110 protein-coding genes are annotated in these 104290 nt (G+C 68.6%); 50 read left to right on the top strand and 60 right to left on the bottom strand.

Annotation, left to right across the window (positions count from 1 at the left end; all coding sequences use genetic code 11):
- Positions 1–120 precede the first annotated feature (120 nt).
- Positions 121–480 carry a hypothetical protein gene (locus tag ACX80W_RS12430; RefSeq protein ID WP_459283723.1) on the bottom strand — a complete coding sequence of 120 codons (360 nt, stop codon included), beginning with the start codon at positions 478–480 and terminating at the stop codon, positions 121–123.
- A gap of 90 nt (positions 481–570) precedes the next feature.
- Here ACX80W_RS12430 and ACX80W_RS12425 point away from each other — a divergent pair, with 90 nt between their 5' ends.
- On the top strand, positions 571–1248 hold the full coding sequence (locus tag ACX80W_RS12425; protein ID WP_459283721.1) for a winged helix-turn-helix transcriptional regulator: 678 nt from the start codon (positions 571–573) through the stop codon (positions 1246–1248).
- Between the two features lie 322 nt (positions 1249–1570).
- On the opposite strand, the gene ACX80W_RS12420 is transcribed toward ACX80W_RS12425, so the two are convergent.
- Positions 1571–2062 carry a MarR family winged helix-turn-helix transcriptional regulator gene (locus ACX80W_RS12420; protein WP_459283719.1) on the bottom strand — a complete coding sequence of 164 codons (492 nt, stop codon included), beginning with the start codon at positions 2060–2062 and terminating at the stop codon, positions 1571–1573.
- Between the two features lie 300 nt (positions 2063–2362).
- On the opposite strand from ACX80W_RS12420, the gene ACX80W_RS12415 reads away from it, so the two are divergent.
- The 6 genes from ACX80W_RS12415 to ACX80W_RS12390 all read left to right on the top strand — a co-directional run bounded on the left by ACX80W_RS12415 (position 2363) and on the right by ACX80W_RS12390 (position 8066).
- The gene (locus ACX80W_RS12415) at positions 2363–2953 is read left to right on the top strand and encodes a signal peptidase I (RefSeq protein WP_459283717.1); all 591 of its coding nucleotides are present in this window, start codon (positions 2363–2365) and stop codon (positions 2951–2953) included.
- Between the two features lie 34 nt (positions 2954–2987).
- Positions 2988–3656, top strand: a complete 669-nt coding sequence (locus tag ACX80W_RS12410; protein ID WP_459283715.1) for a TasA family protein — start codon at positions 2988–2990, stop codon at positions 3654–3656.
- 6 nt (positions 3657–3662) lie between these two features.
- Entirely contained in the window at positions 3663–4262 is a 600-nt protein-coding gene (locus ACX80W_RS12405; protein WP_459283713.1) for a hypothetical protein, read from the top strand.
- An 810-nt stretch (positions 4263–5072) separates the two neighbouring features.
- Complete coding sequence (locus ACX80W_RS12400; RefSeq protein WP_459283712.1) at positions 5073–6356, top strand: magnesium transporter MgtE N-terminal domain-containing protein; 1284 nt, start codon at positions 5073–5075, stop codon at positions 6354–6356.
- Positions 6349–6948, top strand: coding sequence for a DUF1003 domain-containing protein (locus ACX80W_RS12395; RefSeq protein ID WP_459283710.1), 600 nt, complete (start codon positions 6349–6351; stop codon positions 6946–6948). The genes ACX80W_RS12400 and ACX80W_RS12395 overlap by 8 nt, the downstream gene beginning before the upstream one ends.
- Positions 6945–8066 (top strand): Mrp/NBP35 family ATP-binding protein, encoded by a 1122-nt coding sequence (locus tag ACX80W_RS12390; protein WP_459283708.1) that lies wholly within the window; start codon positions 6945–6947, stop codon positions 8064–8066. The genes ACX80W_RS12395 and ACX80W_RS12390 overlap by 4 nt, the downstream gene beginning before the upstream one ends.
- A gap of 34 nt (positions 8067–8100) precedes the next feature.
- On the opposite strand, the gene ACX80W_RS12385 is transcribed toward ACX80W_RS12390, so the two are convergent.
- Entirely contained in the window at positions 8101–8487 is a 387-nt protein-coding gene (locus tag ACX80W_RS12385; protein ID WP_459283706.1) for a sec-independent translocase, read from the bottom strand.
- 58 nt (positions 8488–8545) lie between these two features.
- Positions 8546–9181 (bottom strand): RNA polymerase sigma factor SigE, encoded by a 636-nt coding sequence (sigE, locus tag ACX80W_RS12380; RefSeq protein ID WP_459283704.1) that lies wholly within the window; start codon positions 9179–9181, stop codon positions 8546–8548.
- A gap of 250 nt (positions 9182–9431) precedes the next feature.
- Between sigE and ACX80W_RS12375 the strand changes: the two genes are divergently transcribed.
- Positions 9432–10070, top strand: coding sequence for an O-methyltransferase (locus tag ACX80W_RS12375; protein ID WP_459283702.1), 639 nt, complete (start codon positions 9432–9434; stop codon positions 10068–10070).
- Positions 10071–10083: 13 nt separating this feature from the next.
- Here ACX80W_RS12375 and ACX80W_RS12370 read toward each other — a convergent pair whose 3' ends face one another.
- The 5 genes from ACX80W_RS12370 to ACX80W_RS12350 form a co-directional block, all read right to left on the bottom strand.
- A complete protein-coding gene (locus ACX80W_RS12370) occupies positions 10084–10251 on the bottom strand; it encodes a DUF3117 domain-containing protein (RefSeq protein WP_081737717.1) in 168 nt (55 codons plus the stop codon).
- 176 nt (positions 10252–10427) lie between these two features.
- On the bottom strand, positions 10428–11645 hold the full coding sequence (locus ACX80W_RS12365) for a putative hexosyltransferase (protein WP_459283700.1): 1218 nt from the start codon (positions 11643–11645) through the stop codon (positions 10428–10430).
- Complete coding sequence (locus ACX80W_RS12360; RefSeq protein WP_459283698.1) at positions 11642–12259, bottom strand: DNA-3-methyladenine glycosylase I; 618 nt, start codon at positions 12257–12259, stop codon at positions 11642–11644. The genes ACX80W_RS12365 and ACX80W_RS12360 overlap by 4 nt, the downstream gene beginning before the upstream one ends.
- Positions 12256–12609, bottom strand: a complete 354-nt coding sequence (locus ACX80W_RS12355; RefSeq protein WP_459283696.1) for a DivIVA domain-containing protein — start codon at positions 12607–12609, stop codon at positions 12256–12258. The genes ACX80W_RS12360 and ACX80W_RS12355 overlap by 4 nt, the downstream gene beginning before the upstream one ends.
- Before the next feature lie 40 nt (positions 12610–12649).
- On the bottom strand, positions 12650–13459 hold the full coding sequence (locus ACX80W_RS12350; RefSeq protein ID WP_459283694.1) for an LOG family protein: 810 nt from the start codon (positions 13457–13459) through the stop codon (positions 12650–12652).
- A gap of 116 nt (positions 13460–13575) precedes the next feature.
- On the opposite strand from ACX80W_RS12350, the gene ACX80W_RS12345 reads away from it, so the two are divergent.
- From ACX80W_RS12345 to ACX80W_RS12325, 5 genes are all read left to right on the top strand, one after another.
- Entirely contained in the window at positions 13576–14352 is a 777-nt protein-coding gene (locus ACX80W_RS12345; protein WP_459283692.1) for an amino acid ABC transporter ATP-binding protein, read from the top strand.
- Between the two features lie 63 nt (positions 14353–14415).
- Positions 14416–15264, top strand: coding sequence for a glutamate ABC transporter substrate-binding protein (locus ACX80W_RS12340; RefSeq protein ID WP_459283690.1), 849 nt, complete (start codon positions 14416–14418; stop codon positions 15262–15264).
- Between the two features lie 77 nt (positions 15265–15341).
- The gene (locus tag ACX80W_RS12335) at positions 15342–16019 is read left to right on the top strand and encodes an amino acid ABC transporter permease (protein ID WP_120165007.1); all 678 of its coding nucleotides are present in this window, start codon (positions 15342–15344) and stop codon (positions 16017–16019) included.
- Positions 16016–16894 (top strand): amino acid ABC transporter permease, encoded by an 879-nt coding sequence (locus ACX80W_RS12330; protein ID WP_459283687.1) that lies wholly within the window; start codon positions 16016–16018, stop codon positions 16892–16894. The genes ACX80W_RS12335 and ACX80W_RS12330 overlap by 4 nt, the downstream gene beginning before the upstream one ends.
- Positions 16895–17064: 170 nt before the next feature.
- Positions 17065–17466, top strand: coding sequence for a VanZ family protein (locus ACX80W_RS12325; protein WP_459283685.1), 402 nt, complete (start codon positions 17065–17067; stop codon positions 17464–17466).
- 117 nt (positions 17467–17583) lie between these two features.
- Here ACX80W_RS12325 and dapE read toward each other — a convergent pair whose 3' ends face one another.
- Entirely contained in the window at positions 17584–18678 is a 1095-nt protein-coding gene (gene dapE, locus ACX80W_RS12320) for a succinyl-diaminopimelate desuccinylase (protein ID WP_459283683.1), read from the bottom strand.
- A 33-nt stretch (positions 18679–18711) separates the two neighbouring features.
- On the opposite strand from dapE, the gene dapD reads away from it, so the two are divergent.
- Positions 18712–19689, top strand: a complete 978-nt coding sequence (dapD, locus tag ACX80W_RS12315) for a 2,3,4,5-tetrahydropyridine-2,6-dicarboxylate N-succinyltransferase (protein WP_459283679.1) — start codon at positions 18712–18714, stop codon at positions 19687–19689.
- Positions 19690–19695: 6 nt separating this feature from the next.
- Entirely contained in the window at positions 19696–20565 is an 870-nt protein-coding gene (locus ACX80W_RS12310) for a hypothetical protein (protein ID WP_459283677.1), read from the top strand.
- 20 nt (positions 20566–20585) lie between these two features.
- On the opposite strand, the gene ACX80W_RS12305 is transcribed toward ACX80W_RS12310, so the two are convergent.
- A complete protein-coding gene (locus ACX80W_RS12305; protein WP_459283675.1) occupies positions 20586–21197 on the bottom strand; it encodes a hypothetical protein in 612 nt (203 codons plus the stop codon).
- Positions 21198–21322: 125 nt separating this feature from the next.
- Between ACX80W_RS12305 and galE the strand changes: the two genes are divergently transcribed.
- Positions 21323–22336, top strand: a complete 1014-nt coding sequence (gene galE / locus ACX80W_RS12300) for a UDP-glucose 4-epimerase GalE (RefSeq protein WP_459283673.1) — start codon at positions 21323–21325, stop codon at positions 22334–22336.
- Between the two features lie 109 nt (positions 22337–22445).
- Here galE and ACX80W_RS12295 read toward each other — a convergent pair whose 3' ends face one another.
- The 3 genes from ACX80W_RS12295 to fdxA form a co-directional block, all read right to left on the bottom strand.
- Positions 22446–23729, bottom strand: coding sequence for a citrate synthase (locus tag ACX80W_RS12295; RefSeq protein WP_459283671.1), 1284 nt, complete (start codon positions 23727–23729; stop codon positions 22446–22448).
- A gap of 157 nt (positions 23730–23886) precedes the next feature.
- A complete protein-coding gene (gene dapC / locus ACX80W_RS12290) occupies positions 23887–25041 on the bottom strand; it encodes a succinyldiaminopimelate transaminase (RefSeq protein WP_459283669.1) in 1155 nt (384 codons plus the stop codon).
- Positions 25038–25364: a ferredoxin gene (gene fdxA, locus ACX80W_RS12285; RefSeq protein WP_120164998.1), complete on the bottom strand. Its 327-nt coding sequence runs from the start codon at positions 25362–25364 to the stop codon at positions 25038–25040. The genes dapC and fdxA overlap by 4 nt, the downstream gene beginning before the upstream one ends.
- Before the next feature lie 177 nt (positions 25365–25541).
- Between fdxA and ACX80W_RS12280 the strand changes: the two genes are divergently transcribed.
- Complete coding sequence (locus ACX80W_RS12280) at positions 25542–25772, top strand: putative acetyltransferase (RefSeq protein WP_459283666.1); 231 nt, start codon at positions 25542–25544, stop codon at positions 25770–25772.
- A gap of 464 nt (positions 25773–26236) precedes the next feature.
- Here ACX80W_RS12280 and ACX80W_RS12275 read toward each other — a convergent pair whose 3' ends face one another.
- Complete coding sequence (locus tag ACX80W_RS12275; protein ID WP_459283664.1) at positions 26237–27043, bottom strand: type IV toxin-antitoxin system AbiEi family antitoxin domain-containing protein; 807 nt, start codon at positions 27041–27043, stop codon at positions 26237–26239.
- 158 nt (positions 27044–27201) lie between these two features.
- On the opposite strand from ACX80W_RS12275, the gene ACX80W_RS12270 reads away from it, so the two are divergent.
- Positions 27202–27696: a helix-turn-helix domain-containing protein gene (locus ACX80W_RS12270; RefSeq protein ID WP_459283662.1), complete on the top strand. Its 495-nt coding sequence runs from the start codon at positions 27202–27204 to the stop codon at positions 27694–27696.
- Between the two features lie 42 nt (positions 27697–27738).
- On the opposite strand, the gene ACX80W_RS12265 is transcribed toward ACX80W_RS12270, so the two are convergent.
- From ACX80W_RS12265 to ACX80W_RS12235, 7 genes are all read right to left on the bottom strand, one after another.
- Entirely contained in the window at positions 27739–28242 is a 504-nt protein-coding gene (locus ACX80W_RS12265) for a hypothetical protein (RefSeq protein ID WP_459283660.1), read from the bottom strand.
- A gap of 19 nt (positions 28243–28261) precedes the next feature.
- Positions 28262–30178 (bottom strand): translational GTPase TypA, encoded by a 1917-nt coding sequence (typA, locus tag ACX80W_RS12260; protein ID WP_459283658.1) that lies wholly within the window; start codon positions 30176–30178, stop codon positions 28262–28264.
- A gap of 197 nt (positions 30179–30375) precedes the next feature.
- Positions 30376–32097, bottom strand: a complete 1722-nt coding sequence (locus ACX80W_RS12255) for an ABC transporter ATP-binding protein (protein WP_459283656.1) — start codon at positions 32095–32097, stop codon at positions 30376–30378.
- On the bottom strand, positions 32094–33086 hold the full coding sequence (locus ACX80W_RS12250) for an ABC transporter permease (RefSeq protein ID WP_459283654.1): 993 nt from the start codon (positions 33084–33086) through the stop codon (positions 32094–32096). Before ACX80W_RS12250 ends, ACX80W_RS12255 begins: the two co-directional genes overlap by 4 nt.
- A complete protein-coding gene (locus ACX80W_RS12245) occupies positions 33079–34005 on the bottom strand; it encodes an ABC transporter permease (protein WP_459283652.1) in 927 nt (308 codons plus the stop codon). The genes ACX80W_RS12250 and ACX80W_RS12245 overlap by 8 nt, the downstream gene beginning before the upstream one ends.
- 131 nt (positions 34006–34136) lie before the next feature.
- Positions 34137–35783, bottom strand: a complete 1647-nt coding sequence (locus tag ACX80W_RS12240) for a peptide ABC transporter substrate-binding protein (RefSeq protein ID WP_459283650.1) — start codon at positions 35781–35783, stop codon at positions 34137–34139.
- 337 nt (positions 35784–36120) lie between these two features.
- Positions 36121–37932, bottom strand: a complete 1812-nt coding sequence (locus ACX80W_RS12235; RefSeq protein WP_459283648.1) for an ABC transporter ATP-binding protein — start codon at positions 37930–37932, stop codon at positions 36121–36123.
- 95 nt (positions 37933–38027) lie between these two features.
- Between ACX80W_RS12235 and ACX80W_RS12230 the strand changes: the two genes are divergently transcribed.
- Entirely contained in the window at positions 38028–38657 is a 630-nt protein-coding gene (locus ACX80W_RS12230) for a PH domain-containing protein (protein WP_459283647.1), read from the top strand.
- Between the two features lie 17 nt (positions 38658–38674).
- Here the strand turns inward: ACX80W_RS12230 and ACX80W_RS12225 are convergent, their stop codons facing one another.
- The 4 genes from ACX80W_RS12225 to ACX80W_RS12210 form a co-directional block, all read right to left on the bottom strand.
- Positions 38675–39709 (bottom strand): ABC transporter permease, encoded by a 1035-nt coding sequence (locus tag ACX80W_RS12225; RefSeq protein WP_459283645.1) that lies wholly within the window; start codon positions 39707–39709, stop codon positions 38675–38677.
- Positions 39706–41247, bottom strand: a complete 1542-nt coding sequence (locus tag ACX80W_RS12220; RefSeq protein ID WP_459283643.1) for an ABC transporter permease — start codon at positions 41245–41247, stop codon at positions 39706–39708. Before ACX80W_RS12220 ends, ACX80W_RS12225 begins: the two co-directional genes overlap by 4 nt.
- Positions 41248–41455: 208 nt before the next feature.
- Entirely contained in the window at positions 41456–43249 is a 1794-nt protein-coding gene (locus ACX80W_RS12215; RefSeq protein ID WP_459283641.1) for an ABC transporter family substrate-binding protein, read from the bottom strand.
- 300 nt (positions 43250–43549) lie between these two features.
- A complete protein-coding gene (locus ACX80W_RS12210) occupies positions 43550–44356 on the bottom strand; it encodes a glycosyltransferase 87 family protein (protein WP_459283727.1) in 807 nt (268 codons plus the stop codon).
- Between the two features lie 400 nt (positions 44357–44756).
- Between ACX80W_RS12210 and ACX80W_RS12205 the strand changes: the two genes are divergently transcribed.
- The gene (locus ACX80W_RS12205; RefSeq protein ID WP_459283639.1) at positions 44757–44891 is read left to right on the top strand and encodes a hypothetical protein; all 135 of its coding nucleotides are present in this window, start codon (positions 44757–44759) and stop codon (positions 44889–44891) included.
- A 488-nt stretch (positions 44892–45379) separates the two neighbouring features.
- Here the strand turns inward: ACX80W_RS12205 and ACX80W_RS12200 are convergent, their stop codons facing one another.
- Both ACX80W_RS12200 and ACX80W_RS12195 read right to left on the bottom strand, forming a co-directional pair.
- Positions 45380–46219: a hypothetical protein gene (locus ACX80W_RS12200; protein ID WP_459283637.1), complete on the bottom strand. Its 840-nt coding sequence runs from the start codon at positions 46217–46219 to the stop codon at positions 45380–45382.
- A 194-nt stretch (positions 46220–46413) separates the two neighbouring features.
- A complete protein-coding gene (locus ACX80W_RS12195) occupies positions 46414–46644 on the bottom strand; it encodes a hypothetical protein (protein ID WP_459283635.1) in 231 nt (76 codons plus the stop codon).
- 466 nt (positions 46645–47110) lie between these two features.
- Between ACX80W_RS12195 and ACX80W_RS12190 the strand changes: the two genes are divergently transcribed.
- On the top strand, positions 47111–47695 hold the full coding sequence (locus tag ACX80W_RS12190) for a DapH/DapD/GlmU-related protein (RefSeq protein ID WP_459283633.1): 585 nt from the start codon (positions 47111–47113) through the stop codon (positions 47693–47695).
- Between the two features lie 65 nt (positions 47696–47760).
- Here ACX80W_RS12190 and ACX80W_RS12185 read toward each other — a convergent pair whose 3' ends face one another.
- Positions 47761–48342: a dihydrofolate reductase family protein gene (locus tag ACX80W_RS12185; RefSeq protein ID WP_459283631.1), complete on the bottom strand. Its 582-nt coding sequence runs from the start codon at positions 48340–48342 to the stop codon at positions 47761–47763.
- Between the two features lie 597 nt (positions 48343–48939).
- Between ACX80W_RS12185 and ACX80W_RS12180 the strand changes: the two genes are divergently transcribed.
- The 4 genes from ACX80W_RS12180 to ACX80W_RS12165 all read left to right on the top strand — a co-directional run bounded on the left by ACX80W_RS12180 (position 48940) and on the right by ACX80W_RS12165 (position 52774).
- The gene (locus tag ACX80W_RS12180) at positions 48940–49911 is read left to right on the top strand and encodes an ABC transporter ATP-binding protein (protein WP_459283629.1); all 972 of its coding nucleotides are present in this window, start codon (positions 48940–48942) and stop codon (positions 49909–49911) included.
- Positions 49912–49913: 2 nt separating this feature from the next.
- Positions 49914–50789, top strand: coding sequence for an ABC-2 transporter permease (locus ACX80W_RS12175; RefSeq protein WP_459283627.1), 876 nt, complete (start codon positions 49914–49916; stop codon positions 50787–50789).
- A gap of 370 nt (positions 50790–51159) precedes the next feature.
- Positions 51160–51714, top strand: coding sequence for a small multidrug efflux protein (locus tag ACX80W_RS12170; RefSeq protein WP_459283625.1), 555 nt, complete (start codon positions 51160–51162; stop codon positions 51712–51714).
- Positions 51715–51988: 274 nt separating this feature from the next.
- Positions 51989–52774, top strand: coding sequence for a MerR family transcriptional regulator (locus tag ACX80W_RS12165; RefSeq protein ID WP_459283623.1), 786 nt, complete (start codon positions 51989–51991; stop codon positions 52772–52774).
- A 294-nt stretch (positions 52775–53068) separates the two neighbouring features.
- Here ACX80W_RS12165 and ACX80W_RS12160 read toward each other — a convergent pair whose 3' ends face one another.
- A complete protein-coding gene (locus ACX80W_RS12160; RefSeq protein WP_459283621.1) occupies positions 53069–53638 on the bottom strand; it encodes a TetR-like C-terminal domain-containing protein in 570 nt (189 codons plus the stop codon).
- A 53-nt stretch (positions 53639–53691) separates the two neighbouring features.
- Between ACX80W_RS12160 and ACX80W_RS12155 the strand changes: the two genes are divergently transcribed.
- Positions 53692–54195: a DUF4188 domain-containing protein gene (locus ACX80W_RS12155; protein WP_459283619.1), complete on the top strand. Its 504-nt coding sequence runs from the start codon at positions 53692–53694 to the stop codon at positions 54193–54195.
- A gap of 271 nt (positions 54196–54466) precedes the next feature.
- On the opposite strand, the gene ACX80W_RS12150 is transcribed toward ACX80W_RS12155, so the two are convergent.
- Positions 54467–55297, bottom strand: coding sequence for a hypothetical protein (locus tag ACX80W_RS12150; RefSeq protein WP_459283617.1), 831 nt, complete (start codon positions 55295–55297; stop codon positions 54467–54469).
- 643 nt (positions 55298–55940) lie between these two features.
- Complete coding sequence (gene ychF / locus ACX80W_RS12145) at positions 55941–57026, bottom strand: redox-regulated ATPase YchF (protein ID WP_459283615.1); 1086 nt, start codon at positions 57024–57026, stop codon at positions 55941–55943.
- A gap of 84 nt (positions 57027–57110) precedes the next feature.
- Here ychF and ACX80W_RS12140 point away from each other — a divergent pair, with 84 nt between their 5' ends.
- Both ACX80W_RS12140 and ACX80W_RS12135 read left to right on the top strand, forming a co-directional pair.
- Entirely contained in the window at positions 57111–58514 is a 1404-nt protein-coding gene (locus ACX80W_RS12140) for a DNA recombination protein RmuC (RefSeq protein ID WP_459283613.1), read from the top strand.
- 126 nt (positions 58515–58640) lie between these two features.
- Complete coding sequence (locus ACX80W_RS12135; protein ID WP_459283611.1) at positions 58641–58850, top strand: hypothetical protein; 210 nt, start codon at positions 58641–58643, stop codon at positions 58848–58850.
- Positions 58851–58899: 49 nt separating this feature from the next.
- Here ACX80W_RS12135 and ACX80W_RS12130 read toward each other — a convergent pair whose 3' ends face one another.
- Complete coding sequence (locus ACX80W_RS12130) at positions 58900–59997, bottom strand: 4-hydroxy-3-methylbut-2-enyl diphosphate reductase (protein ID WP_459283609.1); 1098 nt, start codon at positions 59995–59997, stop codon at positions 58900–58902.
- 51 nt (positions 59998–60048) lie between these two features.
- On the bottom strand, positions 60049–60894 hold the full coding sequence (locus ACX80W_RS12125; protein WP_459283607.1) for a hypothetical protein: 846 nt from the start codon (positions 60892–60894) through the stop codon (positions 60049–60051).
- A gap of 256 nt (positions 60895–61150) precedes the next feature.
- Between ACX80W_RS12125 and xseA the strand changes: the two genes are divergently transcribed.
- Positions 61151–62533 (top strand): exodeoxyribonuclease VII large subunit, encoded by a 1383-nt coding sequence (gene xseA / locus ACX80W_RS12120; RefSeq protein ID WP_459283605.1) that lies wholly within the window; start codon positions 61151–61153, stop codon positions 62531–62533.
- Positions 62530–62775, top strand: a complete 246-nt coding sequence (locus ACX80W_RS12115; protein WP_459283603.1) for an exodeoxyribonuclease VII small subunit — start codon at positions 62530–62532, stop codon at positions 62773–62775. Before xseA ends, ACX80W_RS12115 begins: the two co-directional genes overlap by 4 nt.
- A gap of 9 nt (positions 62776–62784) precedes the next feature.
- Here ACX80W_RS12115 and ACX80W_RS12110 read toward each other — a convergent pair whose 3' ends face one another.
- From ACX80W_RS12110 to ACX80W_RS12065, 10 genes are all read right to left on the bottom strand, one after another.
- Positions 62785–64002 (bottom strand): pyridoxal phosphate-dependent aminotransferase, encoded by a 1218-nt coding sequence (locus ACX80W_RS12110; RefSeq protein WP_459283601.1) that lies wholly within the window; start codon positions 64000–64002, stop codon positions 62785–62787.
- 76 nt (positions 64003–64078) lie between these two features.
- Positions 64079–65044 carry an ABC transporter substrate-binding protein gene (locus tag ACX80W_RS12105; RefSeq protein WP_459283599.1) on the bottom strand — a complete coding sequence of 322 codons (966 nt, stop codon included), beginning with the start codon at positions 65042–65044 and terminating at the stop codon, positions 64079–64081.
- A 37-nt stretch (positions 65045–65081) separates the two neighbouring features.
- Positions 65082–66032, bottom strand: a complete 951-nt coding sequence (locus ACX80W_RS12100; protein WP_459283597.1) for an ABC transporter substrate-binding protein — start codon at positions 66030–66032, stop codon at positions 65082–65084.
- Positions 66029–66778, bottom strand: coding sequence for an ABC transporter permease (locus tag ACX80W_RS12095; protein ID WP_459283595.1), 750 nt, complete (start codon positions 66776–66778; stop codon positions 66029–66031). Before ACX80W_RS12095 ends, ACX80W_RS12100 begins: the two co-directional genes overlap by 4 nt.
- Positions 66778–67470, bottom strand: a complete 693-nt coding sequence (locus ACX80W_RS12090) for an ABC transporter permease (RefSeq protein ID WP_459283593.1) — start codon at positions 67468–67470, stop codon at positions 66778–66780. Before ACX80W_RS12090 ends, ACX80W_RS12095 begins: the two co-directional genes overlap by 1 nt.
- 3 nt (positions 67471–67473) lie before the next feature.
- Positions 67474–68592, bottom strand: coding sequence for an ABC transporter ATP-binding protein (locus ACX80W_RS12085; protein WP_459283725.1), 1119 nt, complete (start codon positions 68590–68592; stop codon positions 67474–67476).
- Between the two features lie 262 nt (positions 68593–68854).
- On the bottom strand, positions 68855–69910 hold the full coding sequence (rsgA, locus tag ACX80W_RS12080) for a ribosome small subunit-dependent GTPase A (RefSeq protein WP_459283591.1): 1056 nt from the start codon (positions 69908–69910) through the stop codon (positions 68855–68857).
- Positions 69911–69967: 57 nt separating this feature from the next.
- The gene (locus ACX80W_RS12075) at positions 69968–70435 is read right to left on the bottom strand and encodes an NUDIX hydrolase (protein WP_459283589.1); all 468 of its coding nucleotides are present in this window, start codon (positions 70433–70435) and stop codon (positions 69968–69970) included.
- A gap of 9 nt (positions 70436–70444) precedes the next feature.
- Complete coding sequence (locus tag ACX80W_RS12070; RefSeq protein WP_459283587.1) at positions 70445–71386, bottom strand: N-acetylglucosamine kinase; 942 nt, start codon at positions 71384–71386, stop codon at positions 70445–70447.
- Between the two features lie 70 nt (positions 71387–71456).
- A complete protein-coding gene (locus ACX80W_RS12065) occupies positions 71457–72713 on the bottom strand; it encodes an MFS transporter (protein WP_459283585.1) in 1257 nt (418 codons plus the stop codon).
- 152 nt (positions 72714–72865) lie between these two features.
- Here ACX80W_RS12065 and ACX80W_RS12060 point away from each other — a divergent pair, with 152 nt between their 5' ends.
- The gene (locus tag ACX80W_RS12060; protein WP_459283583.1) at positions 72866–73348 is read left to right on the top strand and encodes an Lrp/AsnC family transcriptional regulator; all 483 of its coding nucleotides are present in this window, start codon (positions 72866–72868) and stop codon (positions 73346–73348) included.
- A 107-nt stretch (positions 73349–73455) separates the two neighbouring features.
- The gene (locus tag ACX80W_RS12055; protein WP_459283581.1) at positions 73456–74325 is read left to right on the top strand and encodes an alanyl-tRNA editing protein; all 870 of its coding nucleotides are present in this window, start codon (positions 73456–73458) and stop codon (positions 74323–74325) included.
- Positions 74326–74391: 66 nt separating this feature from the next.
- On the opposite strand, the gene ACX80W_RS12050 is transcribed toward ACX80W_RS12055, so the two are convergent.
- The 3 genes from ACX80W_RS12050 to galU all read right to left on the bottom strand — a co-directional run bounded on the left by ACX80W_RS12050 (position 74392) and on the right by galU (position 76987).
- Positions 74392–75183: a hypothetical protein gene (locus ACX80W_RS12050; protein WP_459283580.1), complete on the bottom strand. Its 792-nt coding sequence runs from the start codon at positions 75181–75183 to the stop codon at positions 74392–74394.
- A gap of 267 nt (positions 75184–75450) precedes the next feature.
- Positions 75451–76077: a GNAT family N-acetyltransferase gene (locus tag ACX80W_RS12045; protein WP_459283578.1), complete on the bottom strand. Its 627-nt coding sequence runs from the start codon at positions 76075–76077 to the stop codon at positions 75451–75453.
- A gap of 7 nt (positions 76078–76084) precedes the next feature.
- A complete protein-coding gene (gene galU, locus ACX80W_RS12040) occupies positions 76085–76987 on the bottom strand; it encodes a UTP--glucose-1-phosphate uridylyltransferase GalU (protein ID WP_459283576.1) in 903 nt (300 codons plus the stop codon).
- Between the two features lie 57 nt (positions 76988–77044).
- Here galU and ACX80W_RS12035 point away from each other — a divergent pair, with 57 nt between their 5' ends.
- The 3 genes from ACX80W_RS12035 (at position 77045) to ACX80W_RS12025 (ending at position 78846) form a co-directional block, all read left to right on the top strand.
- Positions 77045–77689 (top strand): 5-formyltetrahydrofolate cyclo-ligase, encoded by a 645-nt coding sequence (locus tag ACX80W_RS12035; protein ID WP_459283574.1) that lies wholly within the window; start codon positions 77045–77047, stop codon positions 77687–77689.
- A 75-nt stretch (positions 77690–77764) separates the two neighbouring features.
- Complete coding sequence (locus tag ACX80W_RS12030) at positions 77765–78091, top strand: FmdB family zinc ribbon protein (RefSeq protein ID WP_459283572.1); 327 nt, start codon at positions 77765–77767, stop codon at positions 78089–78091.
- Positions 78092–78165: 74 nt separating this feature from the next.
- A complete protein-coding gene (locus ACX80W_RS12025; RefSeq protein ID WP_459283570.1) occupies positions 78166–78846 on the top strand; it encodes an RcpC/CpaB family pilus assembly protein in 681 nt (226 codons plus the stop codon).
- Positions 78847–78902: 56 nt separating this feature from the next.
- Here ACX80W_RS12025 and ACX80W_RS12020 read toward each other — a convergent pair whose 3' ends face one another.
- The 9 genes from ACX80W_RS12020 to ACX80W_RS11980 all read right to left on the bottom strand — a co-directional run bounded on the left by ACX80W_RS12020 (position 78903) and on the right by ACX80W_RS11980 (position 89072).
- Positions 78903–82856, bottom strand: a complete 3954-nt coding sequence (locus ACX80W_RS12020; protein WP_459283568.1) for a DUF4011 domain-containing protein — start codon at positions 82854–82856, stop codon at positions 78903–78905.
- Positions 82857–82951: 95 nt separating this feature from the next.
- Positions 82952–84532 carry a glutamine-hydrolyzing GMP synthase gene (gene guaA, locus ACX80W_RS12015; RefSeq protein WP_459283566.1) on the bottom strand — a complete coding sequence of 527 codons (1581 nt, stop codon included), beginning with the start codon at positions 84530–84532 and terminating at the stop codon, positions 82952–82954.
- A 100-nt stretch (positions 84533–84632) separates the two neighbouring features.
- On the bottom strand, positions 84633–85094 hold the full coding sequence (locus tag ACX80W_RS12010) for a DUF3817 domain-containing protein (protein WP_459283564.1): 462 nt from the start codon (positions 85092–85094) through the stop codon (positions 84633–84635).
- Positions 85087–86055, bottom strand: coding sequence for an SURF1 family protein (locus ACX80W_RS12005; protein WP_459283562.1), 969 nt, complete (start codon positions 86053–86055; stop codon positions 85087–85089). Before ACX80W_RS12005 ends, ACX80W_RS12010 begins: the two co-directional genes overlap by 8 nt.
- A 33-nt stretch (positions 86056–86088) precedes the next feature.
- Positions 86089–86514, bottom strand: coding sequence for a winged helix-turn-helix domain-containing protein (locus ACX80W_RS12000; protein WP_459283560.1), 426 nt, complete (start codon positions 86512–86514; stop codon positions 86089–86091).
- Complete coding sequence (locus ACX80W_RS11995; RefSeq protein WP_459283558.1) at positions 86492–87544, bottom strand: TerC family protein; 1053 nt, start codon at positions 87542–87544, stop codon at positions 86492–86494. The genes ACX80W_RS12000 and ACX80W_RS11995 overlap by 23 nt, the downstream gene beginning before the upstream one ends.
- A 243-nt stretch (positions 87545–87787) precedes the next feature.
- Positions 87788–88162: a fluoride efflux transporter CrcB gene (gene crcB / locus ACX80W_RS11990; RefSeq protein ID WP_459283556.1), complete on the bottom strand. Its 375-nt coding sequence runs from the start codon at positions 88160–88162 to the stop codon at positions 87788–87790.
- Positions 88159–88572 (bottom strand): fluoride efflux transporter FluC, encoded by a 414-nt coding sequence (locus ACX80W_RS11985; RefSeq protein ID WP_459283554.1) that lies wholly within the window; start codon positions 88570–88572, stop codon positions 88159–88161. Before ACX80W_RS11985 ends, crcB begins: the two co-directional genes overlap by 4 nt.
- Positions 88573–88619: 47 nt before the next feature.
- Complete coding sequence (locus tag ACX80W_RS11980) at positions 88620–89072, bottom strand: VOC family protein (RefSeq protein ID WP_459283552.1); 453 nt, start codon at positions 89070–89072, stop codon at positions 88620–88622.
- A gap of 114 nt (positions 89073–89186) precedes the next feature.
- Between ACX80W_RS11980 and ACX80W_RS11975 the strand changes: the two genes are divergently transcribed.
- Positions 89187–89684 carry a hypothetical protein gene (locus tag ACX80W_RS11975; RefSeq protein WP_459283550.1) on the top strand — a complete coding sequence of 166 codons (498 nt, stop codon included), beginning with the start codon at positions 89187–89189 and terminating at the stop codon, positions 89682–89684.
- 36 nt (positions 89685–89720) lie between these two features.
- On the opposite strand, the gene fliW is transcribed toward ACX80W_RS11975, so the two are convergent.
- From fliW to flgN, 4 genes are read right to left on the bottom strand one after another with little or no spacing between them, the layout of a single operon-like run.
- Positions 89721–90095, bottom strand: coding sequence for a flagellar assembly protein FliW (gene fliW, locus ACX80W_RS11970; RefSeq protein ID WP_459283548.1), 375 nt, complete (start codon positions 90093–90095; stop codon positions 89721–89723).
- Entirely contained in the window at positions 90092–90976 is an 885-nt protein-coding gene (gene flgL, locus ACX80W_RS11965; protein ID WP_459283546.1) for a flagellar hook-associated protein FlgL, read from the bottom strand. Before flgL ends, fliW begins: the two co-directional genes overlap by 4 nt.
- A 3-nt stretch (positions 90977–90979) precedes the next feature.
- A complete protein-coding gene (gene flgK / locus ACX80W_RS11960; RefSeq protein WP_459283544.1) occupies positions 90980–92407 on the bottom strand; it encodes a flagellar hook-associated protein FlgK in 1428 nt (475 codons plus the stop codon).
- 10 nt (positions 92408–92417) lie between these two features.
- A complete protein-coding gene (flgN, locus tag ACX80W_RS11955) occupies positions 92418–92900 on the bottom strand; it encodes a flagellar protein FlgN (protein ID WP_459283542.1) in 483 nt (160 codons plus the stop codon).
- A 240-nt stretch (positions 92901–93140) separates the two neighbouring features.
- On the opposite strand from flgN, the gene ACX80W_RS11950 reads away from it, so the two are divergent.
- From ACX80W_RS11950 to ACX80W_RS11885, 14 genes are all read left to right on the top strand, one after another.
- Positions 93141–94004: a flagellin N-terminal helical domain-containing protein gene (locus ACX80W_RS11950; protein WP_459283540.1), complete on the top strand. Its 864-nt coding sequence runs from the start codon at positions 93141–93143 to the stop codon at positions 94002–94004.
- 124 nt (positions 94005–94128) lie between these two features.
- Complete coding sequence (gene fliD, locus ACX80W_RS11945) at positions 94129–95457, top strand: flagellar filament capping protein FliD (protein ID WP_459283538.1); 1329 nt, start codon at positions 94129–94131, stop codon at positions 95455–95457.
- A 2-nt stretch (positions 95458–95459) separates the two neighbouring features.
- Complete coding sequence (gene fliS / locus ACX80W_RS11940; RefSeq protein ID WP_459283536.1) at positions 95460–95888, top strand: flagellar export chaperone FliS; 429 nt, start codon at positions 95460–95462, stop codon at positions 95886–95888.
- A complete protein-coding gene (locus ACX80W_RS11935; protein WP_459283534.1) occupies positions 95878–96216 on the top strand; it encodes a hypothetical protein in 339 nt (112 codons plus the stop codon). Before fliS ends, ACX80W_RS11935 begins: the two co-directional genes overlap by 11 nt.
- Positions 96217–96607: 391 nt before the next feature.
- A complete protein-coding gene (gene flgB / locus ACX80W_RS11930; RefSeq protein WP_459283532.1) occupies positions 96608–96949 on the top strand; it encodes a flagellar basal body rod protein FlgB in 342 nt (113 codons plus the stop codon).
- Positions 96949–97341, top strand: coding sequence for a flagellar basal body rod protein FlgC (locus tag ACX80W_RS11925; protein ID WP_459283530.1), 393 nt, complete (start codon positions 96949–96951; stop codon positions 97339–97341). Before flgB ends, ACX80W_RS11925 begins: the two co-directional genes overlap by 1 nt.
- On the top strand, positions 97341–97646 hold the full coding sequence (fliE, locus tag ACX80W_RS11920; protein WP_459283528.1) for a flagellar hook-basal body complex protein FliE: 306 nt from the start codon (positions 97341–97343) through the stop codon (positions 97644–97646). The genes ACX80W_RS11925 and fliE overlap by 1 nt, the downstream gene beginning before the upstream one ends.
- Complete coding sequence (gene fliF / locus ACX80W_RS11915) at positions 97646–99253, top strand: flagellar basal-body MS-ring/collar protein FliF (protein WP_459283526.1); 1608 nt, start codon at positions 97646–97648, stop codon at positions 99251–99253. The genes fliE and fliF overlap by 1 nt, the downstream gene beginning before the upstream one ends.
- Positions 99250–100269 (top strand): flagellar motor switch protein FliG, encoded by a 1020-nt coding sequence (gene fliG, locus ACX80W_RS11910; protein ID WP_459283524.1) that lies wholly within the window; start codon positions 99250–99252, stop codon positions 100267–100269. The genes fliF and fliG overlap by 4 nt, the downstream gene beginning before the upstream one ends.
- A complete protein-coding gene (locus ACX80W_RS11905) occupies positions 100259–100867 on the top strand; it encodes a FliH/SctL family protein (protein ID WP_459283522.1) in 609 nt (202 codons plus the stop codon). The genes fliG and ACX80W_RS11905 overlap by 11 nt, the downstream gene beginning before the upstream one ends.
- Positions 100864–102198 (top strand): FliI/YscN family ATPase, encoded by a 1335-nt coding sequence (locus ACX80W_RS11900; protein WP_459283520.1) that lies wholly within the window; start codon positions 100864–100866, stop codon positions 102196–102198. Before ACX80W_RS11905 ends, ACX80W_RS11900 begins: the two co-directional genes overlap by 4 nt.
- On the top strand, positions 102195–102626 hold the full coding sequence (locus tag ACX80W_RS11895) for a flagellar export protein FliJ (protein ID WP_459283518.1): 432 nt from the start codon (positions 102195–102197) through the stop codon (positions 102624–102626). The genes ACX80W_RS11900 and ACX80W_RS11895 overlap by 4 nt, the downstream gene beginning before the upstream one ends.
- On the top strand, positions 102623–103312 hold the full coding sequence (locus tag ACX80W_RS11890; protein ID WP_459283516.1) for a C40 family peptidase: 690 nt from the start codon (positions 102623–102625) through the stop codon (positions 103310–103312). The genes ACX80W_RS11895 and ACX80W_RS11890 overlap by 4 nt, the downstream gene beginning before the upstream one ends.
- The gene (locus ACX80W_RS11885) at positions 103309–104262 is read left to right on the top strand and encodes a hypothetical protein (RefSeq protein ID WP_459283514.1); all 954 of its coding nucleotides are present in this window, start codon (positions 103309–103311) and stop codon (positions 104260–104262) included. The genes ACX80W_RS11890 and ACX80W_RS11885 overlap by 4 nt, the downstream gene beginning before the upstream one ends.
- The last annotated feature ends 28 nt before the right edge of the window (positions 104263–104290 follow it).

The raw sequence follows: 104290 nt of genomic DNA, 5'->3' as shown, positions 1-104290 counted from the left end.
TGGGGGGGGGGTTGTTGTTTGTTTTTTTTCTTTTTTTTTTTTCCTCGGGGGAAGGAACCCACCCCCCCCCCCACGGCGGCCGGGAGGGTCAGGAAGCGCGCGTGGCCGGGAGGATTCCGCTTATGCGGCGGGAGTGAAGACCGACTCGGACCGGCCGGCGTTTTCGCCTGCGATGAGCGGAGTGAGCAGGAGGGAGCACTGGGCCTCGGTGAGCAGGTGCGAGCAGGCGAGCGCGAGGTGGGAGGTGGCAAGCCCGGCCACCATCCAGTAGGTCCCCTCGACCCGGCCCATGGTCCCGGTGACGAGGGCGCGCAGGGCGTCCATGTCGAGGCGGCCCATCTGCGAAGCGAGTCGCACCACCGTGCCGTTGAAGGAGGTGTGGGACTGGATCGTCTCATAGCTCTCAGCGACGGCGTGAAGCTGTTCCGGGGTCCACTCGACACGAAAAATCCGATCCAACGGTTCGATTGCCTTGTCCATGCGTGGTCTCCCTTAGAAGCGTCGGTTTGCTTATAGGACTAAAAAATCCTATCCCTGTACCAACCAGTACCGCGGGGATATAATTCCGGCATGGCGCAACGATCCTATGACGACTCGTGCGGGGCCGCCCTGGCGATGGACGCGGTGGGTGAGCGGTGGTCGATGCTGGTCGTCCGCGAGCTCCTGCTCGGGCCTAAACGCTTCAGCGACCTGCGCGCCGGCCTCCCGAATGCGAGCCCGAACGTCCTGAGCCAGCGGCTCAAGGATCTCGAGGCCCAGGGGCTGCTGCGGCGCGTGAAGCTGGGGCCACCGGCAAGTGTGTCGGCCTATGAGCTCACCGACAGTGGACGCCAGCTGGAGCCGGTCCTCATTGAGCTCTCGCGGTGGGGCTCGAGGATCGCCCACCGCCCGCTGAACGGCATGAGCACCGACTCCTTCATGCTGATGCTGAAGGCCCTCTACTATCCGCCCAAGGGATCGGCGTTCGCGGCGAGGATCCGCCTCCGGCCCGACTGGGACCGGTTCACCGTCGTGGTGACCCCGCAGGCCATCGAGGTCAGCCGTTCGGCCGAGGGCTCCGTCGACGTGGACGTGGACGGCGATGTCCTCGCCCTGTGGGACCTCATCTTCAACGGTGAGACGGTGCCGGACGCCGTCGCTGCGGGACGGATCACCGTCACCGGTGACGCCGGCCTGGCGGCCGGGTTCTTTCCCCTGTTCTCCGTTGCCCCGCCGGCGGTCCCACCCCTCGCGCCGCTGGCTGGCTGAGGACGGAGATTCCCTTTCCACCTTGATGTTCCTAAAGGCGTCAATTCGGGATCTTGGCCTTATCCACGTGATTGGACCTGCGGGACTCGACTGATGGATTGCCGTCTTCCAACATCGAATTGGAAGGCGTGCCCTATGGGACATCCGGCCCATGCGTCCCCCTTGGGCAATGCTTCACCAAAATCTTACGGGCGCTCTGCGTTAGTGACACGGTCGGGCGCGTAACCATTCAGGAGAAGATTCACACCGGTCGTCCCGCGCGCGGAAGTCCAGCGTGTCAGTCGACCGCCTGCCGCGCGGAACGCCGCTGCCGGGAGACCTCTCAGCTCGCTGTCGCTTCGGGTGCTCCGGCGGCGGCGAGAAGCCGTTGTCCGATGCTGTCGAGAAATCCGCCGATATCGGCGATGGTTCCGGCCGAGGATCCGGCGAGGACGGCCGTTGCCGCTTCAGAAAAGTGTTCCGTTGACCATTGCATCGCTTGCATCCCTGCCGGGCTGAGCTGCAGGAGCAGGCTGCGCCGGTCCGTGGGGTTGGGCTTGCGGATCATAAAACCCTTGGATTCCAGGCGGTCCACCATCGCGGTCACGGATCCGGTGGTGACGTTAAGGGCAGCGGCGAGGGCCTTCGGCGTCAGGCCGTCGGTTTCTCCGACAAATGCCATGGCATTGATGTCGATGGTGCCGATTCCCAGCTTGCTTGCCAGACGGATCCTGAGTGCATACGTGCCCACATCAACCAGACGCAGGCCCTGCATCACCCGCGCCAAATCGTCCCGGGCGGTGGTCTCCATTTGCTCCACGACGTGTTCTGCCATGTCTAACTCTCGCTCCCGCTCATATCCATTATTGGTCCGCACCGCGGTGGTCCCTTTGAGAATGCCGCTTCGCACTGTGGCAAGGTGACCGGATCTTATGGACACTCCGCAATCTACTTTACTGCCAACTAAGTGGAGCCTCGTCGATGACCGGTGGAAACCCGTGAAATTGACTAGCGATCAGGCGAGAATTTGGCTTCCCTATCTGATAGTTTGAAAAATAAGTAAAAGGATTATAGTTCTACCTACTTATTCAGACAACAGGACTAGTGCAAGGTCTCAACGAAGGGATCCGTCCACATGGACGCTTCATTCAGCTTGGACACGGATTCGCGCCGCGGGGCGCGGACCCGTGGACCCCTTTCCGCACTGCGTGCGCTGGGCATGATCGCCGCCATCGCCGTCACCATGGTGTGCTTGGTCGTCGGCGTGGTCGCGCCGCTGCTTCACATCGGCTTCTCTCCCGTCCTGACCGGAAGCATGCGGCCGACATACGCCCCCGGGGATCTGCTAATCAGCGCTCCCCAGGACGTGACGGACCTGCGCCCGGGTCAGATCGTGGTCTTCATACCTCCGGGTGAAAGCGTCCCGTTTTCCCATCGCATCACCGCCGTCGCAGGCACTCCGGCGCAGCCGGTCCTCACCACTAAGGGGGACGCGAACCCGGCTCCGGACCACTGGCGGGCCACGCTGGAGCAGGCACAAGTGCCCGTCGTCGTGGCGAGCGTCCCGGCCGCCGGCACCGTTCTACTTTGGATTCAGAACCCGGTCCAGCGGGCCCTCCTCACCGCCGCTCTCGGTCTGATGGTGACCGGGGCTGCTGTGCTCTGGATCCTCCGCGAACCAACAGCGTCCCCCGGCAGGGCAAGGTCCGCCGTCCCCGCTCTCTAAAACCACCCGTCACCGTCTCCCTTAAGGATTTGTCATGTCTGCTGCCAGCACCCGCCCCTCACGCCGCCCCCGCGCCCGATTGATCGCCGCCTGCGCCGTCGCGGCCACCGGCCTAGCCATCACCGGAGGCGGCGTGTACGCGGCCTTGACCGCCACCGCCACCAACATCACCGCCCAGAGCGCAACCTCCGGCATCCTAAGCCTGACCATGGCCAGCACCGGCACCGGCAGCAATGCCGGGTTCAGCCAGGCCATCTCCAACCTTGCCCCCGGCGACACCGTCAACCGCTACGTCACCCTGACCCAGGGAGCCGGCCTGGACGGCAAAGACCTGACCCTGTCCGTGAAGGATTCCACCCCGACGCTCCTCACCACCGACGCCACCAGGGGACTGCACGTCACCGTGACCCAGTGCCCCGGCACCTGGAATCCGGCGACCGGCAATTGCAGCGGAACCCCGATCCCACTGCTCCTGAACAACGTCCCTGTCAGCACATTGACCCCTGCAGCCCCGGGAGTAGTAAAGTACGGGGCCATCCCGAGCAACACCGTCCTGAACTTGCAGGTCTCCGTGACCCTGCCGGACCAGAACGAAACAACGATCAACGGGGCCATCCCCACAGGTTCAATCCAAAACCTGTCCTCGTCGCTGACCTGGACATTCTCTGAAACCCAGCGCACCGCCACCACCACCGGAAGCTAAAGCCGCATGAACGTGCACTCCTACCCCGGCAGGGCGGGCGCCGCCGTCGCGGCCGCCGCCCTGCTGGTGTGCACCTCGACACCGGCCGCGGCCGCCACGACCGCGGAGGCATCATCGGTGCTTGCGGCCGTCGGCAGCGGCACCTGGGCGGCAGCCGCGAGCCTACGTACCGCAGCCCCGTTCGGGCCCGGCCCCCTAACACTGACATTTGACAACTCCGGCAGCCCCGCCCACCCCTCATTTCAACCGCAGTACTTCACCATCGGGAACAGCGGCACTCTTCCCCTCAAGCAGGTCGGGTACACCGGAACGGCGGTTGCCCCGTCGACCGTGCAGTTCATTGTCGAGTCCTGCAGCACCGGGTGGGATGAAAACAACAACGTGTGTCAGGGCGGAACACCGTCCCAGGTCCTGGCAACACAAGGAGAGTCCCCCGCGGTCCCGGTTACTTCCACTGTTGTCCCGGCAGATCCTGGTACATCCATCCGGCTCCGGGCACGAATCAGGACCAGCGGCAAGGTACCAGCTAAGTCCACGACCACGCTGACCATCGACGTCACGGTCAACCGCGCCCAGGCCCGGACTGCAACAGCAACCGGCGCCTGACCCCGGCGGCTGATCCGACTGCGGCGCGGAGCATGGTGTCCCGCTGCACGGCCGCAGGGACCCGTGGCGTCGAAAGCCCCGGGAACGAAACCTGAGCTGATGGCGGCCATCGGGGACTGTCCGATGAACGGTGTGCAGGGTCATTTCGGGTTATCCGCTGCTGGAATTGTGGGAGCCATGGGGTTAGCTCCCTCGGCGGTGGTAGGAGCGGATAACCCATGAGGTTTGTCCTCGGGTGTGGACCGGGGGGATTATGCAGCTACTCAGCCTCGAGAGCCTTATTCTCCGGGCTGTTCACCTGCCTGGGAGCTGCTGTGGGGTGAGCTATTGTCGGTACTTTGGGTGACAAGGTCGTTTCCAGCCATTCCTCTTTCTATGCGGGAGTTGTCCCCGACTGTGATCAGCAGTTGGCTGGCGACTTCAGCGCCGGCGCCTGCAAGTTCGAGCAGCAGTTGCGCATACGAATCAATAATTTCCTGCAGAAGCGCATAAGTGGAAACGATTTCGGTTCGCAGAGATTGATATCGGATGGCCAGCGGAGACGAGCAGGCTTCGGATTTGGTGGACGGAGATCGTGCGCACCATGATCGCCGGAGTCCCGGCGGTCCGAAGGACGCGGAAGCATTCCACTGGTTCGTCCTTGGATTTGGGGGTCGCGAAACCTCGTCGGCGGGCGTCGATTGGGCTGACTAGTGGGAGCCCGTTCCGAACCTTGACTGTCGCTGACGCGGGCGCACTGCACTCCGCCTTGGCACCCCTGAAACCGTCACCGAATACACCCGATCGTGCTCCGCGAAGTAGCCTTGCCTTGTGACTACCAATCCAACCCGCGTCTTCGTGGCCCGCCTGCTCGGCCTCGACGTTTTCGACCCCCTGGGCGACCGCCTGGGGCGGCTGCGCGACGTCGTGGTGCTCGACCGCGGCCCCTCGAAGGAACCGCAGGTCGTGGGCATCGTCATCGAGGTCCCGGGCAAGAAGCGCATCTTCGTGCCCATGACCCGCGTGACGTCGATGGATACCTCCCAAATCATCTGCACGGGCCTGGTCAACCTGCGCCGCTTCGAGCAGCGGGGGGCCGAACTGCTCGTGGTCGGTGAGCTGTTCGACCGGCGGGTCACCCTGCAGGACGGCTCGGGGGACGCCGTCATCGAGGACATCGCCATGGAGAAGGACCGGGCCGGGGACTGGCACGTCTCCCAGCTGTTCATCCGGCGCGGCGGACCGACCTCGGCGCTGCGGAGCCTGCGCAGGAGCGGTGAACGCCTGATCGTCAACTGGCTCGACGCCTACCATGGCGCGGCGAACGAACCCCAGGGCGCCTCCCAGTTCGTCGCCCAGCACGAAGACCTCAAGGCCGCCGACTTCGCCGAGGCCCTGCACGAGATGAGCAACAAGCGCCGCCTCGAGGTGGCCGGCGAACTGCAGGACGACCGGCTCGCCGACATCCTCCAGGAAATGCCCGACGACGACCAGGTGCAGATCCTTTCCTCGCTGAACCGCGAACGCGCGGCCGACATCCTCGAGGAGATGGACCCGGACGACGCCGCGGACCTGCTCAACGAACTGCCCGAGGCCCAGAAGGAGGAGCTCCTCCAGCTGATGGAGCCGGAGGACGCCGAAGACGTGCGGCGCCTGCTCGAATACGAGGAGGACACCGCCGGCTCACTGATGACCACGGTCCCGGTCATCCTCCCGCCCGAGGCCACCGTGGCCGAGGCGCTGGCACACGTCCGGCGGGAGGAGCTCACCCCGGCCCTCGCCTCGTCGATCTTCGTCTGCCGCCCGCCCCTCGAAACCCCGACCGGCCGCTACCTCGGCGTGGTCCACATCCAGCAACTCCTGCGCTTCCCTCCGCCGGAGCAGTTGGGCAACATCCTCGATGCGGACCTCGAACCTGTCAGCGACCAGGCCAACGTCAGCGAGGTCTCCCGGATCCTCGCGACCTACAACCTCAACTCGCTGCCCATCATCAACAAGGAGGGCCGGCTGGTCGGCGCGGTGACGGTGGACGACGTGCTCGACCACCTGCTGCCGGACGACTGGCGGGCCCAGGACGACACACGCGCACTTCGACGGGGAGGTACAAATGGCTGAGAGAATCCGCTCCACTTCGACCGGTCTGGACACCCCACGGGAGAGCCGGACCCGGGTCCTCCCCCGGCTGCGCCCCAACCCGGACCGGTTCGGCAGCGCCACCGAAAACTTCGCGCGCTTCATGGGAACCCCTCAGTTCCTCTTCTACATGACCGTCTTCTGCGTGCTCTGGCTGGTCTGGAACACCTGGGGACCCGAAAATGCCCGCTGGGACAGTGCGGCGCTGGGATTCACCGCCCTGACTCTGATGCTCTCGCTGCAGGCCTCCTACGCGGCGCCGCTGCTGCTGCTGGCCCAGAACCGGCAGGACGACCGCGACCGGGTGTCGCTGCGCGAGGACCGGCAACGGGCCGAACGGAACCTGTCCGACACCGAGTACCTGACCCGGGAGATCGCGGAGCTGCGCATCGCCATCCGCGAAGTCGCCACCCGGGACTACGTGCGTTCGGAACTGCGCTCGGCGCTCGAGGAGCTGCTTGAGGCGGCGGACGGCCAGGAGCTCACGCTCTCAAGGAAGCCGCGGAGGAAGCCCTCCGAGAACACCATGAGCCTTCCCCGGGTCACCCCGCCGGTCGGGAGTGACAACCAGTGATCGCAGAAGCCACGGTGCTCAAGGCCCTGGGTTCGGTGCTCGATCCGGAACTCCGCCGGCCCATCACCGACCTCGGCATGGTCGAGGGTGTCCACTCCTCCGGCGACGGCACGGTGAGCGTGCGGGTCCTGCTGACCATCTCCGGCTGCCCCATGCACGCCACCATCACCGCGGACGTCGAGTCGGCCCTGGCGGACCTGCCCGGTGTGGAGCGGGTGCTGGTGGACCTTGGCGTGATGAACCAGGACCAACGCGATGAGCTGAAGGCGAAGCTCCGCGGCCCGGGGGCCGCCCGGGGCATCCCCTTCAACGAGGAGGGGTCGCTGACCCGCGTCTACGCCGTCGCCAGCGGCAAGGGCGGGGTGGGCAAGTCGACGGTCACCGTGAACCTCGCGGCCGCCATGGCCGCGCAGGGGCTGCGGGTGGGCATCGTCGACGCCGACGTCTACGGATTTTCGGTGCCGGCACTGATGGGTATCACCCAGCAGCCGACGAAGGTCGACGAGATGATCCTCCCGCCCGTTGCCCATGGCGTGAAGGTGATCTCGATCGGAATGTTCGTCAGCGGCAACCAGCCGGTGGCCTGGCGCGGGCCGATGCTTCACCGCGCCCTGGAGCAGTTCCTGACGGACGTCTACTTCGGCGACCTCGACGCGCTCTTCCTCGACCTGCCACCGGGCACCGGCGACATCGCGATCTCGGTCGCCCAGCTGCTGCCCCGCTCCGAACTGCTCGTGGTCACCACTCCGCAGAGCGCGGCCGCGGACGTGGCGGAACGGGCCGGGGCGATGGCGGCGCAGACGGGGCAGAAGGTGGCCGGGGTCATCGAGAACATGTCCTGGCTTGAGCTGCCCGGAGGCGGCCGGCTCGAGCTGTTTGGCGCCGGCGGCGGCACCACCCTCGCCTCGCGGCTGACCGGGACCCTGGGCACCGACGTCCCGCTGCTTGGCTCGGTGCCGGTCGAGGTCGCCCTGCGGGAGGGCGGGGACGCCGGCCTGCCGATCGTGCTGGCGGGGCATGAGTCGCCTGCGGCGTCGGAGCTGAAGCGGGTCGCGCACGGCCTGGCGCACCGTCCCCGGGGGCTCTCGGGAACCAAGCTGGCGTTTTCCCCGCGCTGATCCGGCGCGGGCGTCCGCCCTCGAAGGCGGCGGGTCAGGTCGCCTCGGCGTCGTAGGGGGCCTGCTGTCCGGCCGAGAGCCGGACCACCGCTGGCGGCGCGATCCCGGCGGCGGGACCGGCGGCCGGGGCGGGCGCGCCGGGACTGAGCGGCTTGAGAACGTCGTCGAAATCCTCGAGCAGGGCTTCCCGGATAATCCGGCGGGGGTCGTACTGGCGCGGGTCGAGCTTCCGCCAGTCGAGCTCGTCGAGTTCGGGGCCCACTTCCTCGCGCAGCTGCTCGCGTGCACCGGTGGCCATTCGCCGCAGCCCCTTCACGAGGCGGGCGAGTTGGGAGGCGTACTCGGGGAGCCGCTCCGGGCCGAGGATCACAACGGCAAGCAGCGCCAGCACGACAAACTCGAGACCGTTGATTCCCAACACGAGAAAAAGACTACCTTCCCGGGCCGCGCCCGGACTATTTGGCCCGGGTGCCGGGCTCCTACCCGACGCCGGCGATCCGTGGGATTGCGAGGGTGGGCTTGCGCGGTGCCCGGTGGGCGAGCTTCTCCCGGAGCATGGTGCGGCCGCGGTGGATGCGCGAGCGCACGGTGCCGAGCTTGACGCCGAGCACGGCGGCGACCTCGTCGTAGGCAAGCCCTTCGAGGTCGCACAGCACGACGGCGGCCCGGAAGTCCGGCGGCAGCTCCTCCAGCGCGGACTGGACGTCAATGTCGAGGTTGTTGAACTCGTAGCTGCGCTCCGGGCCGGGGTGGCCGCTGGGCAGCCGGCTCTCGGCCTCTTCGGTGAGGCCGTCGAACCGGATGCGGGTCTTCCGCCGCGCCTGGTCCAGGAAGAGGTTCGTGGTGATGCGGTGCAGCCAGCCGTCGAGGGTTCCCGGCTTGAAGTTCGCGAGGGACCGGAAGACCCGGACGAACACCTCCTGGGTGAGGTCCTCGGCGTCGTACTTGTTGCCGGTGAGCCGGTAGGCAAGCCGGTACACCTTGGGCGAATAGTTGGTGACGACTTCCTCCCAGGACGGCGCGACCCACTCTTCCCCGCCGGCGTCCGCGGCGGTGCCTGTTTCGACCGGCGCCTGCGCCGGCCCGGCGGCCGCTGCCGCCCGTGCTGTAGACATCAGAATCCTCTTCTCGCCGTCGGAAGGTTCCCGGCCCGGGCCGCCGCGGTTGCGGTGCGGCCACAAGGAATTCGACGCCGTACGTATGTTGGATGTCCCGAGGAAAAAATACTTTCGCATGAAGCTGGGAGGAGGCTGTTAAATCTGCGTGCGTTGGGTGGACGCCGTTGCACGTCCTGGAGGGCATTAACAGTAGGGTTGAAGCGGGGTGGGGGCCCAGACCACATGATCACCGACAGAACGGACACCGATGGCCGCGGATAAGCAGAGCAGCTGGTCCTATACCGAGGGGCTCCCCGAGGAGGACGACGTGCTCCTTCGGGCCCGGGACCGATCCCACGAGCTCGGCGTGACCCCCGTGTCGCCCGGCGTGGGAGCCGCGCTGACGGTGCTAGCCGCCGGGTCCAAGGCGCAGACCGCCGTGGAGGTCGGTGCCGGCGCCGGCGTCTCCGGCGTCTGCCTGCTGCGCGGGCTGGGCCGCAGCGCCGTCCTGACCACCATCGACTCGGACGTCGACCACCTCCGTACGGCCCGCGAGGCGTACGCCGAGGCCGGCATCCCCGGCAACCGGACGCGCACCATCTCGGGCCGGGCCGCCGACGTACTCCCCCGGCTGACCGACGCCGCCTACGACCTCGTGTTCCTCGACGCGGACAAGCCGAACCTTCCCCTGTACGTTGACCAGGCCATCCGGCTGCTGAAGCCCGGCGGGATGCTCATCGTCAATGACGCCCTGGATTCGGACCGCGTCGCCGAGCCGGCGGTGCGCGACGCCTCGACCAATACCCTGCGCCAGGTCGGCAGGACCATCCGTGAACACGACCGGCTCATGTCGACGATGCTGCCGACGGGCTCGGGCCTGCTGCTCGCGGTGAAGCGCCAGGCCTGACCCCGTGTGGGGCTCAGCCGGTGACGGTGAGCAGGCAGTCCTTCAGCTTCCCGGCTTCCTCTGCGTTGAGCTCGACGACCAGCCGCCCCCCACCGTCGATGGGGACCCGCATGATCAGGCTGCGCCCCTCCTTGGTGACTTCCATCGGTCCGTCGCCGGTTCGCGGTTTCATGGCAGCCATAAGGAGTGTCCCTTTCAAAAGTGCGCCGCCGGGTGAGGGCGGCGCGTCGGTAAGCGGTGTGCGCGGAACGCACCCCTAAGGGAGAAGCGCGCCGATACACGTCATCACCAAACATTATCCAGCACAATCGCGCGCAGGGACTAATTCCGTGCGGCGCGGATCACAGTGTCGCGCCCTCAGGGCGGCAGAAAAGCGCTCTCTGGCGGGTCCCACATCCACAACTGGCCAACCCACACACCCTGCAGCAGGACGGACACCCCGACGATCACCCAGCGGCCGGCCGGAGACCGGACGGCGAAGACACCGGCCAACGCCAGGGGAAACAGCGGGAGCAGGATCCGGTAGGTGCTGGACTGCGGATTCCAGAACGCCGCCAGATAGAGCAGGTAGGAAGCGCACCAGAGGACCGCGACACCACCGACGCGAGAGACACTGCGCGAGCGTAGGAGGATGACGCACCCGGCGGCCACGGCGAGGACGGCGACAGAGCCACCGACCGGGCCGAGGAGGCGGGATCCCAGCTCGAACCACGGGACGAAGGGCGCAAGGTGCGATCCGCGCCAGGCCGTCTCGGTCTCGAGGTAGGCGTCGACCCGGCCGGTGACCGCCCAGGCGATGGCGGGCCAGCTGAGTGCGGCGGCCCCCGCGGCGAGGGTCAGCACCGCCAGCCGGACGGGGATGGACCCGGGTCCGCCGTCCCCGGACCGGCCGGACCGCCCCCTCCAGGCGCGGAGCGCCTCGCGCACGAACAGGGCGAAGACAAGGACGGCGAAGGGCACCCCGGCGGGCCGGGCCAGGCCCATGGCCAAAACCACCGGGACCGCGCCGAGGTAGCGTCCTGTCGCCACCAGATACAGGGCCAGGGTTAGCAGGAGCAGGTGGAGCGACTCCGCGTACGGGATCTGGAGGATCGGCGACACCGGCAGGAACGAAACGAACGCCACCCCCCACAGCGCATCACGGCCGGCGGCCGCCAGACGGAACAGGCGGTAGATCACCAGGGCGGCACCGAACCCACAGGCGGTGGCGGCGGCGGGGGCGAGGATCTCCCAGTCGGCTCCGGTCAGGGAATGAAGCACCCGGACCAGGCCGGGAAACAGCGGGTAGAAGGCCCACTGGTTCTGGAGCGCTGACCCGTCCTCGGCGCGCGGCAGCACCTCGGGGTATCCCTCGTCGTAGATCCGCCGGTACCAGCCGCTGTCCCAGAACTGGACGAAGGAGAGGTAGTCCGGGGAGGCCGGCCCCCACGGGCTGGCCGGCTGACGGGAGGCCGCGGCGACGAGCAGTACCGTCGAAACGGCGCGCGCCGCGGCAAAGACGAGCAGGACCTGCACCGGCCAGGGCCATGCGTGAAGCGCACGGCGCACCGGCCCCTGCAGCTGCGGCCGGGTCACGGCCCCGGCACCGCCGGCCCACCGGCCGGGTCGGTGGCGGTCTCCGCCCGCACCCAGCAGGAGGCGAGATGGTCGTTCACGTAGCCGGTGGCCTGCATCATTGCGTACGCGGTCGTGGGTCCGACGAATCGGAAGCCATGGCCGCGGAGGGCCTTCGCGAGCGCCGTCGACTCGGCGGTGATGGCGGGCACGTCGGCGAGGTCCGCCGGCGCCGGGCGCGGGGCGGGCCGGTGGGCTTCGAGCAGGCCGGCAAGGCTCACCCCGGGCGGCAGGGTCGTCAGGGCTCGGGCGTTGGCGATGGTGGCGAGGATCTTGGCCCGGTTGCGTACGATCCGCGCGTCGGTGAGCAGCCGCTCGATGTCCTCCGCGGTGAAGTCCGCAACCCGGGACGGCTCGAAGCCGGCGAAGGCCTCACGGAAGGCGGACCGCTTGCGCAGGATGGTGATCCAGCTCAGCCCGGATTGGAAGGCCTCCAGGCTCAGGCGCTCGAACAGCGCCGCCTCGCCATGGACTTCCCGGCCCCACTCCGTGTCGTGATAGCGCTCGTAGTCGGCGCTGGAGACCGCCCAGCCGCACCGCGGCCTCCCGTCGGACCCTGCGGTTGCCCCGGTCACTGCTGCTCCCCGCCGGAGCCGGCGCACCCGGCGGCGCTCCGGCGCAGGTCCTCGATCTGGGCGTCCCGTTCGGCCAAGGCCCCGGCGAGACGGTCGAGGACCTCGTGGACCTGGTCCCGGCGGTAGCCCCGGAGCGCGCGCCCGAACCGGATGCCGGAGACGTCCGCGGCCGCGGGCGTCTCCGGCAGGAGGATCGGGGGCAGGGCGGGGGCCGGCTCCGCGAGGCCCGGAAGCACCCAACCGGTGCGTGCCGGCCGGCGCGGTCCGGGCCGCCCGGGGCTCAGGCGCCAGGCCGCGGCGGCGGTGCCGGCCGCCAGGACCACCGCGAGGACGACGAGGAAGATAGTCACAGGGTCATCGTGCCAGAAACCGCCGCGCGGCCGGCCTCGGCTACGGCGCCGTGTGGGACCTGGTGTCGGCGATGACGAATTGAACCGCCTCCTCGGCAGTGTCGACGAGGTGGACGAGTCCGAGGTCGGCCTCGGCGATCATTCCCTCGGCAAGCAGCGTGTTCCGCACCCAGTCCCACAGCGGAGCCCAGTAGTCGATGCCGATCAGCACGATGGGGAACGAGGTGACCTTGCGGGTCTGCACGAGGGTCATGGCTTCGAAGAGCTCATCGAGGGTGCCGAAACCGCCGGGCAGCACCACGAAGCCCCGCGCGTACTTCACGAACATCGTCTTGCGGGCGAAGAAGTACCGGAAGTTGATGCCGAGGTCGACCCACTCGTTCATTCCCTGTTCGAAGGGAAGCTCGATCCCCAGCCCCACCGACATGCCGCCCGCCTCGCAGGCGCCCTTGTTGGCGGCCTCCATGGCACCCGGGCCGCCCCCGGTGATCACGGCGTAACCGGCACCGACGAGCCGCCGGCCCACCTCCTCGGCCACGGCGTAGAACCTGGAGTCCCTCGGCGTCCGCGCCGATCCGAAGACGCTGATCGCGGGGCCGAGCTCGGAGAGGGTGCCAAAGCCTTCGACGAACTCGCTCTGGATCCGCAGGACCCGCCACGGATCCGTCTTGGTGAACATCGGTTCTTCTTCGGCGTCCAGGAGGAAGCTGTCGGACTGCGGCTCGGCGGCCTGTCTGCGGCGCAGCTCGACCGAGCCGCGTCGCCGCGGTTCTGCCGCGGGAGCCCGTTGAGGCAGCTGCCGGGAGGGGGTGGTGGCGTCGGCGTCGGAGTCGCGGTTCAGGTGAGGCATCCTCCTAGGCTAGCCTCCCGGCCCGCCGTTGGGGCCTTGGTTGCTCTTGAATCACAATTCCCGCTTTTGGGCGCGGTTGTCTTGCCAGAGGGCATTCGTTCGCTAGATTCTTCTCCATGACAAGTGAACCGCAGCCGCCCACGTCCGCGTCTTCTGCGCACCCTCTGGTCTCCCTCAAGAAGGTCAACAAGCACTTCGGGCCCCTCCACGTCCTGAAGGACATCGACCTCGAGGTCGCCCGCGGCGAAGTCGTTGTGGTGATCGGCCCGTCGGGTTCCGGGAAGTCCACGCTGTGCCGGGCGATCAACCGGCTGGAAACCATCGACGACGGCGAGATCCGGATCGACGGGAAGGTGCTGCCCGCCGAGGGCAAGGCCCTTGCACGGCTCCGCGCCGACGTCGGCATGGTCTTCCAGTCGTTCAACCTCTTCGCGCACAAGTCCATCCTCGAGAACGTGACCCTTGGGCCCACGAAGGTCAAGGGCATGAAGGGCGGCGAATGCAAGGAGCTCGCCATGTCGCTGCTCAAGCGCGTGGGCGTTGACAACCAGGCGCAGAAGCTTCCCGCGCAGCTCTCCGGCGGCCAGCAGCAGCGCGTGGCGATCGCCCGGGCGCTGGCGATGAAGCCCAAGGTGATGCTGTTCGACGAACCGACCTCGGCCCTCGACCCCGAGATGATCAACGAGGTCCTCGACGTGATGGTCTCCCTGGCCAAGGAGGGCATGACCATGATCGTCGTCACCCACGAGATGGGGTTCGCCCGCAAGGCCGCCGACCGGGTCGTCTTCATGGCCGACGGGCAGATCGTCGAGCAGGCGACCCCCGAGGAGTTCTTCACCAACCCCAAGAGTGAGCGGGCCAAGGACTTCCTTGGCAAGATCCTCGCCCACTAGAGTTCCACAACCTACCCGTACCGCATCGTCAAGGCCCATGAGGCCGCAACGCAAGGAGAAATCATGCGAAAGACCCGTTATGCAGCCGCTATGGCAGCGGCAGCAGCACTCACCCTCTCGGCCTGTGGAGGGGGTGGCGGCACTGAAGGCGGCGGCGGCGAAGGCGGCGGCGGCGAGGGCGGCGGCGAAACCATCACGATCGGCATCAAGTTCGACCAGCCGGGCCTGGGCTTCGACGAGGGCGGCTCCTACTCGGGCTTCGACGTCGACGTCGCCAAGTACGTCGCGAATGAACTCGGCTTCTCGGAGGACCAGATCGAGTGGAAGGAAGCCCCGTCGGCGAACCGCGAGAACCTGCTCTCGAACAACGACGTCGACATGATCTTCGCGACCTACTCCATCACGGACGAGCGCAAGCAGACTGTGGACTTCGCCGGTCCGTACTTCGTCGCCGGCCAGGACCTCCTGGTGCCCAAGGACAGCGACATCGCCGGCCCCGAGGACCTCGAGGGCAAGAACCTGTGCTCGGTCACGGGCTCCACCTCGGCCCAGAAGATCAAGGACCAGTACCCGGGCGTCAACCTCGTCGAGCAGCCCGGCTACGCCGAGTGCGTCAGCGTGATGGGCGGCGGGCAGATCGATGCAGTGACCACCGACGACATCATCCTCGCCGGCCTCGCCGCGCAGGAGGCCAACGCCGGCCAGTTCAAGGTTGTCGGCAACCCCTTCTCCGAGGAGAACTACGGCGTCGGCCTGCCCAAGGGCAGCGACATGTGCGAGGACATCAACGCCGCGATTACCAAGATGATCGAGGAAGGTGCCTGGGAAGAGGCGATCACCAAGAACACCGAGGGTGCGGACTACAGTTTCAATGAGGAACTGAACCCGCCGGAACCGGCCCCCTGCGCCTGATCACCTCCTGCATTTTGGTGGGGCGGCCGATCCCGGCCGTCCCACCTATGCATGTCCCCCAAAGAATGAGGTGAACCGTGGATAACTTCCTGACGCTCTTCGAGACCTACAACGTCCCGGCGGCCTTCTGGGTGAACATCCAGCTGACTTTCTGGGCCGCTGTGTGGTCCCTGGTGCTCGGCACCCTGCTGGCGCTCATGAGGATTTCCCCGATCCCCAGCCTCCAATGGCTCGGCGCTGCGTACGTCAACATCTTCCGAAACACTCCGCTGACGATCATCATCGCCTTCGGCGTCCTGGGGCTCTTCGGGCAGCTCCAGGTATCCCTGACCGATGACTTCAACCTGAACTTCTTCCGCCTGGCCATCCTCGGGCTGACGATCTACCACGCGGCCTTCGTCTGCGAGGCGATCCGCAGCGGCGTCAATACCGTCCCGCTCGGGCAGGCCGAAGCCGCCCGGGCGATCGGGCTCAGCTTCCTCCCGGCGGCCCGCCTGATCATCCTGCCGCAGGCCTTCCGCGGGGCCATTGCCCCGCTGGGCAACGTGCTGATCGCACTGATCAAGAATTCCACCGTGGCGGCGGCAGGTTCGGTCGCGGCCGAGGCCTCAAGCCTCATGAAGACCATGATCGAATTCCGCGGCGACCTGGTCATTCCGATCTTCTTCACGTTTGCCATCGGCTTCGTGATCCTCGTGATCCCGGTCGGGCTCCTCACAACCTGGGCCTCCAGGAGATTGGCGGTGGCCCGATGAGCGCCCAGAACGTCCTGTTCGACGCCCCCGGCCCCAAGTCGCGGCGCAACATCCTCATCGGGAACATCATCGGGGCCCTGCTGATCGCCGGGCTTATCGCCTACGTGGTGTTCCTGCTGGCCGGCAAGGGCCAGCTGGCGCCCGGCAAGTGGACGCCCTTCCTCGAGGGGCGCACCTGGGAATTCTTCCTGCTGCCCGGCCTGCTGAGCACCCTGCGGGCAGCAGCCATCGCCGTGGTGACCTCGGTCCTGTTCGGGCTGATCTTCGGGCTCGGCCGGCTCTCCCACGTGAAGCCCATCCGCTGGTTCGCCGGTCTTGTCGTCGAGTTCTTCCGGGCCGTGCCGGTCCTGCTCATGATGATCTTCCTGTGGCTGGCGCTCGGACGCTCCAACCTCGTCGAGGACGCGCCCTTCTGGGCCGTCGTCACCGCCCTGACCCTCTACAACGGCTCGGTTATCGCGGAGCTGATCCGCTCCGGCGTGCAGGGCCTGCCCAAGGGCCAGCGTGAGGCCGGACTGGCGATCGGCATGACCCAGATGCAGTCCCTGCGCACGATCGAGGTGCCCCAGGCGCTCATCGCCATGCTGCCGGCGCTGGTGAGCCAGTTCGTCGTGATCCTGAAGGACTCCGCGCTGGGCTACATCATCGGCTTCCCCGAACTGCTGCAGAACGCCCGGCGGCTCGGCGTCGGCGAGGGCAACCTGCTGCAGTCCCTCCTCATCGCCGCCGTGATCTTCATCGTCATCAACTTCGCGCTCTCCTCCCTGGCGACACGGCTCTCCAAGCTGTTGAGCTTCCGGACCAAGGGCGGGACGCGCGACGACAAGCAGGACGGCGTTATCGCCGCGGAGCCCGAGGGCACGCTCTCCCGCTGATTCCAGCCGCTTCCGGCAAAGAGCCCCGGTCAGTTCCTCTGGCCGGGGCTCTTTGCGTTCGGGCAGATAATGGAGACCCAGCTTCCTTCGCCCGATTCCATGCCCCTTTCCGGAGGACCGCCCTGACACCCGCACCGCTGCCCCCGCGCAGGTCCAAGGCCGTCGCCGGCGTGCTGTGTGCCGTGTGGGTGGCCTGTGTTGCCGTCGTCGTTCTCTGGCGGACGCCGGTGGACAGCGGCGCGGCGAACGTCCTTGAACGGTGGCTCCGTTTCCTGCATACGCGCGGCCTGCCGGCGGCGGTGGACTACGGCTTCATTGAGTTTGCGGCGAACATGGCGATGTTTCTCCCGCTTGGCCTGTTCTGGTTCATCCTCGCGCCGCGCGGCTGGCGCTGGTACGGGCCGCTCGTGGGGCTCGGGCTGTCGGCGCTGATCGAGTTGGCGCAACTGGTGCTGCTTCCGGAGCGCTTCGCCACGCCGTACGACGTGCTGGCCAACGGGCTGGGCACGTTCGTTGGCACCGTGCTGGCCTGGGCCGCGCTGTGGCTGCGGGACGGCATGCGGCGGTCGTAACGGTCGATCGACCCTGAGCTCGATCGTTCGTCAATCTGCCCATGCTGCGCGGCCGACGCCGGGACGCAGGCTCCCGCGCGGCGCACCGCGTCCCGCCCTTCGCCGCCGGGCACCCTGCTAACGCGCCAGCCAGCTGGTCAGCACCCGCAAGCACTCGCGCACCTCGCCGGCATGCACGTGCTCGTCGTCGCTGTGGGCCAGCAGCGCGTCGCCCGGCCCGAAATTCACCGCGGGAATGCCCAGCTCGCTGAACCGCGCCACGTCCGTCCACCCGTACTTGGGCTTGGGCTCGGCCCCGACCGCCGCCACGAAACTCGCGGCCGCCGGGTGCTGAAGTCCCGGCCTCGCCCCGGCCGCGGCGTCGGTCCGCTCAATGTCGAAGCCATCGAGCACCCACCGGACATACTGTTCGGCCTCGTCGGGGGTCTTGTCCGGGGCGAAACGGTAGTTCACCTCGATCACCGTGCGGTCGGGGATGACATTGCCCGCGGTGCCCCCGCTGATCAGGACGGCGTTGAGGCTTTCGCGGTAGTCGAGCCCGTCCACCGGCACGGTGGCGGGCTGGTGCTCCCGCAGCCGCACGAGCACCTCGGCGGCCTTGTGGATGGCGTTCTCCCCCCGCCAGGCGCGCGCCGAGTGGGCGGCCTTCCCCGTCGTCGTGACGTTGAAGCGGGCGGTGCCGTTGCACCCGCCCTCCACCGTGCCCGCCGTAGGTTCGAGGAGGACGGCGAAGTCCGCCTCGAGCCACTGGGGGTAGTGCTCGGCCAGCCGGCCCAGGCCGCTAAGGGACGCCTCGACCTCCTCATGGTCGTAGAAGACGTAGGTGACGTCGCGGACGGGGTCCGTCAGCGCGGCGGCCAGTGCCAGCTGGACCGCGACGCCGCCCTTCATGTCGGTCGTTCCCCGGCCGTAGAGCACCTCGCCGTCCCAGGTGCCCGGGACCGTCGCCCGCGAGCCCGCCGCGGTGGGCAGGGGCACCGTGTCCAGGTGCCCGGCCAGGATCACCCGTTCGCGGCGGCCCAGGGAGGTGCGCGCGATGAGCGCATCGCCGTCCCGCACCACCTCGAGGTGGCCAAGGCCCCCCAGGGCCTCCTCCACCGCATCCGCGATGGCGCGCTCGGTTCCGGAGACGCTGGAGATGTCGACGAGATCCGCCGTCAGTTGGGCAACATCGACGCCCAGATCGAGGGGCCGCAGGCTGGGTTGAGTCATTTTTCCACCCTATCCCTCGGTAGACTTTGAATCATGACCTCCAGCGCAGTGCATTCCTCCATGCCCGGATCCGGGCCGCGGACCGCCTCGGGCCGCGGCATCGCCACCCTCGCCGCCGACGGCAGCGTCCTGGAGGCGTGGTTTCCGGCGCCCCGCCTCGGTGGTGCCCCGGAGCAGGACACCGACCGGGCACTGCTGGGCGAGCTCGAGGCGCTCGCCGCGGCCGGCGCCGATCCGGTGCGCCGGACAACTACCGAATTGGTCTCCCCCTCGATCGAACTCGACGCGCCGCCCGCCGACGCCGTCGATGCCTACCTGCGCCTCCACCTCCTTTCGCACCGGCTGGTGACCCCGAACAGCATCAACCTCGACGGCATCTTCGGGCTCCTGGCCAACGTCGTCTGGACGAACCACGGGCCCTGCGCCGCCGCGGACTTCGAGACCGTGCGCCGGGCCCTGCGGGCGCGCGGGCCGGTGACCGTGCTCTCGGTCGACAAGTTCCCGCGCATGGTGGACTACGTGGTGCCGTCGGGGGTGCGCATCGCCGACGCCGACCGGGTGCGGCTGGGCGCTTACCTCGCGGAAGGCACGACGGTGATGCACGAGGGCTTCGTGAACTTCAACGCCGGGACCCTCGGCACCTCGATGGTCGAGGGGCGCATCTCCGCCGGGGTCGTCGTCGGCAACGGCTCCGACATCGGCGGCGGGGCCTCCATCATGGGAACCCTGTCCGGCGGCGGGACCCAGAGGATCACCATCGGCGAGCGCTGCCTGCTCGGCGCCCAGGCCGGGGTGGGCATTTCGCTGGGCGACGACTGCGTGGTGGAGGCCGGGCTCTACCTGACGGCCGGCACCAAGGTGACACTGGAGGACGGCTCGATCGTCAAGGCAGCGACCCTATCCGGTGTATCCGGGGTCCTCTACCTCCGCAACTCAACCACCGGCGCCGTTGAAGCCCGCACCCGCCGCGGCGAGGGCATCGCCCTGAACGCCGCACTGCACGCCAACTAGCCGGGGATGCCAGCCGCCGGCCCCTCGCGGGCAGTCCGCCGCCGCCGCCGGAGCGTCGGCGCCGTCGTGCTGCTTGCCGTTGCCGGCGGCGCCGTGTGGGCGGCCGCCGCGCAGCTGAAGCCGGCCGAGATCCTGCGCACCGAACGGTGCACCGCCACCGTGGGCCCTGACAGCTACAACCTCACGCCGGTGCAGGCGCAGAACGCCGCGCTGATCGCCGGCGTCGCGGTGGCCCGCGGCCTGCCGGCGCGGGCGGCGTCGATTGCCATCGCGACCGCCGTCCAGGAATCCCGGCTCGAGAACATCGACTACGGCGACGACGCCGGGCCCGACTCGCGCGGACTGTTCCAGCAGCGGCCCTCCCAGGGGTGGGGCACCGAGGAGCAGGTCATGGACCCGCTGTACGCGGCGGGTGCGTTCTACGACGCGCTGGTGCGCATCCCGGGCTACGAGACACTGCCCATCACCGAGGCCGCGCAGCGCGTCCAGCGCAGCGCCTACCCCACCGCCTACGCCGACCATGAGCCCGAGGGCCGGGCCTTCGCCTCGGCGCTGACCGGGCACTCCCCGGCGGCTCTGACGTGCGTGCTCCGCCAGGCCTCGGCCCCGGGCGACCCCGCCGCCGTGGCGGCGGAGGCGGAGCGGATCTTCGGTCCCCTGGGGGGCGCGGCCGACGGCGATGTGCTCACGGTGCCGGCCACGGAGCCCGGGGGCTGGATCACCGCCTCCTGGGCGGTGGCCAACGCCCATGCCCTGGCTATTACGGAGGTCTCCTTCGCCGGCCAGGTGTGGACCCGCGAGGCGGGCCGGTGGAGCCCGGGCCCCACCGACGCCGGAATCCTCGCCATCACCGTCGCCGGCGACCCGGCCTCCTGAGCGGCACCCCCGGAACCGCCCTAGGCGAGCATCCGGATCACGGGTTCGACATAGCTGCGCAGGGCCCCTTCGTCCTCGCACAGGTCCTGGCACATCAGCACCCGGGCGGGTTCGACCCACCACGCCCGCTGCGCACCCAGGGGAAGCTCGACGATGTCGAGCGTGAAACGCCGCACGGCGCGGCCCAGCTCGAGTTCGCGTTCCTCCACCAGGGTGTCGAGCAGCGCTTCGAGGCGGTCCCCGCGGGCGCTGGCATGCAGGGCGTACTCCGCCCGGCGTTCCTCCGCCCACTCGATGGCGGACCCGAAATGCGCCTGCGCCACCCGCCGCAGCGCCACCATGCCGTTCAGTTCCTCGAACTCCGGCGGGATCGGGAGCGTTGCGGCGGCAAGGTCCCCGCCGACCAGCCGGTGCCACCAGGCCTCCCACTCGACCCGCAGGGTTTCGGTCCCGCCGGCGTCCTCCACCGGCCGGCCCAGCGTAGAGGTGCGCACCGCCGGGCGCACCGGCGGGAGCGAAGGCTGTCCAATCCCGCGCAGTCCGGAACAGTCGCGCAGGTACAGGGCAACGAGCAGGACCTCCGAGGTGTCCACGCTGAATCGTCCGCCGCGCCGTGACGGCTCGTGCGTCATGGGCCTCCTTCGACCGATGTGCTGCTCCAAGAGTAGACCTCCCTCCCCTGCCACGACAGAGCCCGGCCGGTGCTGTTGTGGCCCCGCCTGCGGGGCTCGGGCGGGGAGCGAACTAGAGTGGGAGTATGAGAATTCTTGTCACCGGCGGAACTGGTTATATCGGCTCGCACGCCGTCCTTTCCCTACAGGAAGCGGGGCACGACGTCGTCGTCATCGACAACCTCGTGAACTCCAGTGCGGAATCCCTCCGCCGCGTCTCCGAACTGAGCGGTCAGCCGGTCGACTTCCACCATGTCGACCTCGTTGACGAGGCCGCCGTCGATGCCGTATTCGCTTCCGGGCGGATCGACTCGGTCATCCACTTCGCGGGGCTCAAGGCCGTCGGAGAGTCGGTCCGGGAGCCGCTGAAGTACTACCACAACAACCTTGTGGGCACGATCAACCTGCTCCGGGTGATGGACCGGCACGACGTGCGGTCGATCGTCTTCAGCTCCTCGGCCACCGTCTACGGCGAGCACAACCCGATCCCCTACGTGGAAAAGATGGAGATCGGCGCCAACAATCCGTACGGCCGGACGAAGGAGCAGATCGAGGACATCCTCTCCGACCTCGGCGCCGCCGATCCGCGCTGGCACATCGCCCTGCTGCGGTACTTCAACCCGGTGGGGGCGCACCCCTCGGGCCGCATCGGGGAGGACCCGCAGGGCATCCCGAACAACCTTGTCCCGTTCATTGCGCAGGTCGCGGTGGGACGGCGGGAGAAGCTGACCATTTTCGGCGGCGACTACGAAACCCCCGACGGCACCTGCCAGCGCGACTACATCCATGTGGTGGACCTTGCAGAGGGCCATGTGGCCGCCTTGAACTACATTGCGGACCAGGCGGGCGTATTCCGCTGGAACCTCGGCTCGGGCCACGGCTCGTCGGTGCTTGAGGTGCTTCACTCCTTTGAGAAGGCCGTCGGGCACTCCCTGCCCTACGAGGTTGCGGGCCGCCGGGCCGGTGACCTCCCCGCATTCTGGGCCGACGCAGCCTCCGCCCTGGCCGACCTTGGCTGGTCCACCTCCAAGACGCTCGACGAAATGTGCGAGGACCACTGGCGCTGGCAGAAGAACAACCCGAACGGGTACAGCGCCTGACTTGACGCCGCACTCCCGGAGGGGATCCGGGAACGCACACGGCGGCCGTCCACCTGCGAAGGTGGACGGCCGCCGTCGTTCGTGGTGCGGGTCCCGCCGGGAGGGAGCGTTACCGGGCAGGGTAGTTGCGCTCCGGGGATCCCGTGTACAGCTGGCGGGGCCGGCCGATCTTCGTCTGCGGGTCCTGCATCATCTCGCGCCACTGGGCGATCCAGCCGGGGAGGCGTCCGATCGCGAAGAGCACGGTGAACATCTTCTCGGGGAAGCCCATCGCCTTGTAGATCAGGCCCGTGTAGAAGTCGACGTTCGGGTACAGCTTGCGCTCGATGAAGTAGTCGTCGGCCAGGGCCTTCTCTTCGAGGCGCAGCGCGATGTCGAGCAGCTCGTCGTTGCCCCCGAGCTTGGAGAGGATGTCGTGGGCCGTGGCCTTGACGATCTTCGCGCGCGGGTCGTAGTTCTTGTAGACCCGGTGCCCGAAGCCCATGAGCTTCACGCCGTCTTCCTTGTTCTTCACCTTCTCCATGAAGTCCTCGGGCTGCATGCCCTTGGCCTTGATGTCGCGGAGCATGTTCAGCACGGCCTCGTTGGCGCCGCCGTGCAGCGGGCCGAACAGGGCGTTGATGCCGGCGGAGACCGAGGCGAACATGTTGGCGTTGGAGCTTCCCACCAGGCGCACCGTGGAGGTCGAGCAGTTCTGCTCGTGGTCGGCGTGCAGGATCAGGAGCAGGTCGAGCGCCTTGGCCACCATCGGGTCGACGTCGTACGGCTCCGCCGGCAGCCCGAAGGACAGCCGCAGGAAGTTCTCCACGAGGTTCATCGAGTTGTCCGGGTACAGCATGGGCTGGCCGATCGACTTCTTGTGCGCGTAGGCCGCGATCACCGGAAGCTTCGCCATCAGGCGGAAGGTCGAGAGTTCAACCTGCTCGTCGTCGAACGGGTCGAGGGAGTCCTGGTAGAACGTCGAGAGCGCCGACACGGCCGAGGAGAGGACCGGCATGGGGTGCGCATCGCGTGGGAAGCCGCCGAAGAAGCCCTTGAGCTCCTCATGCAGCAGCGTGTGGCGGCGGATGCGCCCGTCAAACGCCGACAGCTCCTCGGGGGTGGGCAGGTTGCCGTAGATCAGCAGGTACGAGACCTCGAGGAAGCTGGAGTTCTCGGCCAGCTGCTCGATCGGGTATCCCCGGTAGCGCAGGATGCCGGCGTCGCCGTCGATGTAGGTGATCGCCGAGGTGGTGGCGGCGGTGTTCATGAAGCCCGGGTCGAAGGTGACGTTCCCGGTCTGCTTCAGCAGCTTCGAGATGTCGAAGCCGTTGTTGCCCTCGGCCGCAGTCAGCGTGGGCAGGCTGAGTTCGCCGCCGTTGAAGTGCAGCGAGGCACCGTTCTGCTCGGTCATTGACTCTCCTTCAGGAGCTGGAGTGGAACCATCACAACGAAGGAGGGAAGAATCCACACCGCGTTGGCTTATTCAGTCTGAAACGGTACCGGTATGACAGCCATCTTCACTAATCCTCCGTCCGCCGGCGCCGCCGTGGCAACACACCGGGGCGGAATCAGCTCCGGCCCCGGAGCCTCTCGACAGCGGCGTCGATCCGCTCGTCGGTCCCGGTGAGCGCCACCCGCACGAAGCCGTGTCCGGCCTCCCCGTAGAAGGTCCCGGGCCCGACGACGATGCCGCGCTCGGCGAAGCGCGTGAGCGCGTCCCAGGTGTCCGTCCCATCGCTTGCCCACAGGTACAACCCCGCCTCCGAACCGGTCACCGTGAAGCCGAAGGCCTCGAGCGCGGGCAGCAGCCGGGCACGTCGGGAGCGATAGAGGTCCTTCTGCTGCTGGACGTGCGCGTCGTCGGCCAGCGCGGCCCGCATCGCCTCCTGCACCGGGAACGGCACAATCATGCCCGCGTGCTTGCGGGAGTTGACGAGGTTGGCCACGATGGCGCCGTCGCCGGCCACGAAGGCCGCCCGGTAACCGGCCAGGTTCGATTGCTTGCTCAGGGAGTAGACGGCGAGCAGGAGGTCGTTGCTGCCGCCCGAGACGCGCGGGTCCAGGACGCTGGGGACGGCCTGGCCGCCCCGGGCGCTGTCCCACTGGCCCCACCCGAGTTCGGCGTAGCACTCATCGGAGGCGGTGACCGCCCCCAGGGAGCGGGCGTCGTCGACGATGTCCTTCAATGCCTCCGCGGACAGCACCGAACCGGTGGGGTTCCCGGGGCTGTTCACCCACACGAGCCGGACCCGCCGCCGGATCTCTGCAGGAAGGTCGGCGGGTGAATCCGCCGTGACCGGGGTGGCGCCGGTGAGGAGGGCGCCGACGTCGTAGGTGGGGTACGCGACCGTCGGGCGGACGACGACGTCGCCGGGGCCGAGGCCCAGCAGGGTCGGCAGCCAGGCGACAAGCTCCTTCGACCCGACGGTCGGCAGGATGTCCGCCGGGTCCAGCCCGGGGACCGCGCGCCGCCGGTCGAACCAGGCGCTGATGGCTTCACGCAGCGCCGCGGTGCCGTGGGTGGTGGGGTAGCCCGGGGCGTCCGCCGCACCGGCGAGGGCGGTGCGGATCACTTCGGGCGTCCGATCGACCGGGGTGCCGATGGAGAGGTTCACCACTCCCCCGGGATGCTTCGACGCCGTCTCAATGTAGGGGGCAAGCGCCTCCCACGGGTAGTCCGGAAGGTTCAGCCCGAAGGCGCGCGTCTGTCCCCCAGCTGTCATGCGGGCTGGTTCTGCGGAGGCAGCGCGGCGATGATCGGGTGGTCCTTGCCGGTGTTGCCCACCTTGGCGGCACCCCCCGGCGAGCCCAGGTCGTCGAAGAATTCGACGTTGGCCTTGTAGTACTCGGCCCACTGCTCCGGGGTGTCGTCCTCGTAGTAGATGGCCTCCACCGGGCAGACGGGCTCGCACGCGCCGCAGTCGACGCACTCGTCGGGGTGGATGTAGAGCGAGCGTTCACCTTCGTAAATACAGTCCACCGGGCATTCTTCAATGCAGGCCTTGTCCTTGACATCCACGCATGGCTGCGCGATTACGTAGGTCACTTCCCACGCCTTTCCTTGTGACTGTTTACTGCGTGCACACCCTTGGTGCACTCTCCAGCTTACCCAGTCCCGGCGGGGCCGGAGTGCCCTCTCGCCCGTACGCAGGCGCACCTCCCTCCCGGTCCGCCCGGCCGAGGACGGCGGCCTGGGCTGCCGTCGCCCGGCTAGGCTTGGGGAATGACGTCTCCGGTCCTCCTGATCCAGTCCCTGCCGGAGGGAACCCGGGTGGTCGTGCGGTACCGGACCGGCGGACAGCTGACGGACGCCCTCGGGGATCTGATCGCCTTGGATGAGGATTCGTGCACGGTCCGCACGCGGCGCGGTGACGCCGTCGTGCCGCTTGTCGACGTGACGGCCGCGAAGCCTGTGCCGCCTCCCCCGCCGCGGCGGAAGCCCCGGGCCCGCTAGGGGTGGTTCCCGGGCACCTACCCGCGGCCAGTCAGTGGGCGGAACCGCTGGCTGAGAACCCCGCGAGCACTCCTGCCCACTGATCACCCTCCATCAATGGGCAGAACCGTCGGACACGGAGCTCCGAAACGGTTCTGCCCACCGATCAACCCTCATCAGTGGGCAGAACCGTTGAACACGGACCCCTTGAACACTTCTGCCCACTGATCAGCGTCCATCAGCGGGCATATCCAGACATGCCCACTGATCAACGTCCGTCAGTGGGCAGAACGGTTCGCAGAAAACCTCTTAAACACTTCTGCCCACCGGTCAACCCTCATCAGTGGGCGGAACCGCTGGTTGAGAACCTCGCGAGCACTCCTGCCCACCGATCAACCCCGTTCAGTGGGCATATTCAGACATGCCCACTGATCGACACCCATCAGTGGGCAAATGCGATCAGCCGACCGCGCCAACTGCGTCCCCTAGGACCGAGGAGTGTCGGCAAGGCCCGACCGGACCAGTGCCAGGAACTGCTCGGGATGGTGGACGACCATGGCATAGGTGACCCGCAGCACCCGGGTTCCGCCGATCGTCAGCAGGTTCCAACGGCGCCGGTCCTCCGCGAACTCCTCCGGTCCGCTATGAAACCGACGTCCATCAACCTCGACCCCGAGCCGCCCCTCCACGAACAGGTCAAGCCGGCCGACCCCCGGACGGTGGACCTGGGTCTGCACCGTCAGTCCCGCCTCGAGAAGGTGGAATCGGGCAACGGTCTCGATGATCGATTGGGACAGGGGATCGATTCGGGCAACGATGCGGCGGGCACCTGCATCACGCCGTCCCTGCAGCCTGTCGCGCAGTTCCTGGAGCGTCACCCGGTCCGTGGCAACGGCGCATTCAACAATGCACAGCGCGTCCAGTTCGGGGAGACACCGCAGCGCCTGGACGCACACATCGGCGAGGGTGGGCGTGCCCGACAACCGGTGGACCCGGAATTGGGGCGGAAGATCGCGGCCGTGGTTGACGCTCACGTGGACCCGCGCCGGGCTCCGCAGAACCCAGAGGCCATGCCAGGCCGCGGCACTTATGCAGGCAAGCTCCGCCTTCGCACAACGGGCGGCAAGAAGGGAGGGATCCGCGGCCGGGAGGGCAAACACGCCCCGCGAGACCCGCTCAACCGATGCGCGTCCAACCGCGGAGGACAAGGCGGCGCCGCTGACCCCGAGCGCCGCGAGCTGCCTGCGCCGTGCCACCCCTCCCATATCCTCGAGCGCCCGAACTACGTCCATCATCCAAGCCTGACGTGCCCAATTCGCGGGCGGCGGCACCGGGACCCGGTGTGGACAACCGGCAACAAAGCACGGCCGACGGCGGGCCCTTTGTACGCCCCGGATTCCGGCATTGGCACTCACCAATGGCAGGCCCGCGCTACCGTATGATTTCCTTCATGCACACCGATGAGGATTTTCAGGCGCGGGCCCGCGCCCTGAGCTCGCCCCTGCGCCTGCGGATCCTGCGCCTCTGCCTCCACAAGGCGAGGACCAACAAGGAGATCGCGGGCATCCTCAAGGTGAACCCTGCGACCGCCCTGCATCATGTGCGGACCCTCCTGGCGACCGGGTTCCTGCGCGCCGAAGAACCGCGGACCGGCAACCGGGGCGCCCGCGAGATCCCCTACCGGGCGACGGGCCTGTCCTGGGGGACCAAACTCCCCAACGCGGCACCGGTGCTTGTTGAAACGTTCCTCCAGGAAATCGAGGGCCTCGCCCCGTCGGAAATCGATGTCTGGCGGCTCGGCATCCACCTCAACCCGGCGAACCGGGCCGAGATGATGGGCCGCCTGCGCGACATCTTCGAGGAGTACGCGGCCCGCGGCGCCGATCCGGACGGGACGGCGACCTCGGTCCTGCTCGCCCACCACCTGGACCGCACTGCGGACTAGCCGACCCGACGCTCCTCGTGGAGGCGGCCCCCGCGCCGCGGATTAGCCGACCCGACGCTCCCTGCGGAAACGGCCCCCGCGCAGCACCGTGCTACACACCGCAGTGCCGAGAACGGTGACCCCCACGAGCCCGTACATCCAGATATTCCCCGCGAGGACGGCGTCCGGCGCCGGGCCCGGCCCTTCGACGCCGGTGAGGATAAGGGTCTCGGCGCTGAGCGAGACCAGGGCGACGGCGAGATAGGCCGTTCCGCCGCTGAGCGCGGTGATGAGAATGCTGCGGGCCCAGAGCCCGCACCAGATGATGATGCTTCCGGCCAGGACCAGGGCGGCCACCGCGCCCACAGGCAGGGCAAGCTCGTCTACCCTCAGGACCTGGGCATGCAGCGCCGTTCCCAGCACCGCCGCCAGGACGCCGCCCAGCAGCCCTCCGGCCACCGCCCGCCACCGCGCCACCATGAGGCCGGACCGCTGCCCGGCCGGGTTAAACGCCGGACGCCGGCCCCTCCGTGGAACGGGAGGACCGGCGTCGACGTCGTAAGGCATGATCCGGGAGGACCCTTACCTAGGCGCGGGCACGCGAGCGGGAGGCACGCATGCGCTCGTTGGCGTCCAGGATCACCTTGCGGATGCGGATCGACCCGGGCGTGACCTCGACGCACTCGTCCTCGCGGGCGAACTCGAGGGACTCCTCGAGGGTGAGGTTGCGCGGCGGGGTCAGGTTCTCGAAGGTGTCCGAGGAAGCCGCACGCATGTTGGTGAGCTTCTTCTCCTTCGTGATGTTGACCTCCATGTCGTCGGCGCGGGAGTTCTCGCCGACAATCATGCCCTCATAGACCTCGGAGGTGGGCTGCACGAAGAACGAGCCGCGCTCCTGCAGGTTGATCATGGCGAACGGCGTCACGACGCCGGCGCGGTCGGCGATCATCGAACCGTTGGTGCGGTACTCGATATCGCCGGCCCAGGGCTCGTAGCCCTCGGAGATCGACGCCGCGATGCCGGCACCGCGGGTGTCGGTCAGGAAGCGGGTGCGGAAGCCGATGAGGCCGCGGGCCGGAACGATGAATTCCATCCGGACCCAGCCGGTGCCGTGGTTGGCCATGTTGGTCATGCGGCCCTTGCGGGCGGCCATGAGCTGGGTGACGCCGCCGAGGTATTCCTCGGGCACGTCGATGGTCATGTGCTCCATCGGCTCGTGGATCTTGCCGTCGATGGTCTTGGTGACAACCTGCGGCTTGCCGACGGTGAGCTCGAAGCCTTCGCGGCGCATCTGCTCCACGAGGATGGCCAGGGCGAGCTCGCCGCGGCCCTGGACCTCCCACGCGTCGGGGCGCGCGGTGGGCAGGACACGCAGCGACACGTTGCCGATGAGCTCCTTGTCCAGGCGGTCCTTGACCTGGCGGGCCGTGACCTTCGCGCCCTTGACCTTGCCGGCCAGCGGCGAGGTGTTGATACCGATGGTCACGGAGATCGCGGGGTCGTCAACGGTGATCAGCGGCAGCGGCTGCGGGTTGTCGACGTCGGTGAGGGTCTCACCGATGGTGATGCCCTCGATGCCGGCGACGGCGACGATCTCGCCGGGTCCTGCGGACTCGGTCGGCACGCGGTCCAGCGCCTTGGTGGCCAGGAGCTCAGTGATCTTGACGGTCTTCAGCTCGCCGTTCTGGCGGGCCCAGGCAACCTGCTGGCCCTTGCGAAGGGTTCCGTTGAAGATGCGCAGCAGGGCGAGGCGGCCCAGGAACGGCGAGGCGTCAAGGTTGGTGACGTGCGCCTGGAGGACGCCGTCCGGGTTGTACGACGGGGCGGGGATGTGCTCGATGATGGTCTGGAACAGGGGCTCCAGGTTGTCGTTCGAGGGGACGGTTCCATCGGCGGGCTGCTCAAGCGAGGCGGCGCCGGCACGGGCGGCGGCGTAGACGACGGGAACGTTGAGGATCGAGTCCAGGTCGAGGTCGGGAACCTCGTCGGCGAGATCGGAGGCCAGGCCCAGCAGCAGGTCCATCGACTCGCTGACAACCTCTTCGATGCGGGAGTCGGGGCGGTCGGTCTTGTTGACCAGCAGGATCACCGGCAGCTTTGCGGCGAGGGCCTTGCGCAGCACGAAACGGGTCTGGGGCAGCGGGCCCTCGGACGCGTCAACGAGGAGCACGACGCCGTCGACCATCGACAGGCCGCGCTCCACCTCGCCGCCGAAGTCGGCGTGACCCGGGGTGTCGATGACGTTGATGGTGATGGTCTCGCCCTTGGCGGAGGGTCCGTCGTAGAACACCGTGGTGTTCTTAGCGAGGATGGTGATGCCCTTCTCGCGCTCGAGGTCGCCGGAGTCCATGACGCGGTCGGCGACGTCGCCGTGGGCGGCGAAGGAGTTGGTCTGCTTCAGCATGGCATCGACCAGCGTGGTTTTTCCGTGGTCAACGTGGGCCACGATGGCTACGTTGCGGAGATCGCTGCGAACAGCGGTGTTGCCTGTGGTTTCAGACATGCTTAATGACTCAATTCAGTATCTAAAGCGGGGAAATGTCGGCGGCAGCAATGCACGCCCTGCATCAAGTCTACGGGTTTGACAAAACCAGACCTAATGCGCGGACCCCCGCGAGGGGCCTCGACGACGAACGACGCCGGTACTCCCCCCTGAAAGGGGAGCACCGGCGTCGTTTTCGGCCCTGAGCGAAGCGGCGGTCAGGCGGCTTCCGGGGGGAGGACCAGACCGGCACCCGGGATCGCCGCGAGCAGTGACTGGGTGTAGGCGGTCTTCGGGTTGTCGAAGACCTCGTCGGTCGATCCCTGCTCAACGAGCTTGCCCTTCTCCATCACAGCCACATGGTCCGCGATCTGCCGCACGACCGCGAGGTCGTGGGTGATGAAGAGGTAGCTCAGGCCCAGTTCGGCCTGCAGGTCCGCCAGCAGGTTCAGGATCTGCGCCTGCACCAGCACGTCGAGCGCCGAGACGGCCTCGTCGCAGATGACGACCTCGGGATCCAGGGCCAGGGCCCGGGCGATGGCCACGCGCTGGCGCTGCCCGCCGGAGAGCTCGTTGGGGAACCGCTGCATCATGGTCGACGGCAGCGCCACCTGGTCAAGGAGCTCGCGCACCTTCTTCTCGCGGCTCTTGGCGTTGCCGATCCCGTGCACCCGGAGGGGTTCCTCGATGGTGCGGTAGATGTTGTACATCGGGTCCAGCGAACCGTAGGGGTCCTGGAAGATGGGCTGCACCCGGCGTCGGAAGTTGAACATCTCCTTGCGGTTCAGGGTGGTGATGTCCACGCCGTCGAACCGGATGCTTCCGGCCGTCGCCGTCTCCAGGCCCAGGACCATCCGGGCCACCGTCGACTTGCCGGAACCCGACTCCCCCACCACGGCGGTGGTGGTGCCGCGGGCGATGGAGAAGGAGACCTTGTCCACGGCGGTGAAGTTGGTCGACTTGCCCCAGCTGCCACGGATCTTGAAGTCCTTCGACAGCTCCGAGACCTCGATGACCTTGTCCATGCGCTCGGCCTTCTCGGCGGACGGCGCGAGCACGTCGTCGGTGACCACGCCGAGCTTCTTGGCCGACTCGATGCGCCGCGAGGCGATCGAGGGCGCCGACGCGACGAGCTTCTGCGTGTACGGGTGGCGCGGGTTGGTCAGCAGCTCAAGTGCGGGACCGGCCTCGACGACCTGGCCCTTGTACATGACGATCACCTTGTGGGCGCGTTCGGCGGCGAGGCCGAGGTCGTGCGTGATCAGCAGCACCGCGGTGCCCAGCTCATCGGTCATGCGGTCCAGGTGGTCGAGGATCTGGCGCTGCACCGTCACATCGAGGGCGGACGTGGGTTCGTCGGCGATCAGCAGGCGGGGCCGGCAGGAGAGCCCGATGGCGATGAGCGCGCGCTGGCGCATGCCGCCGGAGAACTCGTGCGGGTACTGGTTGGCGCGCGCCTCCGCGTTGGGAAGGCCGGCCTCGGAAAGCACCTTCGCCACGTCCTGCGGCGAGTGCGGCAGGTTGTTCGCCCGCAGGGTCTCCTTGACCTGGAAACCGATCTTCCAGACCGGGTTCAGGTTCGACATCGGGTCCTGGGGGACCATGCCGATGGAGGATCCGCGCAGTTCGACGATCCGCTTTTCGCTGGCGTTGGTGATGTCCTCGCCGTCGAAAAGAATCGACCCGCCGGAGACCCTGCCGTTGCCGGGCAGCAGCCCGATCGCGGCAAGCGCCGTCGTGGACTTGCCCGAACCGGACTCCCCCACGATGGCCACGGTCTCGCCGGGCATGACGGTCAGGTGCGCGTTGCGCACCGCAGGGACCTCGCCGTTGGCGGTGTCGAAGGTGATTGCCAGGTCCCGCAGTTCGAGCAGGGGCTTCACCTCCGAGGGCGCGGAGCGGACCTCGGTGATGCCGTCGTTTCCAATGCTTGAGCTCATCGCTTGCGTGCCTTCGGATCGAGAGCATCACGCAGGGCGTCGCCCAGCATGATGAAGCTCAGAACGGTCAAGGACAGGGCCAGGCCGGGCCAGAAAATGGCCATCGGGTTGGACCGGAGTGACGACTTCGCGGAGAAGATGTCATTTCCCCAGGACATGACGTCCGGCGGCAGTCCAATGCCCAGGAAGGACAGGGTGGACTCGGCCACGATGAAGGTGCCCAGGGAGATCGTCGCGATGACGATGACCGGTGCGAGGGCGTTGGGGATGACGTGCTTGACCAGCGCCGACATCGGGGACACGCCCAGGGAGCGGGCCGCCATGACGAAGTCGGCGTTGCGGACCTCGATGACGGCGGCGCGGGTGATGCGGGCGATCTGCGGCCAGCCGAAGGAGACCAGGATGACCACGAGCGTCCATACGTTGCGGTTCTGCTGGAAGAAGGGCAGCTGAACGATGACGATGGCGCCGAGGATCAGCGGCAGGGCGAAGAAGATGTCGCCGACGCGGGCCAGGACCGCGTCGACCCATCCACCGAAGAATCCGGCGAGGGCGCCGATCAGGCCGCCGATGAGCAGCACGCCGAGGGTGGCGAACAGCCCGACGGTGAGCGAGGACTGGGTGCCGTGCACGACGCGCGAGAGGATGTCACAGCCCTGCTGGGTGAAGCCCAGCGGGTGCCCGGGTGCGGGGCCGCCGTCGGAGTTGGCCAGCAGGCAGTTCGAGTTCGGCGGCTCGTTGGTGAACAGGCCGGGGAACAGCGCCACGACGAGGATGGCCAGGATGAGGGCGGCGCTGATGAGGAACAGCGGCTGCCGGCGCAGGCTGCGCCAGGCTTCACGCCACAGGCTCGACGGAGCCCCCTCGGCGGTGGCGCTGTCGGTCGCGCGGACCGGTGTCTCATCGATGTCGGCGACGAAGTGCTCGATCGGGTAGGCGGAGGTCTTCACCCTTCCCGCCGTCTTCAGGTTGTTCTCAATCTCAGGCATATCGAATCCTTGGGTCAAGCCACGCGTACAGGAGGTCCACCAGCAGGTTCGCGAGGCAGAAGATGAGGATCAGGAAGGTGACGATCGAAACGACAGTCGGTCCATCCCCGTTCAGGACGGCGCGGTACAGCGTGAGCCCGACACCGTTGACGTTGAAGATTCCCTCGGTGACGATCGCGCCGCCCATGAGGGTTCCCAGGTCGGCGCCCAGGAAGGTGATCACGGGGATCATGGAGTTGCGCAGAATGTGCACGACGACGACCCGCTTGCGGCTGAGGCCCTTGGCGGTGGCCGTGCGGACGTAGTCGGCCTTGACGTTTTCAAGGATGCTCGTGCGCGTCAGGCGCAGCACGTAGGCGAAGGACACCAGGCCCAGCACGACGGCCGGCAGGATGAGTTCGGAGACGGTCGCGTCGCCGCTGACCGTGGGGTTGGTCCACCCGAGCTTGACGCCGATCAGGAACTGCATCAGGAAGCCCAGGACGAAGATCGGCACGGCGATCACGACGAGGGAGAGCACCAGGACGGTGGAGTCGAAGAGCTTGCCCTTGCGGAGCCCGGCGATGAGGCCGAAGACGATGCCGAAGATGGCCTCGAAGATGAGGGCCATGACGGCGAGCTTGGCGGTGGTCGGGAAGACCTCGGCGATGATGACGGCGATGGGGCGGCCGGAGAAGTTGGTGCCCAGATCGAAGGTCAGGACGCCCTTGAGGTAGAGCAGGTACTGGATCCAGAAGGGCTCATCGAGGTTGTACTGCTCGCGCAGTGCGGTGACGACGGCGGGGGTGCAGCCTCGTTCCCCACAGATGGCTGCCGTGGCGTCGCCGGGAAGGCTGAAGACCAGGAAATAGACGAGGAGCGTCGCTCCGAGGAAGACCGGAATCAGCTGCAGGAAGCGCCGGGAAACATACCAGGTCATTAGTGCGCACCTCCCGGCGCGTCAGGCGTTCGGACGGAACGCTCTTGGGGGTTGCTCATGTTAGGGATAAACCTTTTCGTTGGAGCGCGGAAAGGGGGCCTGCCATGGGCAGGCCCCCATCCCGTGTCGGATTACTTGCCGGTGATGGCGTGGTACTGGGGTACGCCGTCCCAGCCGAATTCAACATTATCCACGTTGTTGCTCCAGCCGCCCTGGGCGACCTGGTACCACAGCGGGATGGCCGGGAGGTCCTCCAGGAGGGCCTCCTGCGCCTTGTTCATTGCCTTGCTGCCCTCTTCGACGGAGTCCGCCGCGAGCCCGTCCTTCAGGGCCTTGTCGAACTCGGGGTTGGAGTACACCGCGTCGTTCGAGCCTGCGCCGGTGGCGTAGATCGGGCCGAGGAAGTTGTACAGCGAGGGGTAGTCGGCCTGCCAGCCCGAACGGATCGCGCCCGTCAGGGTCTGCTCGGTCGCCTCGGTGCGGGCTTCCTTGAAGGTGGCGTAGGGCTTGCCGGTGATCTCGATGCCCAGGGTGTTCTTGACGCTGTTGACCAGGGCCTCGACCCAGGTCTTGTGGTCGCCCTTGTCGGCGTTGTAGCCGATGGTCAGGGGCTCGGAAGCGTCGTAAGGCTCTATCTTTTCGGCCTCGGCCCACAGTTCCTTGGCCTTCTCCGGGTTGTACTCAAGGTTCTCGCTGCCGGGCAGGTCCTTCTCGTAGCCGGGGAGGACGGGGGCGGTGAAGTCCTTGGCGGGTTCGCGGCCACCGTTGAAGATCACCTCGGTGATCTCGTCGCGGTTGATGGCCATGGAGAGGGCCTGGCGGCGCAGCTTGCCTGCCTCGCCGTCCCAGTTCTTGAGGTAGTACGGCACGGCGATGGTCTGGTTGCCGGCGTACGGGGACTCGATTGAGCGCTCACCAAGGTCGTTCTTGAAGTTCTTGATGTCGGAGGTCGGGATGGTCTTCAGCACATCGAGATTGTCCGAGATCAGGTCCTGGTAGGCCGTCGTGTCGTTCTGGTAGATCTTGAAGGTGATGCCGCCGTTCTTGGGCTCCTGCGGGCCTTCGTAATCCTCGTTCGGCACGAGCTCGATCTGCTCGTTGTGCTTCCAGGCACCTTCGGAGGCGAACTTGTACGGGCCGTTGCCGACCGGGTTCTCGCCGAACTTCGCGGGGTCCTTGAGGGCGTCGGCGGGCAGCGGGTAGAACGCGCTGTAGCCGAGGCGCTGGGGCCAGTCCGATTCGGGCTGCGACAGCTCGACGGTGAACGTCTTGTCGTCGACGACCTTCAGGCCGCTCATCTCCGTGACGGTTGAGCCTTCGGCGCTAGCCTCGGCGTAGCCCTTGATGCTCTCGAAGAAGTAGCTGCTCAGCTGGGCGTTCTTGGCTGCGGCGCCGTAGTTCCACGCGTCAACGAAGGAGTTGGCGGTGACCGGATCGCCATTGGTAAAGGTCATGCCCTCCTTCAGGGTGATCGTGTAGTTCTGGGCATCCTCGGTCTCGATCGACTCGGCAACCTCGTTCTGCGTCTTGCCGTCGGCGTCGTAGCTGACGAGGCCGGCGAAGATCAGGTCGAGGACGGCTCCACCGCCGACTTCGTTGGTGCTGGTCGGGATCAGCGGGTTCTGGGGCTCAGAGCCGTCGACCACGATGACGGCGTCGGTGTTGCCGCCGGTAGCAGCTTCATCGGTGCTTCCGCCGCCGCCGCCGCCACATGCGCTCAGCGCGAAGACAGCGACCGCTGCCACGCTGAGAATTCTGGAATTGCGCGTAAAACGCATTCCGCCTCCTAGTTGTAGGTTTCACCCGACGCTGTTACGGCCGGGGCTGGTGGACCCAAGTGATACGCATGAGCCAACTCACACCGGGAAATCATAAACCCCGCAGGAGAGCCGCAAGAAACCGGGGCGGGGCCGGAACGGCCAAAAACTTTCAGGAAAGTCTCAGGAACCGGACGCTTCCGCAGGTGGGGAGGACAGCGGTCGAAAAGATCACGATTTGATAACGCAGGCTGTCCCGAGGGCGCGTCGCCCCGATCCGGAGCGGCTCCGGAGGCCTCCCGGACCGGCGCGGTGCCCCCGGCGCCCGGCGGTGGAGTACCTCCGGGCGGTCGGTTTCCTACTCCGCGGCGAGCAATTGGGCGCGCAGTTCGCGCCGCTCGCGCTGCTTGTGCGGGTCCGGCAGCGGCACCGCGGCGAGCAGCCGCTGGGTGTACGGATCCTGTGGGCTGCGCAGGATCTGGTCGCGGGTGCCCTGCTCCACGATGCGGCCGCGCTGCATCACGCAGATGTGGTCGGCGAGGACGTCGACGACCGCGAGGTCGTGGGTGACGAACAGGCAGGCGAACCCCAGTTCCTGCTGCAGGTGCTGGAACAGTTCGAGCACCCGGGCCTGGACGGACACGTCGAGGGCGGAGGTCGGTTCGTCGGCGACCATGAGCTTGGGCCGCAACGAGAGCGCCCGCGCAATGCCCACCCGCTGCTTCTGCCCGCCGGAAAGTTCGTGCGGGTAGCGGTTCCGGTAGCTCCGGGGCAGTTCGACCTGGTCCAGGAGCACTTCGATGCGCTTCTGCAGCTCGGCTCCCTTCGCCTCGCCAGCCAGGTACATGGGCTCGCCGATGCTCTCACCGATCGGCAGCCGGGGATTCAGCGACGACGACGGGTCCTGGAAGACCATGCCGACATGGCGGCGGACGGCGGCCAGCTCCTTGGACGCCGGGCGGAAGCCCGAAATATCGGTCCCCACGACCGACAGCGATCCCTCCGCCACCGGCAGCAGCCCGACCGCCGCGCGGCCGATGGTGGTCTTGCCCGACCCCGACTCCCCCACCAGTCCGATGACCTGCCCGGGATAGACGACAAGGTTCGCCCCCTCGACTGCGCGGAAGGCCGGCACCCGGCCCTGCTTGGGGTACTCGATCGCGACGTCCTTCAGCTCGAGGACCGGATCGGCCTGGGGCACCGACTCCTCCTGCAGGCCGGCCAGCACCTCCCGCTCACGGCGTTCAAGCTCGTCATGGTCGACGCCGACCAGTTCCGAATGGGTGGCGGCGGCGAGTGCCGCCGTGATGTCGACGTCGTCGTCTCCCATCCCCTGGCCGAGGTGCGGCACCGCCCCAAGCAGCGCGCGGGTGTACTCGTGCTGCGGGGCGCCGAAGATCTGCTCGGCGGTGCCCGTCTCGACGATTTCCCCCTTGCGCATGACGGCGATGCGGTCGGCGAGGTCGGCCACGACGCCCATGTCGTGGGTAATCAGGACGATCGCGCTGTCCAGCTTGTTCCGGAGGTTGCGCATCAGGTCGAGGATTTCCGCCTGCACCGTCACGTCCAGCGCCGTCGTCGGTTCGTCCGCGATGAGCAGCTTGGGATCGCAGGACAGGGACTGGGCGATCATCGCACGCTGGCGCTGCCCGCCGGAGAGCTGGTGCGGGTAGGACCGAAACGCCTTCTCGGGGTCGGGAAGCTCCACCATGTCCAGCAGGGCCAGGGCCCGCTGCTTCGCGGCGTCCGGGGACATCTCGCTGTGCAGGCGGAGGGTCTCGACGATCTGGAAGCCGACGGTGTAGACGGGGTTCAATGCCGTCATGGGTTCCTGGAAGATCACGGCGACCTCGCTGCCGCGCACCTGGCGCAGCTGCCCGGGCGACATGGTCAGCACCGACCTTCCGTTGAGGATCACCTCGCCGGTCACCCGGCTGTTCGAGGGAAGCAGCCCCAGGAGGGACATCGAGCTTGCGCTCTTGCCCGAGCCCGACTCGCCGACGATCGCCAGGACCTCTCCTGCGTTGACGTAGTAGTTGAGGTTGATCGCAGCGGGCACCCACTTCTTCTCGACGCCGAAGTCAACGCAGAGGTTGCGCACCTCCAGCACCGGGCCGCGCGGGTCCCGTGAACCGTTAGTGGGGGTAGTGCCAATGACGTCGCTGGTCATGTTGCGCTGTCCTTCCGCCCGGCATCCGGGTGTGCTGTATCCGCCGTTTGGTCTCCGATTGACCCACCGGAGGAAAATGCTGAAATCATGGAGCGATGAGCAGCGCCACGGGCGGCCCCGTCACCACAGTGTTCCGTCCACGCACCAGCAAGGTGTTCACTGCGGTGGCCGTTGCCCTTGCCGCAGTGGGCCTTGCCTCCGTGGTGGTGTCGGAAGGGGTCTCCGGGCTGGTGGCGGCCTGGCCGCTTCTCGCCTTCGCCTTCGCCGCGTGGTGGCTGTTCTGGTACCCCTCCGTTGAGGTGGACGGGGCCGCGGTGACCCTGCGGAACCCCCTGACCACGGTTTCGGTGCCCTGGGCGGCCCTGGTCCATGTCGATACCAAGTTCGCGCTGAAGCTCGTTACGCCCGGAGGCTCGTACACGGCCTGGGCGGCACCGGCCCCCGGCGTGTGGGGCACCCACGCCGGCAAGCCCGAGCACCTGGCGAACCTTCCGGGCAGCAGCTACGGCCCGGGGCGCTCCGTGCGGCCCGGAGACCTCACCCACACGGACTCCGGCTATGCGGCGTTCCTCGTCCGCCGCCGGTGGGAGGAACTGATCGGCACCGGCGCCCTCGACGTCGACCTCACGGAGTCGGCCGTGGTCACCCGGAACACGAACTGGCTGCTGATCGGCGTGGGCGCGGCGCTGCTGGCGGCGTCCTTCGCCTCCTCCGCGCTGGGCTGAGCCGTCGGTGCGGATGATCACGCGCCCACCGGTCGATCCGCTTCCTTCGCCTTGCGCGCATTGAACTTCTTCTGGCGCGGGTCGAAGGCGTCCCGGAGCCCGTCGCCGATGAAGTTGATCGTCAGGCAGATCAGCACGATGAAGATGCCCGGGAACCAGAACAGCCAGGGCCGGGTCTGGAAGGCCTCCTGATTCTGGCTGATAATCAGGCCCAGGGACACATCCGGTGCCTGCACGCCGAAGCCGATGAAGCTCAGGCCGGTCTCAAGGAGGATCGCCGCCGACATCAGCAGGGTGGTGTTCACGATGATGACGCCCACCGCATTGGGCAGGATGTGCTTGAAGATGATGCGGGCGTTGGAGGCCCCGGCAATCTTCGCCGCATCCACGAATTCCCTCTCGCGCAGGGAGAGGAACTCGCCGCGGACCAGCCGGGCCATGCCTGTCCACGCGAGCAGACCGAGGACGATCCCGAGGACAAAGACGTTGGCACCGGGGCCGAGTGAATCCCCGACGGTGCGGCCCAGGACCGCGGCCAGGACGATCAGCGGAATGATGATGACGATGTCGGTGATGCGCATCAGCACCGCCTCGGTCATGCCGCGGAAGTAGCCCGAGCAGGCGCCCACGACAACACCGACGATGCCCGAGATGGCCCCAATCAGGAGCATGATGATGATCGAATTCTGCGCCCCCCGCATGGTCAGGGCGAAATAGTCCCGGCCGATCGAATCCTGGCCGAAGGGGTGGTCGCCCCAGCTGAACGGTCCGGTGAACGTGGGAGCTCCCCCGTCGACCACCGGCAGGAACTGGGTGTGGTTGTACTTCCACCAGCCGGGGATGCCGGCGAACCCCAGCGAGGTGAAGGCCAGCAGGAAGATGAGGGCAAAGACCACCAGGCTGATAACGGCGGCGGTGTTGTCGAAGAAGCGCCGACGGACGATCTGGCCCTGCGACATGCCCTTCGTCTCGGGATCGGCGACCGGTCCCACTTCGCGTGGGGACGGGCCCACCTCGCCCCGGGGAGTCTCGGAGGAATCCTGGATGGTCATGCTTTCACCCTTACGCGTGGGTCAAGGACCGAATAGACAAGGTCGGCAATGAGGTTGAAGACAAGCGCCAGGATCCCGACCACGAGGAAGAAGCCCATGATGGGGTTCGGGTCCGTCCGGTGCAGGGCCTGCACGAACAGCTGGCCCATCCCGGAGAAGGCGAACACCTGCTCGGTGATGACGGCGCCGCCGATCAGTGCGCCGATGTCGAAGGCCACGAGGGTCGCCAGGGGGATCAGCGCATTCCGGAAGGCGTGGCGCATCACCACGGTCCGTTCGGACAGGCCCTTGGCCCGGGCCGTCCGGATGTAGTCCATGTTCATGATCTCGAGCATCGAGGCCCGTGAGTACCGGCTGTAGCTGGCCAGTGAGGCAAGGAGCAGCGCCAGGGTGGGCAGCAGCAGGTGGGTGAAGTTGTCGAGCCCCTGGATCCAGAAGTCCCCCTCGAGCCCCGGCGTCGACGCACCGATCGTCGCGATCGGCCGCCCGCGGATCCGGGAGTTCGAGACGTAGGACGGCCAGGTAACCATGAACCGGTCCAGGACGATCAGCCCGGCCATGAGGATCCCGGTCAGGGCGGCGGTGCGCATGCTCTGGGCGCGGTCGTACCCGCCGAGCAGATACCCGACGGCCATGCCGACGAGGACGGTGACCAGCGCCAGGAGCAGCATGAACCAGATCGTGGTCCCGGCTAGGAAGGGGTTGACGACGTAGTACGCCACAAGGCCCAGTGCCACCATGATCAGCGCCGAGTACAGGGCCTTGCGGTTCTTCAGCCCCGCGGTCAGCAGGGTGATGCCGTATGCGATGGCCACACCGAAGACGAGGATGACGATCGGACCGAGGCCCGGGCGCGTGAACCAGTCGATCAGGTTGAGGACCAAGAGGAGCCCACCCGCGGCGACCACCCCGATGACGAAGGCGAGCGCTTTCCGTCTGAGGGTGCCACCGGCAATGATCGTGAAGATCACCCCGCTGACCAGGGCCACGACGAGGATGCTCGACAGCGGGATGTCGGGATCGGTCAGGAAGTTGTTGAACCCGATGGCGCCGAACTCCTTGAGCAGCACCGCCAGCCAGAAGATCGGCAGGGAGAAGAAGAGGAAGGCCATGAAGGTGACACCGTAGTCGAGCCCGCTGTACTGGCGCAGTGCGGTGATGATGCCAAGGGAAATCCCGATGATGATCGCGAGAACGGTGGCCGCCGTCACGAGCATGATCGTATTGCCCACGGCCCGGGTGAGCGCATCCGTGACGGCCTCGCCCTGGATGCTTTGGCCGAGGTCACAGTTGCCGACGAAGGGCACTACACACTGGACTGCGCCGGACAGCCACCCAAAGTAGCGCAGCGGCGCCGGGGTGTTCAGGTCCAGCAGTTCGGTGCGGGCCTGGATGAGCTGCTCCCTGTTCGGGGCGCTGCTGGCGCGCAGGTCCTCGAGTGGGTCACCGGAGGCCGCAGTCAGCAGGTAAACGATGAACGAGGCGCCGAACAGGATTAGGACCGCTGTTGCTAGTCGCCGAACGATGTAGGTCACCATGCTTGCGGGGCCTCAATGTCTGGTTGCGGGTTTGCTGTGACTCTGGCTGCATTCTAATCCACACAATCAGCGGCGGCCCGTAATTGACGCGTCGCCCGGATCCACTTCTGCGTCCCCTGCCTCGTGGCGGAACGCAGGAAGGTGCCGGAACCTTGATGAGTCTGGTCCCGGCACCTCCCGTGGTGCGGTTAGAACTGCACTGGTGGTGTTACTGGACGACTTCCCATTCCCAGAAGTTCCACCAGATACCGGTCTGGTTCGGCATGTAGTCCATGCCGCTGACCTGGTCGGTGTGGGCATTGAGCCCGGGCAGCTGGAACAGCGGCAGTCCGTACTTGGACTCCCAGATCTTCTGGTCGATCTGGATCTGCAGGTCCTCCTGCTTGGCCGGATCGGTTTCGAGGATCAGCTCGTCCATCAGCTTGTCCGCCTCCGGATCGGAGAAACCGTTGAAGTTGGAACCCTGCTCGGAGCGGAAGATCTGCGGTACGCCGGCTACGCCGACCCCGGAGTTGATCCAGCCGAAGATGGTCGCATCGTAGGTTCCGTTGCCGAGGGCCGCGCCCCAGTCGGAGGCGCCCAGGCCGCCATCGACGATTTTGAACCCTGCCTGCGTGGCAGACTCCGCGATCAGCGTGTAGGCATCGAGGCGGTTCGGGTTGTCCCGGTTGTACATGATGCGTACCTCGGGGGTTGCACCGGCGAGAAGCTCCCGTGCGCCCTCGATGTCGGCCTCCGCGTACTCCTCGGACCCGTTGTTCTCGCGTGCCTCCTCGTAGCGTTCCTGGTCGGCGAGGAACAGCTGGGAATCCAGCGGCGCCGCGTCAGGGTTCAGCTTCTTGATGATCGTGTCGACGATCTGCTTCCGCGGAACCGTCTTCATGAAGGCTTCGCGGACGCTCTCCTCGGCGAACACACCGGAGAAGTTGAGGTCGAGGTGGTCGTAGGAGAGCTCGTTACCGCGGAGCACCTTGACTCCCTCGAGGCCCTCGAGCTGCTCAGCCGTGTCGGCCGAGGCCTGCGGGTTGATGATGTCGACCTCACCGTTTTGGAGGGCCTGCACCTGGGCGGGCGCCTCGCCGATGTACCGGATCGTGATTTCGTCGACCTTGGGCTCAGGGCCCCAGGTGTAATCTTCGTTGCGCACCAGGGTCATGCTCTGGTCCGGGGTCATGTCCGAGACGATGAAGGGGCCGTTCGAGAGGAAGAGCGAGGGATCCGAAGGCAGGGACTTGGTATCGAAGCCCGTGTTCCAGAAGTCGGCCACGGCCTGCAGCTCCGGGCGCTCCGCGGGCTTCTCGGGATCGCCCTCGGGTGCGGTCTGGATGAGCTCGATGAGCGCGTCCTCATCGGCAAGGCCGGCCTTCTCCGCGACCACGTGGGCGGGCATGCCGATACCGCCCTCGGTCATGGTTCCGAAAGCGACTTCGTAGTCGGAGTAGGGCTTCTCGTAGTTGAGCGTGATGGACCGGCCGTCGTCGCCGATCTCCGGTACGTCCGTCAGCCCGAGTCCGGTCGTGTCGCCGGCGTAGTCAAAGTAGGTCGCCCCGGACGTCACCTCTCCGGCGTCGTCGGTCTTGGCATCGTTGAAGTGCCCGGACCCGGCGGCCCAGGCCAGCAGCATGTCGCCTGCGTCGACGGGCTCGCCGTCGGACCACTTCACCTCTTCGTTGATCGTGTACTTCACGCTCAGCGGATCCTCGCTGAGGACCTCGTAGGTGCCGAAGTCCTCGTTGGGCACCACTTCAAGGTCGTTGTTGATGTAGTTGAAGCCGGCATGCGTGACGTAGGCGACGGTGCCGTTGATGTCGACGTTACCCTCAGCGGTCTGGTTGTTGAACGAGCTAAAGGCATTGACCTCGACCACGCGGATCTCGCCGCCGGTTGCTTCGCCTTCAGCGCCCTCATCGGTTTCAGTACCGGTGTTGGCAGCGCAGGCACTCAGTGCGAGTGCAGCTGCCGCCGCGACCCCCACAGCTTTGGAAGTACGTCCGAAACGCATTCCGCCTCCTATTTCTTGGTGTGGAATCAGTCCCATGTGGTGTTGCATGACGACCCGCGAGCCCTGAAGGTGGCGCGCCTCACATGATCTGAAGCCTAGTGGCGGAGAGTAACCAGAGGGTCTCGATTCCTTCAGCAGGGATATGTTGTTATCGAGATGCAATCAAAGAGGCCTATGGGACAGCGTCCGACAGGCTACTGCGGGTTGTCATATCCAATTCCTGGCGCCGCCGAGGCGCATTGTCGATCCGGGAAGTGGGCGCTAGTGTGGTCTCCGGCCGCCATATAGGTCTCGCAACGCTCATGGCGGTGGCGTTAAGGCCCGTCCGGTACGGGTACCGGACGGGCCCGCAACCGCCTCACCCAGCAGCCGTGGCAGCGCAGCCAGGACTGTCAGCGCAATATAGGACGACAGCACCGGTGAGGCCAGCAGGACCGCCGGTGCCAGGAGCCAGGGCCGGTTCCTGCGGGCGGCCACGACCACCAGGGCCGCGGCGAGTGCACACCTCAGCACGAAGCCAAGCCGGCTGTCCGGTGTCCCGTCGCGGTGCTCGAAGAGGAACCGCACCCACGCACGCCACAGGCCTGGTTCGATGAGGTAGGACACCCCCACCAGAAGTACCAAAACTCCGACGCCTCGGGCCAGTCCCCGCCAGTCGCCCCGCGCAGCGAACCAGAGAAGGCCCACCCCAGAAGTGACCTTGGTGAGAATAGGGAAAGCCCAAGCCTCCGGCCGGCGGGCACCCAGGACGATGGCGGCGGCCAGCAGGAGGTAGATGTTCCCGATAACCAGTTCGGGCACGCAGCACAGTGCAACCGGCACGGCCCAGCGATTGCGGAGCGGGCGCACAAGCCACAACAGGACGGCCGCGAGCAGTGCTATCCATAACGCGAGGAAACCCGGATATGGAAGCAGCGCCAAGGGGCGGACGGCCGCGAGGAATACCGGTGAATAGAGGTACGCATCCCGCTCCCCTGGCCGTTTGTCATAGGGCGGACCGCCCTGTGCTGCGGACCAATAGGCGTGGGTGTCCGATCCAAGATCTCCCTGGACGACGGCGCGGACAGCTGCAAACAGAGCAATAAATCCCAAGATCCACGCCGACATGAGCGCCGTGCGCATGAACAGCGGGAATCTGCGTGCGAAATCCGCTGCCCCAATCCCCGGCGCTCTCGGCGCGGACGCGTGCGGTCCCCATTTTTCCGACATGCCCCGATATTGCCACGCGCGTGCCGCCGCACCGCGCAGCGGCACTCCCTGGATATCGGGTGTAAGTGGAGTGACCGGCATGACCGCCCATCGACCCTCGCCGGAGTCCAGGCGCGGCAGGCGGCATGAGAAAGCCCCCAACCAGTCTCGCTTGGCCGGGGGCTTCGCAGCGGGCTAACGCCGCCTCAAACCAGGCGCCGACCGGAATCGTGGGGGATATTCTGTCGGCAACCTAGTCATCAGCAAGCTTTCCTTCTTCTGCGGCGTTAGTCAATTCGAGCTTCAGCGGAGCCGGGGATTGCAATTATGGACCTCCCGGCGGGATGAGGGCGGGCGGATCACGGCCCTGACCCGGGCCGGCGCGCTCACCCGGTACGGCTACGACGGCGCCGGGCAGCTGGTCGCTGCCAGCACCACCGCCCGACCTGCGTGACATCGGCCCCGGCGGCACCGGTCCGGTCCACCCGGGTGTGCTCGGTGAGGTACCCGCCCCGGTAGACCCATCCCTGCATCAGGTCCCCGGCCGTGGCCGAGACAAGGCGCCCCGAGGCGTCGCTCGAGCTGCCCGAAGATCACCAGCATGTCCGTCGGGGCCAGAACTCGCACCCTCACTCACCATGGCGCCACTCCTTCGCATCCGTGTTCTCCCAGCTCGTCCAAGCAACCAGACAGCCTCGAGACCACCAGACCGCCCTGATGCAGCCTTTGAAATTTCAACTACCCTCCATCAACGCACGGTAGTTACGTCTGCACATCGGGTCCACAACCCGCGGTGTCCCGTCGGTCAAGGTCCACTAAACGTCTCTTCGACGCGCCACCTCCCCTCGGCTGAAAGCCCTGCAAAGACTCAGGGTAACCACTCACCGCTTCCGGTCGACTAATGACGGCATCCAGTGCGCGGTCCGGGATAGGTCAGGAAAGCTAGCCGAACTTTAGATCCAGCACCTCTTCACCAGACGTCCATTCGAGCCCCGGATCGGGGCCCCTGTGGTGGAAAAAGCCCAGAAGGGCCTCCTTTGCGGTTTCCAGATCAACCACGACCCCGCTGGGCGCGAATGCAGGACCGGAGGGTATGCGGATTTCGGTTTCGCCCCTTCCGCCAAGCGAACCGAGGATCTGCCACGCGCTCTCCTCCTGGGACTTCGCTGCGCAGTGCACGATGAATCCGGTTGCCGCACTACCCATCGCTTCGAACAACCCCTCATTGCGCTCAACATAGAAGCGCCCTGCGTGCGCGCTGTCCCACGCTGAGAGCACAGCCGTCGACACTGCCTTTGCGCTGTCTGTGCGCGGCTCCTCGACACCATTGACGACCCACACGTCACGCAAGGCTCTGGGCCTGCTCTCGAGATAGCCCAGGCGAACGACGTTACCCACCATCACCCCAATGGCGTTGGCCGGTATCAGCACCGGCCACAGGCTCGACCAGGGCCCAGAAAGCTGGGAGAAAAGAGCACACTCTCCCACGATAAGGACGATGAAAACCGCCATCACCAGGTTTTCCCGAAAAAGCCCCCGGGCCAAACCGCCCCCTACGAGGCCGAGAACAAGCAGCGCTGCGATTTCAAGGCCGTGGGAGCCATTGCTCAGTGAGAAAACAGAGAAAAAAATCGCTACCGCGAAAACCAGTGCCGTAACCAGAAGAGTCCAGGTCCCGCGCACAAACCGTCCAAGCGACATTGAACCCTGCGTATCTCTCATATCCTCAATCACCCGTAACTTGAAATCTTGCGAGGTCGAATCCGCCGCCGACGAAAGCACCCATGACTCCTGACCGTACTAGCGCCCTTCCATTCACACCGCCGCGAAGCCCGGATAGAGTGCTGGGGTTCGTCCAGGCAGCCTGAGACAGAGTACTTGATGGAGAAGGACCACCAGGCAGGTGAGTCAGGCCACCCCCAATAGCAGCAGACCAGAGCACGTCGTCAAACTCAAGCTGCTCCCCGGAGATCGCCTTATCCGCCGAGCGCCGCCGGCAGGGCTGTGAGAGCACCCACCTGGCGCAGCGTGCTGTGCGGGGCCAGAAGGGCGATTCCTCCCACCACGACTGCCGGCGCCGCCACGAATGCCGTCACCCAGTGCGGATGCCCGCGCAGGTAGGACCATACCGCGGCAGCCAGCGATGCGGCGGAGCCGCCGAGGATGTAGAGGTTCCCGACTCGGGCGTCCTTCTCAAAATCCGGCAACGGACGGTTTTCCCCCTATGAAGAAACTCGTCCATAGACCGATCGCCATCAGCACGACGGACACCAAGACCAGAATTGACCACAGGATGGCTCCTGGCCATCCTCGATGACGGATTGGAGCAAATCCTGAGCTCATGGCCGACCAACCTCTCCGTCACTGGACGAATCTCTCTACCGCTGTGTGCAAGCTGCCATCGTTGAGCGTCAGGTCAAACACCTGCAGGTTCCGGCCAACCGGCTTCGGTCTTCCATACATGCTGCACCTCTGGCTTAGCGCATCGTAGCTCAGGCTCCCAGCCCCAGCCCCAGCCCCACCTAGGCCTCAGGGTGTCATCAAGCGGGTACCCTCGGCCTGATTGCCTTTCTCCCGTTCCCTGCCGAACGACGATTTCGGGTCCGTCAGAAAGTTCCCCAACGCCGTGCCGGCGGCGAAGACTGTATGGGCGGGGCGGGATACCGTTGGGGCATGGCCGAAATTCAAGGTCTCGACAAGCTGCTGACCGCGCTGAACGCCGGGGAGACGATCCCCGGAGGTTCACCGCACCATGAGGCAATGCACGCCGCGAGCCAGGAGTCGCTGCGCATCACCGCCGAGCTCAACGGGCGGTACCACTCCCCCGGAGAGGTGCGGGCCCTGATCAGCGAGCTGACCGGGCGCGAGGTCCCCGAGTCCTTCCAACTCTTCCCGCCGTTCAGCGCCGACTTCGGCAAGAACATCCGATTCGGCACGGAGGTGTTTGTCAACAGCGGCTGCCGGTTTCAGGACCAGGGCGGTATCGACATCGGCGATGGGTCCCTCATCGGTCACAACGCCGTCATCACGACCTTGAACCACGACATGCTGCCAAGCCGACGAGCCGACATGCACCCGGCCCGCGTGGTGATTGGCAAGGGCGTGTGGTTCGGGGCCAACGTGACGGTGTTGCCAGGGGTGACCGTCGGCGATGGGGCTGTAGTGGGCGCGGGCGCAGTCGTCACCAAGGACGTTCCCGCGGGGGCCGTGGTCGTCGGTGTGCCGGCAAAGCAGGTGGGCACGGTTCCGGAAGGGTGATTCCCTGACCGGGAAGTGGGACACCCGCGGCGGCGAAGAATTGAGACACCCTACTATTGCTGGCGCTATTCGTTCCTTGCCCGGATTCCATACACCAGCTCGACCAGACCCTGGTCGTACGCTGTCGCGCTCTGAAGGGTCAGCACGTTCGGGTCCTGCCCCGGCGGAAAGACGCCCCGGCCCGCGCCTATGGCGATCGGCATCACCACGAGCCTCACCGAGTCCACGACGCCCGCGGCCAGAAACGTCGCTGCCAGGGTGAGGCTTCCCCAGACCACGACGTCCCCGCCGGTCTCGGCCTTGATCCGCCTGATCGCTTCGATCGGGTCACCGGATTCGATGGCCGCCTCCGCCATGTCTCCCCATGGGGCTTTCGTCAGGTGGCGGGAAAAAACGACGCGGTGGAGCGAGTTCAGTGATGGCGCGATGATCTCGCCTTCGGACGCAGACGTCGGCCAGTACCCGACAAACATACGGTAGGTGTTTGCCCCGAGGACCATCGTGTCAACTGTCTCCAGCCATTCCAGTTGGTTGCGGTCGAACTCCGCGGTGCCTCCGTCAAGGAGCTCATAGAAGTTGAACTCATTGTTGGCGTCGGCCGCGAAACCGTCGGCGCTGACAAAGTCCTGGACGATCAGTTGCCCCATGACCTGCTCCTCGCTCCCATGTCGTCGAGACTCTACGCCGTGGCCTCTCCCCCATCAACCCCTCCGCAGGGCGGGCCGAGCCAGCCCTCTGATGAGCAGTTTGACCACGCGGGCGGCGTCGTACTGCGGATCCTTGCCGTCGCCGGTGCATAGATTGCCAACCCCGGCGCATGAGTTCATATGCGCTTATCTCCGAGTCGGTTTCCCCTGCTGCCACAGCTGCTTGGAGCAGATGTGCGCACACCGGCACCAGCCGATCAACGAAGTAGGCGTGCAGGGCTGGCACTTTGCAAGTGCGCGCCGGGGCACGATGCCGCCGGATGCCGTTTGTTGGTCGGAGGTGTCGATTCGGTGAGCGAATGCCGGGAGCACCAGGCTCAGGAGCAGGCGAGTTGACCCTGTTCTGTGAACACAGTTTCTAATCATTGGCGGGAACCGAAACGCCATGATCCCTTTCCGCTCCCGGAAACTCCGTGACCCAGCTTGCCCGCGTATCCGAGGACGACGGTTTACAAACCAACCTTCATCTGGGAACACGCGGTGCCCAGATGTGCGGAAAAAGACATTCACTCCTGAATCGATGAGAAGGATTGGCCCATGATTGAAGCCCAGACCCTTACGAAGCGCTATGGCGCGAAAACGGCGGTGGACTCCGTGTCATTCACCGTCCAGCCGGGGAAGGTGACCGGATTCCTGGGCCCGAACGGGGCGGGGAAGTCCACCACGATGCGCATGATCATGGGTTTGGATAATCCCAGCGGCGGACAGGTGATCATCAACGGCCGGCCCTACGCGAAGCACAAGGCCCCGCTGCACGAGGTCGGGGCGCTGCTCGATGCCAAGGCAGTCCACACCAAGCGCTCTGCGTATAACCATCTGCGGGCGATGGCGGCTACCCACGGCATCCCGGACTCCCGGGTCAATGAGGTCATTGAGCTCACCGGGCTGGGCGCGGTCGCGAAAAAACGGGTGGGCGGGTTCTCCCTGGGCATGGGCCAGCGCCTGGGCATCGCGGTGGCCCTGCTGGGGGATCCCCAGACGGTGATCCTGGACGAGCCGATCAACGGCCTCGATCCCGAGGGCGTCCAGTGGGTCCGCCACCTCGCCCGGGACCTGGCCGCCGAGGGCCGGACGGTCTTCCTGTCCTCGCACCTGATGTCCGAGATGGCCCTGACGGCCGATCATCTGATCGTGATCGGCCGCGGACGGATCATCGCCGACGCCCCGATCCAGGACGTCATCGACGGCCAGAGCAAGGCCCGGGTCCGGGTGCGCGCCGTCCGGCCGCAGGACCTGCTCGGTCCCCTTGCCGGCGACGGCGTCAGCTCCCAGGTCCTGGAACCTGAACTGATCGAGATCACCGGCGTCGACCCGCGCCGGATCGCCGAGACCGCCCTGCGCGAACGCGTCCTGGTCTACGAACTGACCCCCCTGCAGCTGTCCCTGGAGGACGCCTACATGCAGCTCACCCAGGCCGAGGTCGAATACCAGTCCCACACCCTCTCCCCCACCGCTCCGGACACCACCGAGGACGCCACCCAGAGCACCATCCCAGTGGAAGGACGCTGACCATGAGCACACACACAACCACATTGCTCTCACCAGCCAGGCACGCCCCCCGGCGTGGGTCCGGCATCACCTTCCCCCGGGTGCTTCGATCCGAATGGATCAAAGTCACCACGGTGCGCTCGACCGTGATCCTGATCATGTCGACCGTTCTGGTCATGGTCGGTCTTGCCGCGCTGGCCGCCTGGGGATACGCCCAGCTCGCGGAGTCGATCAATGACGGCAGTGTTCCTGCCAATTTCGAGGCGCAGGGCCCCGGCAACCCCGCCGATGCTGCGCTCACCACACCACCGTCCGGACTGATCTTCGGGCAACTGCTCGTCGCCTCTCTGGCGGTGGTCCTGATCGCCTCCGAGTGGGCGACGGGAATGATCCGCTCCACCATGGTCGCGGTCCCCGGGCGCACCCCGGCGCTCCTGGCCAAGACGGTCGTCGTCGCGGCCGTCTCGTTCCTCGTGGGCCTGCTCAGCGCCCTGGTGTCCTACCTGATCGCCCAACCCATCCTCGGAAGCCAGGACATCGAATTCGCCCTCACCGAGGACGGCGTCCTAGCGAGCATCATCAACACCGGGACGTTCCTGGCCTTCGTAGCGGTTATCTCCATTTCCCTGGGAATCCTGCTGCGCAACACCGCCGGCGGCGTGGTCACGGCCGTCGGCCTCTTCTTCGTCCTGCCGGTCATCATGCAACTCCTGTCGGGTCTGACCGACTGGGTTCCCGACGCTGCACGTTTCCTGCCTGGGGAGGCAGGCAACCAGATGGTGGCCGTCACCGCGGCCGAGGGAGCCCTGACTCAGGTCCAGGGCGGGCTTGTCATGGGCGCCTGGTCGCTGGCATTCCTCGCCGCTGCCCTCATCGTCACCAGAAAACGCGACGTCTAGGGAACCTCCCCCACCCCTGGCCAAGGCCAGGGCCACAAATCCTCGGTGAGGGAACCACAGAGCGAACGCTGAGGGACCCTCACCGGGCCTGCCGCACCGTCTCGGCAGCGGCGCCAACGGCCCGATCTTCCGATTGGAGTGCACCCCTTCCCGCCGTCGTGTGTTCCATATGCCTCCTGTTCGATGTTGCCGATACATCGTGCCAGCCAGCGCTGCCGACGCTGGAACGTGGGTCTGGTCACACGCCCTTGACCGTGTTGTTGGAACAGGGTCTTCAATGACGAGTGCATAGCATTCAGGGCCTTCGCATGAGGGCCCCAACCAAAAACACCGTCGAGCTGATCCCGACGGGGAACTCAAGGAGATAAGCATGTCCAGTCCGTATGAAGGCCTCCAGGAATTCGTGAATCAGGTGCCGGACGTCCTGCAGCCGCTGGGTGTGGCTCTCGTCGGGATGATCCCTTATGTCGAAGGCGAGGGCTCGGCAGCCTTGGGTATTCTCGCGGGAGTCGACCCGATTGTTGCAGGGCTCGCCGGCGCCGGGGGCAACTTCCTCAGCGTACTGGTGGTGGTGCTGCTGAGCTCGCGGGTCCGCGAGAGGGTTGTCGCGTGGCGGGCAGGCGGCGGCGAATCCGACGGCGGCACCATCCGAACGCTTGAGACCGACACCTCGAAATCGACATCCCCGCCGACCCGGCGGGCCAAGGGTCAACGCCGCCTGCGGGGATGGCTATCCAGGTTTGGTGTGCCGGGGGCAAGCATGCTGGCGCCGCTGGCCCTTCCTACGCAACTGACTGCAGCGTTCTTCGTGGCATCAGGGGTGAGCAAGCGACGGGTGCTGCTGTGGCAGGCGATCGCCATCGTCGTGTGGACCGCCGCCGTCGCCGCGGCCGCGACCGGAGTACTGGGCCTGCTGGGCTGGTAGGGCGTTCCGACGGCCGGCAGTCGATATCAACTTCAGGGGGTGACCCCTGTGAAAGTCTTCATTTTTGGTGTCAGCGGTGCCCCAGGTGAGCCGGCAGAATCTGGAATTCACCAGCGGCCAGACGCCGATCGTCGATGCGGTCCGATCAATCATCCAGGGCCGGCCAATGTCGGGGAACCCCTCCCTCGAGCGTGTGGTGAGAACATAGTGACCAATCAATCGAAAGCCGGATGACGGACCCGCGGTGGTGCGCATCGATATCCAACTGCCGAGGATGAGCCAGGGAGGAGGTCCCGGGATGGGTTGGAGTACCCGGGAAATCGCTGATCTGGCGGGAACGACAGTGAACACCGTGCGTCACTATCATCGGGTCGGTCTTCTCGAGCAGCCGGACCGGATGTCCAATGGCTACAAGCAATACCAGGTCAGACACCTCGTTCGTCTCCTGAGGATCCGGCGCCTGCGCGACCTGGGTGTACCGCTGGACCAGATCGACGAGGTGGCAGTAGATAGCGACTCGTCTTCGGAGGCGTTACGGGCAATCGACAGCGACCTGCGGGTGAGCATCGAACGATTGCAGCGCGCTAGGGCCGAGATCCAGGCCATCCTTCACGGATCGACGGTGACGGACGTTCCCCCGGGGTTCGAGGACGTTGGAGCCCGCATGTCGGAGGCGGACCGGTCCCTGGTGCTGATCTATTCCCAGCTCTACAGCGACGAGGCGATGAGTGACCTGCGGGACATGCAGGAGGCGGACCCGGAGCAGCTGAGCTCGGACCTCGATGCGCTGCCACCCGACGCGGACGAGGATGTGCGCCAGGAACTTGCTGAACGGTACGCGCCCACGATTGCCAAGGCACTCAAGGACTATTCCTGGCTGAGCAACCCGAAAGGCCACGTGACCAAAAGCGCCGACGTCACCCGGGACACCGTTGTCGAGGCAATCCACGCCCTCTACAACCCCGCCCAGCGCGACGTCATTGTCCGTGCCAGCATTATCGCCGACGGCCTTCTGCGCAGCGCGGACCCCCATTCAGAGGGCGACGGGCCTACGCCCTGAGGCTGGCTGCCGCTTCTGGCAGTATTCGCGCTGGCGCCACCTCGCCGACGGGGGCGGGCGGGCGCGTGTTCGCCCTCTGCACCCGCATGTTGAAGCGGAACTCCTGGTCCCGGGCCGGATAGCCTTACATACCATGAGCGCCAGGGGCACCGGCGCACGGGTTCTGCCGTAAGGTCTGGCAGCCGGGCCGTCCCGAGACCCGACGAACGTACCGGCTGACCGTGACGAGACCCGGATTTTGGACGGCTCGTGGCCGACGGTGTGGTCCACCGGCTCCTTGAGGAGCGATCTTCCCTAGCGACCCAGCGCGCGGCCAATCTGCCGGATGGCGGCATCATAGGCCGCATCCCATGCCCAACCAGCCGCCGGTGCACCGGCCAGTTCCAGTGACACCAGCCCGTGGACTTGGCCCCATACAACGCCGACCATCGAGGCGGTCTCATCATCCGGTGCTCCGGGCAGCGCTGCGGCGACCGCGCCGAAAAGCGGCGCGATCGATGGCTCAGCGGCACCCGGCGTCGGCTGGCAGGGCACCTGGCCGGCCAGTGAGCCGCCGAACATGAGGCCGTAGAGGATCGGATGCTCCAGCGCCCAGGTCCGGTAGGCCCGGCCCAATGATTCGAGGCCGCCAGCGGCGGCCGCTTGTTGGGAGGCGGCAAAGGAAGCGAAGCCGTCGTCAAGCACGGCAGTCAATAGCTCCGCCTTGCCCCCGAAGAGTGCATACACCGCCGTCGTCGACGTCCCAGCGGTCGCGGCAATAGTACGCAACGATACGGAGGCGACGCCGTCACGGCTGATTAGGAAGGCTGCGGTGTCAAGTAGCCTGCGACGCAGGCTCTCATCGTGGACTATGGGTCTTGCCATAGGACCAGTATTCCATAACACTGTTCTGTAACACTGTTATGAGAGGAAAACGCATGTCGGAACGAGTGCACGCGGGACGTTTCACTGCCAATCCCGGGGGTGGTCCGGTGACTGTCTTCCTGATCGGGATGCGCGCCAACCGGTGGTGGAAGTTCGGCAAGGTGGCACGAGTAGGGGCGGCCATGCCCAAGATGCTTGCCCACCTGGCCAATACGCCCGAGGCCGGGTTGCTGAGTTACCAGCAATGGTTCGGGCGGACGACCATCATGGTCAGCTACTGGAAGAGCCCGGAGCATCTGCAGCGGTTCGCGGCCGATCGATCGGCGCCGCACCTTGAGCCCTGGCGCCGGTTCATGCGCGAATCCGTCGGTACCGGAGACGTCGGCGTATGGCACGAAACCTACGAGACGATGCCGGGTGGCAGGGAAAGCGTGTATAGCGATATGCCGGTCGTCGGGCTCGCAGCGGCCACCGGCCACGTGCCGGTGGGAGCGGGACTGAACACCGCGCGCCAGCGTTTGGCGGCGGACGAGGTCAGCCGGCATCTGCCCGGATGAGCCGGGGAACGAAGGCAAATGTGCTGCCCCGCCTTCTCCGGTTCGATCCGGCCGGGTGAGGACAGCCTGCGCTCGCGCGCATGAAGCGTCAGAGCACACCGATCACATGAACCGGTGTGCCCGAATGCGTCCGCAGTTCACCGCAGCCGAGCCACAGCTCAAGCCGGGCGGGGCTATACGTCGAAGCGGAACTCCACTACATTACGTAGCTGAATAACCTGACACCGCGCCCCGGAAGCCTACAGGAGGCTTCCGGCGCGGCTTCGGATCGTCAGTCACTAAGTTTGGCTTCGAAGTAGCCCGTGACCCATTCCTGGAGCTGGTCGATGGTCCAGACTGGGGTGGCGACGAGGAGCACCTCGCGGTCTTCCCGGCCGACGCCGGTGATCCCGTCCTCCTTAGCCAGGGTTTGGGCCATGCGGTCCACCACCCGGGAGTGCTCGTGGGCGATGCCCTCGCGCAAGGACGCCTCAAGTTCACGCCTGCGCAGCGCGTCCTCGCCTAGGTCCTCCACCTCAACGAGCGGTTCATCCCCGCCCGCCGCATCCTCGCTGGTCCCGTTGAGTTGCTCGATGGACGCCGCGGCCATTTGAGCCAGCTCGTCGTCATCCGAAGAGAACAGCCCTTCGGCCAGGCCTCGCGCAAGTCCTGGAAGGAGGTGGGCAAGGGCAACCTCCTCGCCGTCACGGGCAAGCACCGGGTAGTTCTGCCACATAAAGGACCCCAACCGGTGATATCCGAGCCGCCACTGCGCGCCGGGGGCCTCGTGTTCCACGACCCGGCACAGGTAGGAGGTAACTCCATCGATGATCGCGATCGACTCCGGCGACAGGGTCGGCTCCATACCGAGTTGAAAGCGAAGCCACGAGTGAACGGCCAAGGCATCAGGCTGCCCGGTTTCCACCGTCCGCACTGTCCATAACGGTTTTACCCGGCGCCAGAGGGGAATCAGGCTTTCAACCGTCCCGTCGAGATTGACAATGTCCTCTGAGCGCTCGGCCAGGAGCTGGATCAGGTGCTCAAGTGCCTGCGGCCGCTCGTCAAGGAACTCGGCCAGCGCCGCGGCAGCCTCCTGCTTTTTCATCTTTGCGTACAACGTCATGGCGAATGAATAACAAAGTTGATGCCGTTCTCCTCAAGCAGGTCCAGGATACGGGGGTCCGCACCGATGGTTCCTGACCGGTCGCTCGCGACAAAGTGCCACACCGCACCTTTGATTCAACCATCGAGTGGCCGCCCATACGGGTAGTCCACCCACGGGCCTGGGATGCCATCACCAGCCACCGCCTCGGCACCATTCATCACCATCCAGTAGTCAGCTGGATAACGGGAACCTTCCAGCACTTCATTCGGATTTATGTTGCTTCGAATTTCACCATTCCGGAATCGAACATCATAAACAAAATATCCCTTTCCGAAAATTGGAGAGCGACGCTTTCTGGTCACCCTCGTTGCTCTAACATGAACTGGTAGATCCATCAGGCGTGCTCCCTACTTCTGAATATTTCCACGGAGACTATGAGCTCGATTCCGGCCGAGGGCATTCCTATACCGCTGTCAAGAGTGTATTCATGGGTTGAGCGTGGCTGGGTCGGGACACGATTGGATGCCGTGGCACTGCAGTTCGCCCCCATAAAACGACGACCGGCCCCGAACCTACCGAGGCAGGCGGAGCCGGTCGCTGTGCGAATCGCTTAGTTCACAGGGGAATTCCCGGGCAACCTCGTTACATAGAAATCCAAAACTCAGACATTAAATCTAAATTCAACCACGTCGCCGTCGGCCATCACGTATTCCTTGCCTTCGATGCGCACCTTGCCCTTGGCCTTTGCCTCGGCCATCGACCGGGCGGCCATGAGGTCCTCGAAGTGCACAACTTCGGCCTTGATGAAGCCGCGCTGGAAGTCTGAGTGGATCACGCCTGCCGCCTCCGGCGCAGTGGCACCCTTCTTGATGGTCCAGGCCCGGGTCTCCTTCGGGCCGGCGGTGAGGTAGGTCTGCAGGCCGAGGGTGTGGAAGCCGACGCGCGCCAGCTGGTCCAGCCCGGACTCCTCCTGGCCGTTCATCTCGAGCATCTCGCGGGCCTCGGCCTCGTCGAGCTCCACCAGGTCAGCCTCGAGCTTGGCGTCGAGGAAGATCGAGTCCGCCGGGGCGACGAGGGCCCGCAGCTCCTCCTGGCGCTCCGGGTTGCCGAGGACGGCGTCGTCGACATTGAAGACGTAGATGAAGGGCTTGGCGGTGAGCAGGCTCAGCTCGCGCAGGTGCTCCATCTCGAGCTTGTCGCTCTTGATCGAAGCGAAGATCGTGTCACCGCGCTCGAGCACCGCCTGGGCTGCCTGCATGGCGGCGAGCTGCGCGGCCTCGCGCTTCTTGATCTTCACTTCCTTCTCGACGCGCGGGATCGCCTTCTCTAGGGTCTGCAGGTCGGCGAGGATCAGCTCGGTGTTGATGGTCTCCATGTCGGAGCGGGGGTCGACCTTGCCGTCGACGTGGACGACGTCGGGGTCGTCGAAGACTCTGATGACCTGGGCGATGGCCTCGGCCTCGCGGATGTTCGCCAGGAACTGGTTGCCCAGCCCCTCCCCCTCCGAGGCGCCCTTGACGATACCGGCGATGTCGACGAAGGAGACGGTCGCCGGGAGGATCTGCTTGGACCCGAACACCTCGGCGAGCTGCGCCAGGCGCGGGTCGGGAAGGTTGACCACGCCGACGTTCGGCTCGATCGTCGCAAACGGGTAGTTCGCCGCCAGCACGTTGTTGCGGGTCAGCGCATTGAAAAGGGTTGATTTGCCGACGTTGGGCAGTCCGACGATGCCAATAGTAAGAGCCACGGGAGTACAGTCTACCGGCCCGGACGCACGGCGCCGCCGGGGAGCCTTCCCGGAAATGTCGGCGCTTCCTGCGACAGTGATTTCATGGACGGTTTCACGCTTGTGCTCGTAATCCTCGCTTTTGTACTTGGCTGCATCGCCGGTGCTTTCCTCATCGCCTTCCGCGGGCGTGGACAGTCGGATCAGCTGCGGGAGGAACTCGACGACGCCGTACACCGGCTGGGCAGTGCGACGGCGTCACTGGCCGCGGCGACGGCGGAGAAGGACCTGCTCGCGTCCCAGAACCGGGCCCTGACGGCACGGTCGTCCGAGGAGACCAACGTGCTGCGGGCCCTGGCACCCGTCGCGGAGAAGCTTACCCAGGTCCAGCGCCAGGTGGGACTGCTGGAGCGGGACCGCGTCGAGCAGTACGGACAGCTGGCCCAGCAGCTGCAGGAGGCGCGCGACGCCGACGCCCGGCTCCTCTCGACCACCCATTCCCTCGCGGCTGCCCTGCGCAGCAACAGCGCCCGCGGCCAGTGGGGCGAGGTGCAGCTGCGCCGGGTGGTGGAAGCCGCCGGGATGCTGGCGCGCGTCGACTTCATCGAACAGGCGACCCTGGCCCGCACCGCGGTCGCCGAGAACGCCCCCTCCGGAGGCGCCGGCTCGACGTCGCGGCCCGACATGGTGGTGCAGCTTCCCGGCAACAAACAGCTGGTGATCGACGCGAAGGTGCCCCTGAGCGCCTTCCTCCAGGCCCAGGAACTTGACGAGGACGGACCGGAGGCGGCGGGCCGCGAGTCCGAGCGTGCCGCCCTGCTCCAGCAGCACGCCAAAGCCCTGCGCGCGCACATCGACACCCTGGCGAAGAAGAAGTACTGGGAGGGCACCAACAACTCCCCCGAGCTCGTCATCTGCTTCATCCCGGTCGAGTCGATCCTGGCCTCTGCCCTGCGCGCCGACCCGGGGTTGCTCGACTACGCCTTCAGCCGCAACGTTGCCCTCGCCTCCCCTGTCTCGCTCCTGGCGATCCTCAAGAGTGCTGCGTTCAGCTGGCGGCAGGAGGTTCTCACCGACAACGCCCGCGAGCTCTTCGAACTGTCCCGCCAGCTCTACGAACGGCTGGGCACCATGGGCGGGCACGTCGCCAAGCTCGGCTCCTCGCTCAAGGCGTCGGTCGAAAAGTACAACTCGTTCGTCGGCACCCTCGAGACCCGGGTGCTGCCCACGGCGCGGCGCATCGGCGCCTTCGACGCGGCGTCCCTCGACGCCAATCCGGCCGGCGCGGAAGCGGGCCCGGACAAGAGTGCCTTCTCCGGGGTGCAGGCGGTCGAGGCGACTCCCCGGCTGCTGGGCGCACCCGAACTGGTCGACGGCGCCGATACCGGCGGCGACGCCGGCAGCCCGGCTGCATTCGACTGGCGGCAGGGCACGGCGGGAATCAGCGGTGACGGCCCGGCTTCCCTCGACCGGGGCGCACCGGACGCCCCCGTGGAGCGCAGCGCCTAGTCCGACCTCAGCTAGTTCAACCTCAGCACGTGAGCAGGCGGCGGGCGTCTGGGAAGCTGCCCGGGCTGAGGGCAGATTGCCGGCGCAGGCTTCACGCCGCACCCGGGGTATGCAAGAATTCCGGCCATGAGCGCGAACAACGCTGATTCCAGCACCAGAGTCCCTTTTTGGATCGTGCTGGCCGGCGTCGGCGCCGGCGCTTTTTGGGCACTGGTCGGCGTCGCGGTCGGAGCCCTGGTCTCCCGCCGGCGGCGGGACAGGCCCGCCCTCGCAGGAGCGACGCCGCTGCCGTGGCGCCGCCGCCCCTTCAGGTCAGGGGTGCTCAAGCGGCGGTGACACCGGTCCACGCGCAGGTCCCGTGCCGGAGCCGGCCGGGACGCGGCAGCTAGTTCGAGGTTCCGGGAGCCCGGCGCACGCCGCGCCCGCCCCGGCCCTGGGAGGAATCCCCCATGGCCTTGAGCGCTGAGCGGATCTCCTTCGGGAGGGAGAAGATGATGTCCTCCTGCGCGGTGACGACCTCCTCGACCTGGCCGTACCCGTAGTCGGCGAGCAGCCGCAGCACGTCCTGGACCAGGTTCTCGGGCACCGAGGCGCCCGAGGAAACTCCCACGGTCTTCACGCCTTCGAACCAGGACTCGTCGACCTGGTTGGCGAAGTCCACGCGGTGCGCGGCCTTCGCTCCGTATTCGAGGGCAACCTCGACCAGACGGACCGAGTTGGAGGAGTTGGCGGAGCCGACGACGATCACGAGGTCCGACGACGGGGCGATCTTCTTGATTGCCGCCTGCCGGTTGGAGGTGGCGTAGCAGATGTCATCGCTGGGCGGATCCTGCAGCGTCGGGAACCGCTCCTTGAGCAGGTTCACCGTGTGCATCGTCTCGTCGACGCTCAGGGTGGTCTGGGAGAGCCAGATCAGCCGCTCGGGATCGCGGACCTGGACCTTATCGACGTCCTCGGGCCCGTTGACGATCTGGATGTGCTCGGGCGCCTCGCCCGCGGTTCCCTCGACCTCCTCGTGGCCCTCGTGTCCGATCAGGAGGATATCGAAGTCGTCGCGGGCAAAGCGCTGGGCCTCACGGTGGACCTTCGTGACCAGCGGGCACGTCGCGTCGATGGTCCGCAGGCCCCGGTCCTCGGCCGACTGGACCACCGCTGGCGAAACCCCGTGCGCGGAGAAGACGAGCAGCGCGCCTTCGGGGACCTCGTCGGTTTCCTCGACGAAGATGGCACCCTTGGCCTCCAGGGTCGAGACCACGTGGAGGTTGTGGACAATCTGCTTGCGGACGTAGACCGGCGGGCCGTAGTGCTCGAGGGCCTTCTCGACAGCGATGACCGCACGGTCGACCCCGGCGCAGTATCCGCGCGGTGCCGCGAGCAGCACCTGGCGCGTGCCCTCGACCGGAGCGGCGGCGTGCACGTCTTCGGGAGAGCGGCGCCTGCGCGGCACCATGGGCATGGGGACCTGGACTGCTGTGCTGGTCATGGTTCAATGCTAACGGCTCCGCCTGCCCAGCGGTCCGCCGGGTGGTGTGGCCTAGCGCATACTCCGGCGCCCGACGGTAAACCGCAGGGCCGCGCCCACGGCGAGCACCACGAGCCCGCCGGCAATGACGGGCACGCTGGCCTCGGCCAGGTCGGCCGAAACCCTGCCGGCGAAGCCGCGGACGAAGACCTGGGCGACGGCGCTGGGCCCGGCGGCGCCAGCGGCGGCATCCGGGATCAGGCCCGTCCCGAACCAGCCAAGGAAGCCGAGCCCCGCGCCGCCAAGCCCAAGCAGGGCGAGGGTCGTCGAGCGTTTCCGGGCGAGGGTCAGGGCGAGCGCCGCGCAGAGGCCGGCCCCCAAGGCGAACACGGGCCACAGCTGGGCGATCCTGCTCACCAGGCTCAGGTAGCCGCCGCGCTCGAGCCGGCCCACCTCCACCGTCGTGTTCGAGGGCACGGGCACGTTGATGCCCAGACCGGTGCCGACCTCCTTGGAGAGCAGCCCGGCCAGGGGCTTGAGATCGAGGGAGACCACGGCGGGGACCGGCTCAGTGGGGTCCGCCGGCGCAGTGGAGAGGGTCAGCCGGTGGGAGATGCGCAGGGTCTCCTCCCAGGCCCGGGGGTAGCCGGACATGCGGGTCACCGAGATGGCTGCATTCTCGAGGGCAGGGCGCACGAGGTTCTGCAGGGGCCCCGGCAGCCCTGCGCCCCTCGACACCTCCCCGGCGAGCGCCCCGGTCAGGGCCTGCTGGAATTCGGTGTCCGCGGCCAGCGGGCGGGCAAGGTCGACGAAACCCTGCTGGTCGACCAGCCGGCTCTCCGTCCAGGCCGCGGAGAGCGCCCCGGCGCCAAGCGCCAGCGCGGAAAGGCCGAAAAAGGCGGAAGCCAGGGTGCGCATACGGTCCTTGCGTCGGGTGGGTGTTCGAAAAACAGGTTATGCCCTTTCGAACCCGCCGGGCACCGATTCCGTGGGCCCGGCGTCCCACGGCCCGGGCGCGCCGCAGTTTCCCCATCCGGCGCTCCGGGCAGGCGCTGTCGTGGGAAGCTGGTAGACATAAGTCCTTGGACAGGACAGTACGGGCCCCGCCACCGCAGCGGAACGGCCGCAGCCGCAGCGTCGGCACCCAGACAGCAAGGTGAGGAGCAGCGCGCCGATGACCACCGAAGGCACAATGCCGTACGGGGACCGAATTGCGGCACCGGTTGAGCCGGGAGCCCGCACAACCCTGCCGGCCACGGCCGCGGAGACCTCCGCCGCGACCCCATGGCCCCTGCACATCCTGTCGGAAAAGCTCAAGGCGCACATCGACCGTGCCCCCGCCGCCTGGGTCGAGGGCCAGGTCATCGAATTCAACCGCCGCTCCGGGCTGTCCTTCCTCACGCTCCGGGATGTCGACGCCGAGGTGTCCCTGTCGGTGACGGTCTTCAGCAGTGTGCTGGACCGGCTCGCCCTGCCCCTTGAGCAGGGCACGCGCGTCGTCGCCCAGTTGAAGGCCGACTTCTGGGTCAAGACGGGCCGGCTCTCCATGCAGGCCCGGGACATCCGCCCCGTCGGACTCGGGGACCTGCTCGCCAGGATCGAGCGCCTGCGCCGGCTGCTGAGCGCCGAGGGTCTCTTCTCGGCGCAGCGGAAGCGGCGGCTTCCACTGCTCCCGCACCGCATCGGGCTCATCACCGGCCGCGGCTCCGATGCCATGAAGGACGTGATGCGCAATGCCGCCCTGCGCTGGCCGGCCGTGGACTTCGAGGTGCGCGAGGTGGCCGTGCAGGGCCCCGGGAGTGTGCCCCAGGTGACCGCCGCGCTGGCCGAACTCGATGCCATGGCCGAGGTCGACGTGATCATCATTGCCCGCGGCGGCGGGTCGCTGGAGGACCTGCTGCCCTTCAGCAGCGAGGAGCTCGTCCGCGCCGTGGCCGCGGCGCGGACACCGGTCGTCAGCGCCATCGGGCACGAGGCCGACCGGCCGCTGCTCGACGAGGTGGCCGACCTGCGCGCCTCCACCCCCACCGATGCCGCCAAGCGGGTGGTCCCGGATGTGGCCGAGGAACTGCACCGCATCGGCCAGGCGAGGGCCGCGCTCACCCGCTCCCTGGGGCAGCTCGTGGCCCGGGAGACGGAGCGGCTCAACCAGCTGCGCTCCCGGCCGTCCCTGGCCCGCCCGGAGGGGATGATCGACGTGCGGGAGTCCGACATCGAGCGGCTGCGGAACCGCGCCCACCGCTCGGTGGACTCCGCCGTCACCCGCCACGCCGACGGCGTGGCCCACCTGCGCGCCCAGGTGCGCGCGCTCTCGCCGCAGAACACCCTCGACCGCGGCTACGCCGTGGTCCAGCGCGGGGACGGGAGCGTCGTGCTGGAGGCCGCCGCGGTGCCCGCCGGCACCGACCTGTCGATCAAGGTGGCGGTCGGGCGGCTGTCCGCCCGGGCCACCGGAACCCTGCCCGATCCCACCGCCGGAGGCCACCCCTCCGCCACTGCCACCGCCACCGCGGGCGCACCGGAGAGCCCGGAACCGCCGAGAAAGGAAAACCCATGACCCAGCCAACCGAGAACGCACCGGGGGACATTTCGTCCCTGTCCTACGAACAGGCACGCGAGGAACTGGTGGGCGTCGTATCCGAGCTCGAGGCCGGCGGCGTCAGCCTCGAACAGTCGCTGGCCCTGTGGGAACGCGGCGAAGCCCTGGCGGACCGCTGCGAGGACTGGCTCGAAGGCGCGAAGAAGCGCCTCGCCGCCGCGAGGGCCCGGGCCGAGGAGGGCACCCAGCCCCCCAGCTAGGCCCCGGCCCTACTGCTTGTACGACCCCAGGAACTCGGCAAGCCGCCCCACGGCGTCTTCGATGACTTCGACGCTCGGCAGGGTCACCATCCGGAAGTGGTCCGGGTTGATCCAGTTGAACGCCCGTCCGTGCGAGATGAGGATCTTCTGCTGCTTCAGCAGGTCCAGGGCGAATTTCTCGTCATCGCGGATCGCGTACACCTCGGGGTCCAGCCGCGGGAAGAGATACAGGGCACCCGCCGCGGGCTCGCAGCTCACCCCGGGGATGGCGTTGAGCAGCTCGGTCGCCTTATCGCGCTGCGCCTTGAGCCGCCCGCCGGGCAGGATCAGGTCATTGATGCTCTGGTAGCCGCCGAGGGCCGTCTGGATCGCGTGCTGGGCGGGCACATTCGCGCACAGGCGCATGTTCGCCAGCAGGTTGATGCCCTCGATGTAGTCCTCGGCGTCCTCCTTCGGGCCGGAGATGGCCATCCAGCCGCTGCGGAACCCGGCGATGCGGTAGGCCTTGGAGAGCCCGCTGAAGGTCAGGCACAGCACGTCGTCCCCGGTCACCGAGGCGGCGTTCACGTGCACGGCGTCGTCGTAGAGGATCTTCTCGTAGATCTCGTCGGCGAAGATGATCAGGTTGTACTCGCGGGCCAGGGCCACGACACCCTCGATCACGTGCCGCGGGTAGACCGCCCCGGTGGGGTTGTTCGGGTTGATCAGCACGATCCCCTTGGTGGCGGGGCTGATCTTGGCGGCCATGTCCTCGAGGTCGGGCCACCAGTGGTTGTCCTCATCGCACAGGTAGTGCACGGCGGTGCCGCCGGCCAGGCTGGCCGACGCCGTCCACAGCGGATAGTCGGGGGTGGGCACGAGGATCTCGTCGCCGTTGTTGAGCAGGGCCTGCAGCGACAGGGTGATCAGCTCGCTGACGCCGTTGCCCAGGTACACGTCGTCGATGTCGATGTTCTGGATGCCGCGGCCCTGGTAGTACTGCACGACGGCGGTCCGGGCCGAGAAGATGCCCCGGGAGTCGCTGTAACCCTGGGACTTGGGCAGATTGCGGATCATGTCGACGAGGATCGCGTCGGGGGCTTCGAAGCCGAACGGCGCCGGGTTGCCGATGTTCAGTTTCAGGATCCGGTGGCCCTGAGCCTCCATGATCTTCGCGTGCTCAAGCAGCGGCCCCCGGATGTCATAGAGCACATTGTGGAGCTTGTCGGACTGCCTGTACTTTGCCATTCGTTCAGGATGCCACAGCACGGGCCCGGCGCGTGGAATTGCCGCGTGCCGGGCCGTGGAGGGAATCCTGCCGCGCCTATCCGCCGGCGAAGCCGTTCTCCTCGAGCCAGCCCACCGCGGCGTCACCCGGATTGCGCTTCTGCTCGCCGCTGACTTCGCGGTTGAGGTTCAGCAGGTCCTCGGTGGCCAGCTCGGCGGACACCTCGTTGAGGACCGCCCGGGCGTCCTCGCCCACGGTGTCGAGATTCACCACCGGCAGGACCTGCTGGGCCAGCCAGTTGTTCTTGGGGTCCTCGAGCACCACGAGGTCGTTGTCCACGATGGACGGCGTCGTCGTGAAGATATCGGCGGCCTGGATCTCGTTCTTCAGCAGGGCCTCCAAGGTGATGGCCCCCCCGCCATCGTTGATGGCTTCGAACCTTTTGGGCTCGCAGCCGTACTTCTCCTTGAGCCCGGGCAGGCCGTAGGAGCGCTCCTGGAAGGTGCCCGGCGCCCCGATGACCAGCTCCCCGCACACCTCCGCCATGTCGACCAGCGACTTGAGGCCGTATTTTTCGGCCGTGGCCCGGGTGACGACCATGGCGTCCTTGTTCTCGGCCTCGGAGGGCTCGAGGACGCCCAGGTTGACGTCCGGGTACTTCGCGTCCAGTGCCCCGGGCAGGGCCGCCATGATGTCTTCGGCCGTCTGCGCGGTCGAGGTGGGGTCGGTGAACAGCAGGAGGTTTCCGCTGTAGTCGGGCACGATGTCGACCGAGCCCTCCTCGACGGCCGCGAAGTAGATCTCCCGCGACCCGATGCTGGGTTGGGTGTCCGCGTCGATGCCTTCGGCGTTCAGCGCACCGGCATAGATTTCGGCGATGATCTGGCTCTCGGGGAAGTCGGCGGACCCGACGACGACCGCGCCGCCGGCTCCGGCGTCCTCCGGTCCGGCCCCGGGGTCGCTGTTCGCCCCGCATCCGGCCAGTGCCAGCAGGCCCGCAAGCCCGCCGGCCAGTCCCAGCCCACCGCGCCGTCCGGCGCGGTGGGCTGACGGGTTTTTCATGTCCGTCCTCCTTCAGAATCGGCAGGTGCCGGCGGGGCTACTTCCCGGCGAGCCCCTTCTCCTCGAGCCAGTCCGCCGCGGCGTCGGCGGGATTGCGCTTTTCGTCACCACTGACCTGGCGGTTCAAATCGATCAGGTCCTCCGTGGTCAGCTCGGCCGACACCTCGTTGAGCACGTTGCGGGCGTCCTCGCCCACGGTGTCGAGGTTGACCAGCGGGAGAATCTGCTGGGCGATGAAGAGGTTTTCCGGATCCTCGAGCACAACGAGGTCGTTGTCCTCGATCGACGGCGTGGTGGTGTAGATGTCGACCACCTGGACCTCGTCGTTGAGGAGGGCCTTCAGGGTGACGGCTCCGCCGCCGTCGTTGATCGACTCGAAGCCCCCCGGCACGCAGTCGTATTTCTCCTTGAGCCCGGGCAGGCCGTACGAGCGCTCCTGGAAGGTGCTGGGGGCGCCGATCGTGAGCTCGCCGCACACCTCGGCCATGTCGGCGATCGACTTGAGCCCGTACTCCTCGGCGGTCGCCGGGGTGACCACCATCGCGTCCTTGTTCTCGGCCTCGGAGGGCTCCAGCACCCCGAGGTTCACGTCCGCCGACTTCGCCTTGAGCGCGTCCGGCAGGGCCTCCGTGATCTCCTCGGGTGACTCCGCCGTCGCCTTGGGATCCACGAACAGCAGGAGGTTGCCGCTGTAGTCGGGCATGATGTCGACCGAGCCATCCTCCACGGCACCGTAGTAGATCTCGCGGGATCCGATGTTCAGCTTCGTGCTCGCATCGATCCCCTCGGCCTTCAGCGCGCCGGCATAGATTTCGGCGACGATCTGGCTCTCGGGGAAGTCGGCGGACCCGACGACGACGGATCCGCCGCCGGAGGTTTCCTCCGGCTCGGCCGCAGGATCACTGTTCGCACCGCAGGCCGTCAATGCCAGCAGGCCCGTCAGGGCCAGCCCCGTCAAAGCGCGCCGGTGTACTGACAGGTGGGTCATGTTGTTCCTCCTTGTGCGCTGGCCACGGCCTTCTGCCGGCCAGAAACTTGGTTGGTCGCCCGTCCACGGCCCGCGCGGAGCCCCGGTGAGACGGCGAATTTTTGCAGCAGCGCCATGAGGAGGTCCACGATGACCGCGACGACGCCGATGACCACCGCACCTCCAAAGAGGCGCCCGTAGTCGCGCAGCTGGGAGCCCTCCACGAGGAACACGCCCAGTCCGCCGAGGTTGATGAAGGCGACGACGGCGACGGTCGCCACCACCTGCAGCACCGCGGCCCGCACCCCGCCCAGGATGACGGGCAGGCCGTTGGGCACCTCGACCCGGAACAGGATCTGCAGCTCGCTCATGCCCATGCTCCGGGCAGCATCGACCGTGTCCCGGTTCACCGAGGAGATACCGGCGTACACGCCGCTGAGCACCGGGGGAACCGCCAGGAGCACCAGCGCCCAGATCGGTGGCAGCAGGCCGAGCCCGGCCAGCAGCACGAACAGGAAGACCATGCCCAGGGTCGGCAGCGCCCTCAGGATCCCGATGCCCGACACGATCACCACCCGCCCCCGGCCGGTGTGCCCCACATACAGGCCGACCGGGACGGCGATCAGGAGCGCGATGAGCATCGTCAGTCCGGTGTAACCCATGTGCTCCATGATCCGCACGGGGATGCCACGGGCACCGGACCAGTTCGCCGGGGAGGTAAGCCACTCCCCCAGCTGGACGAACAGGTTGTCGCTTGAGTAATCCATCAGGCACCCACCCGGTACGCTTCGACCGCGACGGTCCCGGGGGTGCGGCCCTTCGCCGGTGTCTGGCGCCTCCACGGGGTGACGAGCCGCTCCAGGGTGACGAGGATGAGGTCCATCACCAGGGCCAGCACCAGGGTGATGATGATGCCGACGGCGATCTCCGTGGGGAAGGACCGGAAGAGCCCGTCGGTGAACAGCGTCCCGAGGCTCGACACCCCGATCAGGGCCCCAACGCTGACCAGCGAAATGTTCGTCACCGAGATGACCCGCAGCCCGGCGAACAGCACGGGGATCGACAGGGGGAAATCGACGGTGAGGAAGCGCCGCACCGGGCTGAAGCCCATGGCGACGGCGGCCTGGCGCACGTCGTCGTCGATCGACTCAAGCGCATCGAGGGTGGAGCGCACGAGCAGGGCCACGGCGTAGATCGTCAGCGCCACGACCACATTGACGGGGCTGATGATGCTGGTGCCGAGGACGAGGGGCAGGAAGACGAACATCGCGAGCGAGGGGATGGTGTAGAGGATGGAGGACAGCGTCAGGATGACTCCACCGACGGTCCGGTTCAGCCGTGCCAGCTGGGCGAGCGGCACGGCAAAGACCACGGAGAGCACCAGCGGCAACACCGACTGGACCAGGTGCTGTCCGGTCAGGCCCGCAATGAAACCGGTGTTGGCGAGGAACCAGTCCATGCCTCACACCGCCGTGTCGTAGTTGACGCGGCCGCGGTTGACCCGGGCGTCCTCGATGAGCTCGAGGATCTCGCCGGCCCGGACCACACCCACGGCGCGTCCGTCGTCGTCGATTGCGACGCCCAGCCCGGAGGGCGCCGACAGCGCGGCATCCAGGGCCCGGCGGAGGGTGTCCCCGCGCCGGTACAGGGACCCGCCGGGCACGAGGTCCGCCGCGCTCCGGACGGCGTCGCGCCGGTTCTGCGGCACCCACCCCTGGGGACTTCCGTGGCCGTCAACCGCCAGCGTCCACGGCGAGGTGACGGTGGCGGCCGGATCGGCGAGCCGGTCCACTGCGATGGTCTCCACCGGGTGGATGCGCACCTCGTCCCCCTGCTGGAAGGAAAGATGGCGGAACCCGCGGTCACGCCCGACGAAGCCCGCCACGAAGTCGTTCGCGGGTGCCCGCAGGATCTCCTCCGGCGTGGCGTACTGGGCGAGGACTCCCCCGATGTTCAGGACAGCGACCTTGTCACCGAGGATCGTCGCCTCGTCGATGTCGTGGGTCACGAACACGATCGTCTTGGCCAGGTCGCGCTGCAGGCGCAGCAGTTCCTCCTGGAGCTCCTGGCGCACCACGGGGTCCACGGCGCTGAAGGGTTCGTCCATCAGCAGGATGGGAGGGTCGGCGGCGAGCGCCCGGGCGACCCCTACGCGCTGCTGCTGGCCGCCGGAGAGCTGCGCCGGATAGCGCCGGCCGAGCTCCGGGGCGAGCCCGACGACCTCAAGCAGTTCCGCGGCACGGGACCGGGCGTCCCGGCGCGCCACCCCGTTCAGCCGGGGCACGGTGGCGATGTTGTCGAGAACGGTGCGGTGCGGCAGCAGGCCGGAGGACTGCATGACATAGCCCATTGAGCGCCGCAGGTCCGACGCCTTGCGGCCGGCAATGTCCTCCCCGTCCACCAGCACTGCGCCGGAGGTCAGCTCGACCATGCGGTTGATCATGCGCATCGTGGTCGTCTTGCCGCACCCGGAAGGGCCGACGAGGACTGTGATGGCTCCGCTGTCGATGTCCAGGCTGAGGTTGTTCACGGCCGTCTGGCCGCCGGGGTAGGTCTTGGTCACGCCCCGCAGCTCGATCATCGGCGTGCGGGCCGCGCCCCCCGCGGCACGCGATGGGGTCTCGGTTGTCATTGGAGCCTTGCCTTTCGTGGCAGGAGCCTGCCGGCTGACCGGGCCGCCGCTACCGCACTGGGTCTGGTCAATCGGTTCGAATTAGAAGTCTAGCGAGGGGTTCGGGGCAAGCAAGATGCCGTATTGCCAATTCACTACGAATGTGAAGGCGATCACACTCAATGCCGCCGGGAATTCCGGCATCCGGCGGGTGTCGAAGCGGCACCGCCGCTCAGCCACCCATGGAGGATCGACCACGTCCCGCGGGCCGGCGGCGCGCGGCGTCCTGGCGCCGGTGCAGGTCGGCGAGTTCCCTGGCCATCCGCCGGTAGCTGGCCCATCGGCGCTCCTCCAGGGACCCGTCCGCGAGGGCCGCCGCGACGGCGCAGCCCGGCTCCCCGTCGTGGGCGCAGTCCCGGTACCGGCAGCCGGAGGCGAGGCCGGTGATGTCGCTGAATTCGGCGTCGAGCCCCTCGTCGGCATCCCAGAGGGCGAATCCGCGGACCCCGGGCGTGTCGATCAGCACCACTCCGTCCCGCAGCGGGACCAGGGTGCGCGCGGTGGTGGTGTGCCGGCCCTTCCCGTCCCAGGCCCGCACCCTGCCGGTGTCCTGGACCGGGGTGCCCACCAGGGCGTTGACCAGCGCGGACTTCCCCGCCCCCGACGGGCCGATCAGCACGCAGGTCTCCCCGGGCCGCAGGCTACCGGCGAGGGTCCCGCAGCCGTCACCGGTTCGGGCCGAGGTGGTGATGACCTCGGCCGTTCCCGCCTGCTCGACCGTCTGCCCCACCACCGGATCGTGGACCCCGGTGAGGTCCGCCTTGGTCAGCACCACAAGGGGCCTGGCCCCGGCGTCCCTCGCCGCCACGAGGGTGCGCTCGAGCCGGTTGGCGGAAAGGGGCCGGTCGATCGGCACGACGATCAGCGCCACCTCGACATTGGCTGCGACCAGCTGGGCCTCGGAGAGCGGGTCGTGGGCCTTCTTGCGCTGCAGCACCCCCGTGCGGGGAAGCACCTGAACCACCGGCGGGCGGCCGGGGTCGCCGCCCAAAGCGACCCAGTCTCCGGCAGCGACGGCGCCGCCGGCCGGAACGGTGGCCAGCCGGTAGGCTTCCGCCACGAGCAGCTGCCGGCGGTCCACCCGCACCACGCGGGCGGGCCGCAGTTCCGACGCCGGAGCGGGCGCCTGGTCCTCCGCGGAGCGTGGGCCGGGAAAGGGCGTGGCGAAGTGGGCTTCGAAACGGCGGCGCACTCCGTCGGTGTATCCGTAGTCTTCGAGCGTTGCCAACCGCACCGCCTCCCTCGGGCGGCCGGCCGGAGCCCGGCCCCGGCCGGCCGCCGGTGCCTATGCTAGTCCGCGGCCGGCGTGCTGGGAATAGAGCCGGAGTCCGACGTCGACGAGCTCCACCCGGTGCAGGCGGTCGACCTCCTCGAGCTCGATCCACGCCGCCTCGTCCGTTGACCCCCGGGCCTCGTGCGTCAGCGCCCCGGAGATGACGCGGGCGGCGTAGATGATCCGCAGGGCGTGGAGCGGGCGGGGCGAGCCGCTGAGGCGGCGTTCGGGCGGCACGAAGAAGCTGTCGACCCCGAGCAGGTCCCCCAGTTCGGCGTCGTACCCGGTCTCCTCGCGGATCTCCCGCAGCGCCGCCACCGGGGCGTCCTCACCGAATTCGAGCCCGCCTCCGGGCAGGGTCCAGCCCGAGGCTCCTTTTTCGTTCCAGTGGGCCAGCAGGATCCTGCTGCCGTCGACAATCACGCCGTAGGCTCCGACCCGGACATCCCAGGCGGGCCGCCCGGCTTCGTTTTCGCTCATCCGAGAAGTCTAGAGCCGCACCGCTCCGCCCGCCGCGGGTCCGCCGCTGCGCGTGCGGCGGAGGAAATCGACCCCCAACACGGGGTCCTGGGTCAGGAACACGACATCGGTGACGCCGAGGGCGGCGAGCGGCCGGCGGATGGCCTCCTGGAGCGCCGTCTGGTGGACGGCGAGGCCTCCGCCGATGACGACGGGGCCGGGAACGCCGATGACCGAAACGATGTCCGCGACGAGTCCGGCCAGGTCGGCGCCGGCCGTCTCGATGAGGATGCGCGCCTCCTCGTCGCCGGCTTCGGCCGCGGCGAAGACGACCGGCGACTGGGAGGCCCAGTGCCGCCGGCCCAGGTCGGAGTGGAACAGCCCGATGAGTTCGGACGGTACGGTGACGGCGTTCGCCTCGAGGACACGCCGGCCGAGCCCGCTGGGTTCCTGGCCGAGGTTGAAGCGGTGGAGGGTGCGTCGGATCGCCTCGCGCGCCAGCCAGTAGCCGCTTCCCTCGTCGCCGAGGAGGTATCCCCAGCCGCCCGAGCGCGCCTCGCGTCCGTCAGAGGTGACGCCCCAGGCGGCCGATCCGGTGCCGGCAATCACGGCGATGCCGGCGGCCGCCCCGCCGGCGGCGAGGATCAGGCGGGTGTCGTGGACGACGTCGATGGCGGCGCCGGGAGCGAACGGTGCGATCAGCCCGCGCAGCCGGGCGGCGTCCTCCTCCGTGTCGATGCCGCCGGAGCCGGCGATGACGGTGGTGACCCGCCGTCCGCCCAGCTCCGCGAAGAGCTGTGCAAGGTTCTCGGACGCCTCGGCCGGGCTGACGTTCTGCACGTTCGCACTGCCGGCCTTCGCCTCGGCCACCACTGCAGGGCCCCGCCAGAGGACCCCGTGGGTTTTCGATCCGCCGATGTCCAGGCCAACAACTTCCTCGGGGGCGCCGGCGGCCGGCTCGTGGGGATCCATACCCTCCAGCGTACAAAACAAACCGGCCGGTTCCGTCGCCGGCGCCGGCCGGCGGCACAGGCGGATTTGTCTACCCGGCGGAGACCGCGGGCCGGCGCAGGGAACCCGCGAGAGCCACCCCGGCAAGGACGGCGCAGGCACCGCCGACCACAGCGGCATAGCCCGTCACCGCCGGATCGATGCCCCAGACCGCAGCGGCGGCGCCCAGGCCCAGGACAGGCACCGCGCTGCCGAGGTAGGTGATGACGTAGAGGGTGCTGATGATCTGGGCATGCAGGGCCGCCTCCACCTGCAGCGAGACCCGGTTGAAGGCGACGCGGAAGGCCATGCCCTGGCCCAGCCCGGCGGCAACACAGCAGCCGATGAGCAGGGGCAGGCTTCCCTGCGCACCGGCCACCGGGAGCAGGCCCACCCCCGCCGCCATGGCGGCCAGACCGGCGGGCACCACAAACCGGCCGCGGAGGGCGAACAGTTGGCTCACCGCCGAGGTGCCGAGCACCAGCGCGGCAAGGACTCCGATGACGGGGCGCGAATCGGTTCCGGCCAGCGAGGCGATCCAGGTCGGGGCAAGGCTCAGGGTGAACCCGAAGATGCTGAAACTGCAGAAGCCGACGGCGGCGGCCATCCAGAAGGAGTTCCGGGCAGCGCGCGAGACGGTCGGGCGGCGCGGCCGCAGGGCGGTATGCGGGCGCGCGGCGGCGGCCGGGTGGATCGCCGGGCGGGCACGGAGGAGCAGGAGCGGCACGAGCAGCACCGCGAGCACCGCGGTGTACACGAGGAACGGCGTGCGGGTCGGGTCGGGCAGCAGCGACAGCGTTCCACCGATCACCGGTCCGGCGGCCACTCCCCCGGCCGAGGCCAGGAGCGTGAAGCGCGAGGCCCAGTCGGGGCGGTGCGGCAGCAGGTCACGCAGGGCGGCCGAGCTGGCGCCGGTGGCCAAGGCCACCGCGGCCCCCTGCAGGGCCCGCCCCAGGACCAGTTCCCCGAGCGTGGAGGCACCGGCGAAGACCACGGCGCCGAGCAGGCCGACGAGGACCGCCAGGACCAGGGCCGCGCGGCGTCCGATGTGGTCGGACCAGTGGCCCACCAGCAGCAGCCCCGCCACCAGCGTGAGCACGTAGGCGGAGAAGGCCATCGTTGTGTCGAACGGGGTGAGGCCCAGGTTCGCGGAGATCAGCGGATACAGCGGGGTGGCGAGGTTGGCGCCGATCAGCAGGGTCGAGATGACGACGGCGGCGAGGACCAGCCGCGCAGCAAGCGAGGCATCCCAACTCCAGCGCGCCGCGGTGGACGGCTGCTGCATGCGCAGCTCGCGCAGGACACTCATGGTCTTCCCTACTCCCTTTCCCGATCCCTGCGGCGCCCTCCGGCGCGGCAGCTTCCAGAATGGGCTATCTTGAAGCTTTGGAGACAGTTGTACCGGACGGGTTGAGCAAAAGACGCAACACCGCCGGTCAAAGTTGATGGGAAGTGAGCTTCGTGAGCAAACTGGATGCCCTTGACCTGAGGCTGCTCCTTGAACTGGTCCGGGATCCGCGGGTGCAGATCAGCGAGCTCAGCGAAACCCTCGGCATCGCCCGCAATACGGCGCAGAGCCGGATCCGGCGCCTGCTGCGGGCCGGCACCCTGAGGGCCAGTGGCCGCGAGCTCGACCTTGAGGCCCTGGGCTACGACGTCGTTGCCTTCGTGACCATCGAGGTCTCTCACCGTGAACTCGACGGCGTGATCGCGGCGCTGCGCAAACTCAGCCAGGTCCTCGAGGTGCACGAGATCTCCGGCCGCGGCGACGTCTGGTGCAGGCTGGCGGCCACGGACACCCACCATCTCCAGTCAGGGCTCCGCTCGATCCTGCGGATCAAGGGAGTGATCCGCACCGAAACGGTCCTGGCCCTGCACGAGCACATCCCCTACCGGACCGAACCGCTCCTGCAGAAGCTCACCGACGCTTCCGCCGGCACCTGAATCCCCCGGGCCGCCCGGGCCGCCCGTGCCCGCCGACCCACCGCGCCACCGGTTGCACCGCCGTCCTTGCACCGCCGTCCATCCCGCCCCGACCATCGGAGGAACCTATGACCCTGCCATCCCGCGACACAGCCGTCAGCTATCCCGCCGGGGGCCTTGCCTCCTCTTCCACGGTGCTGCACGTTGAGGAGCGGCCCGACGGCGCCGTGGCCGTGCTGCTCGATGGAACGCCCTGCCACCCCGTTGACGCCGCCTGGCCGGACCAGGGCCCGGACCGGGCCGTCCTGCAGGTGGGCGGATCCTCCCTGCCCGTCGTGGACTGCGTGGTCGGCGCCACGGACGGGAAGGACCTGTACCTGGGGTCCGAGATTCCCGTGCGCAAGGGCGCGGAGGGCTGGGCCTTCGTGGTGGCGCACCTGGTCCAGGGACCGCCCCCGCGCGAGGGCGAGCGCGTCGAGGTGCGCGTCGATGGGGAGTACCGGAAGGCGCTGTCGGCCGGACATACCGGCTGCCACCTTGCCTCGCTCGCACTGAACCGGGCGCTCGGCGACCGGTGGAAGAAGGAGATCGCCGCGGACGCCCTCGGCGCGGCCAATTTCGACGCCGCCGCCATCGACACCTCACGGATCACGGAGTACGGCTCGGTGGACGTCTACCGGCTCGGGCGTTCGCTGCGGCGCAAGGGCTTCCTCACCGACGGCCTCGACCCGGCAGCGGTCGAGGCGGCGCTCAATGAGACCCTCGCCGGCTGGGTCGCCGCGGGCGGGGCCATCCGGATCGCCCGCGACGGGGACCTGCTGACGGACCGCCGGTACTGGGAGGGCGACCTCCCCGAGGGCACGGTGAGCATTCCGTGCGGCGGCACGCACGCCGATTCGCTCGCGGGCTTCTCCGGAATCCGTGCGGCCCTGGCGCTGGAGGAGATCGACGGGACGCCCGTGCTCACCATGACCACGTCGGTGCTGCCGCGCCCGTAGGCGCCGGCGGACCCGCTGTCCCTTGGGCGGCGGAACGCCTCCGGCCCGGGCGCGGACCCTTAGGCGTCAGGCGCGGCGGCGCTGCAGGACGTCGTCGAGGTTGATGCGGGCCACGGCCTCGGCCGGCGCCGGCTTCGGCGCCGAGTTCTTGATCGGTGTCCGGACGGTCGGCTTCGGCTCCTCGGGAAGCTCCAGCGGGGCCGGGGCCGAACGCTGCGCCTTCTCGGCGGCGACGTAGGTGGGCAGGGGAACCTGGACCGGTTCCCAGGGCTCGGTGCCGGGTGCCGGGGCCGATGCCGTTACGGCGGGTCCGGCCGTCGGTGCCTCGGCCGCGGCCACGGCCAGCGCGGCGGCCTTCAGCTCGGCCGCCGTCAGGGCGGCTGCCGGGGCTCCCCCGGGAGTCCGGGCTTCGGAGGCCCCGGTGCCGGCCGTCTCCGGGCGCTCCGGCGCGGGCTTCTCGGCGTCGAACACGGCGACCGTGTGGGCCGGCGCCGGCGCGGCGGCGGCTTCGCGGGCGGCCGCCCGGGGAGCGGCATCGGTGGAGACCGGCCGCGAGGACATGGCGGCGGCGAAGGCGGCATTGACCCGTGCGCGCCGGTCCCGCACCGCGAGGGCCCGCAGCGTGGCGACCGCCGCGGCGGTGACGAGGACGGCGGCCACGGGCCACCAGAAGGACACGACGGAGACCAGGGCGAGGACGAGCGTCACCAGGGCGGCCGGAAGCGCCGCGGCCCCGGCCAGGGCGACCGCTGCGCGGCCCCGGCGGACCCGAAAGGCCGGCCGGCGGTTGGGAACGGCCGAGGAACCGGTCCGGTCCGCGGAGGCGCTGCCGGTACCGGCGGTGGCAGGTCTGTCCATGATTCTCCCCCGGGGCTGGTGATCCCCTGCAGTCGGTGTGGGTGAGGCCGCCGGGGCCGAGGCTGGCCCGCTCCGGCGAAGGAAAAAGGGAACGACCCACACCAGCCAGAGACCGACGATCACCGCCAGTACCACCGAGCTGTTCAGGGAGAAGTCCACGTTCTAAACGGTAGGAGAAGCAGGGCCGCTGGCGGCGCATTCAACGGGGTGTGTCGGAGCCCACCCGGACGGACGGCGTCCCTTCCGCCGGCTAGGCGGTCCGGGGAGCTATCCGCCGGCGCGCTGGCGGGCGAGCCAGGGCTCCAGCAGGCCGTCCGGCACTTCCTCGACGGTGAGGGCGAAACTCCGGTGGTCGGCCCACTGGCCGGCGATATGGAGGTACCGGGGGCGCAGCCCTTCGTCGCGGAAACCGAGCTTTTCCACGACGCGCAGGCTCGCCCTGTTCTCGGGCCGGATGTTGATTTCCATCCGGTGCAGCCCCAGCCCCGTGAAGCAGTAATCGGTGGCCAGCGCGACCGCGGTCGGGGCGATCCCCCGGCCTGCCCGCCGGGAATCGACCCAGTAGCCCAGGGTCGCCGTCATGGCCGATCCCCAGATGATGCTGGAGACGGTGAGCTGTCCCACGAGGGCCGGCCGGCCGGCCTCCTCGGTGCGCTCCGTGATGATGAAGGGGAGCCCGGTGCCCGCCCGGGCCTGCCGGTTCAGCCCCCGGACCATCTCGTGGTAGTCCGGGAGGTAGCCGCCCGGCTCGGGGTTGGTCGCCTCCCAGGGCGCGAGCCAGGTGGCGTTGCGCCGTCGGACGGCCATCCATTCACGCCGGTCGGCGTGCCGGATGGGCCGAAGCGTCAGGTTCCCGCTGCCAAGGGAGACCGGCCAGCCCTGTCGCGCCCACACCGAGGGGTTAGTCCGTCATGTCCTGGCTGAAGTCCTTCAGCCAGACGCGCAGGTCAGGGCCGAGGTCGTCGCGCTCGGCGGCCAGGGTGACGACGGCCTTGAGGTAGCTCAGCTTGTCCCCGGTGTCGTACCGGCGGCCGCGGAACACCACCCCGTAGACGCCGGAGCCCTCGCCGTCGGCCGCCGCAAGGGTCTGCAGCGCGTCGGTCAGCTGGATCTCGCCGCCGCGGCCGGGCTCGGTCGACTCGAGGACGTCGAAGACACGGGGGTGGAGCACATACCGGCCGATGACGGCGAGGTTCGAGGGCGCCTCCTCCACGGGTGGCTTCTCGACGAGCTTGTTCACGCGCACGTAGTCTTCACCGTCGATATCGGAAATGTCCGCGGCGCCGTAGGAACTGATCTGTGCCGGGTCGACCTCGATCAGGGCGATCACCGACCCGCCGGTCTTCTGCTGGATCTCGATCATCGTCTCGAGCAGCGGGTCCCGCTCGTCGATCAGGTCATCGCCCAGCAGCACCGCGAACGGTTCGCTGCCGACGTGCTGCTTGGCGCGCAGGACGGCGTGCCCGAGACCCTTGGGGTCGCCCTGGCGGAGGTAGTGGATGTCGCAGAGCTCGGAGGGCAGGCGGACGGCCGCCAGCTTCTCCATGTCGCCCTTCTCCAGAAGGGTCTGCTCGATGAAGGGGACGCGGTCGAAGTGGTCCTCAAGCGCCCGCTTGTTGCGCCCGGTGATCATCAGGACGTCAAGGAGCCCGGCGTCGACCGCCTCCTGCACCACATACTGGATGGCGGGCTTGTCCACCACGGGGAGCATTTCCTTGGGCATGGCCTTGGTGGCCGGAAGGAAGCGGGTCCCAAGCCCGGCGGCGGGAATGACGGCCTTGTTCACTTTTGGTCGCAAAGTCATGGGCACCACACTACCTAAAGCTCAGGAGCCTTCCTGTCGGGCGGGCACAATAGGTGCATGTATTTCGATGCGGCGGTACCGTCCAAGCACCAGGCCAGAGCCGATCTGCGGGCCCGACGGCGGCGGCTGAACGCCGAATCCCGGGCCCTGTTCTCGCAGCGGCTCGCCGCCACCGTGATGGAGGAACTGCCCCGGCTCTCGGGAGGGAACTCCCCGGACGGGCAGCTCGTGATTGCCGCCTATCTCGGCGTGCCGCCGGAGCCGGCGTCGGAGGATCTGCTGCACGCCCTGACCACCCTGGGCCACACGGTCCTCGTCCCCATCTGCGAGCCCGACTACCAGCTCTCCTGGTGCGGGTGGTGGCCGGGCGTGCCGCTGGTGAAGTCGCCCCGGGCGCCGGTGATGGAGCCCGAGGGCACCCGCACTCCGCTCGCCGGCCTGCCCGGCCTCGACCTGGTCCTCGTGCCGGGCCTGGCGGTGGACGCGTCCGGCTACCGGCTCGGCCAGGGCGGCGGCTACTACGACAGGTTCCTTGCCCAGCTCTCCATCGAACGGCCCATGGTGCCCACCGCGGGCATGGTGTACCCGGAGGAGTTCTTCGCCGCCGGCAGCTTCCCGGTGGAACTGCACGACATCCCGCTGCACGGCGTGTTCACTCCGGGCGCATACCACGGATTCGGGGGCCCCGGCGCATCGGTGTAGACTTAGCACTCGCCACCCTAGAGTGCCAGTCCGCACCGCCGGGGCGCCCCACGAGTTCAGTTCCAGGAGAGACCTTTGCCTACCTACGCGTACGCCTGCAAGGATTGCGGCCATGCCTTCGACATCCAGCAGGCTTTTTCCGACGAATCGCTCACCGTGTGTCCCGCCTGCTCGGGCGTGCTCCGCAAGAAGTTCAACAGCGTAGGCGTCGTCTTCAAGGGCTCGGGGTTCTACCGCAACGACTCCCGCGACACCCGCACCTCGGCCGATCCGAAGGCCGCCACGGCCACCTCCGACGCGCCGTCCACCGCGGCGAAGACGCCGGCCGAGAAGAAGCCTGCCGCCAAGACCGCGGATTCCGGCACCGCCGCCGCTCCCGCGGCGGGCAAAGCGGCCTCCTGACCGGGGCCGCAGGCTTTTCCACATAGGCGCCCGCACGGCGGTCGCCGCCGCCGGCCGCCCCTAGGGTGGTCCCCATGTTTCCGACCCAGCGCCCGGACCGCAGGACGGGTCTTCTCCCCCGGCTGCGCCGGACGATCCTCCGGCACCGCCGGCTGATCGCCGCCGCGCTGCTGTGCGCGGCGGCCGGAACCTGCGTCGAGGCGTTCCTGCCCCGCGGCGAACCCCTCACACCGGTGGTCGCCGCGGCCTCGGACCTCGCCATCGGCACCGTCCTTTCCGCCGGGGACCTCGACCTCGCGGCGCTGCCCCGCGCCGCCGTGCCGCCGGGCGCGTCCGGCCGGCCGGCCGAACTGGTCGGGCGGCAGCTCGCGGCGCCGCTGCGGCGCGGCGACATCCTCACCGACACCCGCCTCGTCGGCCCCGGTCTGCTGACCGGCACCGCCCCGGGGACCGTCGCGGTGCCGCTTCGCCCGGCCGACCCGTCCACCGTCCGGCTCGTTGCGGCCGGCCAGCGGGTCGACGTCGTGGTGAGCACGGGCAACGGATATGAGACGGCCGCCGAAGCGAAGGTCATCGCAAGGGACCTCGCCGTGCTGTGGGCCCCGCCGTCCGGGAAGGACTCCTCGTCGCCGTGGCCGGGCGCCCCGGCAGAGTCGGGGCTGGTGGTCGTGGCGGCATCCCCCGGGGACGCCGCTGCGCTTGCGGGGTCCTCAAGCGCCGGCGACGTCCACCTGGTCCTGACGGCCGGGCCCTGAGCCGCGTCCCGGCGGGCGGTGTGCCTCCGACGGGCGGGGTGCCTCCGGCGGGCCGGTCAGCTCCAGTGCGGCGGGCGCTGTTCCTTGAGCCATTCGTCGTTGTCGCCCTGGGAGTCCCCCCAGGCGCGGGGGTCGTCCTCGGCCGCGGTCCTGGGCAGCACGGGCTCCCCGGCGGCCTGCCCGCCGGCGGGCCGTGGTGCCCGGCCCTCGTCGGCTTCGGTCTTCCTCATGCGCAGTGCGTCCCTTCGGGTTCGGGGCGGTTCGTTTGCCTCCGGCAGGTCGAGCCCGAGTTCCCGGGCGGCCCGTTCGGCGCAGCCCTCGGGGTCGGTGAATACCTCGATGGTCCACAGCGGCATGTAGCGCCAGCCCATGCGCTCCAGCTGCTGCGGGCGCAGCCGGCTGCGCTCGCGCACCGTCATGCCGCCGTAGCGGGCCGTGCCGTCCGACTCGATGGCCAGCGGTGCCACCGGGTAGGTGCGCTCGGAGGAGGGGCCCGCGGCCGACGGGGGCCGGGTGGCGACGATGTCGAGGACGCCGTCGTAGGAGTCCTTGACCTCCGCGCCGCGGGCGCGCAGCCGTTCGACGAGGTCGGCGACCAGCGGATCGGCGTTGCCCGGGGCCTGCTTCTTGTCCGGGGCGCAGGCCGGTGCCAGTTCACTGCGCAGCAGCTCGTAGAAGTCGGCGGCGCCGCCGGTCAGCCGTTCGGGGTCAAGGTCCGCCGGCTGGAAGCACGAGAGCACGTGCAGCCTGCGGCGGGCGCGGGTCATCGCCATCACGAACCTGCGGCGGCCGTCCGGGGCGGACAGCGGACCGAAGGTGTGCAGCGCCCGGCCGTGCGGGGTCCGGCCGAAGCCCAGCGAGAAGATGATGTCGTCGCGGACCAGGCCCGCGGCACGCTCGACGGGGACCACCCGGAAGGATTCCCGGCCCGGGGCGAAGAAGTCGCTCGCCCAGGGGAAGTTGGCCATCTGCAGGCGGATCGCCTCGCCCACCCGGGCGGCGTGCCGGGGGCTGGCGGTGACGACGGCGAGGGAGAAGCTCGGGCGGTACCGGATGTGTTCGAAGACGAGGTCCACCACGCGGTTCACCTCGGCCGAGACGCTTTCGACGCCTTCCTGGTCCGAACTCGGCATGCCGGTTCCGTCCGGGAGGTATTCGACGGTCAGGCCGCGCTCGGCCCCGGAGACCTCGGAGGCCTGCGGCAGCCGCGTCAGGCGGTCCTCGTAGAAGGTTGCGCTGAGGTAGTCGCCCAGCGAGCGGTCGACGCCCCGGTAGACCATCGTCAGGGAGCGTTCGGGCAGGACGGCGCGCAGTTCCCCGTAGGCGCTGGGCAGCGGGTCGGACTCGGCGCGCGGGCGTTCGGGTGACTCGATCTCGATGCTGAAACGGGTCGGGCCGGCCAGGCGGGTATCGCCGAAGACGGCCGTCTGGCGGGCCCGGGCGATCACCGGGACGGCGCTTTGCAGGGACACGGACTCGCCGTCAAGCAGCAGCAGGCTGTCGAAGGCCGCGCCGTCGGGCAGGATCATCGGCGCCATCAGGGGGCTCACGGCCACCACCGGGAGCAGCGCTGTGGTCACGTCGGGGTGCAGGGAATTGAACACGGCAAGGGTGAGGGTGTCCTCCCGCAGGTGCGTGCGCAGCCGCTCGGCCTCCCCGGGGTGCTCGGCGATCGCCGTCCGCCACCGCTCGGCCAGGCTCCAGCGCAGGCGGGAGGCCCCGGAGGAGACATGCGCGGTGTCGGCGAGGCGGAACTCGGCCTCCAGCCGGCGCAGGCTCGATCCGTCGGACATGGCGAGGTAGTCGTCCCCGCTGATCATGGCCTCCAGTGCCGACTGCCACCAGGCCAGTTCGAGTTCATCGGCGACCCGGTCCTCGGTCACCTCGCGCGCTGCGAGGTCCTCGAGGAGTTCGCCGAGCCCGTGTTCCCTCATCTCATCGAGCAGGAGGGTCCGTTCCGGGAGTGCCTCGAGGGTTTCCCGGTCCGCCGCGAGGGCGGCGAGCCGCTTCTCGAGGTCGTCGAGTTCGCATCCGGGCAGGTCGGGGGTGCCGGAGGCGGCGCGCAGGATGCGGCTGAGTTCCTCCAGCCGGCCCTGGACGGCCTTGTAGAACGTGTTGATCTCGGCCAGGCCGGTCGGCACCGAGGGGTGGCGTTCGGTCTTGGCGTACCGCGTCCACAGGGTGCGCTGCTCCTGGACATCGATCAGGGAGGAGTGCAGGTCGGCGATGTGCACCCCGGGGCGCACGTACTCCTTGGCGACGCGCCGCAGGCGGGACCGGGTCATCGAGGTCATTTCGATGGCACGCTCGCGCCGCCAGGACGACGGCGCGGTGGCCGAGATGAGGTCGGTGACGGGCCGGTCGAAGATGTCGGGGGTGAACTTGTCGAGGCTGGCGCGCACCGCCACGAGCAGGTCGAGCTGCTCGCCCCATTCCCGGAACGTCCTGCCCAGGGTGATGTGGGAGTGCTCGGCGACGCGCAGCACCTTGGCCCGCAGCAGCGGGATGTCGCGCGCGAGGTCGGACGCCAGGGCGTGGGCGTGCTCGGTTTCCTTGCGGTTGAGCAGCTGCGCCCCGTACCAGGGGCTTTCGGTCGAGGCCTTGCTGAAGCTTCCGAGCTCCGCCGCCCGCCGGAGGCGGGTGGCCAGTTCGGCGCGGTCGGCGATGTTGTCGAGGACGCTGCGCTTCAGGCGCACCGTGGTCGAGGGGGCCGGGTCCAGCGCGGTGAGTCCGGCGAGGGACTGCATGGCCTGGTACGGGGAGCAGTTCCAGCGGCTGCGGACGTTGTGCAGCGACTTCACGTGCTCGAGGAGTTTGTGGCGGTGGCCCTTGAGGGTCTCATGCAGGCTGTCCACGGAGGGCTCGGCGGCCTTTTCGTTGCGCACGATCGCCCGGATCACACTGTCCTTGAGCTGCTGCGGGGTGACCTGGCCGTTGAGCTGGAGGACCAGCGAGCCGAGGTTGAGCGCTTCGAGGTCCTGCACGAACTCGTTGAGCGTGCCGCGGCGCTCCGCGCTGACGAGCACGCTGCGGCCCTGCCCGGCCAGCAGGGCGGCGGCGTTGAGCGCCGTCTGGGTCTGCCCGGTGCCCGGCGGGGTGGCCACGGCCACTGAGTGCCCGTCGCCGATCAAATCGAGGACGCCCTGCTGGTCCGCGTCGGCGTCGAGGATCAGCAGCTCCTCCGCCGGGTCGCGCTCATCGATCGGGCTGAAGCCGGTGTCGGGTTCGGCCACGTCGTAGGACCCGTCCCGGGCGGCCGACAGCAGCGCGGACAGCACGGCGTGGTCGGGCTGGATGGCCTCGTCCTCCACGATGTCGGCGAGGTCGGCGAAGGTCGACACGAGCAGCCGGTGTTCCACGGAGATCCCGCGCACGCCGTCGGTGAGGTGCCGCAGCCGGTCGAGCACCGGGTGCGGATCGAACCGGGCGGTTCCGTAGGCGAGCCGGGGCAGCGCCTCGGTGTCGAGGTGGATGCCCTGGATGTCGCGGAAGTGGCGCACGAGGGCCGGGTTGAGCCGCGCCTGCTCGGTCAGCTGCAGTTCGTAGTCGTCCTGGGAGGGGTGGACGGTCAGCGACATCCCCGTCAGCAGCACCGGGGCGTTGAGCGTCTCGGACCGGCCGGCGTCGTCGACGGTGCGCCAGGACGCGGTGCCGGCCGCGAGGTGGCCGACGTCGATGCCACGTTCGGTGCCCAGTTCGAAGATCTTCGCCCGCAGGGCGCGGGCGGCCGACTTCGCCGCGTTGTACTGCACGGGATCGCGCAGCAGCGTCGAGAGCCGGGTGCGCCGGCCGGCCAGGAGCTGGGCCAGGCCGGAGGGGTGCGCATGCGTCAGGTCGATGCTGGTGCCGGCCGAGGGCCGGAAGTGGAGGAGGGTGTCCCCGGAGACCTGGGGCCCGAGCTGATCGAGCCAGGGCAGCAGGAAGTCCTCAGCCGAATCCCCGGAGTCCTGCTCTGGCACGGCTGTCCTCTTCCCTGCATCGTCACGCACTGATCTTGACCAGATTGGCATATCTTCCAAGCTATCCGAAATGGCGCCGCAGCGGCCGCATAGCAACGCGGCGCACGGCAGAATCCGCTGGTCGGGAACCGGTCAGCGGCCCGGGCCTACTCCCACTCGATGGTTCCCGGCGGCTTGCTGGTCACATCGAGGACAACCCGGTTGACGCCGTCCACCTCATTGGTGATCCGGTTGGAGATGCGCGCCAGCAGGTCGTACGGCAGGCGGGACCAGTCGGCGGTCATCGCGTCCTCGCTGGAGACGGGGCGCAGCACGATCGGGTGCCCGTAGGTGCGCCCGTCGCCCTGGACGCCCACGCTGCGCACATCGGCGAGCAGCACCACCGGCATCTGCCACACCTCGGTGTCCAGGCCGGCGGCGGTCAGTTCGGCGCGGGCGATCGCGTCGGCCTTCCGAAGCAGTTCGAGGCGCTCGTGCGTCACCTCGCCGACGATGCGGATGCCCAGTCCCGGGCCGGGGAAGGGCTGGCGCCCGACGATCTCGGCGGGCAGGCCCAGCTGCGCCCCGACAGCGCGGACCTCATCCTTGAAGAGGGTGCGCAGCGGCTCCACCAGCTCGAACTGGAGGTCCTCGGGGAGTCCGCCGACATTGTGGTGGCTCTTGATGTTCGCCGCGCCCTCGCCGCCGCCGGACTCCACGACGTCCGGGTAGAGGGTGCCCTGGACGAGGAAACGGATCTTTTCGCCGTGCGCCTCGGCCTCGGCGATGATGGCCCGCTCGGCCTCCTCGAAGGCGCGGATGAATTCGCGTCCGATGATCTTGCGCTTGGTCTCCGGGTCGGAGACGCCCTCGAGCGCCTTGAGGAAGCGTTCCTGCTCGTTCGCGACGTACAGCTTGACGCCGGTGGCCGCGACGAAGTCGCGCTCGACCTGCTCGGCCTCGCCTTCGCGCAGCAGCCCGTGGTCGACAAAGACGCAGGTGAGCTGGTCCCCCACCGCGCGCTGCACGAGCGCCGCGGCGACGGCGGAATCCACGCCGCCGGACAGTCCGCAGATGACCCGGGCGTCCCCGACCTGGGCGCGGATCCGCTCGACCTGCTCCTCGAGGATGTTGCCGGTGGTCCAGTTCGGGCGGAGTCCGGCCCCGCGGAAGAGGAAGTTCTCGAGGACCTGCTGGCCGTGCCGGGAGTGCTTCACCTCGGGGTGCCACTGCACTCCGTACAGGTTCTTCTCCTCGTGGGCGAAGGCCGCCACCGGCGCGCCGGCGGTACTGGCGAGCACGTCGAAGCCGGCGGGGGCCTCCTGCACGCTGTCGCCGTGGCTCATCCACGCGTTCTGGTGCTCGGGGGTGCCGCTGAGGATCGAGCGGGCCTCGGCGGTGACGTCGGTGGAGCCGTATTCGCGCAGCCCGGTCTTCGCGACGGTGCCGCCGAGCGCTGCGGCCATGGCCTGGAACCCGTAGCAGATGCCCAGCACGGGGACGCCCGCCTCGAACAGCTCCGGCTCCACCCGCGGGGCGCCGTCGGCGTACACACTGGCGGGTCCGCCCGAGAGGATGATCGCCACGGGGTTCTTCGCCAGGATCTGCTCGGTGGTCAGGCTCGAGGGGACGATCTCGGAGTACACGTCGGCCTCGCGGACACGCCGGGCGATCAGCTGGGCGTACTGGGCGCCGTAGTCGACGACGAGGACCGGGCGGTGTTCGGTACTGGGGGGAGGTGTAGTCACGGTTCAACAATAGTCGGGGCGCCGTGCGCGCCGCACATTGGAGACGCCGGTGCCCGGCACGCCCCGGGCCCGGCCGCCGTGCGTGCCCGGAGCCGTCGGGTCAGTACCGGGGTGCCGCCTCGGGGTGGGCGGCGAGGTCCGCCTCCGCCTCCCGGTGGACGCGGCGTTCCACGATGAAGGACAGCAGCGGCACCACTCCGCCGAGGGCGATCAGCAGGAAGCGGGAGAAGGGCCAGCGGAGGAACTGCCACAGGCGGAAGTCGGCGATGAGGTACACGACGTACAGCCAGCCGTGGACGATCAGCACGGCCTTGGAGAGGTTGAAGCCGCCCGAGGCGTCGGCCTCGGTCTCGGAGAGGAACTGCAGGGCCGCCCCGCCGCCGGCGACGATTTCGGCGCCGAACCCGTACTTGGCCACCATCTCGACGACGACGAGCAGCAGCATGACGCCGGTGGCGTAGGCGAGCAGCTTGTAGAAGCCGAGGGCCGACCGGATCTGGGCGTGGGTCCCCCCGAACCTCCGTTTCGCGGCGGGCTTCGGGGAGGTGCCTTGCTTATTCACGTGTTCCTGCTTCCGTTCGGTGGGTGGCGCCGGTGGGCCGGGGGGCGCCGTCGTCGTCGGCCGGGGCCGCGGCGCCCGGCCCGTCCGCGGCGGTGTCGTCGGATGTGTCGATGAATGTGTCGTTGGGTGTGCCGTTGGGTGTGCCGCCCTCGGGGCCGTCCGGGTCCTCATGCCCATCCTCGTCCCCGTCCTCGAGGCTCCGCCGGTAGTCGTCGGCGACCAGCCGCCACCAGAGGAAGAAGGCGAATCCGGCGAAGACCACCCATTCGACGGCGTAGAAGATGTTGAGCCAGTTGACCGGGCGCTCCTGCGGCTGCGGCCCCACCTCGACGACCTCCAGCGGCGCCTGCGCCGGGACGGCCTTGCCGTCGACGGCGGTCGAGGAGGACACCACGAACGCCGCATAGGAGGGCCGGTCCCACACATTGACCAGTTCGGCGGTGGCCAGGGCGGCCACCTGCCCTTCCACCGGGTCGGCGGCCAGCGGGCCTTCGGCGGGCAGCAGGCGCCCGGTGACGGTGGCGGCGCCGGTGAGCTCGGGCACGCGCCCGGCGGCGTCGGCGTCGGGAACCCAGCCGTGCACCACGGGGATGACCACCGCTTCGGCGGCCGCGGCGCCGGTTTCCGCACCGGGAGCCGTGGCACCGTCAACGGCGAACGCCGAGATCAGCCACAGGCCCTCGCGCCCGTCCTGGAGCCGTTCGCGGACCAGGAGCCGGGTGCCGGACAGGAACTCCCCCTGCGCCGAGACCATCTGGTCGGCGGCCGCGCCCGTCAGGGGGGACCCGGGGGTGATCACCCCGGTCAGGGGGCGGACGGTTTCGGTGGCCGCGGGGGCCTGGGGTCCCTGCTGCCGGGAGTTGGAGAACTGCCACTGGCTGAGCAGCACGAAGACTGCGGCAAGGGCCATCACCAGGATCAGCGTCAGGATCCAGCGGGGCTTGAGCGCGGTCTTCAGCACCCCTTAAAGGTACTTCGCACCCGTGTAGAACAACTAATGGGGCCGGGTGTCCTCCGGGCCCGGCGGGTCCCGGCCGGGCTCCGGAGCCTGCCCGGTGAACAGCGCGATGAGTTCGTCGACCTCGTGGGCGGCGGCGACGGGGTGCCGGAAGTGCCGGTGCGGTTCGATGACGTAGTGCGTGCGCCGGCCCACCCGGATCCGGCGCAGGTACCCGGCGGTCTCCAGGTCCTTGAGGATCGACAGCGCGGCCCGGGGGCTCACCCCAACCAGCCCGGCCAGGTCCGCGACGCGCATGTCCGGATCGCCGGCCACGGCCAGCAGGACGTGGCCGTGGTTGGTGAGGAAGGTCCAGGGCGCCGACGCCGGGGACCCCCGCCGGGGCGCGTGCACCGGCGGGGGTCCCTGTCCTGCGGCCGGAGCGGCCTCCGGCGGCACGTCAGAGGGTTGAACCGCCGTCACGGCCCGATCCCTTTCCGGCGGGTTCCGGCCGCCGCCACAGCGGGTCCAGGGCGGCGGTCTCGTCCGGGTCGGCGACCCGGAACGGCGGGTTCGCCGGGGTCGGCAGGGCGTGCCGGGCCTGGCCGCGGGTGGCGATCAGGCTCGCGCCGATGGACACCGCCAGGATGGCGGCCACCACGGCCAGGGAGATCGGCGTGGGGATGTAGAAGATGTCGATCTTCAGCAGCATCTTGAGGCCCACCCAGATCAGCACCAGGGCGAGGCCGACCTTGAGGTAAATGAAGCGGTGCATCAGGTCAGCGAGCAGGAAGTACATCGCGCGCAGGCCGAGGATGGCGAAGGCGTTGGCGGTGAAGACGAGGAACACCTCGTCGGTGACCGCGAAGATCGCCGGGATCGAGTCCACGGCGAAGACGATGTCGGTGACCTCGATCAGGACGAGCACCGCCAGCAGCGGGGTGGCCAGCAGGACCCCGTTCCGGCGGACGAGGAACCGCTGGCCGTGGTAGGCATCCGTCATCGGCACAAGGCGACGGAACAGCTGAAAGGCGCGGGATTTCTCGGGCTCGAGGTGCTCGTTGCGCTGGCGGATCATCCGGTAGCCGGTGTAGAGCAGGAACGCCGCGAAGAGGTAGAGCACCCAGCCCGCGGCGGCGATGATGGCGGAACCGGCGGCGATGAAGATGCCGCGGAAGACCAGGGCGCCCAGGACGCCGAGGAACAGCACCCGGTGCTGGTACTCGCGGGGCACCGCGAAGTAGCTGAAGATGATGGCCCAGACGAAGACGTTGTCGACGGCCAGGGATTTCTCGATGAGGTATCCGGCGAAGTACTGCTGGCCGTATTCGGCGCCGTACAGCTGCCAGATCAGCGCACCGAAGCCCACGCCGAACGCCACCCACACCGCCGACCACAGGGCGGCCTCCCGGACGGCGATCACGTGGGCGCGCCGGTGGGCGAACAGGTCGATGGCGAGCATTGCCACAATGAGGCCGAGGACGGCCAGCCATGCCCAAAAGGGAACAGTCATGGGGGTTTGCCTTTCCAGTCAGAACAAAACCAACTGGAGGTCTTTCCCGGCTCCCTTGGAGAGCCTGTCCCGCCGGGCCGCTCAGGGGCGGCCGGATTGACGACGGGACATCGGGGGATACTCCCCTCCGCATAAAAATAGTGAAGCACACTTCACCTGTTGCGCACAAGGGTGCCGTGTCCCCCCGCGGCAGCGGCGTGCGCCCCGCCGGGCGGCCGCCTAGGCCCGCTGCGCGGCGCGGGCCTAGGCGGACGCGGTGAGCGCGAAGCCGAGGGCCGCCGCACCCAGGGCCCCGGCCAGGGTGCCCAGCGCCGACACCAGGGCCAGGGTCCTCCGGCCGGCCCGCAGGAGGCGGAGGGTGTCGACGCTCGCCGTGCTGAACGTCGTGTAGCCGCCGAGGAACCCCGTCCCTGCGACGAGCACGGCGGACGGCGGAAGGACGGCGGACGCGGCGAGCCCCGCGAGCAGTCCCAGCAGGAACGACCCGGTGACATTGATCAGCACCGTCCCAAGGGGGAATCCGGACCGCACCCGGGAGGAGATCATTCCATCCAGGAGGAAGCGGGCGCCGGCGCCGAGCCCTCCGGCGGCGGCCAGGGCGACCACGGTCGCATTCATGGTTTCCCCTCCGAGTGGGGTGCCGCCGTCGGCCGCGGAGCACCGGTCCCCCGGCGGCCGGGCCGCCCGGCGGCGGCTCCGCAGGCCGCCGCGGCGACGCCGAGCAGCAGCGTCGCGGCGAGGTAGAGGACGGCGGGTGCGGTCCGCCCGGCCTCGAGCAGCAGCACGGCGTCGACGGCGAGCGCGCTGTAGGTTGTGAAGCCGCCGAGGAAGCCCGTCCCGGCGGTGAGGCGCACCGCGCGCAGCCGGCCGACGTCGGGCCCCGCCGCGGCAAGGCGCTCGAGCAGCCACCCAAGCAGGAACGCCCCCGAGATATTGACCAGGAAGGTGGCAAGGGGAAAGGGTCCGGGGGCGGGCAGGAGCTGCTCGACGCCGTACCTGCTGAGGGTTCCCAGCGATCCTCCCGCCACGACCAGGAGCAGCAGGTGGAGCCGGCGGTGCGCCGGGCGGCCGGTGCTCAGGACGGGACCGGAGGGGCCTGCGGGTACTTCTCCTGCACGGCCGCCCAGTCGCCCGAGGAGGCGATCGGGTCCATCCAGAACACCTCCCACGCATGGCCGTCCGGGTCACTGAAGGTCCGCGTGCGCATGAAACCGTAGTCCTGCGGTTTGCCCTCGACGGCGCCGGCGGCCAGCGCCCGGTCGAGGAAGGCGTCGACCTCCGCCGGGTCATCGACGCTCAGGGCGTTGATGACTGCCGATGTCGCCGAGGTGTCGGCGATCTGCTTGTCGGTGAACTGCCGGTAGTGCTCGTGGCTGAGGATCATCACGTAGATGTTGTCGTTGACCTCAAGCGATCCGGCCTTCTCGTCGCTGAAGGACGGGTTCAGGGTCCAGCCAAGGGAGGTGTAGAAGGCCTTGGACCTCTCCACATCGGTGACCGGAAGGTTGATGAAAACTTTGCTGGCCATGTGCTGCTCCCCATCTCTGGTGTGCTTCAGGACCTTTACAGTGTGCGGCCGGGCCGCGCCGCCCCGCAATGCGGAATGGGCAATCCTTTCGTCCGGCCGGTTTAGGATGGCCGGGTGGAAATGTGGATCCCCCTCACCGCCGCCGTCGGCCTCGCCCTGCTCACCGCAGCGACGGCCCTGCTGCTGCGCCGTCCCCGCCCGCAGCAGGAGGCGACTCCGCGGCGCGAGGGGATCCGGTCGTCGGGCCTGGTGGTCGCGGTGCGCCCCCAGACCCACTTCGACCGCGACCGGAACAATATCCGCGTGCCGGTACGGGTCGAATACACCGACCCGCGCTCCGGGGAGCCCCGGACCGGCACCTACGTCCTGGACCGGTTCACCGCCAACATCCCCGCGCTGATCTCCCAGCCGGTGGGTGTCGCCGCCTTCGGCAGCCCGGCCCGCCCGGGCCATGCGCGCCCGGGGCCGGCCCGCCCGGAACCGGCGGCCGGCGCGCTCGACCCGGAGGCCGACGCCGAGGGTTTCCGCGCCATCCTCGACCCGATTCCCGTCGACGCCTTCATCAGCGGGCCCGCAAACGATCCGCGGGTGCGGATCGTGTTCCGCCCCTGAGGGATTCGGCGCCCGGCGCCTCGAACGGCGCCTGGCTCAGGCGCGCAGTTCCGCCTGGACCGGCCAGTGCTGGTCGCTGAGGATCACCTGGGAGCACTGCCCGGTCTCCGGGTTCAGCAGCACCGGCGCCATCAGGTTCACCGTTGTCGCCTCCCCTGCCGGCCGGGCCACCACGAGCACCTGAGATTCCTGCACGGATCCCACGCCGATCGCCTCGAGGAGTTCGGCCGAGAACCGGGGAAGGTACTCAGGCAGGTAGATCGCCGGGTCGACGACGAAGACCCGCAGCCCGCGGTCCGAGGCCGCCGTCAGGGAGAACAGCCCGTCGGCGCCGTCGATGGCGGCGAGGGTGAACTCGACGTGCGGCTCGAACCCCGGCGGCGGGGAGGTGAAGCTCACTGCGGCGCTCATCGGAGGAAATCCAGGAGGGTCGGCGAGAGCACCTTCGAGGTGACGCTCAGCGCGCCCTGATAGCTCAGGTCCTGGATCTTGAGGTTGGTGAGCATCTCGGCGAGGTCGAGGTCCTCGATGCCCGCACGCTGCTCCTCGAGGGCGGACACCTGCGTCTTGTTGGTGTCCTCGGCGTTCAGCAGCCGCGAGTGGCGCGCCCCGATCTCGGCTTGGCCGGCCGACACCCGATTGAACTGGGCGTCGACGGCGCCCAGGCGGGCGGAGGTGCTGATGCCGGCCCGGAGGTCCGCGGCGATCCCGTCGAGCAGGTCGAAGACCGAGCCCGGCCCGTTGCCGAACACGGCGGCGCCGTCGGCGTCCACGCGGATGGTCTGCCCCTCCCCCACCCGGCGCTCCACGGTGCTGCCGGGGGCGCCGGTGAACACCGGCGGGTTCCCCGTGAAGGCCGCGTCGGCGTCGGAGTTGCCCGCGAACACGCTGCGCCCGAGGAACCGGGTGTTGGCCTGGCCGAGCAGGTCCCGCTTCAGCCCCTCGACCTCGACGGCGATCGCATTGCGCGCCGCCGGGGACAGGGTTTCGTTGCCGCCCTGGATGGTGAGCTCGCGTACCCGCGTCATCAGCTTGCTGGTGTTGGACAGGGCCGAATCCAGGGCCGTGAGCCAGCCCTTGCCGTTGTCGATGTTGCGGGTGTACTGGGCGGCCGACTGCTGGTCCGCCTTGACCCGCAGCGAATCCGCCGCGGCCATGGGGTCCTGGGAGGGCCTGCTGATCCGCTTGAGGGTCATTGCGTGTTCCTGGGCCTCGGCCCGGCGCATCATGCTGGTCTGCAGGTTGCGCTGGGCGGTGTTCGTCATGGTGGAGTTGGTGACGCGGCTGAGCATTGGTTACCTTCCTACTAATCCGGTGCGGTTGATGAGGACATCGAGCATCTCGTCGATGGCCGTGATCATCCGGGACGACGCCTGGTAGGCGTGCTGGTACGTGAGCAGGCTGACGCTCTCCTCGTCGATGTCGACCGAGGACTGGGACAGCTGCTGGCTGAGGGCCGACGCGGCCGCCACCGCGGCGAGGTCCTCCCGCTGGTTGTCGGCGCGCCCGGTGACGGCCAGCGCCGTGACGAACCCGCTCCAGAGCTTGTCCGGGGAGTCCACGGCGTGGCGGATCTGCGAGATCGCGTCGGCGTTGGAGCCGTCCTTCCCGCCGGCCCCGGGCCGGCCGGTGGCGAGGTCGGCAGCGGAGGCCGCCGCGACGCGCAGTCCCTTGGCCGCCGGCAGTGCCGGGTCGAGCCGGAAGAAGTCGAGGCCGGTGCGGCCGTCGGCCGTCTCCCCGCCGCGGTGGACGGCGTTGACCGATTCCGCAAGGCGCACCGCGAAGGCGTTGTACGCTGCGGCGGCCTCGGCGATGTCGCCCCCGGCCGCCTTCCCGTTGGCGGGGGCAAGCACCGAGACCATCCCGGCGATCCTGCCGCCGTCCAGCGGGACCGCGGAGCCGGGCCGCTGCGCCCATTCGAGGCGGACCGGGGAGGCCGTGGCGTCCTCGAGCCGGTAGCCCCCGCTGACCTGCAGCGCGTTGGCGGAGTCCCCGGAGACGAGCACGTTCCCGCCCACGAGCACCTCGACGGTGCCGTCACCGAGGGGACGGACGGTGCCGCCGACGAGGGAGGCGATGTCCGCCGTCAGCTGGTTGCGCTTGTCGATCAGCTCGTTGGCCGAGGCGCCGGCGTTCAGGGCGGAGCGGATGCCGGCGTTGAGTTCGGCCACCTGGCCGGCGGCGGCGTTGACCTCCGAGGTGAGCAGGTCCAGCTGGCGACGGTCCGCGGAGAACTGCGACTCGATCTGGGTGTACCCGTGGGCGAGCTTTGCCGCCAGGGCGCCCGCCTCCTCGAGCAGCACCCCGGACGGCGCGGGCGCCCCGGCGTTGTTGGCCACATCCTGCCAGGACGTCCAGAACTTCTGCAGCGCCGCCGAGGTGCCGTTCTTGCCGGGCTCCTGCAGGATCCCCTCGAGCCCGTCGAGGGCCTTGACCCGCGCGCCGGCGAAACCGGCGTCGGCCGACGTCGCCCGGACGCGGGCATCCAGGAAGATGTCCCCGAGGCGCCGGATGCCGTTGACCTCAACACCCTGGCCGGGCGTGACGCCCGAGGCGAAAAGCCCGACCCGCGCCACCGGGCCCAGCGCCGAGGTGGAGACCCGCTGGCGGGTGTAGCCCTCGGTGGCGGCGTTGGCGATGTTCTGGCCCGTGACGGAGGAGCCCAGCCGCGCGGCGTTCAGCCCGCTCAGGGCGGTGTTCAGTGATCCGAATGTGCTGCCCACAATGCGCCCCTCATACCCTCGTGTCGATCAAGCGTGACGTGTCCACGCCGGCGGTCATGCCGCGGGCGTCGTAGGTTCCCGCCTCCGCCCGGTGGCCGGCCAGGGCCTCCTGGGTGGAGCGCGCCGCCGCGCGGAGGAACTGGGCGTTGGCGTCCCGGAGCTCCTTGATGCGTTCGGTCTGCTCCGTCATCACCTGCAGATGCCGTGAGAGGATGTCCGCCCAGGGCCCGTCCGGTGCGTGCTGCACCAGCTCGCGCAGCGTGGCGTTCTCGCCGGCGCCCCACTCGGCCGCGACCGTGAGAACTTCGACGTCGCGGGCCAGGCCGCTCGCCCGCAGCAGGGCAACGGCGCCCTCGACCTCGCGGGTGGCATGCTGCAGCCAGCGCGTCTTCCCGGCCGTGAGCAGGAGCTGCTCCTCTTCGAGCTTGAACATCAGAAGTTCAAGAAGTTCACGTTCGTGCCAGAGCTGGGCTGAAAGCTCCTGGATTCCCATAGTGCCTAAGACTCTCCTAGATTGGCTCAGCGGTCGCTTCCTGCTGCCGCACCTTACATAGGAACCATCGGCGGGACCGGAGCCGATGTAAGGCGGACGCCGCCGTCGGGCCCGTTCCCTGAGCCTTCGGAAAAAACTTTTCCCGTTTTGCTAACGCCGCCGACGGAGCCGCCGATTGTCCTTTGCGTAAGGCCCAAGGATGGGCCCGACGCTACACAACAATTCATGGAGGAATAGATCATGGGTATGCAGATCAATACCAACACCGCGGCGAACAACGCTTTCCGCGCCCTGTCCAACACGCAGAACGACCTGAGCAAGTCCCTGGAGAAGCTCTCCAGCGGCCTGCGCATCAACCGTGCTGCCGACGACGCTGCCGGCCTGTCCATCTCCGAAGGCCTGCGCTCGCAGGTCTCGGGCCTCGGGGTTGCCCAGCGCAACGCCCAGGACGGCATCTCCGTCATCCAGACCGCTGAAGGCGCACTGACCGAGGTCCACTCGATCCTGCACCGTATGCGCGACCTGGCTGTCCAGGGCGGCAACGACTCGAACAACGCACAGTCACGCACCGCGATCAAGACCGAAGCCGACGCCCTCGGTGAGGAACTTGCCCGCATCACGTCGTCCACCAACTTCAACGGCATCAAGCTCCTCGACGGCACCGCCGGCACCGCCGGTGTCATCAGCCTGCAGGTTGGCGCCGACGGCGCCGCCGACAACACCATCTCGGTGAACCTCGGTGACGCGAACGCCAGCATCAACGGCGGCGGCCCGGTCTTCTCCAGCGTCACCGGAGCAACCGGATTCGTCGTCGCCACCTCGGCCGGCGCGACGACCACGGTTGCCGCACTGGACGTGGCTATCGCCGCCGTTTCGGCACAGCGCTCGGAGCTGGGTGCTTCCCAGAACCGCCTTGAGTCCGCGGGCAAGTCCCTCGCGGTCTCCAAGGAGAACCTGGCCGCTGCCGAGTCGCGCATCCGCGACACCGACATGGCGGAGGAGATGGTCAAGTTCACCAAGGCCAACATCCTCTCCCAGGCCGGCGTTTCGATGCTCGCCCAGGCGAACCAGTCCACCCAGAGCGTCCTGAAGCTGCTCGGCTAAACCGACTGGCATCTTGACGGAGCCGCCGGTGGCAGCCGGGCGGGGCATCCCAGCCCGCCTGTGCCGCCGCCGGCGGTTCCCGTTTACCCCTTTCCCAAGATCGACGCTTCGGAGGAGAACACTCGTGGGACTTTCACTGGACGGGCTGGCCAGCGGGCTGGATACGACGGCGCTCATCAAGGCCATGATGGACATCGACCGCATCCCGCAGAACATCCTCTACAACAAATCAGTGCGCACCCAGGCCACCGTCGACGCCCTCAAGGCGCTGAACACTCGGGTCGCGGACCTCGCCGCCCTCTCGGCCGCCGCGGCCAAACCGGGCGCCCTTGCCCTCTTCAGCGCGACGTCGTCCTCGACCGCGGCGACGGCCACCGCCGGCACCGGCGCCGCCGCAGGCTCGGTTGACTTCACCATCGACCGGCTCGCCACCAAGCAGAGCTCGGTCTCGGCACCGCTCACCCAGTGGCCCGACACCTCCCTGACAATCACCGGCGCCAACGGCACCGCCGTCACCGTCACCGCCGCGTCGACGAGCCTCGACGACGTGGTCAAGGCCGTGAACGCCTCCTCCGCCAACGTCAGCGCCGTCAAGGTCTCCACCGGGGACGGCAACTACCGGCTCCAGCTCACCTCCAAGACCACCGGCGCCGCGGGGGCCTTCACCCTCTCCGGCACCGCCGGGACCTTCACCCAGATCCAGTCCGCCCAGGACGCGCAGATCACCCTGTGGAAGGGAACAGCCGCCGAGCAGCCGGTCACCTCCGGCACCAACACCTTCGCGAACCTGCAGACCGGGCTCTCCGTCACCGTCGCGGCGGTCTCGGCCGCCCCGGTCACGATCAGCGTGGCCCAGGACGCCGACGGCATCGCAGCCAAGGCCGAGGCCTTGGTCAAGGGGCTCAACGATGTGCTCGCCTACATCGCCAGCAAGCAGAAGACCTCGACCACGCCCGACGCGAGCGGCAAGCCGGTGACCAACCTCGGCGTGTTCACCACCGACAGCGCCGTCCGGACCATCGGGCAGAGCCTGCTCACGGCGGCATCGGCCCCCATCGGCGGCGTCTCCCCGTCCGAGTACGGGATCAGCATCACCAAGAACGGCACCATGGAGTTCGACCCGGCCAAGTTCAAGGCGGCCCTGGCGAAGGACCCGGCGGCCGTGGACGCCGCCGTGAAGACCATCGGTGCGCGCCTGGAGGCGGCGGGAAAGACGGCGTCGGACAAGTACGGCGGGGTGATCGCCTCGAAGATCAGCAGCGGCGAGGGCCAGGTCCGTGAACTCAACGACCAGGTCGCCAACTGGGACATCCGGCTCGCCTCGCGCGAGGCCCGCCTGAAGAGCACCTACGCGGCGCTCGAAGTGGCAATGCAGGCAATGAACGCGCAGTCCAGCTGGCTTTCGGCCCAGCTTGCCACGCTGCCGACCTCGGGAAGTGACGGGAAGAAATGATGATGAACACCTCCACCGACCAGCGCCGGAAGTACCTGCGGGAATCGGTCCTCTCCGCAACCCCGGCACGGCTGCTCACCATGCTCTACGACCGGCTCCTGCTGGACCTGGCCCGCGCCGAACAGGCCCAGGCGGCCGAGGACTGGCAGGGCGCCTCGGTGCAGCTCATCCACGCGCAGGAGATCATCACCGAACTGTCCTCATCCCTGCGCAGGGACGCCTGGGACGGTGCGGAGAACCTGTTCGGGCTCTACACCTACGTGTCGAACGCGCTGATGGCGGCCAATATGCACCGCGACATCAGGGCCACCCGCGAATGCATCACCCTGCTCGAGCCCCTGCGCCAGGCCTGGCACGAGGCGTCGGCGTCCCTCCCGGCCCAGGGTTCCTGGGATTCCGCCCGCGCCGCGGGGAGCCTCGGTGTGGCCTGACGCCGGAGGCGCCGAGGGTGCCGGCCCCCTCGGGCGGGCCGGCTGGACCGCGGCCCTCGCCGCGCTCGAGGACGTTGTCTTCGAAGCCCAGCGCGCCGCCGCCGATCCGCAGCTTTCCGCACCCTTGATCGCCCCCTGGGAACCTCCGCAGGACCTCGGCCCGATCCCGGCGGACCTCCGCGGACATGCCACCCTGGTGAATGAGGCACAGGTCGCAGCCCTGGCCGCCCTGAGCCAGGCGCGCAGCACCGTGGCCCGCCACCTCGGGGCCGTGGAGTCGGCCTCCGCCGACCTGGCCCGGCCGGGCAGCCTCGACGTCACGGGCTGAGCCGCGGGCTGCTGCGCGGGCGGCGCCTGGGCGGTACCTCTCCGCGTCCAGCGCGGCCGAAAGCGACCAGCGCACCACAAAACGACGGGCGCGCCGGAAATACCCGGCTCGGACGTCGCATTCGGGCGCGGGTGACGCTTTCTAGTCCGGCTGTCGCATTCGGGCGCGGAGGCCGCCGACGAGGACGCCGACGCCGCCGTCAGGCACCACCTGCGCTCCCCCGGCCAGTCGACGCGGGATCCGTGGGCGGATCGCCCGGCACAATTCCCCAACCCCGCGCCCATTTCTGCTAACACTTCGGGATCCCCGGCCGATAGGTATTGGTGAGCAGCCGTTGCTCACCCTCCCAGGCCGCCGACCGGCCTGCACCTCCACCTCAAGGCAGGCCGCCGTGTTTGAATCCATCACCTCCCTGGGACTGCACAGTGCGCTCGACGGGCTGGCAATGCGCCAAAAGGCCATCGCCAGCAACATCGCGAACGTGAACACCCCGGGCTACACCGCCCGACGCGTCAAGTTCGAAGAGGCCCTGACGGCCTCCGTCCGTGCCGGCAGCGGCGCGGCCCGCAGCGAGGAGCAGCGGTCGCTGGAGCCGACGAAGCTGAACGGGAACAACGTGAACCTCGATACCGAAACCCTGTCGAACATCGACACGGTGCTGCGCTACCAGTTCGCGGCCCGCGCCGTGGAGGGCACCTTCAACAATGTCCGCACCGCGATGAGGACGAACTGATGACCTTCGACGCGATCGGCATCGCCGGAACCTCCCTCACCGTGCACCGCAAGTGGCTCGACGCCGTCTCGGACAACCTCGCCAACATCAATACGGCGACCAGCACCGACGGCGCCGCCTTCCAGGCCCGCTACATCGTGGCGCAGGAGGGTGCCGGCGTCGGCGGAGTGTACGTCCGCGGCGCGGAGTTCGGCGACGCCGAGGGGCGGATGGTTCACGAGCCCGACCACCCCCTGGCCGACGAAGAGGGCTACGTCCGGTACCCCGACATCGACATGGGCGAACAGATGTCGATGCTGATCATGGCCCAGCGCGGCTACGAGGCCAACGCCGCCGTCGTCGACCGCGCCAAAACCACCTACGAAGCCGCACTGCAGATTGGAAGGTCCTGATGGCCCCCGCCCCGCTGACCCCCGTCCAGGCGATCACCGCCACGGGCTACGTGCCCGCCACCGCGCCGGTCCCCTCCACCGACGGTACGGCCTTCGCCTCGGTCCTGACCGCCGCCGTCGACAACGTGCAGGCCCTCTCCGGCGCCTCAGACACCCTGTCCCTGAAGGCCGCCAGCGGCAACCTCGACGACATCCACGACGCCACCATCGCCTCGACCCGGGCCGCCGTCTCCCTTGAACTGGTCGCCGCCGTGCGCAACAAGGGCGTCGACGCGTTCAACGAGATCATGCGGATGCAGGCCTGATGGCCACGCTCCTGCCGGCCTCGATGTCGCGCCTGGCCGGATCAGTCAGGGAGTTCTCCCTGGCCCAGAAGACCCTGGCCGTCCTCGGCGTGGCCGTCCTCGTCCTCGGCTCCGTGATGCTCACCTCCTGGCTCACCAAGCCCGCCTACACCCCCCTGTTCTCGGGGCTGCAGGCGGAGGATGCCAGCATCATCGTCGAGCAGCTGCGCACCGACGGCGTGCCCTACGAGATCACCAGCGGCGGCTCAACCATCCTCGTGCCCGAGGCCAACGTCTACGACCAGCGGCTGAAGGCCGCCTCGGCGGGCCTGCCGTCCGAGTCCACCGGCGGCTACTCGCTGCTCGACGACATGGGCGTGACCTCCTCGGAGTTCCAGCAGTCCGTCACCTACAAGCGGGCCCTCGAAGGGGAGCTCGCCGCCACCATCGAGACGATGGAGGGCGTCAAGACCGCCTCCGTGCAGCTGGCCATCCCCGAGGCGACCGTCTTCACCAAGGAAAAGGCCGACCCGACGGCCTCCGTGTTCGTCGAAACCCGCAGCGCCGAGCTCAGCGACGACCAGGTGCAGGCCATCGTGCACCTGACCTCGGCCTCCCTCGAGGGGATGCAGGCCAAGAACGTCGCTGTCATCGACTCCCGCGGCACCGTGCTGTCCGCGGTGGGCGTCGGCGCGACCGGGTCCGCTGACAAGCAGGCCTCCAACTACGAGCAGCGCGTCTCCGGGGCCGTCCAGGCGATGCTCGACCGGGTGGTCGGCCCGGGCAACGCGACGGTCGCCGTCGCCGCCGACATGAACTACGAGTCCGGGGAACGGCTAGAGGAAACCTTCACCACCCCCCAGGACGCTCCTGCGCTCAACGAATCGACGACCACCGAGACCTACACCGGGACCGGCGGCGGCAGTGCCGGCGTGCTGGGCCCGGACAACATCGCCGTGCCCGACGGCGCCGGCGGAGGCGACGGGACCTTCGACTCCGAAACCAGCACCCGGAACAACGCACTCAACAAGACCACCGAGACGACGGCGATCCCCGCCGGTTCCCTGAACCGGCAGACGGTCTCCGTGGCCCTTGACGCCGACGCCGCCCGCGGCCTCGACATCGCGGCCCTGACCGGGATCGTGAACACCGCCGCAGGCATCGACGCCGGCCGCGGGGACGCCGTCGCCGTCGAGGTTCTGCCGTTCAACACCGCCGGAGCGGACGAGGCGGCCGCGGCTCTGGCCGAGGCCAAGGAAGCCGAGGAGGAGGCCCGCAACGCCGAGCTGCTGCGCACCGGGTTCTACGCCATCGGGGCCGTGCTGCTGGTGCTCATCGTGGCGATCATCTTCGCCGTGCGGAACCGCCGCCAGCGCCGTGAGCTGATCGATCTGGGCGAACGGCCGCTGCCGGCGCCGTTCGAGCTGGACCTGCCCGCCGTCACCCCGATCGAACCCGCGCCGACCACCTCCTCGATCGGCGTCGTCCTGCCGCCGGCCCCGCTGCCGCCGGCCGAACCGGCCGCCGCCGAACTGGCCCGCAACGAGATCGAGTCCCTCGCCGCCCGCGACCCGAAGAAGACGGCCGACTACCTGCGTGACCTGATGGACGAAAAGGTCCCGGTATGAGCGAAACGGACATCGACCTCACCGGGATCCAGAAGGCCGCCGTCATCCTGATGCAGATGTCGCAGGAGCGGGCGGTGCAGGTGATGCAGCACTTCACGGAGGCCGAGGCCGAGGACGTCGCCTCGGAGATCGTCAAGCTGCGTTCGGTGAACCCCGACACCGCCGAGCGGGTCATCCTCGACTTCCACGAGGCGACCGTGCAGGGCAAGCGCCCGGCCCGGGGCGGGCGCGACTTCGCCGCGGGCCTGCTCCAGGCGTCCTTCGGGCAGGAGAAGGCCGCCGGGCTGATGACCCGGATGGCCTCCACCATGGCCGGGAAGTCCTTCGAGTTCCTCGCCAACGCGGAACCCGGGCAGCTGCTGGGCATCCTCGACGGCGAACTCCCCCAGACCATCGCCCTGGTCCTCGCCCACCTCCGCCCCGACACTGCCTCCGCGGTGCTGGCGGGGCTGGGCGAGTCCCAGCGCGCCGACGTCGCCCAGTGCCTCGCCACCATGGGCGCGGCCTCGCCCGAGGCGCTCACGATCGTCGCCGACATCCTCAAGCTCCGCGCCGGCGCCATCCTCGCGCCCCGGAAGACCTTCGAGGCCGTCGGCGGCATCCAGCCCCTCGTGGACATCATCAACCGCTCCGACGTCGCCATCGAGAAGGCCCTGCTCCAGGAACTCGAGGAGCGCGATCCGGAACTGGCCGAGGAGGTGCGCTCCCGGATGCTCACCTTCGCCGACATCGTCAAGCTCGAGCGCCGCGACATCCAGGCCATCCTGCGCGGCATCGATCCGGCCCTGCTCGCCGTGGCGATGCGCGGCGCCCCCGCCGCCGTCGTCGACACCATCCAGAAGAACGTCTCCGAGCGCAACAAGGAAATGCTCCAGGCCGAGATGAACGCCACCGGACCGGTGCGCGCCTCCCAGGTCGAGGAGGCCCGCGCCGACATCGTCCGCGCCATCCGCGCCCTCGAGGCAGAGGGCTCGATCACCGTGCGCCGCGGCGAGGAGGACGACCTTGTCTACTGAGGAAGCGTTCTCCCCCCTGGCCTACCCGTCCCTGCGCGACCCCGAACGCGAGCGCCTGGAGGCCGAAAGCCGGGTCCGCGGCCACGCCGCCGGCTATGCGGCGGGCCTCCGCGAGGCCGCCCGCGATGCCGCCGTGGCGGCCGAGAAGGCCGAGGAGGAACACCTCGCGGCGGCACGCGATGCGGCCGCCCGCGTCGAGGCGGCCCTTGGCGTGCTCCGCTCCGCCGCCTCCGCCCTCACCCGCGCCTCGGTGCCGGTCCTCGACTCGGTGGAGGACACCCTCCTGGCGGCCGCGCTGGAGCTGGCCGAGGCCGTGATCGGCTACGAATTGGCCGACGGCGAGAACTCGACGCGGTCCATCGTGGCCCGGGCCCTGGAGGCGCCCCTGCCCTTCGCCGTGCACACCGTGCGGCTCCACCCGGCCGACCTCGGGCGGCTGCGCGCCGCCGGGGCATGCCCTCCGGAGGTGCAGCTGGCCGCCGAGCCGGCCCTGGCCCCCGGGGACGCGGTGGCCGAATACGCCGACGGGTTCCTCGACGCGCGCATTAGCGCCGCCGTGGCCCGGGTCCGCGCCGCCCTCACCGGCGGTGCGGCATGAGTACGACGGCGTGGCGGCCGCACGCGGGACGCTTCGCCACCGCCCTGCGCGTGGGTGCCCCCGAGCAAGTCGGCACCGTGACCTCCGTCGTCGGGCTCGGCCTTGAGGTGTCGGGCCTGGCCGGGTCCGTGGGCGACCTGCTGACCGTCGGCGAGGGCGGCCGGGAGGTCATCACCGAGGTCGTCGCGGCGGAGGGGCTGCGGCTGCGCTGCATGCCGCTCGCCCCGGTGAGCGGCCTGGGCACCGGCCTTCCCGTCCGCGCCGCCACGGCGGCCGTCCTCGTGCCCACCGGCACCGGCCTCTTCGGCCGGGTGCTCGACGGGCTGGGCCGGCCCATCGACGGCCGGGGCCCGGTGGACGCCGACGGCTTCGTGGCCCTCGACAAGGAATCCCCCAGCGCCATGGGGCGGGCCCGGATCACCGACGTGCTCGCCACGGGGGTGCGCGCCGTCGACACCCTCACCACCATCGGCAAGGGCCAGCGGATGGGCCTGTTCGCCGGGTCCGGCGTGGGCAAGTCCTCCCTGCTGTCGATGATCGCCCGCGGCACGGACGCCGAGGTCTCGGTGATCGCGCTCGTCGGCGAGCGCGGCCGCGAGGTGCGCGAATTCCTCGAGGACGACCTGGGCGCCGAGGGCCTGGCCCGCTCCATCGTCGTCGTCGCGACCTCCGATGAACCGGCCCTGATGCGCCTGCGCGCGGCGTTCACCGCCACCCGCATCGCCGAGTCCTTCCGCGACCGGGGCGCCGACGTCGTCCTGCTGATGGATTCCCTCACCCGGGTGGCCATGGCCCAGCGCGAGATCGGCCTCTCCGTCGGGGAGCCGCCCGCCACCCGCGGCTACCCGCCCTCCACCTTCTCGGTGCTCTCCCGGCTGCTCGAGCGCGCCGGCACCGACACCTCGGGCTCGGTCACCGGGATGTACACAGTGTTGGTGGACGGCGACGACCACAACGAGCCGATCGCCGACGCCGCCCGCTCCATCCTCGACGGCCACCTCGTCCTCGACCGCCGGCTGGCCGTCGCCGGGCACTTTCCCTCGATCGACGTCCTCGGCTCCATCTCCCGGGTGGCCTCCAAGGTCAATCCCCGGGAGTACAGCGGCCTCGCCCTGACCCTGCGGAAGGTCCTCGCCGCCCGGCGCCAGGCCCAGGACCTGATCGACGTCGGCGCCTACCGCAGCGGCAGCAACCCGCTCGTTGATGCGGCGCTGGCCCACGAGAACGAGATCAACGCCTTCCTTCAGCAGGGCATGGACGACCAGACGCCGACGGCGGATGCCTGGAACCGGCTTGCCCTCCTCGCCCACTCCCTCGGAGGTATCCAATGACCCAGACCTTCCGGCTCGCGGGGCTGCTCCGGCTGCGCCAGCTCGAACAGGACGAGGCCGCCGGCGACCTGGCCGCGGCGAACAGCAGGCTTGCCGAGGCCACCGACCGCCAGGCGAAGGCCCGCACCGACCTCGAGGCCACCGTCTCGGAGGCCACCAGCCCCGAGACCCTCGCGGCGATCGCCGCGTCCCGGGCCGCGGCGCGCACCCTGCTCGCGGACCTCGAGGCCCTTGAGCACAGCCGCCGCGAGTCGGCGGAGCAGGCCCAGGCCGCGTTTTCGAGTGCCCGGGCCCGGTCGATCGGGCTGGAGAAGCTCGAGGCGAAGCACACGGTGCGCGAGGCCGCCGCGGACCTCCGGGCCGAACAGTTGTTCCTCGATGAGCTCACCTCCTCGGCCCGGCACGCCGCGCGGGGGGTCGGGCGATGAGCATGGCCACCGCCCTCGAGCGGATCCAGCAGATCCAGGGCACCCTCGGCACACTCAATTCCTCAATGGGGGCCGCGGCGTCCGCCGAGGCTCCGGGTCGCTCCGCGCAAGCCTCCCCCGCGGCGGCCGCCCAGGCGGCGGCCAATGCCTCGACCTTCGCCGAAGCCCTCTCCACCGCCGCCGGAGGTGCCGGCGCGCCGGGGATCCCCGGCATACCCGGCCTCGGCGGGGCGGCCACCCCCACCACCGGCGCCCCGGCCGGCGGATCGGCGTCGTCCGTGGAGGCCGCGGCCCGGAAATACCTTGGCCTGCCCTACATCTGGGGCGGCAACGACCCCTCCGCCGGGCTTGACTGCTCAAGCTTCGTCCAGCATGTCTTCCGCGACCTCGGCTACGAACTGCCCCGCACCACCTGGGACCAGGTCAACCAGGGCACACCCGTCGCGTCGATGGCCGACGCGCGCCCCGGCGACCTCCTGTTCACCTTCAACACCGGGCACGTGTCGATCTACCTCGGCAACGGCAAGGCCGTGGACGCACCCCAGCCCGGCTCGACGATCCAGATCCGGGACGCCTGGGAGAACGATTCGAACGTCACCGCCATTCGGCGCATCCTGCCTGCCGGCTCCTCCTTCGGGGCGGCCGCGGCGGGACCGGCCCTTGCCTCCGCGGGAGCGGGACGATGACCGGCACGGCGGTGGGCGGCGCGCGCGGAACCACCCCTGCACCCCCGTCCCAGGCGGCACGGCGCGCCGGGTCCGGCGCGGCGGAGGCCGGCGCCTTCGCCTCCGCCCTCGGCGAGGCGCTGTCCCCCCGGACGGGTGCCCGCACCGGCTCCCCGGCCGCCCTGCGCGCCGGGGACGCGGGAGCACAGGGCGCAGCACACGCCGGCCGCCTGGACCGCGCCGAGGCGCGCCGCCCCGCGGAGTTCACGCTGCCGGGTTCCCGCCCCGGGCCGCCTCCCCGTGGCGCCGCAGCCGGTGGAGCTCCTGCTCCCGGCGTCGAGGGGCGGAGCCCCGAAGGCCCCTCCGACGGCCGCTCCCCCGCCGTTGAGCGACCGGCGCCCTCCGACGGCGCGATGGCCGGCTCCGACCCCCTCATCGCCGAACCCTCCGGTGGCGTCCCCGGTGGCACCGCCGCCGCACCCGAAGGCGGCGGCCCCGCGCCCGGCACGCCAACGGCTATTCTCCTTCCCGGTGCGCCCGACGCCGCAGTCCCTGATACCGCGGCCCCCGGCACCGCCGTCCCCGGACAGGGAACTGCCGACGGGCCTGGACCGGATCAGCACGGAACCCTTCCTGCCGGACCGGCGCGCCCGGGAGCCGGCGCCGCACCGGCCACGGCCCACCCGGGATCCCCGGCCGACCCCGGATCCGCCCGGCAGGCGGCCGCCGAGGGTGCTCCCACCGGGAACACCTCGGCCGCTGGACCCGGAACCCCGGCGCAGGCAGGAACGACGCCCGCGTCTCCGGCCCAGGCACCCGGCGCGGCACTGCAGCCGGCGGGCACGGCGACGGACGTTACGCCCGGCCTGCCGACGCACGCGCCCGGTCCCGGAAGTGCCGCCGGCCCGCAGCAGGTGTCCGGGCCCGGCGCTTTCGTGCCCACCGATCCCGGGGGAAAAGAGATCCACTAGGGTGTATGACCCCACAAGCCCCCACATT

Source organism: Arthrobacter melezitosi (assembly GCF_054511055.1).
This window is presented reverse-complemented; position numbering and strand designations above follow the sequence as displayed.

Coding starts and splice junctions, on each gene's coding strand:
- ACX80W_RS12430 (WP_459283723.1), bottom strand. CDS start 480: ATGGACAAGGCAATCGAACCGTTGGATCGGATTTTTCGTGTCGAGTGG.
- ACX80W_RS12425 (WP_459283721.1), top strand. CDS start 571: ATGGCGCAACGATCCTATGACGACTCGTGCGGGGCCGCCCTGGCGATG.
- ACX80W_RS12420 (WP_459283719.1), bottom strand. CDS start 2,062: ATGGCAGAACACGTCGTGGAGCAAATGGAGACCACCGCCCGGGACGAT.
- ACX80W_RS12415 (WP_459283717.1), top strand. CDS start 2,363: ATGGACGCTTCATTCAGCTTGGACACGGATTCGCGCCGCGGGGCGCGG.
- ACX80W_RS12410 (WP_459283715.1), top strand. CDS start 2,988: ATGTCTGCTGCCAGCACCCGCCCCTCACGCCGCCCCCGCGCCCGATTG.
- ACX80W_RS12405 (WP_459283713.1), top strand. CDS start 3,663: ATGAACGTGCACTCCTACCCCGGCAGGGCGGGCGCCGCCGTCGCGGCC.
- ACX80W_RS12395 (WP_459283710.1), top strand. CDS start 6,349: ATGGCTGAGAGAATCCGCTCCACTTCGACCGGTCTGGACACCCCACGG.
- sigE (WP_459283704.1), bottom strand. CDS start 9,181: ATGTCTACAGCACGGGCGGCAGCGGCCGCCGGGCCGGCGCAGGCGCCG.
- ACX80W_RS12375 (WP_459283702.1), top strand. CDS start 9,432: ATGGCCGCGGATAAGCAGAGCAGCTGGTCCTATACCGAGGGGCTCCCC.
- ACX80W_RS12370 (WP_081737717.1), bottom strand. CDS start 10,251: ATGGCTGCCATGAAACCGCGAACCGGCGACGGACCGATGGAAGTCACC.
- ACX80W_RS12350 (WP_459283694.1), bottom strand. CDS start 13,459: ATGCCTCACCTGAACCGCGACTCCGACGCCGACGCCACCACCCCCTCC.
- ACX80W_RS12345 (WP_459283692.1), top strand. CDS start 13,576: ATGACAAGTGAACCGCAGCCGCCCACGTCCGCGTCTTCTGCGCACCCT.
- ACX80W_RS12340 (WP_459283690.1), top strand. CDS start 14,416: ATGCGAAAGACCCGTTATGCAGCCGCTATGGCAGCGGCAGCAGCACTC.
- ACX80W_RS12330 (WP_459283687.1), top strand. CDS start 16,016: ATGAGCGCCCAGAACGTCCTGTTCGACGCCCCCGGCCCCAAGTCGCGG.
- dapE (WP_459283683.1), bottom strand. CDS start 18,678: ATGACTCAACCCAGCCTGCGGCCCCTCGATCTGGGCGTCGATGTTGCC.
- dapD (WP_459283679.1), top strand. CDS start 18,712: ATGACCTCCAGCGCAGTGCATTCCTCCATGCCCGGATCCGGGCCGCGG.
- ACX80W_RS12310 (WP_459283677.1), top strand. CDS start 19,696: ATGCCAGCCGCCGGCCCCTCGCGGGCAGTCCGCCGCCGCCGCCGGAGC.
- ACX80W_RS12305 (WP_459283675.1), bottom strand. CDS start 21,197: ATGACGCACGAGCCGTCACGGCGCGGCGGACGATTCAGCGTGGACACC.
- galE (WP_459283673.1), top strand. CDS start 21,323: ATGAGAATTCTTGTCACCGGCGGAACTGGTTATATCGGCTCGCACGCC.
- ACX80W_RS12295 (WP_459283671.1), bottom strand. CDS start 23,729: ATGACCGAGCAGAACGGTGCCTCGCTGCACTTCAACGGCGGCGAACTC.
- dapC (WP_459283669.1), bottom strand. CDS start 25,041: ATGACAGCTGGGGGACAGACGCGCGCCTTCGGGCTGAACCTTCCGGAC.
- ACX80W_RS12280 (WP_459283666.1), top strand. CDS start 25,542: ATGACGTCTCCGGTCCTCCTGATCCAGTCCCTGCCGGAGGGAACCCGG.
- ACX80W_RS12275 (WP_459283664.1), bottom strand. CDS start 27,043: ATGGACGTAGTTCGGGCGCTCGAGGATATGGGAGGGGTGGCACGGCGC.
- ACX80W_RS12270 (WP_459283662.1), top strand. CDS start 27,202: ATGCACACCGATGAGGATTTTCAGGCGCGGGCCCGCGCCCTGAGCTCG.
- ACX80W_RS12265 (WP_459283660.1), bottom strand. CDS start 28,242: ATGCCTTACGACGTCGACGCCGGTCCTCCCGTTCCACGGAGGGGCCGG.
- typA (WP_459283658.1), bottom strand. CDS start 30,178: ATGTCTGAAACCACAGGCAACACCGCTGTTCGCAGCGATCTCCGCAAC.
- ACX80W_RS12255 (WP_459283656.1), bottom strand. CDS start 32,097: ATGAGCTCAAGCATTGGAAACGACGGCATCACCGAGGTCCGCTCCGCG.
- ACX80W_RS12250 (WP_459283654.1), bottom strand. CDS start 33,086: ATGCCTGAGATTGAGAACAACCTGAAGACGGCGGGAAGGGTGAAGACC.
- ACX80W_RS12245 (WP_459283652.1), bottom strand. CDS start 34,005: ATGACCTGGTATGTTTCCCGGCGCTTCCTGCAGCTGATTCCGGTCTTC.
- ACX80W_RS12240 (WP_459283650.1), bottom strand. CDS start 35,783: ATGCGTTTTACGCGCAATTCCAGAATTCTCAGCGTGGCAGCGGTCGCT.
- ACX80W_RS12235 (WP_459283648.1), bottom strand. CDS start 37,932: ATGACCAGCGACGTCATTGGCACTACCCCCACTAACGGTTCACGGGAC.
- ACX80W_RS12230 (WP_459283647.1), top strand. CDS start 38,028: ATGAGCAGCGCCACGGGCGGCCCCGTCACCACAGTGTTCCGTCCACGC.
- ACX80W_RS12225 (WP_459283645.1), bottom strand. CDS start 39,709: ATGACCATCCAGGATTCCTCCGAGACTCCCCGGGGCGAGGTGGGCCCG.
- ACX80W_RS12220 (WP_459283643.1), bottom strand. CDS start 41,247: ATGGTGACCTACATCGTTCGGCGACTAGCAACAGCGGTCCTAATCCTG.
- ACX80W_RS12215 (WP_459283641.1), bottom strand. CDS start 43,249: ATGCGTTTCGGACGTACTTCCAAAGCTGTGGGGGTCGCGGCGGCAGCT.
- ACX80W_RS12210 (WP_459283727.1), bottom strand. CDS start 44,356: ATGTCGGCGTGGATCTTGGGATTTATTGCTCTGTTTGCAGCTGTCCGC.
- ACX80W_RS12190 (WP_459283633.1), top strand. CDS start 47,111: ATGGCCGAAATTCAAGGTCTCGACAAGCTGCTGACCGCGCTGAACGCC.
- ACX80W_RS12185 (WP_459283631.1), bottom strand. CDS start 48,342: ATGGGGCAACTGATCGTCCAGGACTTTGTCAGCGCCGACGGTTTCGCG.
- ACX80W_RS12180 (WP_459283629.1), top strand. CDS start 48,940: ATGATTGAAGCCCAGACCCTTACGAAGCGCTATGGCGCGAAAACGGCG.
- ACX80W_RS12175 (WP_459283627.1), top strand. CDS start 49,914: ATGAGCACACACACAACCACATTGCTCTCACCAGCCAGGCACGCCCCC.
- ACX80W_RS12170 (WP_459283625.1), top strand. CDS start 51,160: ATGTCCAGTCCGTATGAAGGCCTCCAGGAATTCGTGAATCAGGTGCCG.
- ACX80W_RS12165 (WP_459283623.1), top strand. CDS start 51,989: ATGAGCCAGGGAGGAGGTCCCGGGATGGGTTGGAGTACCCGGGAAATC.
- ACX80W_RS12160 (WP_459283621.1), bottom strand. CDS start 53,638: ATGGCAAGACCCATAGTCCACGATGAGAGCCTGCGTCGCAGGCTACTT.
- ACX80W_RS12155 (WP_459283619.1), top strand. CDS start 53,692: ATGTCGGAACGAGTGCACGCGGGACGTTTCACTGCCAATCCCGGGGGT.
- ACX80W_RS12150 (WP_459283617.1), bottom strand. CDS start 55,297: ATGACGTTGTACGCAAAGATGAAAAAGCAGGAGGCTGCCGCGGCGCTG.
- ACX80W_RS12140 (WP_459283613.1), top strand. CDS start 57,111: ATGGACGGTTTCACGCTTGTGCTCGTAATCCTCGCTTTTGTACTTGGC.
- ACX80W_RS12135 (WP_459283611.1), top strand. CDS start 58,641: ATGAGCGCGAACAACGCTGATTCCAGCACCAGAGTCCCTTTTTGGATC.
- ACX80W_RS12130 (WP_459283609.1), bottom strand. CDS start 59,997: ATGACCAGCACAGCAGTCCAGGTCCCCATGCCCATGGTGCCGCGCAGG.
- ACX80W_RS12125 (WP_459283607.1), bottom strand. CDS start 60,894: ATGCGCACCCTGGCTTCCGCCTTTTTCGGCCTTTCCGCGCTGGCGCTT.
- xseA (WP_459283605.1), top strand. CDS start 61,151: ATGACCACCGAAGGCACAATGCCGTACGGGGACCGAATTGCGGCACCG.
- ACX80W_RS12115 (WP_459283603.1), top strand. CDS start 62,530: ATGACCCAGCCAACCGAGAACGCACCGGGGGACATTTCGTCCCTGTCC.
- ACX80W_RS12110 (WP_459283601.1), bottom strand. CDS start 64,002: ATGGCAAAGTACAGGCAGTCCGACAAGCTCCACAATGTGCTCTATGAC.
- ACX80W_RS12105 (WP_459283599.1), bottom strand. CDS start 65,044: ATGAAAAACCCGTCAGCCCACCGCGCCGGACGGCGCGGTGGGCTGGGA.
- ACX80W_RS12100 (WP_459283597.1), bottom strand. CDS start 66,032: ATGACCCACCTGTCAGTACACCGGCGCGCTTTGACGGGGCTGGCCCTG.
- ACX80W_RS12095 (WP_459283595.1), bottom strand. CDS start 66,778: ATGGATTACTCAAGCGACAACCTGTTCGTCCAGCTGGGGGAGTGGCTT.
- ACX80W_RS12090 (WP_459283593.1), bottom strand. CDS start 67,470: ATGGACTGGTTCCTCGCCAACACCGGTTTCATTGCGGGCCTGACCGGA.
- ACX80W_RS12085 (WP_459283725.1), bottom strand. CDS start 68,592: ATGATCGAGCTGCGGGGCGTGACCAAGACCTACCCCGGCGGCCAGACG.
- ACX80W_RS12075 (WP_459283589.1), bottom strand. CDS start 70,435: ATGAGCGAAAACGAAGCCGGGCGGCCCGCCTGGGATGTCCGGGTCGGA.
- ACX80W_RS12070 (WP_459283587.1), bottom strand. CDS start 71,386: ATGGATCCCCACGAGCCGGCCGCCGGCGCCCCCGAGGAAGTTGTTGGC.
- ACX80W_RS12065 (WP_459283585.1), bottom strand. CDS start 72,713: ATGAGTGTCCTGCGCGAGCTGCGCATGCAGCAGCCGTCCACCGCGGCG.
- ACX80W_RS12055 (WP_459283581.1), top strand. CDS start 73,456: ATGACCCTGCCATCCCGCGACACAGCCGTCAGCTATCCCGCCGGGGGC.
- ACX80W_RS12050 (WP_459283580.1), bottom strand. CDS start 75,183: ATGGACAGACCTGCCACCGCCGGTACCGGCAGCGCCTCCGCGGACCGG.
- galU (WP_459283576.1), bottom strand. CDS start 76,987: ATGACTTTGCGACCAAAAGTGAACAAGGCCGTCATTCCCGCCGCCGGG.
- ACX80W_RS12035 (WP_459283574.1), top strand. CDS start 77,045: ATGTATTTCGATGCGGCGGTACCGTCCAAGCACCAGGCCAGAGCCGAT.
- ACX80W_RS12025 (WP_459283570.1), top strand. CDS start 78,166: ATGTTTCCGACCCAGCGCCCGGACCGCAGGACGGGTCTTCTCCCCCGG.
- ACX80W_RS12020 (WP_459283568.1), bottom strand. CDS start 82,856: ATGCCAATCTGGTCAAGATCAGTGCGTGACGATGCAGGGAAGAGGACA.
- ACX80W_RS11995 (WP_459283558.1), bottom strand. CDS start 87,544: ATGACTGTTCCCTTTTGGGCATGGCTGGCCGTCCTCGGCCTCATTGTG.
- crcB (WP_459283556.1), bottom strand. CDS start 88,162: ATGAATGCGACCGTGGTCGCCCTGGCCGCCGCCGGAGGGCTCGGCGCC.
- ACX80W_RS11980 (WP_459283552.1), bottom strand. CDS start 89,072: ATGGCCAGCAAAGTTTTCATCAACCTTCCGGTCACCGATGTGGAGAGG.
- fliW (WP_459283548.1), bottom strand. CDS start 90,095: ATGAGCGCCGCAGTGAGCTTCACCTCCCCGCCGCCGGGGTTCGAGCCG.
- flgL (WP_459283546.1), bottom strand. CDS start 90,976: ATGCTCAGCCGCGTCACCAACTCCACCATGACGAACACCGCCCAGCGC.
- flgN (WP_459283542.1), bottom strand. CDS start 92,900: ATGGGAATCCAGGAGCTTTCAGCCCAGCTCTGGCACGAACGTGAACTT.
- ACX80W_RS11950 (WP_459283540.1), top strand. CDS start 93,141: ATGGGTATGCAGATCAATACCAACACCGCGGCGAACAACGCTTTCCGC.
- fliS (WP_459283536.1), top strand. CDS start 95,460: ATGAACACCTCCACCGACCAGCGCCGGAAGTACCTGCGGGAATCGGTC.
- ACX80W_RS11925 (WP_459283530.1), top strand. CDS start 96,949: ATGACCTTCGACGCGATCGGCATCGCCGGAACCTCCCTCACCGTGCAC.
- fliE (WP_459283528.1), top strand. CDS start 97,341: ATGGCCCCCGCCCCGCTGACCCCCGTCCAGGCGATCACCGCCACGGGC.
- fliF (WP_459283526.1), top strand. CDS start 97,646: ATGGCCACGCTCCTGCCGGCCTCGATGTCGCGCCTGGCCGGATCAGTC.
- fliG (WP_459283524.1), top strand. CDS start 99,250: ATGAGCGAAACGGACATCGACCTCACCGGGATCCAGAAGGCCGCCGTC.
- ACX80W_RS11900 (WP_459283520.1), top strand. CDS start 100,864: ATGAGTACGACGGCGTGGCGGCCGCACGCGGGACGCTTCGCCACCGCC.
- ACX80W_RS11895 (WP_459283518.1), top strand. CDS start 102,195: ATGACCCAGACCTTCCGGCTCGCGGGGCTGCTCCGGCTGCGCCAGCTC.
- ACX80W_RS11890 (WP_459283516.1), top strand. CDS start 102,623: ATGAGCATGGCCACCGCCCTCGAGCGGATCCAGCAGATCCAGGGCACC.
- ACX80W_RS11885 (WP_459283514.1), top strand. CDS start 103,309: ATGACCGGCACGGCGGTGGGCGGCGCGCGCGGAACCACCCCTGCACCC.